Below are 115,343 nucleotides of genomic sequence, written 5' to 3'. Positions count from 1 at the left end.
CTTGGCTGCGTGCCGCTGGGCCAGAAGTCGACCGACGCGCGGGGCGAATACGGCGGCTGGTTCTGCCCCTGCCACGGCAGCCACTACGATACCTCGGGGCGTATCCGTAAGGGGCCGGCACCCTTGAACCTGGCCGTTCCCACCTACTCTTTCACCTCCGATACCAAAATCCGCGTCGGCTGAACGGAGACACGTCATGTCGATTGGGCTGCATAATTCCGAGATCAAGAATCCGGTGCTTCGCTGGGTGGACCAGCGTCTGCCGATCTTCACGATGCTCGAAAAGGAATACGGGAGCTTCCCGACCCCGAAGAACTTCAACTACTTCTGGAACTTCGGCGCGCTCGCCATGGTGACCCTGGCGATCATGATCGCCACCGGCATCTTCCTGGCGATGAACTATACCGCCCATACCAGCATGGCCTTCGACAGCGTCGAACGGATCATGCGCGACGTGAACTACGGCTGGCTGCTGCGCTATATTCACATGAACGGCGCGTCGATGTTCTTCATCGTCGTCTACATCCACATCTACCGCGGCCTGTACTACGGTTCGTACAAGACGCCGCGCGAATTGTTGTGGATCCTGGGCGTCGTGATCTTCCTGTTGATGATGGCGACGGCCTTCATGGGCTACGTGCTGCCCTGGGGCCAGATGTCCTTCTGGGGGGCCACGGTCATCACCAACCTGTTCTCGGCCTTCCCGCTGGTGGGCGAGTACATCGTGACCTGGCTCTGGGGCGGGTTCAGCGTCGACAACCCCACGCTCAACCGCTTCTTCTCCCTGCACTACCTGCTGCCCTTCGTGATCGCCGGCGTCGTGTTCCTGCACATCGCCGCCCTGCACATCACCGGCAGCAACAACCCGCTGGGTATCGAGCCGAAGGGGCCGCAGGACACCATCCCGTTCCACCCCTACTACACCATCAAGGACAGCTTCGGGATGGTGGTGTTCTTCATCTTCTTCGCCTTCCTGGTGTTCTTCGTGCCGAATTATTTGGGCCACCCGGACAACTACATCCCGGCGAACCCGCTGGTGACGCCGGCGCATATCGTGCCCGAATGGTACTTCCTGCCCTTCTACGCGGTGCTGCGCGCGGTGCCGGACAAGCTGGGCGGCGTGCTGCTGATGTTCGGCTCGATCGCCGTGCTCTTCGTGCTGCCCTGGCTCGATGGCTCGCCCGTGCGCTCCATGCGCTTCCGCCCGCTGGCGCGGCCGTTCTTCTTCGTCTGGTGCGTGGCCTTCCTGGTGCTCGGCTATGTCGGCGGCATGCCGGCCGAGGAGCCCTACGTCACCATCAGCCGGGTCGCGACCGCCTATTACTTCATGTACTTCCTGGTGATCCTGCCGCTGCTGGCGCGGCTGGAGCGGCCGTTGCCGCTGCCGGAAAGCATCAGCCGCCCTGTCCTGCGCGGGGGTGGGCCGCTGCCCGCCGGGGCCGCTGCCAAGCCGATGGAGAAGGCGTGATCATGCGGCATACCCTGAAGGCGGCGGCGCTGGCCGTTGCCGTCCTGCTCTCCCCGGCCGGCGCCCGCGCCGCCGGTGAGGCGATCCACCTGCCCGACATCCGCTTTTCCTTCGACGGGCTGTTCGGCACCTTCGACCGGGCCAGCGCGCAGCGCGGCGCCCAGGTCTACAAGGAAGTCTGCAGCAGCTGCCACGCGCTGCACCTGCTGTCCTACCGCAACCTGCGGGACATCGGGTTGTCGGAGGCCGATGTCGTCCGCTTCGCCGCCGCCTTCACGGTGACCGACGGCCCGAATGACGAAGGCGCGATGTACGAGCGCCCGGCCCGCCCGTCGGATCGGTTCCGCCGCCCCTACCCCAACGACAACGCCGCCCGCGCCGCCAACAACGGCGCGCTGCCGCCCGACCTGTCGGTGATGACCAAGGCGCGTGTCGGCGGTGCCGCCTATATCCATGCGCTACTGACCGGGTATCGCGACCCGCCGGCCGGCATGACGATGATGGAGGGGATGAACTACAACGCCTACTTCCCTGGCCATCAGATCGCGATGCCGAACGTGCTGAACCCGGACCAGGTGTCCTACGCCGACCACACCCCCGCCACCGTCGACCAGATGGCCCGCGATACCGCGACCTTCCTGGCCTGGGCGGCGGAGCCGGAGATGGAACAGCGCAAGGCGATGGGCGTGCGCATGATCCTGTTCCTGACCATCCTCGCCGGGCTGACCTATGCCGTGAAACGCAAGGTCTGGTCGAACCTGAAGCACTGAGGCCAGTCGGCTTTCCAGCTACCGGACGGCCGCCCCACCAGGGCGGCCGTTTTTTTATGGGGATTTCGCGCATGACCGACATCATCGAACCCGTCATCGGATTGCTCGGCGGTTCCGGCCTGTATGACATCGAGGGGCTGGAAAACCCCGAATGGCGCGACGTGGCCTCGCCCTTCGGCGCGCCGTCGGACCAGTTGCTGTTCGGACGCCTGGGCGGGGTGCGTTGCGTCTTCCTGCCGCGCCATGGCCGCGGGCATCGCATCCCGCCGTCGGAACTGAACTACCGCGCCAATATCGACGTGCTGAAGCGCGCCGGCGTGACCGAGATCCTGTCGCTATCGGCGGTCGGCAGCCTGAACGGCGACCTGGCCCCCGGCACCTTCGTGATCGTGGACCAGTTCATCGACCGCACTTTTGCGCGGCAGAAATCCTTCTTCACCACGGGCTGCGTCGCGCATGTGTCGGTCGCGCACCCGACCTGCCCGCGCCTGGGCGATGCGCTGGAAGCCGCGGCGCGGGAGATCGGCCTGCCGCACAAGCGCGGCGGCACCTACCTGGTGATGGAAGGCCCGCAGTTCTCGACCAAGGCGGAGAGCGAATTGTACCGCGCCTGGGGCTGCGACGTGATCGGCATGACCAACATGCCGGAGGCCAAACTCGCCCGTGAGGCCGAGATGTGCTACGCGACCGTCGCCATGGTCACCGATTTCGACTGCTGGCACCCCGACCACGACGCCGTCAGCGTCGAAGCGGTGGTGAAGGTTCTGCTGGGCAATGCCCATCGCGCCAAGGACCTGGTGCGCGCCGTGGTGCCGCGCCTGGCGGCCCCGCGCGGCCCCTGCCCCGCCGGCTGCGACCGGGCGCTGGAAATGGCGATCGTGACCGGCCCCGCCCATCGCGACCCGGCGCTGGTCGCGATGCTGGATGCCGTCGCGGGGCGCGTGCTGAACCGCTGAACGACGGGGGGCGTTGCGCCCTGGAGAGGGCTTCGCCCCCTTGTTCAGACCGGAGACATCCCTGACGCCTGTTCGGAGACATGCTTGACGCTTTTGGGCTTGGTTTCTCGGGAGAGGGACGATGCCCTGGAAGGCGTTATCTGTGATCGACACCCGTCGGGAGTTCGTCCGTCTGGCCAGCGTCGGCGATGTCAGCGTGGCGGCGTTATGCCGTCGCTTTGGCATCAGCCGGCAGAGCGGTTTCACCCTGTTGCGGCGTCACCGCGAGGTTGGCGATGCGGGCCTCGTGGAGCGCTCGCGCCGGCCGCACGACAGCCCCAGGCGGGTGGCGCCCGAGATCGAGGCGCAGCTGCTTGCCCTGCGCGCGGCGCACCCGCGCTGGGGCGGGCGCAAGCTGGCGCGGCGGCTGCGCGACCTGGGCGTGGAGGGGGTGCCGGCGCCATCGACGGTGACGCAGGTGCTGCGCCGTGCCGGCCAGATCGACCCGATCAAGGCCGAGCGGCATCGCGCCCTGACCCGCTTTGAACGCCCAGCCCCGAACGAGCTGTGGCAGATGGACTTCAAGGGCCACATCCCGGCCGGCAGCCGGCGCTGCCACCCGCTGACCGTGCTGGACGACCATTCGCGCTACGCCCTGGGCATCGCCGCCTGTGCTGGCGAGACGCTGATCGAGGTCCAGGGTCGGCTGACCGCGCTGTTCCGCCGCTATGGCCTGCCCGGCGCCATCCTGTGCGACAATGGCTCACCCTGGGGCGCCACGGGCCATACCGGCAGGCTGGCGGTGCAGCGCAGCGCCTTCGAGGTCTGGCTGATGCGGCTGGGCGTGGCGACCCTGCATGGGCGGCCGCGGCATCCGCAGACCCAAGGCAAGGACGAGCGGTTCCACCGCACGCTGGATGTGGAGGTGCTGCAGGGCCGGCGCTTCGCCGACCTGGACGACTGCCAGGCGGCGTTCAACGCCTGGCGGCCAGTCTACAACGAACAGCGCCCGCATGAGGCGCTGGGCATGGACGTGCCGGCGAGCCGCTACCGGCCCAGCAGCCAGGGCTTTCCCGAGGTGCTGCCGACGCCCGACTACTACCAGACCGACCTGGTGCGCCGGGTGCGGCCGAATGGCTGCTTCAAGCTGCATGGCAGGATGGTCGGGCTGTCGCAGGCCTTCGCCGGGCTGGACATCGCGCTGCGTGCGACGGGGCGGGATGGCGTGCTGAGCCTGCACTTCATGCGCTTCAGGCTGGGTGAGGTGGACATCACCGGGCCAGAAACGATAATCGGACCCGTCAGGGATGTCTCCGAACACCCGTCAAGCATCTCTCCGGTCTGAACACCCCCTCCAGACCTCCCCCACCAGGGGCAGCCGCCCCTGGACCGGCGGCGTTATTGGTAAAATGAAGAGAGGGGCGTCGCGGGCGGTCCATCGGCCGTGGCGGACCATGCCCCTCTCTTCATTTTACCAAATCCCGTGGGTTCCAAGGGGCCACGGCCCCTTGGTGGGGAGAGTTTGAGAGGGGCAAAGCCCCTTTCAAAGCGCCCCCCCCGCCCGCTCTTCAGCAGCCTTGTCAGGCCAGGTGCTTGGCCAGGAAGCCCAGCGTCCGCGCCTCGGCCACGCGGGCGTCGGCCTTCACGTAGCTGCCGCGTTCGTTGCAGGAAAAGCCGTGACCGGCGCCTTCGTAGACGAAGATCTCGATCCCCGGCTGCGCCTTCTGGATCGCCTCGACATCCTTCATCGGGATGGAGGTGTCCTGGTCGCCGAAATGCAGTTGCACCGGGCAATTCGGCACGGCGTCCTTGGTCACGACGATGCCGCCGCCGTAGTAGCCGACCGCGGCCTTGAAGCCGGTCATGCGCGTCGCACCCCACCAGGCGACGGTGCCGCCCCAGCAATAGCCGACGATCCCATGCGGCACGGCCGGCGGCAGATGGGCCTTGGCGGCGGCGATATCGGCCAGGGTGCCGGCTTCCGGCACCGCCGCGCGCAGCGTGCGACCGCGGGCCACGTCATCGGGGGTGTAGCCGAGTTCCACCCCACGGGCGACGCGGTCGAACAGCGCCGGGACCACGACGCGATAGCCTTGGGCGGCGAACATCGCGGCCAGGTTCTTCATGTGGTGGTTGACGCCAAAAATCTCCTGCACGAGCACCAGCGCGTGCTTGGCATTCGCCGGCCCATCGACCCAGGCGGTCAGCGAATGGCCATCGGTGGCAGTCAGATCGATGTTCATGGCACCCCTCCAAGTTGCGGTGATATGCTGGCGCATGGCCGAGATCGTCAACCTCAACCGGGTGCGCAAGCAGAAGTCCCGCGCGGCCGCCACCGAACAGGCGGCGGCGAACCGGGTGAAGCACGGCCGGACCCTGGCCGAACGCGCGCGGGATGCCGAGGAAACCCGCGCGCGGGAACGCCTGCTGGATGGCGCGCGCCAGGAACCGCCTAAACGTTGAAGCGGAACAGCATCACGTCGCCATCGCGGACGATGTATTGCTTGCCCTCGATCCGCAGCTTGCCGGCCTCTCGCGCACCCTGTTCGCCGCCCAGCGCCACGTAGTCGTCATAGGCCACCGTCTCGGCCGCGATGAAGCCGCGTTCGAAATCGCCATGGATCACGCCGGCCGCCTGGGGCGCGGTCATGCCCTTGATGATGGTCCAGGCCCGCGCCTCCTTCGGGCCGCAGGTGAAGTAGGTGATGAGGCCCAGCAATTCGTAGCCGGCACGGATCACGCGATCGAGCCCGCTGTCCGGCAGGCCCAGGCTTTCCAGGAATTCGGCGCGGTCGGTCGGGGCCATCTGGCTGATCTCGGCCTCGATCGCAGCGCTGACCACGACGGCGCCGGCGCCTTCGCGGGCGGCCATTTCGAACACGCGGGCGGATGTTGCGTTGCCGGTGGCGGCGGAGGCTTCCTCCACGTTGCAAACATACAGCACGGGCTTGGCGGTCATCAGCCCAAGCTTGGCCGCCGCCGCAACATCGGCCGGCGCGATGGCGGTGCGGGCAGGCTTGCCCTCGGTCAGCGCGGCCATGATCGGCTCCATCAGCGCGACCAGGGCGGCCGAATCCTTGTCGCCGCCCTTGGCCTTCTTCTGCAGCGGCGGCAGGCGTCGTTCCAGGCTGTCGAGATCGGCCAGCATGAGTTCGGTTTCCACCGTCTCGGCATCGCGGACCGGGTCCACGCTGCCTTCGACATGGGTGACGTCGTCATCCTCGAAACAGCGCAGGACGTGGACGATGGCGTCCACCTCACGGATATTGGCCAGGAACTGGTTGCCCAGACCCTCGCCCTTGGAGGCACCGCGCACCAGGCCGGCGATATCGACGAATTCCAGGCTGGTCGGGACGGTCTTCTGGCTGTGGCCGATCTTGGTCAGCGTATCCAGGCGCGGGTCCGGCACCGCGACGCGGCCGACATTCGGTTCGATGGTGCAGAAGGGGTAGTTCGCCGCCTGGGCGGCGGCGGTTGCCGTCAGCGCGTTGAAAAGGGTGGACTTGCCGACATTCGGCAGGCCCACGATGCCGCAGTTGAAGCCCATGGCGGGACACGACCTTTTGGTGAGGCGCGGGCCGACCGGTGCGACCGGCGCGCGGATGGGGGCCCCGATTGGCTCGGGACCCGTGAATGACGCGGTCCCTCTAGCCTGGATCGTGCCCGGCGTCAGCCGCCTTCGAGCACCGCCGCCACCTGCTGCGCGATGGCGCTGGCGGCGATCCGCGCCGAGGCATCATCCGTCGGCAGCGCCAGCGCCGCCGCCCGCAGCGGGGCCGCCAGCGGCGCGGCCGGCATGCCCACGCGCTTGGCGGCGGCAAAAATCCGCGCGGCCCGTGCGGCGGCATCGCCGCGGTGGGTGACGGCGTCCGCGACCTCAAGCAGCAGGGCCGCCCGCAGCGCCGCATCGGCCGCGGCGCCCTGGATCAGGCCATGGCGGCGGATGTCGCTGGTGATGCCGGCGGCAGCGGCGGCCGACAGGCCTGCGGCGGCGGTCGCCATGGTCGCGGCTTCCTTCGCGACGCCCGCCGACAGGGCGGCGGCGGCGTTCAGCCAGTCTTCGGACCCGGGGCCGCCGACGTCAGGCAGGTCGTCCTGTTCCATGTCCATGAATATCGCGCCTCCGGGCGCATGTGTGTCTGAGGATGGCGCGCCACCGGCGCGAGTGCGGCCACGCGAAAGCCGCATGGAAGTCGTATTGGCGCGGGACGCCTCGTTGATGGACGTGGTCGCGGCGGCGTCCGGGCAACAGTGCATTGGGACGACGTAGAACAAATCGCCTTTTCGTTGCGGTTTGTCCAGCAATGATTGTGGCGTCTCAGCCCGTGGCTGGCGCCAGGAAGGCGACACGGGTCATGAAGGCCTCGGGGTTGCCTTCCGCCAGCAGGGGGCAGGCGTCGGCGATGGCGTCCAGTAGCGGTGGCACCCAGGTATCCACCTTGGCGAAATCGCCCAGCACATGGCCCGTCACGCGGTCCTTGTGGCCCGGGTGCCCGATGCCGATCCGCACGCGGTAGAAATCCGGGCTGCCCAGGGCGCGCTGCATGTCGCGCAAGCCATTGTGCCCGGCGGCCCCCCCGCCGCGTTTGACCCGCACCCGGCCCGGGGCCAGGTCCAGTTCGTCGTGGAAGGCCGTGATGGCCTCGGGCTCGATCTTGTGGAAGGCGGCGGCCGGCTGCACCGCATTGCCGCTGCCGTTCATGTAGGTCTGCGGCATCAGCAGCAGGACGCGCTGTCCGGCGATGCTGCCATCGGCCAGCAGGCCGCGGAATTTCTGGCGCCAGGGGGAAAAGCGATGGCGGCGGGCAATCGCCTCCAGCGCCATGAAACCGATGTTGTGCCGTTGCCGCGCGTATTCCGGCCCTGGATTGCCGAGGCCGACCCAAAGCAGCATGGCCCACTCCAAGACCCGGCGCGGGGGAGACCCCCCCGCGCCGGGCAAAAATTACTTCTTCTTGGCGGGTGCCGCAGGAGCCGCTGCCGCGGCCTTGGCCGGAGCAGCCTTGGCCTTGCCCTTGCCCTTGGCGGGTTCGGGGGCGGGCGGCGGCGGGGCCAGGTCGGCGTCCACGGTCGGTGCGGCGATCGAGGCCACCATGAAGTCGCGGCCCTGGATGATGGACTTGGCGCCCATCATGTCCTTGATCGCGGACAGGCGCAGCTGCGCGCCGATTGCGGCTTCGGCCACGTCGATGACGAAGGCTTCGGGCACGTTCGCCGGTTCGGCCAGCACTTCGATTTCACGACGCACGACGTTCAGCACGCCGCCGGCCTTGAGGCCCGGGGAGGTCGCTTCGTTTTCGAAGGTGACGGGCACCTTGACCTTGATGCGGGCGCCGGGGGCCAGGCGCTGGAAGTCCACGTGCAGCGGACGATCCGTCACGGGGTGGAACTGCACCTCGCGCATCAGCACGCGTTCGGTGGTGCCGCCCGCGACCTCGATGTCATACAGGTGCGACTGCCAGCCGCCCTTGTGCAATTCCTTCATCACGTCGCGCGGGTCGAGCGAAACGAGGGTGGACGCCAGTTTGGCGCCGTAGATCACGCCGGGAACCTGTCCCGTCCGTCGTGTTGCGCGCGCCGCCCCCTTGCCGGCCTGCTCGCGCGCCACGGCGGGGATCCGATAGACCTGGACCATGTCCGCATACTCCTGTGGGTGTTTGTCGAGAGGTTGCTGTTCGCCCGTCACGGGTGGTTCCCTGTTCGGGAATGGATCCACAGCGTTCGGGGCCGCCGGCCTCCAGGGGTGCCGGCGTCGGGGGGCATTAGCGGCAGGGTCGGTCACTGGCAAGCGCAATTGGCTTGTGGCGCGGGTTCCAGTGAAGCGAACGTGTTCGCAGCGCGCTTTTGTAACCTTGACGCAATGGGTAGCGACGGAGAAGGCTCCGGCCCATGGAATTCGCCATCACCCTCGGTCTTCTGGCGTTGCTTGGATGGCTGCTGGGTGTGATCGGCTTCTTCCGCGCCGGCAGCGCCCTGGCCGACGTGCGCCGCCTGCGGCTGGAGTTGCAGGAAGCCCAGGCCCATACCGGCCCGACGATCATGCCAGCGCCGCCGCCGGTGGCCGATGCGATGAAACCGGCCCCAGCGCCCGAGACGGCGGCGCCCGAGACGGCGGCGCCCGTCGTGGAAACCGCGCCACCGATCGACAACCTGCCCGAAGACGTCGCAACCGCAACGCCGGGGGCCGCCATGCCAGCCCCCGCGCCGGCACCCCAGCGGCGCAAAAGCCTGGAAGAAACCCTGACCCAGCGGCTCGGCCTCTGGGTCGGCGCCGCCGCGCTGTTGCTCGCCGCGATCTTCCTGGTCCGTATCGGGATCGAGGAAGGCTGGCTGGGCCCGGCCCCGCGCACGGTCATGGCAGCCCTGCTCGGTCTCGCGCTGATCGCGATGGCCGAAAAGTTGCGCGGGCATCCGCCAGCCGGGGCCTCGGCGGATCTGGCCCCCGCGGCCCTGGCATCGGGTGGCGTCGCCGCGTTGTTCGGCGCCACCTACGCCGCCGGGCCGCTGTATGCGCTGGTGCCGCCGCCGCTGGACTTTGTGCTGCTGGGCCTGGCCGGATTGGCGGGCATGCTTCTGGCGCTGCGCTACGGCCCGTTTGTCGGCGTGGTCGGGCTGGTGGGTGCCTATGTGACCCCGGCGCTGGTCCAGTCCACCGACCCGTTCCTGCCGGGGCTTTATGCCTATCTACTGGCGGTGACGGCGGCGGCGGCCTTTGTCGTGCGCTACACCGCCTGGACGCCGCTCGGCGCGATGGCGGCGCTTGGGGCTGCTTTTTGGGTCGCGGCCGGCAGCCAGACCGGCACGCCCGATGCCGATTGGGTGCCCGCCCTGTTCGCCCCGGCCGCCACCGCCGTGCTGCTTTTTGCTTTGCCGCGCGGCGTCGGCGCGGTCGCGGCTGGGCGCATGGTCGCCGCCTGGGCGGTGCTGGCGCCCGGCGTCGCGCTGCTGCCGATCCCGGGGCTGGTCGAACCATCGTTGCTCTGGGCCGGCGGCACTGCCATCGCGGCCCTGTGCCTGGTGGCGATCCTGCGGGCGCAATCCGAACCGGGGCTGGTCCGCCTGCCCTGGTTCGCCGCCGCCATCGCCCTGGTGGCGCTGGCGCTTTGGCCGCTGCCCGAATGGTCGCCCACCGGGGAAGTCGTGGCGATCGAGGGTGCCACCGTCGCCTTCTTCGCCGGCGACTGGGCGCCCGAACCCTTGCGCCCCTTCCTCGGCTGGCTCGCCGGGCTGGCGGCCCTGCATTTTGCCGCCGCCTTCCTGCTGGCCGGCCGCGCCGGGCGCCCGCCCGGTTGGGCGGGGCTGGGTGCGGCGGTGCCGGTGCTGTTGCTGCTGATCGGCTTCGGCCGGGTGCGGCATTTCCAGGCCGATCCGACCTGGGCCTGCTTCGGGGTCGCCCTGGCCGCCCTGCTGGTCTTTGCCTGCACGCGGGCGATGCGGCGGGGCGATGTGGCGCAGGCCGGGGAATGGGCGGCGGGCGCCGTCGGCGCGCTGGCGCTGGCGGCCGGGATGCTGCTGACCGACCAATGGCTGTCGGCGGCCCTGGGGCTGCTGTTGCCGGCGCTGGCCTGGATCGAACGGCGCACGGGTGTCACCGCCCTGCGTCCGATCGCCGCGACCCTGGCGGTGGCCGTGCTGGTGCGGCTGGTGCTGAACCCCTCGGTCACCGGGTATGACGTCGGCACGACACCGGTCTTCAACGGGCTGGCGGTCGCCTATCTGGTGCCCGCCATCTCGGCGGCGCTGGCGGCAAGGATGTTCGCCACCGAGGACACCGCCGTCACCTGCCTGCGCGCCGTGTCGCTGATCGCCGCGATCGCCGGTGTGCTGGTGCTGATCCGGCACGGCATGACCGGGCGGCTGGACGACCGCGACCCGGGTTTTGCCGAATTGGCGGCCTATTGCGCGGCGCTGTGGATCCTGGCGGCGGGGCTGGCCGCGCTCTATGCGCGCCGGCCGCTATGGGTGCGGGGTTTCGTCCTGGCCTGGCTGGGGGCCGCCGCGCTGATCCTGCTGACCGGGCTGGTGGTGCTGAACCCCGGGGTGACCGATGTGAAACTGCTCGGCGGGACGGTCGTCTGGAACCCGCTGCTCGCGGCCTATGCCGTGCCGGGCGTGCTGGCGGGGCTGGCGGCCGCGCTGATGCCGGCCGGCGGGCGCCCGCGCCGCTGGCTGGCGCAATGGCTGGGCGGTGTTGCGCTGCTGGCCGGGCTGGTCTGGGTGACGTTGGAAGTGCGGCGGGGCTGGCATGGCGCCCGCGTCGCCTTGGACGCGGTCGATTTCACCGCATCGGAGCATTGGGCCGTGTCCGGCGGCTGGCTGGCCCTGGCGCTGACCCTGTTCGGCATCGGGCTGGCCAGCGGGCGGCGGGGACCGCGCCTGGCCGCACTGGCCGTGATGGGGGCCGCGACCATCAAGGTGTTCATCGTCGACACGGCCGAATTGGACGGGCTGTGGCGCGTGTTGTCGCTGCTCGGCCTGGGCCTCGCGTTGATCGGCCTGGGCGCTGCCTACCGCCGCTTCGTCGCCGTCAAGGTGTAGGGGTCACACCGCCGCTTCGGCAAAAATCCGCGAGACATCGCCGCCCCACACCGTCTCGTAGCGGCGCAGCCAGACATCGGCCTGGGTTTCCCCGCTCGCCACGATCGCGTCCAGCGGCGCCAGCAACCCGGCCTCGTCCCGCCCGCGGGCCACAAGCCCATCGCGGGCGATGGCCAGGACATCGCGCGCCACGTCGCGCAGCGACCGGCCGCGGATGGTCGCCGTCAGGGCCTGGCGCGGCACCGCGGCGCGCAGCCCGCGCGCTTCTTCCAAACTCCAGTCGCGCACCAGCGCCGCCGCTGCCTTCTGGGCCGCATCGTCATACAACAGCCCGGTCCACAGCGCGGATTGCGCCACCATCATCGCGGGCGACCCGGCATCCGCGCCGCGCATCTCCAAAAACCGCTTCAGCCGCACGTCCGTAAAGACGGTGGTCACATGATCCGCCCAATCGCCCATGGTCGCCGTGACGCCGGGGTGCCCCGGCAGGCCATGCGCCATGAAGTGCCGGAAACTGACCCCGGTCGCATCGACGAAGGCACCGTCGCGCATGACGAAATACATCGGCACGTCGAGCACGTATTCGGCAAACCGCTCGAACCCAAAGCCGTCTTCCCAGACGCAGGCGGGGATGCCGGTGCGGTCGGGGTCGGTCTCGGTCCAGACCTTGCCGCGCAGGGTGCGGAAGCCGGAGGGCTTGCCCTCCAGGAAGGGCGAATTGGCGAAGAGCGCCGTCGCCAGCGGCTGCAAGGCCAGCGACAGGCGGAGCTTTTCCGCCATGTCCGCCTCATCGCCAAAATCCAGGTTCACCTGCACGGTGCAGGTGCGCAGCATCATGTCGAGCCCCATGGCCCCGACCCGCGGCATGTAGCCGCGCATGATCGCGTAGCGCGACTTCGGCATCCAGGGCATCCGGTCCTGCGTTTGCAGCGGATGAAAGCCCAAGGGCGCGAAGCCGATCCCCATCGGCCCCGCGACGGCGCGGGTTTCCGCCAGATGCGCGTCCAGTTCCGCCGCCGTGTCGTGCAGGTCGACCAAGGGACCGCCCGACAATTCGAACTGCCCGCCGGGTTCGAGCGAGACCGAGGCGCCGTCCTTCTTCAACCCGATGATGCGGCCGGCATCGAGAATCGGCTCCCAGCCCTGCGGCAAAAAGCCTTCAAGGATCGCGCGGATGCCGTCGGGTTCGTAGGCGGGCGGCGACAGGTCGCTGTGCCGGAAACCGAATTTCTCGTGCTCGGTGCCGATGCGCCAATCCGCGCGGGGCTTGCTGCCCTCGGCAAACCATTGCGCCAGTTGGCGCGTCGAAGAGATCGGCGTGAGGTCGGCCTCGCCGGGATTGGACATCGGGTGTTTCCGTCAAAGGGTACGGCGACCGAGGCCTCAAGGGCCGGATGCGTCGCCCGCCAGGGCCTGCATCACGGCAAGGGCCGCAACCACCGCCGTGTCCGCCCGCAGGATGCGGGGGCCGAGGCTTGTTGGCACAACAAAGGCACGACGGGTCATGTCGTCAAGTTCGGCCCCGGCAAACCCGCCCTCCGGCCCGACCAGCAGGGCCAGCGGCGGGCGGCGGCCGGCCAGGGCCGTGGGCAGCGGCGCCGCCCCGGCCCGTTCGGCGCCCACCAGCAGCGGCGTGGCATCCCAGCCATCCAGCAGGCGATGCAGCGGCATCGGCTCGGCGATGGCGGGCACGTCCAGGCGTTCGCTCTGTTCGGCGGCTTCCCGTGCGATGGCCCGCAGGCGGTCGGTGTTCAAGCGGTCGGGAACGCTGCGCAGGCAGAAGACCGGCGCAATGCTGGCGACGCCCAATTCGGTCGCTTTCTGGACCGCCCATTCCATCGCATCGCGCTTCAGCACCGCGACCACGAGTCGGATATCTACCGCCGCCGCCGGGGCGCGCAGCCTGGCGCCCAGGGTGAAGGCGATGCGATCCTTCCGCACCGCGGCGATGGTCGCGGCGAATTCACCATCCCGCGCGTTGAACAGCAGCAGCGGGTCGCCAGGCCCCCGCCGCAGCACCGACCCGAAATACCGCGCGGCGGCTTCATCGCCCGGCACCTCGGCCCCGGTCGCGAGGGGCTGGTCGCAATGCAGGCGCGGGATCGTGGTCATGGCGCGGCTGTGGCATGGAGGATGGGCATGGCGGAGATACTACAGCGATGACCGCGCATACCGACATCCGTGCCGAGGGCTGGGTCGCCAGCCTGCCGGCCATTGCCCGCCCCTATGCGCTGCTGATGCGGCTGGACCGGCCGATCGGGTCCTGGCTGCTGTTCCTGCCAGGGCCATGGGCCTTTGCGCTGGCGGCACCGAACTGGGCGACGGGGCTTTGGCTGACCCTGCTGTTCGGCCTGGGTGCCGTGGTGATGCGCGGCGCAGGCTGCGTGGTGAACGATCTGTGGGACCGGGATCTGGACCGGCAGGTGGCACGCACGGCGGGGCGGCCCCTGGCCTCCGGCGCGATACGCCCGCGCCAGGCGCTGGTGTTCGTCATCGGGCTGGGGCTGCTGGGGCTTGTCATCCTGCTGCAACTGCCTTGGGTGGCGATCCTGCTGGGCGTCGCGTCGCTGATCCCGATCGCGCTCTATCCGCTGGCCAAGCGATTCCTGAACTTCCCGCAGGCGGTGCTGGGGGTGGTGTTCTCCTGGGCGGCGCCGATGGGCTGGGCCAGTGCGACGGGGGGGCTGGAGCCTGCGGCATGGGTGCTCTGGGCCGCCGGGTTTTGCTGGATCCTGGGGTACGACACGATCTACGCGCATCAGGACCGGGAGGATGATGCGATGGTCGGCATCCGGTCCTCGGCGCTGACCCTGGGGGACCGCACGCGGCCGTTCCTGGTCGGGTGCTACGCCGCCACGCTGGCGCTTCTGGCGCTGGCCGGCTGGCTCGCGGGGGTCGGGCCGTGGTTCTGGCCGGCGCTGATCCTGCCGGCCTGGCTGCTGGCGCGACAAATCCTGCTGCTGGACATCGCCGACCCGGCCCTATGCCTGGCCCTGTTCAAATCGAACCGCGAGGTCGGCATCGCCATCGCCCTGGCCTGCCTGGCCGGGCGCCTGTGACCGAGGCTTTTGTCGCGGCCCATACGGCCATCGCCCGCACCCCGATGGTGCCGGAGATCGCGCTGTACCTGGCGACCGAGATCACCCCGATCTGGCAAGCGACCGAGGCCTGGCTGGAACGCACCGGCATCGCCCCGCCCTATTGGGCTTTTGGGTGGCCGGGTAGCCAGGCCTTGGCGCGGCTGATCCTGGATGACCCCACAGTGGTGCGCGGCAAGCGCGTGCTGGACTTCGCCGCGGGCGGCGGCCTTGCCGCCATCGCCGCGGCGCAGGCGGGCGCCGCATCGGTCGATGCCGCGGAAATCGACCCCATCGCCCTGGCCGCCTGCCGGCTGAACGCGGCGCTGAACGATGTCGCCATCGGCACCGACCCCGGCGACGTCCTGGCCATGCCCGCGCGTTGGGATGTGATCATCGCCGGCGACGTTTGCTACGAGGCACCGATGGCCGCCCGCGTCATGGCCTGGCTGCGCGCGGCGGCGGCCGGGGGGGCCATTGTGCTGCTGGCCGACCCTGGCCGGGCCTATGTGCCCAAGGCGGGGCTGGTCGAAATGCGGCGCTTTATCGTGCCGACGACACGGGAATTGGAAGATCGTGACGCGCGGGAGGTCACGATCTTCCAGGTCGTGGCGGTCTAGACCGCGATGCGTTCGCATTCGCTCACGCATCACGGTCTAGCTTGTTGTTTTGTCGCGTGATTCAGCCCTGCGGCGCATACGCGCCTACGGCCATCACGCTTTAGGCGCCTTCCGGCTTCACGCCGCTCGCCCGCACGATCTCGGCGATGCGGGTCCGCTGTTCGCGCAGGTAGGTGTGGAAGGCTGGCTGCGTCATGACCAGCGGGATCACCCCGGCCGAGGCCATGCGGGTGATCATCGCCGGATCGGCCAGCGCCGCGGTGATGATGGCGTTCATGCGCGCCACGATCGGCGCCGGGATATTCGCCGGGCCCATCAGCCCGCCCCAGGACACCATGTCGAAATCGGGCACGCCCTGTTCCTGGATGGTGGGGATGTCGTTCGCAAAGGGCCAGCGCGTCGCCGTGGTGACACCCAGCGCCCGCACCGCCCCGCTGCGCGCCGTGCCGATGATGCCGGGCAGGGTGTCGAAGACCACCTGGATCTGGCCGCTCATCAGATCGGCCAGCGCGGGGGCCGAACCGCGATAGGGCACGTGCACCATCTCGACCCCGGTGCGCATCATGAACAGCACGCCGTTCAGGTGGTTGCTGCCACCCGCCCCCGCCGAGCCGAAATTCACCCGGCCCGGATTGGCGCGGCAATAGGCGATGAATTCCTGCACATTATTCGCCGGCAGGCCCGGCGTGCAGGCCATCAGGCTGGTGCTGCCGGAAAAACTGGCGATGGCGGTGAAGTCGTCCACGCCCTCATACCCCGGGTTGGCGAAGAGCAAGGGTCCGCCCAGGTGGCTCGACCCGCTGCCCAGCATGACGGTGTAGCCGTCGGGGGCGGATTGCGCGACGAAGGCGGTGCCGATGGTGCCGCCGGCGCCGGAGCGGTTGTCCACCACCACCGGCACGCCAAGGCCTTCGGACAGCGCCTGCGCCATCAAGCGCCCGATGATGTCGCTGGCCCCGCCAGGCGGGAAGGGCACGACGTAGCGGATCGGCCGGTTGGGCCAGGGGGCCTGTGCGAGGGCCGGGGCCGCCAGGATGGAGGCCCCCAGAAGTGGCAGGGCGCGGCGACGGATCATACGATACATTCCTCAAGCTCGGTTGCGGCAGCCTGCCGCCATGGGGCCGGTGCAAGCAAGGCGCGTTCCAAACTCAACCGTCCGGCTTCGCGCCGCTGGCCCGCACGATGGCGGCGATCTTGGCCCTGTCCTCGCGGATGAAGGCATGGAAGTCGGGTTGGCTCATGCGCAAGGGATAGGCCCCGGCCGATTGCAGCCTGGCGGCCAGGGCGGGTTCCGTCAGCGCCGCGTTCAGGATGCCGTGCATCCGCGCGACGATGGGGGCGGGAATGCCCAGCGGCCCCATCAGCCCCGACCAGAACTGCACGTCGTAATCGGGCACGCCCTGTTCCTGGATGCTCGGGATGTCCGGCGCCAGCGGCCAGCGTGCGGCGGTGGTGACGCCGAGCGCCTTCACCGACCCGGCCCGCACCGCGCCGATGATGCCGGGGAAGCTGTCGAAGACGACCTGGATATTGCCGCCCATCAGGTCGGCCAGTGCAGGCGCCGCACCGCGATAGGGCACATGCACCATCTCGACCCCCGTCCGCATCATGAAGAGCACGGCATTGAGGTGATTGCCGCCGCCCGCGCCGGCGGAGCCGAAATTCACCTGGCCCGGACGGGCGCGGCAATAGGCGATGAACTCCTGGACCGTATTCACCCCAAGCCGCGGATTGACCGCCATGATGCTGGTGCTGGTGGAGAAGGTGGCGATGGCCGAAAAATCGTCCACGCCCTCATACCCCGGGTTGGCGAAGAGCAATGGTCCGCCGAGGTGGCTCGACCCGCTGCCCAGCATGACCGTGTAGCCATCGGGGGCGGATTGCGCGACGAAGGCCGTGCCGATGGTGCCGCCGGCCCCCGCGCGGTTGTCCACCACGACCGGCACGCCCAGGCCGTCCGACAGCGCCTGCGCCATCAGGCGGCCGACGATGTCGCTGGTGCCACCCGGCGGGAAGGGCACGACGTAGCGCAGCGGGCGGTTCGGGAAGCCATCCTGCGCCAAGGCGGGGGCTGCGAGCAGCGAGGCGCCGGCCAGGGCAAGCGCATGGCGACGGTTCATGGGGGGGTGGTCCTGGATCTTGGGCAAGGCTGGCGCCACGTCACGCCTCCGGCTTCACGCCGCTGGCGCGGACGATCGCCGCGATCCGCGTGCGCTGTTCGCGCACATAGGCGTGGAAGGCGGGCTGGGTCATCGGCAGCGGCACCAGGCCGACATTGTTCAGCCGTGCCTGCGCGGCGGGATCGGCCAGGGCCGCGTTCACCACCGCATGCATGCGGGCCACGATCGGTTCCGGAATGCCGACGGGGCCGACAAGCCCGAACCAGGAGGGCATGTCGAAATCGGGCACGCCCTGTTCCTGGATGCTGGGGATATCCGGCGCCAGCGGCCAGCGCCCGGCATTGGTCACGCCAAGCGCACGGACCGAACCGCTGCGCGCGGCACCGATCGCCCCGGGCAGCGTGTCGAACACCACCTGCACCTGGCCGGCCATCAGGTCGGCCAGCGCGGGGGCCGATCCGCGATAGGGCACATGCACCATCTCGACCCCCGTGCGCATCATGAACAGCACGGCGTTGAGGTGATTGCTGCCGCCCGCCCCGGCGGAGCCAAAATTCACCCGGCCCGGATTGGCGCGGCAATAGGCGATGAACTCCTGCACATTGGTCACCGGCAGGCCCGGCGTGCAGGCCATCAGGCTGGTGGTCGCGGCGAAGCTGGCGATGGCGGTGAAATCATCCACGCCCTCAAACCCTGGATTGGCGAAGAGCAGCGGTCCGCCAAGATGGAACGACGCATTGCCCACCATCACCGTATGCCCATCGGGCGGGGATTGCGCGACAAAGGCCGTGCCGATGGTCCCGCCCGCGCCGGGCCGGTTTTCCACGACGACCGGCGCGCCAAGCCCGTCCGACAGCGTCTGCGCGATCAGCCGCGCGGTGATATCGGCCGCCCCGCCAGGGGTCACCGGGACGACGAAGCGGATCGGCCGGTTCGGCCAGGGCGCCTGCGCCAAGGCGGGGGCGGCGAGCAGGGATGCCCCCAGCAGGGATAGCGTGCGACGGCGGATCATGGCGGGCTGCTCCGGGGCTGTCTCCGCCCCGGTGGCTTGCAAACCCTGTTCCAGGCTGGGCTATCGTGTCGCTTGCCCAAGGAAACGCATCAGCGCCGCCAGATCCTCGGGGTTTTCGAGCCGTTGCATCGGCATGGTGGTGCCCGGCGTCACGATGTCCGGCCCGCGGGTGAACAGGTCGGCGACGGTGTCGGGTGTCCAGACGATGTCACCCTGGGCCAGCCGTGGCGAGAAGGCATAGCCCGGCAGGCTGCCCATGCGGCGGCCGAAGATGCCGTGCAGGCTGGGGCCGGCCAGATTGCCGCCGCCTGGTGTTACCGCATGGCAGGCGGCACAGGCGCGAAAGACCCGCGCGCCATCGGGGTCGAGGCCGGCCTGCTCGGCCGGTGCCGCATCATCCGGGCCAAGCGGCGACAAATGCCGGCCCGTGGCCACATCCCAGGCCCGCACGCGCCGGTCGGCGCCGCCGGTCCATAATGTCGCGCCATCCGGGGCGAAAGCCACGGACCAGACCGGCAGGCCGGGGCCTTCCAGTACGCGCAACAGCCGCCCCGCCGCGATGTCATACAGCGCCACATTGCCACCGAGCGACGCCGCCGCCAGCACGCCATTCGCCGCCGACAGCGCCACCACCGGACGCCCGCTGTCGGCCAGGACGCGTTCGCCGCCTTCACCGGTGAGGACCCGCACCGTGCCATCCACCCCCGAGACCGCCAATGCGCCACCGGGCAGTGCCGCCAAGGCCGTGCGCGGCAGGCCGTATTCTGCGATCACGGTGCCCTCTGGCCACAGCCGCAGCGTGCCGTCGAAACCGGCCGAGACCAGCGCGCCGTCGCGGAAGGCGACGGCATTGACCGGCCCCTGGTGCGCTTCGAACACCGTCGCCCGGCCCTGGTGCCACAGCCGCACCGACCCATCCCAGCCCGCCGAGGCCAGCCGCCCATCGGCGGCCGCGGCCAGGCCCGCGATCGGGGCGGTGTGCCCTTCCAGCACCCGTGCCGGTTCGCGATCAGGATTTTGCAGCGACCAGAGGGCGATGCGCCCGTCCTCGCCGGCACTGGCCAGCATGCCGTCGGGCAGCATGGCCAGCGCGTTCACGCCGCCAGCGTGCCAACGCAGCACGCGGCGCGCGGTGCCGGCGACAGGATCCCACAGGATCACGGCGGAATCGAAGCCCGCGCTGGCCAGGGTGCCGGGGGTGGTCGCCAAGGCGCGGACAGGCCCGCCATGCGCCGGCGCGTCCTGCGCCGCCGCGGGCAGGGCCAGCAGCAGCAGGACGGCCAGGGGCCTCAGCACAACGCGTTATCGCGGGCGACGACGCGCCCGCCGGCGATGACCAGGCGGCGCTTCGGCTGGCCGACCACGGCCTGGGCGATGGTTTCGGCATCGACCAGCACCGCTTCCGCCCGCGCGCCCACCGCCAGGCCGTGGTTGGCGAAGCCGCAGCCCAGCGCGGCGGACCCGGTCACGCAGTCCAGCGCCATGGCGATCTGGTCGTCACGGCGGAAATCGTTCTTCAGCCCGATCAGCATGGCCCGGGTCAGCATGTCTGGGCTGCCATAGGGGGTCCAGGTGTCGCGGACGCCATCATTGCCGCCAAAGATGGTGACGCCAGCGGCACGGCAGGCGGCGACCGGCGGCACGTTGCGCGACGGCGGCGCCGTGGTCGCGATCGCCACCCCGGCACGCGCCAGCATCGCCAGCAACGCCGCCTGGCGGGCGGGTGCCACATCGCCCAGGCAGAAGGCGTGGCTGACCACGACACGCCCGCCCATGGACAGGGCCTGGGTGCGTTCGGCGATCAGTTCGAGCGAGAAAGCGCCAAGCTCGCCCGGTTCATGCAGATGCACATCGACCGGCCGGCTGAACCGTTCAGCCAGGCCAAAGATCGCATCCAGGTGGCCCTTTGGGTCACGCTCGATACCGGACGGGTCGAGGCCGCCGACGATATCCGCGCCATCGGCCATCGCCTGCACCATCAGGTCAAACGTGCCAGGGCGCCCGAGCATCCCCGATTGCGGAAAGGCGATGACCTGGATGTCCTGCACCCCCGCCCGGTCCTGCCGCAACGCCAGCAGCGCATGCAGATGGGACAGCCCGATTTCCGTGTCCACATCGGCGAAACTGCGGATGCGCGTGGTGCCGAGCGCCAAAAAGTCATCGGCCAGGCGCCGCGCCTGGCGCAGCGGGTCCAGGCCGAGCGCGCGGCGCTGGTGGCGTTCGTTCTCGATGCGGTCGGTCAGCAGCGGGCCGCATTCATTGACATACCAACCCATGCCCCAAAGCGATTTGTCGAGGTGGGTATGACCCTCGATCAAGCCGGGCAGCAGCAGCGCGCCATGGCCGTTTTCGCTGGTCGGCGCGGTCAGCCCGGGGCCGAAGGCGGCGAAGCGCCCGTCCTCGATCAACACATCCGTGGGCGCGCCACCCAGGGGTCGGACGTTGTGCAGCAGCAAGGCGGTCATGCGGGGCATCCCGAAGCGTGATGCCGGCAGGTTCGCGCTTGTGCCGCGGCAAAACAAGAAGGGCGGCCCGTTGCCGGACCGCCCCCCTGTCGAACGCTGATCTCCGAAAGTCGGAAGATCAGAAGTCCATGTCGCCCATGCCGCCCATGCCGCCGCCGCCGCCAGACGGCGGGGCCTTCTTCTCGGGACGCTCGGCGACCATCGCCTCGGTCGTGATCAGAAGCGACGCGACCGAAGCCGCATCCTGCAGCGCCGTGCGCACGACCTTGGTCGGGTCGATGATGCCGGCCGCGACCAGGTCCTTGTAGGCGCCGGTCTGGGCGTCGTAGCCGTAGACGTAGGTGCTGTCGCGGAGGACCTCACCAGCGATCACGGCGCCATCCTGGCCGGCGTTGGCGGCGATCTGCTTCAAGGGCACCTGGATGGCGCGCTTGATGATGTCCACACCGACCTGCTGGTCGTGGTTGGCCACCTTGATCGACTCCAGGTTCTGCGAAGCGCGGAGCAGGGCAACGCCGCCGCCCGGCACGATGCCTTCCTGAACCGCGGCGCGGGTCGCATGCAGCGCGTCGTCGACGCGATCCTTGCGCTCCTTGACTTCCACTTCCGTGGAGCCGCCGACGCGGATGACGGCGACGCCACCGGCCAGCTTCGCCAGGCGTTCCTGCAGCTTCTCACGGTCGTAGTCCGAGGTGGTCTCCTCGATCTGCGCCTTGATCTGCTCGCAACGACCCGTGATGGCATCCTTTTCGCCGGAGCCGTCGATGATCGTGGTGTTCTCCTTCTCGATCCGCACGGACTTGGCGCGGCCGAGCATGGCGAGGGTCACGTTCTCGAGCTTGATGCCGAGGTCTTCGGAGATGACTTCGCCACCGGTCAGGATCGCGATGTCTTCCAGCATCGCCTTGCGACGATCGCCGAAGCCAGGGGCCTTCACGGCCGCGACCTTCAGACCGCCGCGCAGCTTGTTGACGACGAGCGTGGCCAGGGCCTCACCCTCAACGTCTTCGGCCACGATCACCAGCGGGCGACCGGACTGAACGATGGCTTCCAGCAGCGGCAGCATCGGCTGCAGGCTGGAGAGCTTCTTCTCGTTGATGAGGATGTACGGGTTTTCCATCTCCGCAATCATCTTCTCCGCATTCGTGATGAAATACGGGGAGACGTAGCCGCGGTCGAACTGCATGCCTTCGACGACATCGAGCTCGGTCTGGATGGACTTGGCTTCCTCGACGGTGATGACACCCTCGTTGCCGACCTTTTCCATCGCCTTGGCGATCATTTCGCCGATCTCGGTCTCACCGTTGGCGGAGAGCGTGCCAACCTGCGCGACTTCGGCGGACGTCGTGATCTTGCGGGTCTTCTGCTCGAGCTCGGCGACAACCGAGGCCACGGCGAGGTCGATGCCGCGCTTCAGGTCCATCGGGTTCATGCCGGCGGCAACGGCCTTGCAGCCCTCGCGGATGATGGCCTGGGCCAGCACGGTCGCCGTCGTCGTGCCGTCGCCGGCCGTGTCGTTGGTCTTCGAGGCCACTTCGCGCACCATCTGGGCGCCCATGTTCTCGAACTTGTCGGCCAGTTCGATTTCCTTGGCGACCGTCACACCGTCCTTGGTGATGCGGGGCGCGCCGAAGGACTTGTCGAGGACCACGTTGCGGCCCTTGGGGCCCAGGGTCACCTTGACCGCATCGGCCAGGATGTCCACGCCGCGCAGCATGCGTTCACGCGCATTCGCGCCGAACTTAACGTCTTTGGCAGCCATGTTGCTGTCTCCTGAAAAGGTTGGGTCTTGAGAAGAAAGGCTGGCTTACGCCGCCTTCTTCGCCGCGGCGGAGGTGTCGAGGACGCCCATGATGTCGCTCTCCTTCATGATGAGGAGATCTTCGCCATCGAGCTTCACTTCGGTGCCCGACCACTTGCCGAACAGGATGCGGTCGCCGGCCTTCACGTCCAGGGCGCGCAATTCGCCCTTGTCGTTCAGGGTGCCGGAGCCGACGGCGACGATCTCGCCTTCCTGCGGCTTTTCCTTGGCGGTGTCGGGGATGATGATGCCGCCGCGGGTCTTCTCTTCGGCTTCGACGCGACGAACGAGAACGCGGTCATGCAGGGGACGGAAGGCCATGGTTGTGTCCTCTCCTCATGCCAGGATTGGTGTCTTGGCTGGTTACGGAACCGCCTCGGGGTGCAGGGTGTGTTAGCACTCACCCCCGAGGAGTGCCAGCGATCTAGGCCCAGGCACGCCGCAGGTCAAGCGCCCGGCAGCACTCTCGGGCGATGAGTGCCAACACACTCAAATCACACGATTTTTCTTGGCAAAGCAGCAACCAATTATGCCAGCATCATCTTGAGCGACAGGAGGAACCGCCGAGAACGGCGCAAGGCATCAGGAAAGAGGTATCACGTGATGGATCTTTCAGGCATCGAAACACTGATCACCGATCCCCTCACCCATCGGGCGAAAGTGCTGCCGAACTGGCGCCTGACCACGGCGGAGATCCTCTATCACCTGCCTGACCATCCGGGGTTGTTGCAGACCTTCATCTGGCAGAAGCACGATTTGGCGCCGCGCTTCCCCGAGCTGCACGGCTTTCTCGACTTTTGGCGGCGTGAGATCGAGGGCCCGCTGCATTCGGTGCGCGTCGCCTCGGCCGCGCTGATCAGGACGGCGGAATTCCGTTTCGCCGATGGGGTATTCCGCCTGCACTGACGCGGCTAGCCTTTGGGGATGCCCGACTCTCCCCTGCTGGCGTCCCGCTTCGGCGGCGTGCTGACCCTGAGCTTCAACAACCCGTCCGCGCGCAACGCGCTGACGCAGCCCATGGGGGCGGCGCTGATCGGCGCCCTGGCCGAGGCCGCCGATGACCCATCGGTCGTCGCCGTGGTCCTGACCGGGCAGCCGCCGGCCTTCTGTGCCGGGCAGGACCATGCGGTGCTGCGGGCGCTGACGCCCGACAATGTCGGCGACTGGGTGCATGCGCTGGGCCGGCTGTATGACGCGATCCGCGCCTTCCCCAAGCCGATGGTCGCCGCGATCGGCGGGGCGGCCGCCGGGGCCGGCTTGCAGATGGCGCTGTGCTGCGATCGCCGGATCGCCAGCCCCGCCGCCCGGCTGATGCAGCCGGAACTGCGGGCGGGCCTCAGTTCGATCATGGGGCCGATGCTGATCGGGCTTTATGCCGGGCAGGCGGCGATGCAGCGCCTGGCCCTGGCGTGCGAGGCACTGGACGCACCGACCGGCCAGGCCATGGGGCTGATCGACCAGGTGGTGCCCGAGGACGGGCTGCTGGCCCAGGCCCGCGCCGCGGCGCTGGCGATGGCCGGGACCGATGCAACGGCGTTCCGCCTGACCAAGGCCTGGATCCGCCACATGTCGGAACCCGCCTTCCGCGACGCGATCGAGGGCGGCATCGCCGCCCAGCGCGAAGCCGTCGCCAGCGGCGCGGTCAAGCGGGCCTTGGGGTAAGCACCTCGCTCCGGTATTCCGGCAGCCCCGCGCTCAACCGTTCCGCCGCGGCATAGGCCGCCGCATCCAGCCCGGGGTTGCGATAGAAGGCGCCGCGGATGTGCAGGAAATGCGCGATGGCGCGCACGAAGGCTTCCCGCAGCACCGGTTCCGGCGCCTGCGGATTGGACCAGAACGCATCCAGCGTGCCGGCCGACGTGATGCCGGGAATCCGATACAGCGCGTCGCCCAGCGCAAAGGTCGGCAGGCGTTCCACGATCGCGCGCAGCCCGACGGTGCTGGTGACGGTGACGACGCCCTGGCACCGCTCCACGATGTCGCCAAGATTGCCGCCGCCGAGATAGGCGACCCGTGCCGCGATGCCATGCCGCCGCGCCGCGGCCCGCACCCGCCGGCTCCAGTTCTTGGCGAAGGGATCCAGTGGATGCACCTTCACCAGCAGATGCGCCTCCGCCGGCGCATGCGCGGCGAAGGAGGCGAAGACGTCCTCGATCACCGCGTCATTGTCGGGGTAGTGCGAATAGGCGCGGATGGCGAAATCGGTTTCCATCTGCAACGCCAGCAGGAACAAGGGCCCCTGGCCGCGCAGATCCTCCATGATCTTCGCCGCATGGCGATTGGCGATCGACCGCAGCGCCAGGCGCAGCCCCATGCCCAGGTAGATCTGCAACGGGTGGTGCAACTGATGCGTCGTATAGGCGCGGAACCGCCAGGACAGGTGCGTGCGCAGCGAATAAAGGATGTCCAGGATCGCCTGGTTCACGAAGGAATCCCAGTAGCGCACCACCAAATCCGGTGAGCCCAGGGGCTCGGCCAGGCGCAGGATCGCGGCCGGGTCGCGCGGGAAGGCGGTGGCCCCGTTCATCCCATCGTGTTCCAGCGTGATCCAGTCCGGCCGGATGTAGCCGAAGTCGGTGACCGCGATCCGCACCCCCCGCGCCCGCGCCGCGGCGATGGCGACGATATGATACTCCCGCGCCTCACCCAGCAGCACGATGTCGGTGATGGCATGGGTGTCGAGGTAGGCTGCGATGAAACCGGGCCATTCGGCCGGTGCCCGCACGAAATCCGTGGCCCCCGGCGCCGTCCACAGCGCCCCGTCGCCACCGGCCAGGTTGATGCGGAAGGTCGCATGCCCGCGCGCACGCAGGGCGCGGCCAAGCAGGTCGAAGAACGGGCTGATCGGTCCCTGCAGGAACAGGAAGCGCTTGGCCGGGGGAATATGCGGCTGCGACATGGGAGTATGGGGATGGATCACGCCCCGGACGGGCTCTGTCAACACCGCGTCCATCAGCCGATGGTGCTGCCCCAGATCGCCCAGGACCGGTCGACCGGGGCCGGCAGCCGCTCCATCGCCAGCCGCATCGCGCGATTGGAGTCCAAGACCCAGGAGATTTCGACCTCCGCCCAGCCGCGCCGGTCCGCCAGCCCGATCGCGGCCGACAGCAGCCCGGCCACCGCGCGTGCGGAAACGGGCGACCCCCGCACCGCCCCGATGGTGCCCAGCAGCGGGATGCGCGCCCGCGCCGTGCCGCCCGGCAGCAGCGCCCGCGCCATCCGCGCCCAACCAAAGGGCAGCATCCGCCCCTGGCAGGCGACCGTCGCCGCGGTCAGGTCGGGCAGGATGGCGCAAAGCCCGACCGGGCGGCCCTGGAACTCGGCGAAGAACACCTCGCCGGTCAGCAGGGCGGGGCGCATCAGCCGGCCGATGGTCGCCGCTTCCAGCGGGCCGACGCGGGTGGCGCCCCAATTGGCGGCCCAGCCGTCGTTGTAGAGGTCGGTGACCAGCGCGGCCTCGGCGGCGAAACGGCGCCTGTCGAAGCGGCGGATGGCCAGTCCCGGCATGCCCAGGCGCGCTGCGCGGGCGCGGTGCTTTTCCTCGGCGACCCGCAACAGATGGGCATGCACCACCATCTCCCGCACCAGGCCGGTCGCATCCAGCATGGCGGGCAGCCAGGGCGGGGTGATCGGGGTCCGCAGGCTGCCCGGGCGCCCAAAGCCGGCGACCAGCGCCCCGACCTCATGGTTGATCGACACCGATAGCGGCCCGCGCCAACGCGTGATGCCCCGCGCGGACAGCCAGGCGGCGGCGGCGGCCAGCAGCGCCTCCAGCACCGCCGCATCCTGCTCCAGCGCCAGGAAGCCGAAGGTGCCGATTGGCGCCACGTCCGGCAGCAGCGGGCGGGCCGCGGTGATCCGCCCGACCGGCCGGTCGCCGCGCCAGGCGATGAAGCGCGCGACCTCCCATTCCCGCAGCACGCCGTTCCGGCGGGGGTTGAAGACCAGGGCTTCCTCGAAACGCAGCGGCACCGACCAGCCCAGGCGGCGCGGCAGGTCGAGGAAGGTCGCGGCATCGCCGGCGCTGTCGACGGGCCGAACGATCACACCCGTGCCCGCGATGGGCGGAGCGTTCAACCCGCGCGCCGCTGGCCGGAATCGGCCGCGACCAGCGCATCGGCGGCGGCGTGCAGGTCCTCGGCCGTATGGGTCGCCGACAGGAAGAACCGCAGCCGCGCCGCCTGTTCCGGCACCGCGGGGAAGATGATCGGCTGCACATTCACGCCCGCTTCCGCCAGCGCCGCCGACAGCCGCCCGGCCCGGATCGAGGACCGGGTCAGCACCGGCACGATCGCATGCCCGGCCGAACCGCCCGTATCGAAGCCCCGTTCCCGCAACAGGGCCAGGAACCGCGCGGCATTGCGGTTCAGCCGGGCGACCCGCTCGGGTTCAGCCCGCAGCACCGCCAGCGAGGCGACCGCCGCCGCCGCCAGCGCGGGCGCGATGCCGACCGAATAGACATAGCCAGGGGCGGTGTGCCGCAGCCAATCGACCAGCCCGGCGCTGGCCGCGATATAGCCGCCGCAACTGGCCAGGGTCTTCGACAGGGTGCCCATCCAGATATCGACCTCGGTGGGGTCCACCCCCTGCGCCTCGGCCAGGCCCCGCCCGGTGGCGCCGAGCACACCCAGCGCATGCGCCTCATCCACCATCAGCCAGGCGTCGTGGCGCCGGGCCAGGGCGACGAAGCGGGCAAGGTCGGGGACATCGCCATCCATCGAGTAATGCCCCTCGATCAGCACCAGCGCCCGTTCGGCGCCGCGCCGGGCCTCGGCCAGCGCGGCTTCGGCGGCGGCCCAGTCGTTATGGGCGAAGGGCACGCGCCGCGCGCCGGACAGGCGTATGCCCTCCAGGCAGGAATTGTGGATGGCGGCATCGTGCAGGATGACGTCGCGCGGCCCCATCAGATGGCCGATGACCGTCACATTGGTCGCATGGCCCGATACGAAGGCCAGCGCCGCCCCGGTCCCGTGATGCGCCGCCAGGGCGGATTCCAGCGCCGCATGCACCGGCCTTTCGCCCGACACGATGCGGGAGGCGGAGGCCGACACGCCGTAATGGTCGATCGCCGCATGCGCCGCCGCCGCGATCCGCGGATCGCCGTTCAGCCCGAGGTAGTCGTAGGAGGAGAAGTTGATCACCTCCCGCCCCGCGATGCGGCTGCGCGCGCCCGCCCGGGCCTCGTGCGGGATGTTGAAGGGCGATGGGATGTCGAGGCTCTGCATCGCCTCCCGCATCAGCCCGAAATCGCGCAGCGCCGGCAGGGTCGAGAAATCGCGCGGGTCGTCGGGGGAAAACGTCTCGGTCAACCGGCGCTTGGCCAGGCGCTGCACCAGTTGCAGCCGCTGCCCCGCCGAAAGCCCGAAACCGCCGCCCGTACCGATACCCATGCGTATCTATACCCCGCCGTCGCGGGGCGCTGCCACAGGCTCAAGCGCCGCCTGGGGCTCGAAACTCTCGACCAGCGCGTCCATGGCCATTTCGCCGCGTGTGTCGGACAGGCCCTCGGCAATGCGGGCGGCCAGGCGGGCGATGGTCAGGTCCTCGGTCACGGCGGCCAGGGGCACGGCCTGGCCGATGCGCTGTTCCAGCGCGGTGCGCAATTCCAGCGCGCCCAGGCTGTCGAGGCCAAGGGACGCGACCGGCGCATCGGGCAGCACATTGTCGGGCGGCAGGCGCAGGATGCGCGCGACTTCCTCGACCGCCAGGGCGACCAGGCGTTCGCGCAACTGGTCGGGCGCCAGGGCGCGCAATTCGGCGCGCAGATCCTCGGGCGGCCGGGCCGTGTCGGTGCCGCGCATGGCGGTGAACATCGGCTCGGCCAGGATCGGCAGCAGCGCGCCCGCCTTACCCCAGGCCAGCTGCGCCAGCGCCACCACCGGGCGGCCGGAGGCGAAGAGCGCCGGCAGCGCGTCCAGCGCCGCCATCGCCGCCATCGGCGCCGCACCGATACGCCGCTGCAGGACGGCGGCGGTCGCGGCATCGGCGGCCAGCACGCCGGTATCGGCGATCGGCCCCCAGGCCACGGCCAGCGCCGGCCGGCCCATCGCGTGGCGGCGCCGCGCCAGCGCCTCAAGCCCCGCATTGGCCGCGACGTAATTCGCCTGCCCCGGATTGCCCAGCAGCGTCGTCGCCGAGGAAAACAGCAAGAACAGCCCCAGCGGATCACCCGCCGTCAGCCGGTCCAGCGCCAGGGCCGCGTCCAGTTTCGGCCGCAGCACGGCGGCGAAGCGCGCGTCGTCCAGCGCCGTCGCGGCGCCATCGTCGAACACCGCCGCGGCATGCACCACGCCGCCGATCGCGCCATCGGCCCGGATCGCGGCCAGGGTCGCGGCCAGCGCCACCGGGTCCGCGACGTCGCAGGCATGGGCCGAGGCATCGGCGCCCAGGCCCGCCAGCGCCGCGATGGCACGATCCATCCCCGGCGTCGCCGGGCCACGGCGGGAAATCAGCGCCAACCGCTTCACGCCCCGCGCGGACAGCCATTTGGCGGCTTCCAGCCCAAAGCCCGAGGTCCCGCCCGTCACCACCACCGTGCCCGGCGGCGGCACCCATTCGACCGCCGGCGGCGCTTCGGCCGTCGCAACACCCGCTTGCGGCGGGATGATCACGATCTTGCCGAAATGCGTCCCGGCCTGGAGCGTGCGGAACGCGGCCTCGATCTCCGACGCCGCGCGGACGGCATGCGGCAGCGGGCGGGCCGCGCCGCTGCCGGCCAGGGCCAGCATCCGCCGCAGTGCCGCCTGCGCCGCGTCGGGGCGCGCGACGGGCAATTCATCCACGTCCACGGCGAAATAGGTCACGTTGCGCCGCAGGGGGCGGAGCGACACGCGCCGGTCCTCGAAGAAATCGCGCTTGCCGAGTTCGATGAAGCGCCCGAAGGGCTTCAGCAGCGACAGGCCCTGTTCCATCGCATCGCCGGCCAGGCTGTTCAGCACGACGTCCACGCCCTCGGGCCAGGCCGCGCGCAGGGCATCGGCGAAATCCGGGTCGCGGCTGTCGAGCACCAGGTCAGCCCCGGCCAGCCGCAAGAACGCCCGCCGCGCCGCCGTCCCGGCCGTGGCGACGACCCGCGCGCCGGCCGCCTGCGCCACCTGCAAGGCCGCAAGCCCCACGCCGCCCGCGCCGCCATGGATCAGGACGGATTCGCCGGGGGCGATCCGCGCGCAGCCTTCCAGCGCATGGATCGCGGTCATGAAGGCGACCGGCAAGGTCGCGGCGGCGGCGGGGTCCAGCCCCTGCGGCAGCGGCACCAAGGCCGCATCGCGGGTCACCGCGCGATCGGCCAGGGCGCGCGGCGCGAAACCGAACACCCGGTCGCCCGGGCGATGCATGGCACCCGCCCCCACCGCCTCGACCACGCCGGCGCATTCCATGCCGAGGCCGGCGCCGGCAAAGCCGTCCATCAGGGCTTCCTCGGGCAGCAGCCCCTGGGCCCACATCACGTCGCGGAAATTCAGCCCGGCCGCGAGGACCCGCAGCACGACCTCTCCCGGTCCCGGCACGGCGGGCTGGGCCATCGGTTCCCAGGCCAGGGTGCCGAGGTTGCCCGGGTGGCGGATCGCCAGGCTGCGCGGGCCCGGTGCCTCGGACTGCGGCAGGGCGGCGACGCGCGGCGCCAGCCGGGCGGCGGGCGTCAGCACGACCTCCGGTTCGCCGTCCTGCGCCAGGGCCGCGGCCAGCAGCGCGGCGGCGGCGGACGCGGCGATGCCGGGGTCCAGGTCGATGCGGACCGGCTTCAACTCGGTCATTTCATTGGCCAGCACGCGCAGCGCGGCCAGCACGGCGGCGGCCCCCGCATCGCCGGCCTCGGCGCCGCGCACGACCACGCAGAAACTGGCGCCGGTGCCGCGGCAGGTCTCGGCCAGCCGCATCAGCGCGCCGAGGCAGGTGGCCAACCCCGCCGGTTCCGGCGCCAAGAGCACCACCACGCGGGCGCCACGCAACCGGCGCGGCAGGATCTCGGCCGGGAAGGCGGCACGTTCGGCCAGCGCAGGCAGCAGTGGCGCCAGCGCATCGGCCAGTGCCGCGCTGGCGGCATCGGCCAGCAACAGGGTGGTCGCGGACGGTTCGGCCACCGGGGCCTCGGCTGGGCGATGCCCGGCCAACAGCAGCGCGGGCCAGGGGGCGGCGACCAGATGGCGGGCCTCGGCACCGGCCAGCCCGGCCTCGTGCAGCGCGATGGTCCAGGCGGGGGCATCGGGCAGGCCCTCGCCCTCCCACCAGGCGGGATCCTGGCCGCAGCACAGGTCCCACAACCGGCCCGGCGCGGGTTCGGCCAGCAGCAGGATGCCGCCCGGCGCCAGGGACGCGGCCAGCACCGGCGCGATGGCGCGGCCGGCGCGCGACATGGCCGACGGGGCCACGCCCAGGATCAGGTCGGCCGGGGGCAGCGGCTGGCCGGGCGCCCAGGCCGCCTGATGGATTTCCACACCCGGCGGGGCGATCGGCGGGGCCGCGCCTTGCAGGGTCGCGATGGTCAGCACCACGCGCCGCCCCTGCGCCGCCAGGGCCGTGGCCAGGGGCGCGGCAAGCCCGCCGACCCCGACCTCCAGCACCCGCAGCGGCCGTGCGGCCGGCCAGCCGGCGACGGCGGCCTCGGCGGCGGCGGCGACGACCTGCACCAGCCGCGCCCAGCCCCCGCTGCCGATCGGCGGCAGGGTGCCGGCCTGGGCCGCGCCGGCGTCCGATCCCATCAGCGCCACCGGCAGGGTTTCGATCGACCGCGCCAGCCAGGCCAGGTCCGGCGCCAGCGACGGTGCCTCGGTCATCACCTGGCGCCAGATGTCGCCGGCATCGGGCAGGGCCGCGCCTTCGACCGGCCGGGTGCCGGTGCCGGCGGGATCGGCTTCGACCAGCCCATCCTCGATCAGCGCGCGATCCACCGCGCGGCGCAGCGGGCCGCGGAACAAAGCCTGCGATGCCGCATCGCCGCGCAAGGCCGCCTGCGCGGCCGACGCGATCGCGGCCTCAAGCAGCAAGGCCGTTTCGCGGGCGTCCAGCGTCACATCCAGCGCTTCCGCCGCGCGGCGCGCACGCGCCTGGGCGGGGCCCGGCGCGGGCGCCGGGGTCGGGCCGTCCGGCATCGGCAACAGGCAGGTTTCGATCGCTTCCGGCACGCCCGTCGCGCGGTCGCCGGCCGGCAGGCGGATGCGTTGCAGCCACAGGTCGCGCAGCACCGCGACGGCCCGGCCGGTGCCATCCAGCAGCAGCATATCGGCCGAAGCCGCCCGGCTGCCGCGCCGGGTGACATGGATGCGCGCCAGCACCGGCACCCCGCCGCCGCGCAGCATCACAAGCCGGCCCAGACGCACCGGCAATGGCACGTCGCCCAGCGGCAAATCCATCGCCACCAGCCCGAGCAAGCCCTGGAACGCCCCGTCCAGCAGGGACGGGTGCAGCAGGAACCCGGCCGGGGGCGCTGTGTCCGGCAGGCGCAGGGTCACATCGGCCCGCCCCGCCCCAGGCTCCGCCCGCACCGAGACCACGGCCGCGAAGGCGGGTCCGTAGGACAGCCCCAGGCGCTGCGCCCGGTCCCGCAGCCTGGCGCCCGACAGCGGCTTGCCCTCCGCCAGGGCGGCAGGCCAATCGACGGCCGGCGGCACGGCGGCACCGGATGATGCGGCGACCCGTCCGCGCGCATGCAGGGTCCAGGCATCATCCGACATGCGGCGCCGGCTTTCGATCCGGAAGCCGCCATCCTGGTCCAGCGTGCAGAGCGTTTCGCGCGCCCGGTCCTGTTCCAGGGTCAGCGGGCGCAGGATCTGGAAGGATGCGACCTCCCACGCCACGGCCTCCGGCATGCGGGCCGCGAGCGCGGCCAGCGCCATGTCCAGCATGGCGGCAGCCGGCAGCACCGGGTCCCCGCCCAGGGCGTGGTCGGCCAGCCAGGGCATCAGCGCCGTGTCCAGCGCGTGGCGCCACAACGCGGGCGCGGCCCCCTGGCGGAAGCCGAGCAGCGGATGGTCCTGGACCGGATCCTGCAGGCGGGCCGATTCGCTGCTGACCGGCATCCAGACCCGGCTGCGGGCAAAGGGGGTCAGCGGCAGCATCCTGCGCGCCGGCGGCCCGGCCAGGGCGGTGGCCCCTCGCGTATCGACGCCGCGGACGAAGGCCCGGTCGGCGATGCCCGGGAACGGATCGCCCAGCCCATCGCGACGGGTCAGCGTCGGCAGGTTCACCGCGTCCAGGTTTTCCGCCCGTGCCGATTCGCGCAGGTAGGATTGCAGCACGGCGTGGCTGCCGATCTCGATGAAGATGCGCGCCCCGGCCGCCAGGGCCGACCGCGTCGCGTCATGGAACCGCACCGGCTGGCGCAGGTTGCGCCACCAATAGGCTCCGTCCGCCTCGGTGCCGTCGATCCGCGCGCCGGTGACGGTGGAGATGAAGGGCACCTGCCCCGCGCGCGGCGCCAGCCCGGCGAGGTCATCGACCAGCGCGACGCCGACCGGCTCCATCGCCGCGGAATGGAAGGCGTAGTCGAGGTCGAGCGGGATGCACGGCACCCGGGCGGCGTCCATGGCGGCGGCCAGTCGCGCGATGGCCTCGCCGGGGCCGGCGATGGTGAGCGACGCGGGCGCGTTGACCGCCGCGATCTCCAGCCCCGGCCCAGCCGCGGCCAGCAGGGGGGCGGCGGTGGCGGCGTCGGTGGCGAGGGCCGCCATCCGCCCCCGGCCGCGGGTCGCGGCCTGGGCACGGCTGCGGGCGACGATCAGCCGGGCGGCATCAGGCAGGTCCAGGATGCCGGCGGCGAAGGCCGCGGCGACCTCACCGACCGAATGGCCAAAAACCATGGCCGGGGTGATGCCCTCGGCGGCCAGGGCCGCCAGGGTCGCGACCTGGGTGGCGAAGATCAGCGGCTGGGCGATTTCGGTCGCGGCCAGCGCGTCATCGGTGGTGCCGCGCGCGACAACATCCAGCACCGACCAGCCAAGCAGCGGCGTCAGCACCGCATCGGCGGCTGTCAGCCCGGTGCGGAAGGCCGGGTTGGCCAGCGCCTCCCGCCCCATCGCCGCGTGCTGGGCGCCATTGCCGGAAAACACGAAGGCGATGTCGCCGCCCGGCGTGGCGCGCGGTCCGCGCTGGGCGCCCGACACACGGGCGACGCCCTGGGTGACGCCAAGGGTGACGCCCTGGGCGACCTTGCCGCCCGCCCAGCCAGCGATCGACCGCGCCATCGCCATCGCATCCGGGCCGCGCACCGCCAGCCGGTGGGTCCACAGGTCGCGATGCCGCGCCGCCCCGCGTGCCAAATGCGCGCCATCGGCGCCAGGCTGGCCGAGCCTGGCCTGCCACGCCGCCGCCAGCGCACGAAGCTGCGGCGCCGACCGGGCCGACAGCAGCAGCGCCGGCGCCTGGCCGCCGGCCGCCAGGGCGGTATCGGCCGGGGCATCGGCGGGGGCCGCCGCCAGCAGCACCGTCGCGTTGGTGCCGCCAAAGCCGAAGGAATTGACCCCGATCACCGCGCCCTGGTCCGGCCGGCCGAGCGGTTCGGCCGCCGTGACCACGCGCAGGTTCAGCTTGCCGAAGGCGATGTTCGGATTGGCCGGGGTGGCATGCAGGCTGGGCGGCACGACGCCGTGTTCCAGGATCAGCATGGCCTTCAGCAGCCCGGCCATGCCGCTGGCCGGTTCCAGGTGGCCGATGTTGCTCTTGACCGATCCGACCGGCAGCGGCCGGGCGCGGTGGGTGCCGACGGCGCGACCGATCGCCTCGGCCTCCAGCGGGTCGCCCACCTGGGTGCCGGTGCCATGCGCCTCGAAATAGGCCAGCCGGTCTGGATGCACGCCGGTTTCCGCCAGGACCTGGCCCATCAGCCGGGCCTGCGCCTGTTCGTTCGGCAGCGACAGCCCGATCGTCCGCCCCGCCGCGTTGACGCCGGTGCCCAGCAGCACCGCCCGGACCCGGTCGCCATCCGCCAAGGCCTGGTCGAGCGGCTTGAGGATGATGGTGCCCGCGCCCTCGGCCCGCACATAGCCATCGGCGGCCGCGCCAAAGGGATGGCAACGCCCGGTCGGCGACAGCATGGACGCCGAGGAAAACCCCAGGAAGGCATAGGGCGACAGCAGCATCTGCACGCCGCCCACCACCGCCGCATCCACCCGGCCCATGCGCACCGCCTGGACCGCGAGGTCGAGCGCCACCAGCGCCGACGAACAGGCGGTGTCGATCGTCTGGCCCGGCCCGCGCAGGTCGAACACATTGGTCAGCCGGTTCGACAGGATCGACAGCGCATTGCCGGTCATGAAGTAGCGGTCGCCGCCCGAAGGATCCGACAGCCGCAATTCGGCATAGTCGGTGGAGGACCCGCCGACATAGACGCCGATGGTCTGGCCGGCGCGGTCATCCGCGGTCCAGCCGGCATCCTCGAACGCGTGTTGCGTCACTTCCAGCAGCAGGCGCTGCTGCGGGTCCATCTCCGCCGCTTCGCGCGGGGACAGGCCGAAGGCGGCGGCGTCAAAGGCCGCGGCATCGCCGATATGGCCGGCGGCGAAGGAATAGCTGCGGCCAGGCTCACCGCGGCGGGGATGGAAGAAGCGGTCCTGGTTGAAGCGGTCCGCCGGCAGGGTGCCGACCGCATCCACCCCATCCAGCATCAACCGCCAGAAAGCATCGAGCCCATCCGCCCCGGGGAACCGGCAGGCGGCACCGACGATGGCGATGGGGCGCGGCGCCGCCGGGCCAGCCGGTTTGCGGGGGGGCAGGGCCGATGCGTGTCGCGAAAGCCGGCCCGGCCCGGCCGGACCGGGTCTGCGCGTCATCGGGCGGGTTCGTCCGACCGCGCGAGGACACCATGCGCGGCACTGACACCATGCGCCGCACTGGCACCATGCCCGACGATGGCACCATGGGTCGTGGTGCGCCGGACGCGTTCCGCCACCAGGGCGGTGCGCCGCGCCTGCGGCACCACGCGGGCGAGCATGCTGTCCACCTTGGTAAAGTGGTCCGCCCAGGTCGGCACCACCCAACCGCCAAGCCGGCCGATCTGCGCCGCCCGGGCGGGCGAATTCAGCCGCGTGTAGTCAAGGATCGCGCGCCGCCAGCCCATGCCGTCCAACGGGTCAAGGAAATCGGGCGCATCGCCCCCGACCTCCCGCAGCGCCGGCAGGTCGGAACAGATCGCGGGGACCCGCAGCGCCAGCGCCTCGGCCAGCGGCATGCCGAAGCCTTCGGCGAAGGAGGGGAACAGCAGCGCCCGCGCGCCACGCAGCAATTCCGCCACGGTGCGATCCGGCACCTGGCCGACTTCCTGCACCAGGCCGCGCAGCCCTGCGCAGCGTTCCAGCATGTCCAGGACGTTCTCGTTTTCCCACCCGCGCCGGCCGATCACCAGCAGGCGCGGCGCGCGGGGACCAAGGCTGACCGCCATCTCACGCCAGATGTTCAGCAGCAGCAGGTGGTTCTTGCGCGGTTCGATGGTGCCGAGCGAGACGAAATAGGGTTCCAGGGCGATCGGCGGCACCGGGACATCCGGCAGCTCGATGCCCAGCGGCGCCACCAGCACCGGCGGCGGCGCCCCCCGGATGGTCAGGTGCGGCACCAGCGAGGCCGCCGTCGCCGCCGAATTCACGATCACCGCATCGGCCAGCGCCGCGGTCGTGGAAATGCGTCGCAGGTGTCGCGCCGGCTGCTTCGGGCTGGCGTATTCCGGGTGCGTGGTCGGGATCAGGTCGTGGATCAGCGGCACGAAGACGCAACCGGCGCGGCGCATCGCCTCGATCGGCGCCGAGCGTTCCAGCGCCTGGTGCGAGACCAGCAGGAAGGCCTTGCGGCCCGGCGCGTTGATGATCTGGCGCAGCCCGGCCCGGCCCATGCCGCTGCCGGCACGGGCGCGCAGCACGATCGACAGGATGCGGGCGCGGCGGGCGGCGCCGGGGGATGGCTCGCTGGTCCAGACCCGGGTCAGGGCATCGACCAGGCTCGACACATCCTCGGCCGGAAGCATGCCGAAATGGCCCATCAGGTCCTGCGCCACGAACACCGTGTCCTGCCGGGTCGGGCCCGTATAGTGCCGCGCATAGGCAAGCTCGACCCGGTCGATCCCCGAAGGTGCGCGCTTGCTGCCGCAGGATAACAGGCGGGAGACATCCAGGATGACCCGCACCGGTTCGGCCGACACATCGAGGGCGTTCAAAACACATCCTCGCGAGGGAGCCGGGCCAACAGGGTCGTCATCCGAGGCACGTGGTCCGGTCTCCTGGCTGCACCGCAGCAATATGACAGCAACACGTAAGGTCTACAGTCACAATTCTGTGGCCGCAGAGCCACAAACAGTCTTTTTATATTAAAATCAAAGACTTATTTGTTTGCGCTTAACGTTTTCTGAGTTCCGCAGACCGTTATCGCCGCAATTAACGGTTGTAGCAACGGCGATTTTTTGCGGTGCAGCGAAATCAATCGCCTTCAGGCGGAATGATGTTGGTTCGCAACCCATCGACCAGCACGTCGCGCATGGTCTCGGCACTTTTGCGGCGAATGTCGGCCCAGGCTTCCGGCGTGTGGAAGGCGCTATGCGGGGTGATGACCAGGCGCCCCTCCAGCCAGGGGGCACGTTCATTGTAGGCCGCCATCAGGCGGGGCAGCGGCAGGGCCGGCGGTTCCACCGGCACGACATCCAGCCCGGCGCCCGCGACCTGGCCGTCCTTCATCGCGTCGTACAGCGCCTCGATATCCATCACCGGCCCGCGGGAGGTGTTGACCACCAGCGCGCCGGCGGGCAGCAGCGCCAGTTCAGCCGCGCCGATCATGCCGATGGTGCCCGGGGTCTGCGGCGTGTGCAGCGACAAGGTGTCCGACTGGCGCAACAGGTCGTGCAGGCTGCGCGCCCGTTCGATCCCGAGCGCCCGGTCCACGCCGTTCGGCAAATACGGATCGAAGAACACCACGCGCCAGCCAAAGGCGCGCGCCCGCAGCGCCGCCGCCGTGCCGATGCGGCCCAGCCCGACGATGCCGAAGGTCCGGGTCTGCGGCCGCTGGATCACCGGGCTGTCGATGTAGCGCCAGGGCGCCCCGCGGCGCTGCGCGTCGTGATGCAGGATGATGCCGCGGCGAAGGGACAGCGCCAGGGCGATCGCGTGGTCGGCGACCTCCATGGTGCCGTAGTCGGGCACGTTGCAGACGCGGACCTGGCGCTCGGCCAGCGTCTTGCGGTCCAGCCGGTCATAGCCGACGCCCATGCGGACCACGACCTTCAGCTTGGGGAAGCGGGCGATGTCGGCGGCACGCAGCCAGTGGCGGAAGATGAACAGGCCATCGACCTCGGCGCAGACGTCGTCAGACAACAACGACAAATCCCGGTCATGCGGCGCGCCGCCATGCAGGATGCGCACGTTCCGCCCCAGGACCTCCTGCTCGACCGAAGTATCGGGGTACATCGCTTCGGGTTCGAGCACCGTGAGCATGAATTCTTGTCCCCTGTTCGGTTGTTATCGGGCGTTAAAGACGTCGTGCGACGACATGGCGGCGGAATTATGCCGGGCGCCATGCGCGATGATAAGGGTGTCCTGCACGAATACATTGTGCGCGATACAACTGTTCCGCGAGCATCGCGCGCACCCAGAAATGCGGCCAGGTCAGCGGGCCCAGCGACAGGCGGTGGTCCGCCCGTGCGAGAACCGCCGGATCCAGCCCCTCCGCGCCGCCGATGACATAGGCGATGGCGCGGCCGGTCTGGTCCCAGCGATCGGTCAGGGCGGCCAGGGCCTCGCTGTCCGGGGCGGCGCCGCCCAGGTCCAGCGCCACGACCAGCGCCCCGTCGGGAATCGCGGCCAGCAGCCCCTGCCCTTCGCGGCGGCGGACCTCCGCCTGGCTGCCGCGGGCCTCGGCGATTTCCTGGACCCGCAGGGCGGGGCGCAGGCGTGCCGCCATGGTGTCGAACAGGGCCGCTTCCGGCCCCGCCCGCAGCCGGCCGACCGCCAGGAGAAGCCTAGGCTTCGTCGTCGCTCTCCGCCGCGATCGGGGCGGGTGCGGGGCCGGCATCGCCGCCGGGCGGGCTGTCGGGGCCCCACATGCGTTCCAGCGCATAGGTCGCGCGGGCTTCGGGCTTGAACAGGTGCAGCACGATGTCGCCGGCATCCAGCAGCACCCAGTCGGGCGAGGCCTCGGTCCGGATGCGACGGACGCCCAGATCCTCCAGCGCGTCGCAGACATGGGTCGCCATCGCGTTGATCTGGCGGTCGGCCAGGCCGGTCGCGATGATCATGCGATCGGCGAAGGACGACCGGGTGGCGATGTCCAGCACCACGACGTTTTCCGCCTTGTCGCTTTCCAGGCTTTCGACGGCGGCCAGGACCAGGCGTTCCAGCAGCGGGGCCGGGACCTTTTGGCGCTTGGCGCGGCGGGCGGGGGTGGTGACGGGGCCGGCGGTGGGGTCGACCTTCTTGGTCGCGGCGCCTTTTGGCTTGGCCGCGACGGTCTTGGCGGCCTTGGGCGCGGCTGCCTTGGGCGCGGGCTTCGCCGGCTTTGCGGCCACCGTCTTTGCGGCCTTGGGCGCAGCCTTCGCCGCGGTGGTCTTTGGCGCGGCCTTCGCCGCGGCGGTCTTGGGCGCAGCCTTCACCGCGACGGCCTTGGGCGCAGCCTTCGCCGCGGCAGCCTTGGGCGCAGCCTTCGCCGCGGCAGCCTTGGGCGCGGCCTTCGCCGCGACGGCCTTGGGCGCAGCCTTCACCGCGGCGGTCTTGGGCGCAGCCTTCACCGCGGCAGCCTTGGGCGCGGCTTTCGCCGCGGCGGTCTTGGGCGCGGCTTTCGCCGCGACGGGCTTCACTGGCTTGGCAGCCGCCCTCTTCGCGGGTTTTGGCGCTGCCGCCTTCGGGGCGGGCTTGGCGGCAACCTTCGGCGCGGCAACCTTGCGGGCCACCGGCTTGGTCGTGGCAGTCTTCGCGGGCTTGGCCTGCGTGTCGTCGTCCTTCGGCGTGCGGGCGATGATCGCCTCCTGTCTTTTTGTCGGCGCGTGGCGCTGTCGGTGGATCTGGCGGCGTCACGGCAATAACGCCGTCTCCGTGCCCTGGTGACGCGCCTTCTAGGCCGGTGCGGCGCCGCGCGCCACCGCCACGCGAATCGCGGTGGCCGAGGCCGGGTGTTCCCGCGCCGGCACGACACACCAGGGCGCATGGCCACGGCCCGCCGCCGCGTCCCACAGCGCCCCAGGTCGACGGCGATACGGCGCCAGCACCGCCGCCGCAGCCCCCCGCAGCGCGCGCCGCGTAAAACCCGGGCGCGGCAGCACCGCCAGGCGCGTAGCCCGCAGCATCGCCCGCCAGCGCCGCCAGCGCGGCAATTGCTCCAGGTTGTCGGCGCCCACGAGGAAGACGAACGACGCCCGCGGAAAACGCTTTGCCAGCAGGGCCAGCGTATCGGCGCTGAAGCGCGTGCCCAGCCCCGCCTCGATCGCCGTCGCCTTGACCCGCCGGCCATCGGCGATCCGCCTGGCGCTGGCCAGGCGTTCGGCAAGCGGCGCCATGCCGCGTTTGGGCTTCAACGGATTGCCGGGCGACACCATCAGCCAGACCTCATCCAGCCGCAGCGCGCGCACGGCGCAGTGCGCGACGTGCAGATGCCCCGCATGGGCGGGGTTGAACGACCCGCCCAGCAGCCCGATCCGCCGTCGCCGCCTGTCCCCCCAAGGCCCGGGCGGCAGTCGCCCCGATGTCGATGTCACCGTGGGAAGGGGCCGGCGTGGCGTGTCATCGGCGTCCTTTGCGTGGCCCTTGGCGGCGCCAGCAAACCACGGCTTCCCGCCGGAGCGGAAGCCGTCGCCCGAAGGTCAGCCGGCCGGCAGCGCCAAAAGGGCGGCGCGTTCCGGCGGCGCCAGGTCCACGCTGCGCAGCCGGTCGTCCAGCGGAAAGGCCTCGCCGCCCGGCGCCCGCAGCGCGAGGATCAGGCCCGTGGCGGGGTCCAGCATGAATGGCTTGGTCCGGCGGCCGACCGGCCAGGTCGCGGTGGCGCCCCTGGCATCCTCGATCATCCATGCCGGCCCCTGGGCAAAGGCGCGCAGCCGCACGGCCTCGGGCTCCAGCGCGCGGCCGGAGATCGCGGCGACCCGGCGGCGCAGGCGCAGATCCGACCGGACCGCGGCAAACCCGGCCCAGAACAGCGCCAGCGCGAAGGCGACGAAGACGGCCGCCACCACCACCCGGTTGATCAGCATATCGACGCCCAGCCGCGTGGTCGGCAGTGTCGGATGCGCCGGGTTCAACAGCGCCTCGGTGGTCCTGTTGCCCATGTGCGGCTCGACGAACAGGTAGCTGACCTCCCGCCGCACCACCCCGTCCTTGCCGCGGACGGAGACGGTGATGTCGCAGGACTGGAACAGGCCAAGCTTCGCCGAACAGCGCCCGCTTTCCAGCCGGGCGAGGGCGGTAGGCACGGCGCCGTCGCGCACCTTGAAATCGTCGCGGATGCCCGGCCCGACCTCGATCGCCAGCAAGGCGATGATCCCCACGCCGAAAAGCACGAAGGCCAGCGCCAACAGCCAGGCGCCGATGCGTGAGCGGCTGGCGTGCAGGGTCAGGGATCGGCGGGGGAAGGCCGCAAGAATGGGGTGCATGCGCAACAGTCTCGCGCCGGGCGCGCGGCGCGTCGCTGCACGTCCTTGTGATGGGGCCTGTCGATCAGGTCAGCCGCACCACCACCTCCGGCGCCGTCGCCGCCAGCCCTTCGTAGCGCAGGCGCCAAACCCCGGCGGCGCTCGGGATCTGCGGCGAGAACCCGCCGAGCGAGATGTATTCGCCCGCCCGCAACCGCCGCCCCACGCGGGCAAGGTCCTGCACCAGCCATGGGATCACGTTCAGCGGATGCCCCATCAGCACCGTGCCGGGCGCCCGGGCGCGCTCATTCCCATCCTGGCTGAGCACGACCGACATGCTGGCCAGCCGCCCGGCGAAGTCCGTCGTTGCCTCGGCCGGCATCGCGTCGCCGACCACCCCCAGCCGGGCGCCGACGTTGATCGCGATCAGCGCCGCCGCATCCAGCGGCACGCCGGGCGCGAATGCCAGGTCGGGCAGTTCGATGAAGGGGATCACCTGGTCCAGGTGCCGCAGGATCGCGACCGGATCGCTACCGGCCTCGTTGATCGCATCGTCGCGCACCCGCACCAGCAGGTCGCTTTCCACCACCGGCATGGACCCGAACCGCGCCGGGATCTCATCCCCCGACCGCGCCCGGATCGTGGCATGGTAGATCGCGCCGCGCAGCGGGTGCGGCACGCCAAAATGCCGTTGTGCCGCGGGGTTGGTCAGCCCGGCCTTCCAGCCGACGACATCGCCCCAGGGCTGCGCCAGATGCGCCACCACGCCTTCGCGGAAACACTCGGCATCGGCCGGGGTCAGCCCAGCAATCGGGGCGGTCAGTGGCTCGCGGGCAATCAGGGCGGCGGCAACCCGCGCGGCGGCCGCCATGTCGGGGCAGGCGGCTTGCGCGGGCGTGGCGGCAAGGAGAGCGAGCGCTGCAAGCCCGCGGCGGGTCGTCGTCATGGTCTGGTCCTCCCGCCCCCAATGGTGGGCCGGAAGGACCGCATCTGTCACCCTGGACGAATCTGGCCGGTGCCGATGACCTGGTAGCGGTAGGTGCAAAGCTGCTCCAACCCGACCGGGCCGCGCGCATGCAGCCGGCCGGTGGCGATGCCGATCTCGGCACCAAAACCGAATTCGCCGCCGTCGCAGAACTGGGTGCTGGCGTTCCACAAGCCCACGGCGGAATCCAGCCCGTCGAGGAAGGCGGTGGCGGCCGCCGCATCCTCGGTCACGATCGCCTCGGTATGCTCGCTGCCATACCGGCGGATATGCGCCAGCGCGCTATCCACCCCATCGACCACCGCGATGGACAGGATGGACTCCAGCCATTCGGTGCCAAAATCCGCCTCACTCGCCGCGGGCAAGCCCGGGACGATGTTTTGCGCACGGGCATCGGCCTTGAAGGCGCAGCCGAGGGCCGCGAGGTCGGCGACCAGCAGCGGCAGCAGGCCCGGCGCGATGGCGGCGTCGATCAACAAGGTCTCGGTCGCGCCACAGACGCCGGTGCGGCGCATTTTCGCGTTCGCCAGGATGGCGCGCGCCATGGCGGGATCGGCGGCGGCGTGGATGTAGGTGTGGCAAAGCCCTTCGGCATGGGCGAGCACAGGCACGCGCGCTTCCTGCATCACCCGGTTCACCAGCCCCTTCCCGCCGCGCGGGATGATCAGGTCGATCAGCCCCGCGGCCCCCAGCATGGCGCCGACGAAGGCACGGTCGGCCGAAGGCGCGATCTGGATGCAAGCGGCCGGCAGCCCCGCCACCTCCAGCCCTTCCGCCAGGCAGGCATGGATGGCGCGCACCGAATGCAGGCTCTCGCGCCCGCCGCGCAGGATCACCGCGCTGCCGGCCTTGAGGCACAGCGCCGCGGCATCGGCCGCGACATTCGGCCGGCTTTCGAAAATCATGCCGATGACACCGAGCGGTTGCGCCACGCGGCGCATCACCAGCCCATTCGGCCGCGTCCATTCCGCCAGCACGCGCCCGACGGGGTCGGGCAGGGCGGCGATTTCCTCCAGCGCCTCGGCCATCGCCTCGATGCGGGACGGCGTCAGGGTCAGCCGGTCGCGGAAGGCGCCGGACAACTCGGGGGCGGCGGCCAGGTCGGCGGCATTGGCCTCCAGCAGCGCCGGGGCGGTGCGGCGCAACGCGGCGGCGGCGGCGGCCAGCGCCGAATCCTTGGTCGGTCGCCCCGCGCGCGCCAGCACGGTCGCTGCGGCGCGGGCGGCGCGGGCGGCGGTTTCCAGCAGGGCGGGGGCGGTTTCGGGCAGCGCGTCCACGGGGGGTCTCCTCAAGACGCGTTGCGTAGCGCCCTGCGCGGGGTTGGGAAAGGGCGCATTGCAGGCGATAATCCGCCCACATTCTGGGGAACGGCGATGCAACCGGTGATGGTCCGTTCGGGACATGTGACGGCGCTGCGCCTGTTCGACGTCAGCTACGCCATCGACCTGACCCGTGCCGAGGCGATCTGGGCCGGGCAGCCGCAGCGCGAGGGCGGCCGGTCGCGCTTCGGCACCACCCCCGCCAAGGCGGTGAATTTTGGTGTCGCGCCCTTGGCGCTGCGGCTGGAACCGGTGCTGCTGGCACTGGGCGACCGCCGCGTGAACGCGACCGCCAGCGTGCGCCTGTATGACTTCGGCACCGCCGCCTTCGCCTTGCAGGTGCCCGCGGAGGACATGGCCTGGGTGGATTTCGAGGCGCTGGTCAATGCGATGGACACCCGCCTGGGCACCGCCGCCACCGGCACCCCCTGGCAGGAGATGCTGAACACCGTCGGCGCGGTGCTGGGCGAGGCACTGGACCGGCCCGTCGCGACGCCGCTGGAGGAGGATTATCTGCTGGCCGTGGTGCATGACTTCGGCGGCCCCCTGTCGGCCAATGCGTTGATGGAGCAGGTGGATCTGGTCCCGCTGCTGTCCGGCGAAACACGACGCCTGTCGGAAGGATCGCGCCAGGCGCTGCTGCGGCAACGCTTTTCCTACTTTGAGGACGACCTGGCGGTGGTCACCTGGGACCGTGCCTTCCTCTACGAACCGCGCCACGAAACCGATGTGGCCGACGTGCTGGAGGTGGCGAACGCCCAATTGTTGCAGATGCGCTACTATGACGAGATGCTCGATGCGGAACTGCCCCGCATGTACGACCTCGTGGAGGCGACGCGGGCCTCGGCCAGCCTGTGGTCGGCCAGGCGCTATGCCAGGTTGGCGCGCCGGCTGCACGGCATGGTGGCCGAGGTGACCGAGATCACCGAACGCGTGGACAATGCGCTGCAGGTGACGGAGGACGTCTACCTCGCCCGCGTCTATGCGGCCGCGATGGATCTGTTCCGCGTGCCATCGGTCAGCGCCGCGGTCGATCGCAAGCTGAACATCGTGCGCGATACCTATACGGCGCTGTACAGCGAATCCCACGGCGGCCGGGCGGAGGTGCTGGAGATCGCGATTGTGCTGCTGATCCTGTTCGAGATCGTGATGACGTTGTTTCCCTGAGCATGTGACAGCACCGTGAAACCGGGCGGCCATGCCTTGGTCGGCGGCCCGGCACGGGCGATTGTGCCCCACCGACCCCAAGGGGATGCACGCCATGGAATACGCCCGCCGCTTCAAGTTCCTCGTCTGCGCCCCAGGCTTCGAGGGCGAGGCCGACCTCGAAGGAAACCGGCTGCGGCAGATCCTGGCCGAGGTGGAGGGCCTGGGCTACGGCGTCGTCCGCGCCCGCCGCGACGATGATGCGGAGCTGGTGATCCGCACCGATGCGGCGATCGGCTGCGTCGTGGTGGACTGGGGCAAGAAGGGGATGCAGGGCAAGTCGGCGGCGCTGATCGCGCTGATCCGCAGCCGGGGCCTGGATGTGCCGATCATCGTGCTGGTCCGCCGCCACCGGCTGGAGGATATCCCGGTCGATGTGTTGGACAATGTGGACGGCTTCATCTTCCTGGCCGAGGAGACGCCGGAGTTCATCGCGCGCAACCTCGTCTCGTCCTTGCGCAAATATGCCGAAAGCCTGAAGACGCCGTTCTTCGGCGCGCTCGTGGACTTTGCCGAGCAGGGCAACATGTTGTGGACCTGCCCCGGGCACAATGGAGGGATGTTCTACAGCCGCAGCCCGATCGGACGCATCTTCGTCGAACACCTGGGCCAGGCGGTGTTCCGCGACGACCTGGACAATTCCGTGCTGCAACTGGGCGACCTGCTGACGCATGAAGGCCCGGCGCTGAAGGCGCAGCAGGAAGCGGCGCAGATCTTTGGGGCCGAACGCACCTACTTCGTGCTCAACGGCACGTCGACATCCAACAAGATCGTGCTGTCGGCCTTGCTGGCCGAGGACGACCTGGTGCTGTTCGACCGCAACAACCACAAGGCGGCGCATCACGGCGCGCTGTTCCTGGGCCAGGCGGTGCCTGTCTTCGTCGAGACGACGCGCAACGCGCATGGGTTGATCGGCCCGATGCTGGAAGACGCTTTTGATGAAACGCGGCTGCGGGAGGCGATCCGCGACAATCCGCTGGTCAAGGACAAGGACGCCTGGAAGCGTCCCCGCCCCTTCCGCGCCGCGGTCGTCGAACAATGCACCTACGACGGCACGATCCATTCGGCCGACATGATCCTGGCCCGCATCGGGCACCTTTGCGACTATATCCTGTTCGATGAGGCCTGGGCCGGCTTCATGAAATTCCATCCGCTGTTCCGCGGCCGCTTCGGCATGGGGTTGACGGGGCTGGGGCCGGATGCGCCGGGCATCATCGTCACGCAGAGCACGCACAAGCAGTTGGCGAGCTTTTCGCAGGCGTCGCAGATCCATGTGAAGGACGACCACATCAAGGGACAGGACCGCCACGTCGGGCATCGCCGCTTCAACGAGATGTTCCTGCTGCACGCCTCGACCAGCCCCTTCTATCCGCTCTTCGCCTCGCTGGATGTCGGCGCGCAGATGATGAAGGGGCGTTCGGGCGAGGTGCTGTGGGACGATACCATTCGCCTCGGCATCGAGTTGCGCAAGAAAATCCGGCTGACGAAGCGGGAGTTCGAGGAGAAGGAAGCCAAGCCCGCCGACCGCTGGTTCTTCGAACCCTTCGTGCCGCGCCAGGTGACCTTGTCGGATGGGCGCGAAATGCCCTGGGAAGACGCGCCGACCGATGCGCTGGCAAGCGATGCCGCATTCTGGGCACTTGGCGCCAATGATCGCTGGCACGGTTTCGCCGGCAATGGCCAGGGTTGGGCCATGACCGATCCGAACAAGCTGACCCTGCTGACACCGGGTTTTGACACCGCGACCGGGACCTATGCCGACCACGGCATCCCGGCACCCGTGGTCGCCGAATACCTGCGCCAGAACCGCATCGTCTGCGAGAAGAACGACCTCAACAGCCTGCTGTTCCTGCTGACCCCCGGCGTGGAAAGCAGCAAGGCCGGCACCCTGCTGGCGCATCTGGTCACCTTCAAGAAGCTGCATGATGCGAATGCGCTGCTGGAGGATGTGATCCCCGACTTCGTCGCCAAGCGGCCGGAGCGCTATGGCACGATGCGGTTGCGCGACCTCTGCGCCGCGATGCACGGGTATTTCCGCGGCCATGACATGCGGGCCTTGCAGGCGGCCCAGTTCCGCCGCGAACATTTCCCCGATGTCGCCATGCCGGCGCATGAGGCGGTGCGCGAGATGGTGCGCAACCGGGTGGATTATATCCCGCTGGACGAAACGCCTGGACGCATCGCGGCGACCCTGTGGCTGGTCTATCCGCCCGGCATCGCGACCATCATCCCGGGCGAACGACTGACGGACCAGGCCGCACCCATGATCGCCTACCTGAAGGCTTTTGAGGGCGTATCAAACCATTTTCCGGGCTTCGAGACGGAAATCCAGGGCCTGTTCCGCGAGGTCCAGCCCGATGGCAGGGTGCGGCTCTTCACCTATGTGGTGCGGGAATAGCCGTCAGAAATTCAACAGCGCGTCGATATCATTCTGGGCCAGGTCGCTGCTGGCCGCCGCCGCCGGCCCCATCGTATGGCGCTGCGTCGGCACGACCAGTTTGGCCGGCGCATCGGCCAGCGATCCGGCGGGCAGGAATTTTTCAAGCATCGTCTCGACATGCTGCAAATGCTGGATGGCGCGACGGATGCGCTGGCCGGTCACATCCTGGAAACTGCAGGCCTCAAAGATCGCATTGACCCGGCTGGCCAGCGCCTGGATCGAGGCAGGGTCGCGGCCGCCATCGTGGATCCAGTCGGAAATGGCCTCGGCCGCTTCCATGATCGTGTTCGCCGCGGTCTCGGTCGCCTCCACCACGGCTTCCAATTCGATGCCGCTGTTTCGGCTGGCGGCGGTGGGGGCGGCGACCAAGCTCGCGATCTGTTCGTGGACCTGGGCCAGTTCGCGGGACAGTTTTTCCTCCGTCATGTCCGCCAGTTCGACGCTGGCGTGGAGTTCGGCGCTGAGTTCCAGGATGCGGCGATCGACGAAACGCCGCAGGTCCGCGAACATCGGTTGCAGTTCCAGCCGCACCGCGCTGCGCAACTCATCGGCCAGCGACAGGTTCGGCGTGGGGGCGGTGCAGGTATCGGGCATGGCGGCCATCCTCGGGCAGCCCGGACACGGGCGCTGGGACCGTTCTGGGGCCGAAGGGGTAAGGCGCCGGTTAACCGCTACAGGACGACCAGATCGTCCCGGTGAATGATCTCATCCCGGCCGCGCCAGCCCAGGATGGCCTCGATCTCTCCACTGCGGCGGCCGGCGATCAGGCGGGCGGCCTCGGCATCATAGGCCGACAGGCCGCGGGCGAGTTCCTGTCCGGCGGGGCCGCGCACGCTGACCGGATCGCCACGGCCGAAATCGCCCGTCACCGCACGCACCCCGGCCGGCAACAGGCTGCGCCCACCCGCGAGCGCACGGGCGGCCCCCGCGTCGACGGTGATGGTGCCCAGGGGCGACAGGCTGCCCGCGATCCAGCGTTTGCGGGCGCTGCGGCCCTCGCCCTCGGGCAGGAACCAGGTGCAGCGGGCACCGTCGCGCAGCGCCACCAGCGGGTGCGAGATTTCGCCCAGGGCGATCGCCATGGCGCAGCCGGCACTGGTGGAAATGCGCGCCGCGATCAACTTCGTCCGCATCCCGCCCGAGGAATAGCCAGGCGGCGGTTCGCCCCCCATGGCCATGATGTCCTCCGTCATGCGTTCGACCACCGGGATATGGGCGGCGGCCGGGTCGCGCTTGGGGTCGGCGGTATAGAGGCCGTCGATGTCCGACAGCAGCACCAGCGCATCGGCCTGCACCATTTCGGCCACGCGCGCGGCCAGGCGGTCATTGTCGCCAAATCGGATTTCGGCGGTGGCGACGGTGTCGTTCTCGTTGATCACCGGCACGCAGCCGAGTTCGAGCAGGGTGCCCAAGGTCGCGCGGGCGTTGAGGTAGCGGCGGCGGTCCTCGCTATCCTCCAAGGTCAGCAGCAATTGGGCGGCGACGATGCCATGGGCCGAAAGGGCGGTCTGCCAGGCGCCCGCCAGGCGGATCTGGCCAACGGCGGCGGCGGCCTGCTTCTGTTCCAGCCGCAAGGTGCGGCCGGTCAGGTTGAGCGAACGCCGGGCCAAGGAGATGGCGCCGGAGGAGACGACGATCACCTCCGCCCCGCCCGCCCGCAATGCCGCGATATCGGCGGCGACCGTCGCCAGCCAGGCGTCGCGCGGGGCGGCGGTCGCCGGGTTCACGATCAGCGCGGAGCCGATCTTGACGATGATCCGGCGGGCGGTGGTGAGCGAGGGGGTCATGCCCGGCCGCGGTGTTCCGCGATGGCATCGGCCAGGGCGCGCAGGGCCTGCGGCACGCCCCCGCCGGTCGCGCCCGACAGCAGCAGCACCGGCGCGCCACAGGCCCGCTCCAGCGCCTTTTTCCGCGAGACCAGCGCCTGTGGCGTCATGGCATCGGTCTTGTTCAGCGCCACGATCTCGGGCTTTTCGTCCAGGCCCCCGCCGTAGCCGGTCAGTTCATCGCGCACGGTGCGATAGGCCGCGGCCGGGTCGGCCTGGGTGCCGTCGATCAGGTGCAGCAGCACCGCGCAGCGTTCGACATGCCCTAAAAAGCGGTCGCCAAGGCCGGCGCCTTCATGCGCGCCTTCGATCAGGCCCGGGATATCGGCCAGCACGAATTCTTCCGTGTCCGACAGCCGCACCACGCCCAATTGCGGATGCAGCGTTGTGAAGGGGTAGTCGGCGATCTTTGGCCGTGCGGCGCTGCTGGCCGCCAGGAAGGTCGATTTGCCGGCATTCGGCAGCCCGACCAGGCCCGCATCGGCGATCAGTTTCAGCCGCAGCCAGAGCCAGCGTTCCTCACCCGGATAGCCCGGGTCGGCGCGGCGGGGGGAGCGGTTGGTGCTGGTCTTGAAATGCGCATTGCCGTGCCCGCCGTCACCGCCGCGGCAGATCTGCACGGTCTGCCCGACCTCGGTCAGGTCGGCCAAGACGGTTTCCTTGTCCTCGTCCAGGATGACGGTGCCGACCGGCACTTTCAGCGTGACGTCGTCGGACCCGGCGCCGGTCCGGTCGGAACCCGCGCCATTGCCGCCCTTGCGCGCCTTGAAATGCTGCGCGTAGCGGTAGTCGATCAGGGTGTTCAGCCCATCGACAGCGGTGATGATGATATGCCCGCCACGGCCGCCATTGCCGCCGTCCGGCCCACCGAATTCGATGTATTTTTCACGCCGGAAGGCGATGACGCCGTCGCCGCCGTCACCCGCTTTGACCCAGATCTTGGCTTCGTCGAGGAACTTCATGGGTGTGGGGGACCAGATACGAAAACGGGGGCCACGCGGCCCCCGTTGAATAGGTCAGCCGCGCGTAGGAACTTTACTCAGCGGCGAGCGGCACCGGGTCGACGGACACATGCACGCGGTCGTCGGCCTTGCGTTCGAACTTCACGACGCCGGCGGTCAGCGCCTGGATCGAGTGGTCGCGGCTGACGAGAACGTTGCGGCCCGGCTTCATCCGCGTGCCACGCTGCGTGACGATGATGTTGCCGGCCTTCACGACCTGGCCGCCATACAGCTTCACGCCAAGGCGCTTGCTTTCCGAATCGCGACCGTTGCGGGACGAACCGCCGGCTTTCTTGTGTGCCATGGGGGGAGGTCCTTCTCTTAGCCGGCGATGGCGGTGACGCGCAGCACCGTCAGGTACTGGCGGTGGCCGTTCTTGCGGCGGCTGTTCTGGCGGCGGCGCTTCTTGAAGATGATCACCTTCTCACCGCGCTTCTGTTCGAGGACCGTGGCGGTCACCGAGGCGCCGGCGACGGTGGGGGCGCCGATGGTCAGGCCGGTTTCACCGCTGACCGCCAGGACGTCCTGGAAGGTGATGCTGGTGCCCGGCTCGCCGTCGAGCTTTTCGACGATGACGACGGCGTTCGGGGTCACGCGGTACTGCTTGCCGCCGGTGCGGATCACTGCGTAGGTCATGGGGGTGCCCCGGAACTCTCGTGCTGCGGGCCGGCGCGCGGCCAAGGGATAGGGCGGCCGCGGGGTGCCCCCCGGACCGAGGCCGGGTATCTAGGGGGCGCGACGGGATGAGTCAACGCCGTGACGCCGCGTTGCGCCCGGCGCCAGAGGCTTATATAGGCGTCGCGGTCCGGAGAGGTGCCAGAGTGGCCGATTGGGCCGGTCTCGAAAACCGGAGTAGGTGCAAGCTTACCGTGGGTTCGAATCCCACCCTCTCCGCCAGACACATCTTATTGATTTTACTCTCTTATCTTCTCTCCGCCCTGGCCTCGGAAACTGGCGGTTTCCTGCGGACTTCCGCGAATGGCTTGCGCCGAACCTGACATGAGAGACGGTCTTACTCCCCGATTCGGGCGCCAGATTGGCCCGCCGTCTCACAGGCCCCTTTTCCGTAGTACCCGTTCTCGTGCGGCAGTAGCGCTGGTGCGTACTGGATTGCGGCCGGCCACAAGCGAGACGGGCCCCGCCGACTGGCGGAGCCTGTTCTTTGCGTGCGGTAGGCGTGTGCGGCGTCAGTGAAATCCGAGGGCGACTCTCTGCTCAGTCCATGTAACCGGCAGACGGCTGTCCTGCATCAGCTTGTTCGCAGTCAGCCCAAGCGGCTGACGTCCCTCGAGAATAGCCGCGACGAGGTCGGGGGCGAGAAACCCGAGCCGAACGATGCGCGAGGCGTAGGAGCTGGTCACCCCCTCCCGTTGGGCCAATTCATTGATGCCGATGGCCTCGGCCAGCATCCTGTCCCGCATCGCCTGAGCGCGGGCAATCAGTCGGATCAAGGTCCGATCGGGCTCCGGCCCAAAGCCCGCACCATCGATGACCAGCCGCATCTCCAGACCGGCTCGCTTGAGCGTGATCGGGACGGCGATGATGATCGGGGGCGGGTCGATCTCTACTGGCGAGCCGTCTGGCTTGCCTGCGAGCAGCTGCGTCAGCTGGCCAGGATGCAAATGGAGCTCGACCTGCTCCGGCTGCACCACGACCTTGGCCAGCAGCCGTTGCAGGATTGCCCGCCGGCTGCTGACTGGCTGCTCTGTCCAAGCGCCCGCCAGATTTGCCGCAGCATCGAGGAGCCGCCGCTGCTCCAGGCCGTCTGTCGTGGCGCGGCTGATCAGTTGGAAGACATCGCCACGATCGGCCAGGAGCTCCCGCACCCGATCCGCCACCACCCGGTCCAAATCGCCCGCCGGGACGCGGATGGCTGTGCGATCAACCTCCTGTTCGTCGGACGCGGCCGGCTTCGAGACGTAGTAGCGATACCGTCGATCGCCCTTCACCGCATGCGTCGGCACCAGCCGGCCGCCTGCCTCATCCTGCACCAGCCCTGCCAGTAGACTCGGGTTCTGAGCCCGACGGCCGGAGCTTTGCGCCGCGCGGTTCGCCGCCAGGTGCTGCTGCACCGCCTCCCACAGCTCCGCATCGATGATGGCGGGATGCTCGCCAGGATAGCTCTTGCCCTGATGATGGACTTCTCCGCGATACAGCCGGTTCTGCAGGATCAGATAAAGCGCGCCTCGCTCCAGCCGCCGTCCCCCACGCATCTTGGCCATGGCGGCTGGGCGGAGCTTGCTGCGGATGCCCTCACTGGCCAGCTGCTCCTGCAGCACCCGCACAGACCCCAGTTCGAGATAGCGGCGATAGATGTGCTGGACGGTTTCGGCTTCGGCCTCATTCACGACCAGCTTGCGATCCTGGACATCGTATCCGAGCGGCACGGTGCCCCCCATCCACATTCCCTTGCGTTTGGAGGCGGCGACCTTGTCGCGAATCCGCTCACCCGTGACCTCTCGCTCGAACTGGGCAAAGGAGAGCAGCATGTTCAGGGTGAGTCGGCCCATGCTGGTGGTGGTGTTGAACTGCTGGGTTACCGACACGAAGCTCGCCTGGTGGGCGTCGAAGACGTCGACGATCTTGGCAAAGTCGGCCAGCGACCGGGTCAGCCGATCCACCTTATAGACCACCACGAGGTCGACCTTTCGGGTACGGATGTCGGCGAGCAGCTGCCGCAACGCGGGACGTTCGAGGGTGCCGCCGGAAATACCTCCATCATCGTAGAAGGTCGGCACCAGCACCCAGCCCTCGTGACGTTGGCTGCGGATATAGGCCTCACAGGCCTCGCGCTGAGCGTCCAAGGAGTTGAAGGCCTGCTCCAAGCCTTCCTCAGAAGACTTTCGGGTGTAAATGGCGCAACACTTGGTCGCGCCGGGACGCGCGCCGCTTGCCTTACCGGGACTGCGCATGGGCCACTCCCCCACCACCGCGCGGTGGGGCGGGTCGCGCCCCTAGACCGAAGAACCGCGGCCCGGACCAATGGGCGCCGGTGATGACCTTGGCGATGTGGGACAGCGAGGCGTAGCGCTGGCCCTGGTGCTCGAAGCCATCCGGCAGGACCTGGATGGTGTGCGTCTGCCCGTGCCAGGCCCGGACGAGGGTGGTGCCGGGTTTGAGGCGGGTCGTGGTCGGCGGAATCGCGCCGCCGCCCTCCTTGCCGTTTGCCGCCATAACAGAAGCCAACTGGCGTTGCAGGCGGGGTGAGAGGCCGCCCATGGCAGCCTCCTGCAGCCGATGTGCGATGCCACGGATCAGCAGGTCACGGCTGATCCGGACGGCGGGGATGGCGCGATAGAGCCGCTGCCATTCGGCGCGGAGTTGCGCCACATCATGCTGATCCAAGGCAGCCAGCTGGACGTCGAGGTCGCCAGCCTTGCCCTTGCGAGAGTAGTGCATGGGCTCAGATCGCCTCTGTCGAGGTGAGCCGATAAGCTTTCTGCCCGCCCTCCGCGACCAGGCGCAGGGCGAAGCCGCGCTGGCGGAGCCGAGTCAGGGCCGCGCGGGTGGTGTGCGGCTGCCAGCCCGTCAGGGCTATCAGATCGACCAGAGTGGCCCCCTGCCCCGCGGCAACGGCGTCCAGGATCTGGCCGAGCTTGCCACCGGGACGAGACGCGCCTTGGGCCGAAGTGGGCGGCGTAGGAGCCTGTCCCGGTTCCGGTGGCCTGCTAATCTGGTCAATTGGCATCTCGGGGATCGGTGCTGCGGGCGCGACCACGCTCCCGGCGGCGCAAATGCCAGCCTCGGTCAGACGCAGCGCATGGTGCTGGCCCTGGTCGCCGTTGCGCCAGCTGCGCGTCGGATCGTCGTTCGGCTGTTCGGCCACGAGACCGCGTGTCAGCAGGGATGCGAGGAGGCGGTGCTGGCTAGCACCGCGCGCGCGTAGGCTGGCTGGTAACGGCAGGATCATGAGGTCCGGGTGCTGCCGGGCGTTGGTCAGCACCAGCAGCTGGGCAACCGTGAGGGTGGAGGTGGTTCGGGTCATCGGGATGGCTCTCCGGGGTGCCCTGCCCCCATGGCAGCGCCCCCACGACCGCAACCCCGGCGTCCGGCGGGGTGTGTTGGCAGGGGGCCTTTCCCATCCTGCCGTCGTGGACAGCAATGCTTGCGGCAAAGAGGAAGTCGAGCGGGAACTGGCCGCCCGCACGAGAACGCAATTGAGCGAGCTCCCGCCAACGTGGCTTCGGTTCGAATCCCTCATCTCGCCGCTGATGCCGCCGCCGCACGTCCCGACCCAGGCCATGATTTCGCGGTCGTGGGTGTCGATGGCAAAGGCGACGCGGACGATCTCGCCGTTCCAGCATGGGATCTCGAAGCCATCGGAGGCCCAGCGCTGGTTGGAGGCCTCGGCGATGACGGTCCCCTCGTGGGCGCGGATCGGCCGCGCAGCCTGGCGTGTCGATACTGATCCTGTGGTGGGCACCGCCCTGTTTACAGCGTCGACGCGGGAGCAACGGTTTGAAACCCAGCGCATTTCATTCGCTAGATGCGCTCCGGGCGGCTGGTAGGACGGAAGCGGACATACGGCGTCGGGATCCCCGAATCGATTGCGTGCGAGAATGACAGATCCCAGCGAGCTGTATCGAGAACTGAAATCCCGTCTTGCAACGCAAATGCGCTGTCTAGCTCTGGGTCATCCGGAGGGTCTTCGCAATAGCTTCAGTCACCGCCAGCTTAACGGCTCATCGGGCTCGCCCAGATCGTCGTGTAGTTCGTCGGGTTCCGGAAAGAGCTTGTCCGCATCGAGCGCCGCACTGATCTGGTCGGGTTCGAGGCGCTGGCGGAGCGTTTCCAACCTCGCCGTAGCCCAGCCAATCAGGCGGGCGTGTGATCCCGCCAACTCGGACGTCGGTCCTGTCCGCGCGAGCCACGCCTCCAGTGCATCTACCTCCTGTCGCAGCTCCATGAACTGGTCGAGGAAGGCTTCGCGCTTCTTCTCGCGCTCCGCTCGCTGGCGGGCCCAGGCGTGACGCCTCGCCCTTTCCTGGTAGCGCCGCTCCCGTTCCTCTCGCTCCTCCCGCTGCAGCCGACGCGCGGCCAGGATCGCCTCGAGCCCGGTAGCCACATCTTCGACCATTCGGTCGAGCCGTTGGGTTCGGCCGTCTGCCCATGTCCGTCGGACGCCATCCCCCCAGCCCTGGATCTGCAGTACCAGGTCGCCGGTCCGGATGGTGTCGATCGCCGGGTAGGCCTGCGCGTAGAGATCCAAAGGCGCTGGCCCATCCCACGTTCGACGCGTGGCGTAGTATCGCTCCAATCGCTTCTTGCGCCGCTCCTCCGCGGCCAGTTCCTCGGGCGTCGGAATGTGCTTCTCACGCCGGATGCGCTCAGACGTCGCGATCGTCGCCGAGTCTTTGCCGCGTTCAACGCGCATCCCGTCACCAGCCATGGTCGGCGGAAGGCCGCGCTCCACGAGAGAGCGGACCAATGCGTCGAGAATGTAGATCGCACGCTCGACGGCCTCCCTGCCAACGACGACGCCGGCCATGCCCTCGCCGGTGGCCTGGATCGCTCCGTCCGCGTTCGGCTTATCCTTCCGCAGCGCTTGCGCGGTGCGACGAAGGAGCGGGTGGACATCCGCGACCGGCCACGGCGGCGCGGGTGCGATATCCGGCTCTGGTGATTTCTCAGGTGGAGTGGGCGGTGGACGCTGGCGTTCCGCCTGGCGCGCCTTCGCGTGCTGGATGACTTCTCGTACCTCATCGGGCAGGCGCCATGCTCCTGCGTGGATCACCAGTGTCTGCAGTCTTGGATCTTCCACCTCGACGAAGGGCTCCTGTTTCACCTTCTTCCCGTGCTGGAGCTTCGCCCAGTAGCCGCGCGGCGGGGTGGGGATGGCGTACCGATCACAGATCTTCGCCAAGCCCGTGCCGGTCACAACGAACTGGGCCGCGACGTGCATCATCGGCTTCGCCCAAACGAGGTCGTATAGTTCGCGCCGCGTCAGAGGCGCGCCTCCGTTCACGGCTGTCGGCGGGTTATCGAGCACGGCCGGCCTCGGCGGGCAGGTCATCAGGATCGTAGGCAGACTGGAAGCTGAAGCGGCGAATCGTCGCCTGACCGCGGAAGAGCGGCTCGCCATCCAGCGTCACATAGCGGAGCTGTCCTGCAGCCAGAGCTGTAAGGAGGGGAGCCAACACGTCGTGCGACATCGACAGCAGACCCTGGAATGCACCCGCGCGGACATGAGCACTCCCAACAGCTCTCGGCTCCATGGATGAAGGGAGGTCCGCCACGGCTGCGAGGTCCAGATTCAACCGAGGCAGAAAGGTGAGGCCAGCCATCTCGGCCTTCGCTGCCTTCGGCCGAAGGAGCCGGCCATGGACCTCCAGATGGCGATAATCGGAGTATGGCTCAGGGAAATGCTTGCGGCTCGGATTCACGCCGAAGCTGAAGCTCCAATCCCAGCGATCGATCTGGATAACATAGAACTCAGTCGTTGGCCGGACCTGGGCCTTTGATCTTGCAGGACGCCGCTTCGCCTGCGGCTGATCATTTGTGCGGTCCGGCATCGGTCGGTTGCCCTACGCCTGCGCTTCGTCGAACGGGTTCAACGTCCGCACTCCGAGCCCGCTGACATCAGTCGTATTGCGGGTGACGAGAACTAGGTCGTGCACCTGCGCCGTCGCGGCCAGCAGGGCATCAATGACAGGAACGGATCGTACGGCTGACAATCGCCCCCATGCGTCGGCCACCGCCGGATCCACGCCGATGATGCGCGCTCCGAAGGACTCGGAAACGTCGCGGAGCCAGCGTTCCAGAGTGGCTGCCTTCGCCGGATCCCGATGGCGGATGCCCTCGATCCCTCTGCGGATCTCGCCCAGCGTCAAGACGCTGAGAAATAGGTCTCGATCCTCGACCGCTGCCCACCAGGAGGCGACGCCAAGATGGCAGCGCGGGCCCTTCCGGATCTCAGAGATGATGTTGGTGTCGACGAGCCAGGTCAAAGGTCGACTGCACGCCCCGTATCGCGGGACCGGGTGAGGTCGATGTCGTCCAGCGGCGCCGCGGCAAGCAAGTCTTTCAGGCTGCGCGTCGGCACCGGCCCGAAGCGACGTCGGAGCAGGACACGCGCCTCGCCAGCCTGGTCGGGGTCGGTAAGCGCCGCCGCCACCGCTCGGACGAGAGGCGCATCCTCGCCGCGCACTTGCACCTCGATGCGCTGCAGGCCGCGGGAGCGCAGGCGACGACGGTGCTCAGCGACGGCGGATGGCGGCTTGGGTGTGGACTTCACAGGCATGGGACGCCCCAACTTGATTTCCGGCAACATATCCGGAAAGGCGGATGGGACTCAAGGGAAACGCTGGCGCACCTCGGCGGCGAGGCTCCGGCGGCCGCCGGTCTCCAAGGCTCCAGCCTGGAGACCGCTTATGCCGAGTCGCACCGCCTCCGCCAGTTCACATGCGAGCAGTACTCTCCACCTGACCGACCGGCCCTCTCAGTGGCAGGCTTCCTGGGGTTTTCGGGGCAGACTTGTTGAGCCCGACGCGGAGACGCCCGAAAATCACTCTCCGGAGGCCACTTCTCTCCGGACCTCATGACTTGGCCGATTTAGTCCGGAACTCAAAATCGAGGTCAAAGGCCCGTTTCATCGCGGTAGGTACTTGCTCTGATTGGAATACCACTCGCCCGAAATCGGCACTTCCAGAGCGAACACTTCTGTGGGCTGCGTGGTCGCAATTCGTCAACAGTTCCCAAAAGCCCGCCCGCGAGGCCAGTTCCTGCGACGCTCCGGCCCACGAAACTCCTCAACGGTAAAGTCCCAGCGAACGGCGTCGGCTCGGACGGGGTGAGCCGCCGATGCTCATCGGTGTGAGTCATAGCTTAGCCTTGGCGCCCCCCTCCGATCAAAATCCATAAGAGCTGAAGCATGATCGAGAGGTTGACAAATTTTTGTAATTTGATCGTAATGTTGCTCCAGGCCAGGAGAATAAATGCCCCGCCCTCCGCAAGCGCCCGACTCCAAGAACACTCATGGAGCCGAGGCCGAAGCGGCTCAGGCCGCTCGTAAGCGCGAGCTGCTGAACGCCTCCAGTGCAAGGAAAAAACTGGAGGAAATTAGTCGCCCTTTGAGCATTAAACCTGTCGCGATTCGGTATGCATCACGCTCCGACGACGCCAAGGACTGGAAACGGCCGGAGGCCAGCCTTTCGATAGTAAATCTGATCTTGGCGGCGGCCAAAGACGGAAGAGATCGCAGCATGCTTTCCTGGCCAGAACGGTGCTGCGATGGTTCTGTCGCAGTTGCCATTGCCTTGCGGGAAGCAGAAGCCAGCGGCCGCTACAGTTATTGCACACTGGGGATGTGGCCATGGAGGGCGGGAACGGAGACTAGTGAAGGTTCTATGGCGCCGACGCTCGGATATCTCGTAGATCCCGTGTCACTACAGGCCCTGGGTAGGCAGGTCGCGTCTGGGCAACTGGACAACTCGATCTGCGGTAACGACGGCCTTGAGCATTACACTGCGGCAAGGGTTTCCATGTTGGTGGGCGCGCTTCTGGAGACTGAAGGCGGTCGCAAATCCAACGAAAGCCCGTCATTACGAGAGACGACGATCGCATTCTCCTGGGATCCCGCCGTGCAGGATTCGAAGACGCGATTTTCGGGTAAAGGCTCGTACAAGCCGGAGCCGGGTCAGATCTTGCGACGGGTGATCCGCTTCACGCGCGCGAGGCCTAATAAGAAGAATGGCGATACCCTCGCCCAACATTTCCCCAAGCTCGGCGACCCTAGCCTTGCTCCGCATTGCGTGTTCGGCCTCCCTCTCAGCGACAAGGCGACGCTACAGAGGACCTTGATTTCAACCCGGCGATTTGCTGACCATGGCCTCTTTGCGGTCTTGGTCAACCTACACTCCAATATTCTGCGACCAATTCGAGATACCTGGGAACAGGGACTGAACGATCTTCTAGTCAGTCTGGCTGCGGCACCAGGCAGGCGCCCCCCGGTCATCTTCTTCTCGAACGACGTCCATGCCCTCCGCAAGGCGGAGGGCATGCTGAAGGCCCATAACATCAAGCTGGGCCGCCCGGTTCATCTCCGGCAAGCCATCTACTCGCCGAAACACGACCCTCTTGGGCCGCGGCACGCAATCCCGGAGGGAGGTGTCTCTATCTACGATGCCGACATCAAGGACGCGACCCTCACCCCGCTGAGACGGTCAGTGCTCGACATCGGGCGCCGTTTACGTGAGGCCACGGTCCTCGATGGGTACAGGACGGCGCGGCGCGCATTGGACGCTTTGCACCGTGCCGCATCCATGCCTCTGGGTCTAGCCGAAGCCGAACATTCCGCGAAATTGCTCTGGGAGGAGGACTCCGACGAAAATCGCGAAGTCCTGAAGACATTTCACCCCAAGCAGGAAATCTACGCGCTGACCGCAACATGCAGCAGGTCTGGCATAGCTGTCGGGCAGGCCGAGCAGTTCCGAGATACCGCCCTTAAGAGACTTCAGGAGTGGCAGACCGACACCCCCGTTTCGCACACGCTTCGGAAGCTGTTGGCCAAGAAGGAATGGAATCGACAAGACACCCTGATCTCCTTCCCGCGATCTGAAATCGCCCTGCTTTTCTCAACGGCCGCGGAAGTCACTTCGATCGGCATTCCGACATGCCACCACAAGGAACTGGCTGATAAGATTGGGCCAGGTCGCCTGATTGTCGTCGGACCTGACACCAACGCTATCCATACGATTCTGGCGTCCAACGTCGCACCTCAGCGGGTCGCCATCATTGGGGATTGTGCAGGTATCGGCCTTGTATCGTCGCTACTGCGATGTCTGTCAGATGCGAATGGTCTTGGAGCGATCTCGGCTCGGGCTAAGCTCCTAGCAGCGAAGTTACAGGGCGGCGGCGCAGACGCCTCGCTGGATTTTCTGGAAGCTCAATTCACAACATCGTCTTCGTCCGGACCTCGGTTGTTGGATTTCACCCAAAGTCGGGATGGATCCAAGGGGAAGGTCACGGTCGTCACGACCTCTGCGTCCTTTCCGCGGGAGATCCGATATCGGTCTTCAGCGAAGGTGCCGGTGTATACCCCGGACGAGATCCGCCAGTTCAAAAACGTCGAGGCCCGATATCTAAAGGATGGCGATCTCATCCCCATTCTCGCCGACGATGTGCGCGCACGAATTCGAACTGCCATGCAGGCATCGAGCAAGACGCGGGATCTGATTAAGGGCTACCATACCCTGATCGCTAAGAAGCGGCACAGCCTGCCAGGCACTGAGATGGCGGAGAAGGCCCGGCAAATCCTCGCCCTCATGAGAGAGATCGACCCAGATAAGATCGACGCCGATGAGGACCTCAACATCAGGCGCTGGCTCAAGGCTGGCATGGATGGGCTGAGCGCTGAGGAAAGGGTGCGACCAGACGCGCCGAGGGATTGGGAGCGCTTCCGCATCTTCATGCAGGCATTGGGAACAGCCGAGACCGAAGCACGAATGTTTTTGGGATATGTCGATTATGGCGACCCGAAGCTTCTCCATTCAGGAGGGCGCTATCTTCCACGAGCACATGGCCGCCTTCATCGTCGATCCAGAAGGCGCGGCCCATCTCACCGGCGCCACATCCGCTGAGAGCCTCTTCGACTCCATCCGAAACTCCGTCGAGATCATTACTGACGTCAAAAACCTGCGCGAGAACTCTCAATGACCCTCGACGAAGCTCTGGCAACCATCACGGATGCCGACCAACGACAGGAGATGAAGGAGGGGGTGGCGGACGCCCACCTGGAGTTCGTACGTCGTCGCACCTCCGGGGCGGGCGACATGGGGCGGATCCTGTTTGGCTTCCCCTCCAGAACGCTGGCCAGCGGGTTCCTGCTCCCGCGTGTGAATGCTGATGGCGACGATGAGGCCAACGATATCCGAGTGAACACCCAAGGCCTGGATATCGCGATTCGTCGCGAGGCCGAAGGCATCATCAGGCTGCGCGTCAGCCTATCCGTGTATTTGCGCATCCTGCCGACATCCGCCGAACTCTTCGACGATGAGGGACGCCTCATCCCATCCGCGGACTACAGCCCGAAATGTAAGACCGAGATGCGGACGATGCGGAAGGCGCTGCGCGATCAGCGAATCACCGCTATGACGCCTCGTGAAGACCGCCAGAAGATCATCGACGCGATCGCCCGCGAGATCGAAGCCCACTACGGCGTCGACGCCCCACTAAACGCCCCCGGGCCTGCCCTGGGAAGTGATGACGACGATGACGACGACACCAATCCCGAACCGATCGTCACCAAGGTGGCGCAGCGTCGTCGCATCCCTGCGCACTACAGTCGCGCCTATGAGGTTCCGAAGGCATTCATCCGGATCGACGTTCCCGCGGTGGACGTGGAGCTTCCCATCCCGCCAGGTGATCACTGGGACGCCATCGCCGCCGATGCTACCCAACGCCTACTTATCGAGATTAGAACGGCCTGCGCGGCCTGGATCGCCTCTCCGGAAGGCATCGAACGTGCCTGGCGCTCTGCACCGCGGCCCGTCTCAGAGGATTTCTGGACGCCAAAGGCCTGGGACAACTACCTCATCAGGGTGCGACAGGGCCCGCCGGTCGAAGCCGAGCTCATCCCTTCATTCCAGCTCAGCTTCCATTTCGACGCGCTGGAGATCCGGCGCGAGCCTGTTGGGCATTCTGTCCGGCTATCGCTCGAGAATGAACGTGAGGTCGATGACGAACGGGAATACGGCGTCTTCCTCGTGTCGATCGAGGTCAGCCTCCCGCAGGCGGCCCTGATCCCAGCATCGCTCGAGCGCGTGAAGCGCAGCTACCACCTCGAGGGCTTCCTGGAGCTTCCTGCCATCGGCCTGAACTGCGGTGTCGAGAATCGAGGCGTGAGTGCTGGCAGACGCCAGCTCCGAACGACCTGGATGCCCAGATACGTGCTGCCCCGCACTACGCAGCATGGCATCCCTGACGTCATCACCCAGTTCACTGCCCTGGCCAGGCCAGACTTCGATCCGGCGGATTTGAACGCGCTTCCCAACGCCATGGAGGTTTGGATTACGGCCCTGGCCGCTGAGGGGCGCGGTCAAGGCGATCCACTGCAGGTCGAGCACTTCCAGAACGACCTGGCTGCGTGGCAAAAGGAGGTCGACCGAATGCGCCTTGGCATTCGTATCCTGATGATTTCCAAGGGTATGTCGGACGCCGATCCCGCTGACGGCATGGCCGCTCCATGGAAGACCTGGCTGGCTCTTCAGACGAGCTTTGCCAGGGTCTACCGCCCCAACCAGCGGATCCCCAATCCAGGATGGCGCCTGTTCCAGCTCGCCTTCGTACTCAGCCACGTCCCCACGCTGGCATCGCGGATTCCAGGCTTCGACGGGCCGGACTATTTCGATCCCGAGTTTGATGAGGACGCCGTCACTCTGCTCTACATGAGCACCGGTGGCGGTAAGACCGAGGCGTTCTTCGGCACCGTCGTTTTCGCGCTCTTTCTCGATCGGTTTCGCGGCAAGCTCCGCGGCGTTACCGCGATGCTGCACTACCCGCTGCGCTTGCTAACGGTACAGCAGGCACAGCGTCTGTCGCGCACCCTGGCGGCAGCTGAGATGGTTCGGCGAGGCCTTGCGCTGCCGGGCGCTCCATTCGAGATCGGCTTCTGGGTGGGCGGCGGCAACACGCCGAACGCCGTCGCCGATTGGAAGGGCGAGATCTACAAGGAACTGAAGTGCATCCCGATCGACGGCACCGCGCGCGCCAGTGACGAGGATCGGCTGATGAATCCCAATGCATCGGATCCCGCTGACCGCCTCTACCAGGCCGCGCAAATCGCCTGGAATAAGAGCCCTACCTGTCCATTCTGCAAAGTCGAGGGCACCGGCCTCCGGCTTTTCCCGAAGCAGCAGCATCGCCTCGGGATCGTATGCTTCAATGCGGAGTGCGACTGGAACCGCGAGAACGGCGGTGCCGGGATCACGCCTTTGCCCTTCATCCTAACAGATGCCGACATCTACCGCAGAGCGCCCTCCATCCTCCTCGGCACGATCGATAAAATCGCCCTGATAGGACAGAACATAGCCCGCATCGGCCAGATCGCCGGCATGTTCGGCGTCGCCCGGTACCTCGTGGGCGGCCCTGAGGGCATGCTGGAGATGAACCTGCCACAGGGCGTTCAGGGGACGCCGCTCGCACCCGCCCACAGTGACGGCGAGGAGGTGCTCTTCGATCCCATACCGAGCCTTATCATCCAGGACGAAATGCACCTACTCGATGAAAGCCTGGGCACCTTCGGCGGGCTCTTCGAAACCAGCCTGTTCGAGTGGTTCAGATCCCTGGGAGACCTTTTGGGCCCTCATCGCTCGTCGAGATACCTCGCTGCCCCAGACAAGGTAAGGCTGCCCCACGTCATCGGCGCCACCGCCACGGCCTCCGATGTCGGCCGCCACGTCAGGGCGATCTATCAACGCAATGTGGTCCAATTCCCACATCCCGGCCCTGGCCTGCATGAGGGGTTCTACGTTCGCCTCTCCGGCTGGCTCCCCGAGGGTGAGGCTGAAGCTGTCCACGCTCCATTGCGGGGGACACCACTTGGCGATGAGGCCGCAGCGCCCTGGGCCCGCATCTACGCCTCGCTGATGACCAACGGGCGACGCCATACCGTGACGACGATGGCGGTGTTGGCGACGCACGCCGCGGCTTCCACCCGGTGGCTGACCGACCTCAGGGACCCGGCGACCCGTGATCGGGCGGCCGAAGAGATCGCGCAGCATCAGTCCGACACCCGCTTCGCGGATCGTCGGGCCGCGGCGATCCGGGCGGCGGCCGCTACGGGCAAGTGGGATGCGCTGCTGGCACTGGTCGACCTCCACCGCATCATGCTGACCTACGTCACGAACAAGAAGGGCGGCGACCAGATCCTGTCCGCGATCGACGACGAGGTACGGGAATCCCATCGCCTCATGAAGGATCAGCGGTACAGCCTGGATCACCCGACAGAGGGTATGCGCTACAGGATGGAGCTCATCTCCGGCGGCGTCGATGTCGGCACCATCCAGGGTGTCGTGGACCTGGCGGAGAAGGAGATGATCTTCCCGCCGGAGAAGCAGCGGTTTGATCCTGCGGTTCAGCCGCCCTGGCGGGGCCTACGAGGCATCGTCGCGACCTCCGCTGTGTCTCACGGGGTCGACGTCGAGGCCTTCAATGCAATGGCATTCGCGGGGCTGCCGTCCGACATCGCTGAATACATCCAGGCATCCAGCCGCGTCGGCCGAACCCATGTCGGCTTCTCCCTGCTCGTGCCGACACCACAGACACGACGAGATCGCTACGTGGTCGAGGTGCACGAGGCCTTCCACAGGCTGCTCGAGCGCATGATCCCGCCACCGGCGGCCGAGCGCTGGGCTGAGAAGGCGATCGAGCGATCCATGCCATCCCTGATCCAGAACTGGCTAGCTGGCGTCTACCACCAACAGGCTTTCGCCTCGGCGACCAAAAAGTCGGACGCGCGGGAGCCGAACCATACCAACGTCGCCACCAGGATCCTGGAGCAGACCGTCGAGTTCGATGCCTGCGTGGACTACATCGCCCGGGCGATTGGGGTATCGCTGCCATCATCCGTGGGTGGATCATTCAATACAACCTACTACCGAAGGCTCATCCGTCAGAAGCTGAAGCTGTTCCTCGATGGTGCGAGGGAATCCAGTTCGGAGCTCCGTGAGATGTGGAGCGCGGGCATGGTGAGCGGGCTGATGCCCCCGATGACCAGTCTTCGTGACGTAGATGGCCACGGTGTGATTCGCCCGACAAGCCTGCACGAGAGGCGCGAGGTCAAAACGAGCGACATGTTGCGTGGTCTCAACGCGATTAGAAGCGGTGCTCCTGGGCGTATCCCGCGCGGCAATGAACTTAGGCAGGACTGATCATGCCTGGCTTCCAATCGAACACTGGACATCTCTGGGAAAACAGCCTGTGAGCTTCTCGTCATTCAACATGAACCGCTCGCAGAGCCAGGTCGCACGCGCATACTCGCCGGGGAGCCTTTTCACCTTCGAAGGTGGAACCGTCGCATGTATGGCGTACCCCGACCAGGCGAACCGAGATATCGGCAGCAATGGCGCCGAAGGTGGCCTGACACCCGCAAATCGGGCACAGATCACCGCAATCATCTTTGAGTATGCCCAGGCCTGGCTGAACCGGGGCAGAAACGCGCGCAACAAACACGCGGGCCGCCATCCCCAGCTGTGCGTTGATGAGGCCGTGCTGGGCGACAGTGGCGAGGTCAATATCAAGACTGGAGATCTGCGCTTTCAGTCGCCGGATTTCGCCAGCTTCGTGCCGTTCCCGCTGTCGTTCCGCTGCGCGCGTTCGAGCTGCAACCTCCATCGGGAATGCGCACGACCTGACACCGTTGCGGAGGAGATGGGGGGCTTTCGACATGCCTGCCCAACCGGGGCGGAGGGATGCGCCAACAACTGGCGGCAACTCGACTTCGTCATGGCACATTGGTCCGGCGAGGTGGTGTCCCCGTCGCCGACACGCCTGCATGCTCGTGTTGATGGTAACCTCACCAAGCTCGACGAGTGCCAGCAATGCGCCCGGAAGACCTTCCGTTGGATCGGCATCGGCACCGGCGCCCTGTCCAACGTGCGCCTGGCCTGCACACATTGCGGTGAGCCACGCGACCTCCTGATGAAGGACCCTTACACACTCAAGGCCCTGGCAGGCGAACTCAGGAACAACAAGGCGCTGCACGCTGAAATCAACATGGAGCCGATTTCCTATCGTGCGAGCGCCGCTCACTACCCGCACGGCGACCGGGTGCTGCTCTTCTCCGAAGATGGCACCATGCGCATGCTCGAAGCCTCGCGAGCGACCGACCTTTCGGCTTTTCTCACCGAGCGTTACGGTCTCCCGCCTGGCACGAACCTGACCGTTGAACACAAGATCGAGCTGCTGAGGCGGGCAGGCATCGAAGGTGAATGGGACAACTGCGAGAGCTTTAAAGAGATGCTCTCCGGCTTGAATGCCATGCCTCCTAGCCCACAGGTTGAAAAGAGACGAAAGGCGCTTCAGGACACCGTTCATGGCTTCGAGACGAAGTGGATGCGCGACGTCTTCTCCAAGCACTCTGGTTCGTCACCCCTGACGCATTCGATCATCGATGGAAGCAAGGCTTTCCCGAGCAAGTTCGATCCTGTGCGCATGACTGTCGAACACGAGGCTTTCCGCATCGAGAAGGTCTCCGCCGAACCTCTGCCAGATGGGCGCTTTCGGTCTGTGTCGGTCGAGCAGCTCGACCAGCACACCCGCCCGGATGGGATGAACCCTCAGGCCTTGGCTCGGCTGCACGGAGCATCTCGCCATTGGCTCGATCTCATGGGGGTCGACGAGATGCGGATCGTGCGCGATGTGCGCGTTTGCGACTTCACCTTTGGCTACACCAGGACCGATTCCAAACCGCTGATTCAGCGAGACAAGGCGCCTAGCACGGATCTGCCGGTGCGCCTGCGCTTCTTCCCCAAGGTGAAGGTCGACCAGGTGACCGCCGGACAGCCGCAGATGTGGCGTACCCCCGTGCTCAGCATCGTCTCTGCCAACGAGGGCATCTACGCCCGGCTGAATCCAGCAGCGGTCGAAGCCTGGATCGAGGCCAATAATCTGGACCTGCCGACGCCAAGCCAAGGTATGCCCCTCGGCGGCCGCCTGCTGGCGCAGGCAGCTCACATCCAGACAGTTGATCCCCCGCTGCCCGGTCGCTTCGAGCTTTTCCTGGATGGCTTCCGCAAGCGGGGAGAAGTTGCAGAGATCGCCTTCCCCCACGTCTACACCCTGATTCACACCATGGCTCACACCGCGATCATCCAGGCGTCCGCTCTCTCCGGCCTAGATCTCGGCTCCTTTGCCGAGCACCTCTTCGTCCCGGACCTGGCATTCCTGATCTACCGCCGGGGGACGACCATGGATCTGGCCAACATCACCTCGATGTGGCGCGACCGCGGATCCGAGGACCAGGGCAACGAATTCCTGGCACGCATGGGCGCAGCGGCGGCGCTACGCTGCGGCAGCGAAGGATCTTGCGTGCAACGCGGTGGTGCCTGCCCGGACTGCGTCATGATCCCGGAAACCTCCTGCTTGACCCGCAACGAGCTGCTCTCGCGCTCCTCGCTGGTTGGCCGTGGACGGCCGCAATGGGCGAGCTGGCAGAATGGCCGCCAGGAGATGGTGGGCTACTACGACGTGGTGGCGCAACTGAGAGCGGCCGTGGATGCCGGTCAGCCTTGAAGAGCGGCCTGTCGGCGGAGATCCAGCTCTCCGTCACCAAATCCCTGGCGCACGTCGCCCGCGAGGCTGCACTCGTCGCCCGGGCCCTGCATTCTCCCAGCGGCCGAGCTCACCTCGATCGAATTCCAGGTCGAGGCCAGGCCGTGAGAACCGCGGCCGCTGATTTCGTCGCCCGCGGATGGGCCGTGGAGATCCAGCCCGGGGTGCTGCTCGCCAGCACCGCACTGCCTGAGCACATCGAACCGTTCATACAGGGCATCGCGGCCATGGCTGAGATTCGTCCGGAGCAGGGCACCTTCCGCTCCGTGGTGACGCCACCAGGTGGTTGCAGCCAGTATTCAGCTGCCCTGCAAAAGCTTGGCCTGGCCGCGGCCGACATACTGGACACCTCGCGTGCTATGCGCGCAGTCGCCCAATTCGCGGAACGCTCACTCTGGATCTTCACCCCCTTCGTGAATGATCCAGGCATGGCGTTCGTTCTCGATCTCTTCGACCAGACCAAGGCCACCGAGCGCGTCCTGGTCCTGCGTGTCCGGGGACACCAGACCAAGCAGACCCTCGCCAACTCGATCGCTGCTCTGTCGGCCTTGGGCGTTACCGTCATGAACTATGCTGTTGTGCATGACGATGGATTTGAGACCTTCCACGCAAAGGCCATCGTCGCTGATGGCAGCCGCGCGTATGTGGGATCAGCCAATATGCTGCTTTATGAGAAGCAGTCCCTGGAGCTCGGCGTGTTGATCGATGGCATCGGAGTCGATGTCGTCACCACAGCCCTTAGCGCCGTAATCTCCTGCTCCTCGCAGGTCTCCTAAGTATTCACTATGTCCATCATTATTGACGCCGCGCCGGGAAAATGCGTATTCGAGTTTGCCGATGACGACCGACACAACTAAAATCACAAAATCCACGATATCGTCGGCCGCAAATGCAGTGAGCCGTCTCTGCGCCCTGTACCGGCGCCGAGGCGGCGATGCACTGCAAGAAGCCCTGGCACTAGTGGATGGCACCGCTTCTACGGCCGCAATAGCCATACTGGGCGAGATGACGGAGGAATGGCACGATCATGCCATTGCCTGCGTTTTCGCAGTCCTCATGCCAAGCGAAGACCGAAAGCGCCTCGGTGCCTACTTCACCCCTCCCCACCTTGTCGATCACCTCCTCGACCGCTTCGAGGCCCTCGGCGTTCAGATCGGTCGCGCCCGGTTCCGGGATCCATCCGCCGGTGGTGCCGCCTTCGTCGTCCCCCTGGCCCGCCGCATGGTCCGACTTTGGATCAAGGAGGGGATCGCTCGGAAATCTATCGCAGCCCTGCTGTGTGACCGCCTCCAGGGTTGCGAGATCGACCCATCTTTGGCCACCCTGGCCCAGGCGCTTTTTACCCGCATGCTCATTCAGGAATTCGGGTTCCCCCGAAGCATCGCGCGCCAAGCATCTCGCGTGATCAAAAACGGTGATGGCTTGGAGCCTGGGTGGACTGAGTTCGACCATGAGATCGGCAATCCTCCCTATCGGCGTTTAAACGCCAACGAACACGCTCTGGCCAAGGGACAATTCCCGGACATCACAGCGGGCCGAATGAACCTCTATGCTCTGTTCACTCGCAAGGCGCTCGCCATTGTCCCGATTGGTGGCCTGGTTGGCCACGTCATCCCAGCCAGCTTCGTAGGCGGCCCCGAATTCGCGCGCTTTCGGCGCCGGATTTCCGAGCTCGCTGAGGTCCTGGTACTGGACAGCGTGGAGAAGCGGACGGACGTTTTCCTCGATGCCATCCAGGACGCGTGTTTCATCGTGCTGCGCCGCCGCCCCACACCGGTAGAGGGCCCATCTCCACACCGGGTGGCCTCCAGCATCCTCACCAGCACCGGCTGCGTAAACACGCTTCCCGACGTCATCCTGCCCACCGATGGCTCACCTTGGTTATTGCCAGGCGAAGGCAGGGCGGAGACGGGTCCATGCCTAAACGACCTGGGATGGACGACTAGGGCCGGATATCTCGTGGCCAACCGGCAGCCGGAGCGGCTTCACAATACCCGAGCGCGCGGTCGCTATCCTCTTATCTGGGCGGCCTCCGTCACCCCCGACGGCCACTTCGACTACGACCGCGGACGCAAATCACGCCAGGCCGGGAATCGAGGCTTTGTCCAGGCCAATGAGGGAGCCTCCTACGTCATCACTCAGGAATGCGTGGTTCTCCAGCGGACATCATCAAGCTCGCAGGAGAAGCGCTTGAATGCGGCCGTCGTCACCGAGGAATTCATCCGGCGCTACGGGGGGGTGGTTGGCGAGAATCATGTTATCATTCTCCTACCGACGCGAAAGGATGCTGCATCGGCAGCCAACGTCGCCGCGCTCCTGAACTCGAAGGCGGCCTCAGTAGCGTATAACCGAGTAGGCGGCTCGGCCTCGATATCGTCGAAGGTCCTTGCTACCTTGCCGTTACCACCGATCTGCCCACGTTCTTGAGGTCTGCGGCATTATCGCCCCAACCCCGTGTCCGCCGACGATGCGCCGAGAGCCGAGACTCATGCTCGCCGGCCTTGTGGGCCTTCAAGTCAGTCAGCATGCGCTGTCCAGTGCATCTCTTTGCTCCTTCCATCTCACCGGAAATGGCTTCATCAACTGCGGCAGCGTCATCCCGTCAGGCTGACGCCCGTCCAATGTCGCCTCGACTAGATTCGGCGCCAGCAGCGTCAGCCGTAGCACCCGGCTGAGGTAGGACGAGTTGATCTTCTCCCCCAACCCCGTCGACTGTCCGGTTTGAAGGGGGCAACTCCACCGCACGGCAGACCAGCCAGACGCCGGCTATCCGTTCGCATGACTCGTTGGCAAGGAGGTACCCCTCCGGTGACGGCCGCCTTCCGGTCTGGGGCTGAAGCTGTCTTCTGATCTTATCGACGCTCGTAGGAGCGTTGTTAAGGACGGGGGCGGTTTGGGGCATGGAGATCATCAGCGGTATTGAGCGCCGGCGCCGATGGCGGGTGGCGGACAAGCTGCGGATTGTGGCTGAGGCTGAACGTCCCGGCGCGTGCTTTGTCGAGGTGGCGCGCCGGCACGAGGTGAGCCGCAGCGTGCTGTGGGCCTGGCGGAAACAGGCACGGCAGGGCGTGCTGGTGGCCGAGCCCGCGCCGATGTTCATGCCGCTGCAGGTGGCGACGGATCTGCCGGCGCCTGTCCCTCGGGCTTATGCTGCGCCGGTGGCTTCGCCAGCGCCATGTGAGGCGACCGCTGGCCGGATCGAGATAGCCTTGCCGGACGGTACGGTGATCCGTGTCGACGAGGCGATCGGCTCCGCCGCGTTGCGGCGTGTTGTGGCAGCGCTGCGCGGATGATCCCGGTGCCGTCCGGCGTGCGGGTCTGGCTCGCGGTCGGCCATACCGACATGCGCCGCGGCATGAACGGCCTGGCGCTGCAGGTGCAGCAGGCGTTGGGCCGCGATCCCCATGCCGGCGATCTCTACGTGTTCCGCGGATGCCGCGGCGACCTGGTGAAAATCGTCTGGCATGACGGGCTCGGCATGTCGCTCTACGCCAAGCGGCTGGAGCGGGGGCGGTTCATCTGGCCGTCGCCAGCGGATGGGTCGGTGGCGATCTCGGGGTCGCAACTGGCTTACATGCTCGACGGCATCGACTGGCGAAACCCGCAACGGACATGGCGCCCGGAAGCCGCAGGATAGGTCGCCGCCGCGGCGGATTTCCACTACCTGCCGCGCGCGGTTCATGATTCCATCCTCGGCATGCGCGCGACTTTGTCTGCGGTATTGGTGCACTGGATGCCCTTGCCCGTGCTGCGGGCGTCGCTGTCATTTCCGGCGGCTCCAGCGTACCGGCACTGTCAGGCGCGGTGATCTCCGAACTGGTACAGGGACTGCAGGCCGTCCACGCCATCGATATGTCTATCAGCGCATCCAATCGCGCGGCGGCCGGGGCCTCTGTCGTCGCAGCGATATTGAGCTACGTCGGCAAACCGCTTCGCATCTGGCAAGGCCGCCGGTGGCACGTTGCGTAAGCATCCGCCGAGGGCCACGGCGGGCTGGCTGTCAGGCGGCAGCGGCGTCTTTGGCCTGGTCGCCCTTCCAGTTCCAGGGCAGCAATTCGTCCAGCCGGGAGGCCGGGTGGTCGGCGATCCTGACGAGCACGTCGGCCAGCCAGGCGCGCGGATCCACATCGTTGAGCTTGGCGGTGACGATGAGCGAGTACATCGCCGCGGCGCGCTCCCCGCCGCGATCGGAGCCGGCGAACAGCCACGACTTCCGCCCGAGCGCGATGCCACGCAGGGCGCGCTCGGCGGCGTTGTTGGTCAGGCAAATCCGGCCATCGCCGAGGATGCGCGTGAACGCGTCCCAGCGCTTCAGCATGTAGTCCATCGCCTTGGCCAGATCATTGTGCCGCGACAGCCTGGCGCGGGTCTCACGCATCCAGGCTTCGAGGTCTGCGACCAACGGCGCGATATGCTTCTGGCGCTCGGCCAGGCGCTGGTCGGCCGGCAGGCCATTGATGGCGCGCTCGGCGTCAAAGATCGCGTCGATCCGTCGCACCGCCTCGGCGGCCAGCGGCGCCCGGGCGACCTCGGCCAGATTGAACAGCTTGCGCCGGCCATGCGCCCAGCAGGCCGCCTCCGTCACCGGGCCCGGCCTGCGCCCCGGCACGTAGAGGTCGTTGAACCCGGCATAGGCATCCGCCTGCAGGATCCCGGCGTAGCCCGCCAGGTGCCGGTTCGGGTGCTCGGCCGTGCGGTCGCACGAATAGCGGAACATCGCCGCCGGCGGTGCCGGGCCGGCAAAGGGCCGGTCGTCACGCACATAAGTCCAGAGCCGCGCCGTGACGGTCCTGCCCTTGGCCAGCAGCGGCACCGTGGTGTCGTCGCCATGCAATCGCGGCCCGGCCAGAACGTGGGCGTCGATCAGCGTCACCAGGGGCGCCAGCATGGCGGTGCAGGTGCCGACCCAGTCGGCCAGCGTCGATACGCTGAGCTCGATCCCCTCGCGGCCATAGCTTTCGCTCTGGCGGTTCAGCGGCAGGTGCTGGCCGAATTTCGCCTCCAGGATCATCGCCAGCAGGTTCGGTCCGGCACGACCGCGAGCGATCGGGTGGAACGGCGCCGGCGGCTGGGTGATGCTCTCGCAGGATCGGCAGGAGAACCGCTCGCGCACGGTCTGGATCACCTTCCACTGGCGCGGCACCACCTCCAGCGTCTCCGTGACATCCTCGCCGAGCTTGGCCAGCCTGCCGCCGCAGCAGGGACAGGCCGACGGGGCCGCGATCACCACCCGCTCGCGCGGCAGATGCGCCGGCAGCGGGGCACGGACGGGCTTGCGGCCGGGTGGGCCGGACCGCTGGCCGGGGGCGGTCTCGGCCTTTGTGGCCTGCTCGCTGGCGGCCGTGACCACCTCGTCGAGTTCCAGTTCCAACTGGTCGAGCAGCTTGCGGCCGCGCTCGGAGGAGGCGCCAAACCTATCGTGCCTGAGCCTGGCGATCAGCAGCTTGAGATGGGCCACCATCGTCTCGGCCCCGCAGGCACGTGCCTCGGCCTCGCGCCGGGCCAGTTGCTCTGCCGCCAGCGCTGCGCGCAGGGCTTCGAGATCGTCGGGCAGGCTGTCCGGCGTCGGCGTCATGCCAAGGATGGAATCACAGACCGCCCGCGGCAGGTAGTCGGAATTCGTCGCGGCGCTGATCTATCCTGCGACTTCCGGCCGCCATGTCCGTTGCGGATTTCGCCAGTCGATTCCGTCGAGCATATAGGCCAGCTGCGCGCCCGAGATCGCGACCGATCCGTCCGCCGGCGAGGGCCAGATGAACCGGCCGCGTTCCAGCCTCTTGGCGTAGAGCGACATGCCGAGGCCGTCATGCCAGACGATTTTCAGCAGATCGCCGCGGCGTCCCCGGAATACGTAGAGATCGCCGGCATGGGGATCGCGCCCAAGGGCCTGCTGCACCTGTAGCGCCAGGCCGTTCATGCCGCGGCGCATGTCGGTGTGGCCAACCGCCAACCAGACCCGCACGCCGGAAGGGACCGGGATCATCCGCGCAGTGCTGCCAGGATGCGACGCAGGGCCATGGTGCTGATCCGGTCCGTCACGCGCACCATGGTGCCGTCGGCAAGCATGATCTCGATGCGCTCGTCCGGCTCTCTGTCAGGATCGGTGCAAGTCGTCGGTGATGCCGGTCCCGCCAACTCCGGCACCACGCGCAGCGGGACGAAGGTCGCGACATCTGCCGCAAGCCTGCCGCGCCGCCGCGCGTCGCGCCACTGCCACAGCAAGCCACGGCTGACATCGTTCCGACGCGCCACCTCGTTGAACATGGCACCGGGTTCGTCCAACTCGGCCAGGATCCGCAGTTTCTCCTCAGCCCGCCAGCGGCGCCGTCGCTCGACGCCCGTGATGATCTCCATCCCGAAACCCAGCCTCCGCCCTTAACGGCGCTCGAAAGAACGCCCGTAAGAGCAAAAGACAGGCTCAGCCAAATCGCGGTAGGCGGCCCTCGCCGGATGGGTACCATCTGCCGCGCGAGCGGGTGGTGATCGTGGCCCCGGCGGCCTGTCCCTGCTGCGGCGGCAGGCTGGCCAAGCTGGGCGAGGACATCACCGAGACGCTGGAGGTGGTGCCGCGCCAGTGGAAGGTGATCCAGACCGTTCGCGAGCGATTCTCCTGCCGATCCTGCGAGAGCATCACCCAGCCGCCGGCACCGCTCCACCCGATCGCCCGCGGTCGGGCCGGGCCGAACCTGCTGGCGGCCGACGTATACGTCGGCCCTGGAGGCGAAATTCGGCCAGCACCTGCCGCTGAACCGCCAGAGCGAGAGCTATGGCCGCGAGGACATCGAGCTCAGCGTCTCGACGCTGGCCGACTGGGTCGGCACCTGCACCGCCATGCTGGCGCCCCTGGTGACGCTGATCGACGCTCATGTCCTGGCGGGGTCGCGATTGCATGGCGATGACACCACGGTGCCGCTGCTGGCCAAGGGCAGGACCGTCACGGCGCGGCTCTGGACCTATGTGCGCGACGACCGGCCCTTTGCCGGTCCGGCGCCGCCGGCAGCGATGTTCCGCTATTCGCGCGACCGGACGGCCGAGCACCCGAACCGGCACCTGGCAGGCTACGCCGGGATCCTGCAGGCGGATGCCTATGCCGGGTTCAACGACCTCTACGTGCCGGGGCGCAGGCCGGGCCCGGTGACGGAGGCGGCCTGTTGGGCGCATGGCCGGCGCAAGCTGTTCAATCTGGCCGAGGTCGCCCGGGCGCCGCTGGCCGCCGAGGCGGTGCGTCGGATCGACGCGATATTCGATGCCGAGCGCGCGATCAACGGTCTACCGGCCAAGGAGCGCCTGGCCGTCGGGCTGCAGCACGTGGCGCCACTGGTCGCAGACCTCGAAGCCTGGATGCGTGAGACCAGGGCCAGGCTGTCGCGCCACAATGATCTGGCCAAGGCGATGAATTACATGCTGAAGCGCTGGGATGCGTTCACGCGGTTCCTCGGCGATGGCCGGATCTGCCTGACCAACAACGCCGCCGAGCGCGCCCTGCGTGGCATCGCGCTCGGGCGGAAGTCGTGGCTGTTCGCGGGCTCCGATCGCGGCGGCGAACGGGCCGCGGCGATGTACTCGCTCATCGTCACCGCCAAGCTCAACGACGTCGATCCCCGCGCCTGGCTGGCCGATGTGCTCGCCAGGATCGCTGACCACCCGGCCTCGCGGCTGGAGGAATTGCTGCCCTGGAAATGGAAGCGCGATCAGCCCGAAGACGCCGCTGCCGCCTAACCCCCGACGTGCCGCGGCACTCGGCGGATGCTTACCCATCCTGCTCGAGCAGTCCGACGAATGGGCCACCCAGCGCGCCCGCTACATGACGCTGGAAACCATCGGCGCCGTCAGCAATACTGCCAACGTCAGCCTGTCCGCCGTGCCAGCCTGACGCGGCGGGCCAGCCCGCTGAGAATCATCGCTCCTACACCACGCGATGGGACACGATCTGCTAGGCACGCGGTCGCTTGTGAACAGCCAGATCATCGCCCCATTTGATCCTGAGCTTCGATAGGGGAATAGTCGGTAGCTTCGATTTTTCTGGCCAGCGAATGAAGGGAATCTGCGCGGCGCCGCAGCGGCGTTCGAGGTCGTCACCCCAGGCCTTTGTCCCCTGCGCCGACATAGCCTGGATATGTTTCTCGTACGATGCTCCCGATCGACGGAGACGCGGCGGTAAATTGAAGTGCCCTATGAGGTGGAGCGCTAAGTAAAGTCCAAGCTTTCCTTCTTCGCCCTGCTTGTCTGGCAGGCTGTTGTCCTCGTCGGTGTATATCATCATTTCGTAGCCGAGGTCCTGAAGTGCCTCAGCTGTCTTCTCTGTCGCGCGTCCCTCCTCATTGAGGGCGCCTGGGATCCGCACCTCGAGACTCCAAGGGTCGAGCTCGATGTCGTCAGGGTGCGGAAGGAACTCCACGTCGGCCTCACCCGCCCTACGCGCGGCCTCGATCTTTGCCCTGGCGTTTGTCTGATAGTCCTCCCAAAACTTGAAGCTCTCCCTCCGCTCCTCGTGAAACCGCGCATCCTCGTCGCTGGCCAGCTGCAGCATCGTCCGCTGCGCCAATATCCCACCGCGCATCGCGGCCAGGGAGAGGGACCGGATGACCGCCTCCCGGATTGAAATTGTTTGGCGCCCGGAGGCATCGGTCACCGCGATGAGTCGGGCCGCCTCCGCACGCAGCGCTTCGCGCGTAGGGTACCGGGCGGCCACAAGCTCAGGACGCGCCGCGATTTTTGGCGGACGCCCACGCGGATTTCCGGATTGGCCCTTACGAAACTGACCGGTCTTCGGCGGGCGGGCGTAACCCGCGGCCTGATCCTCAGGATCGTCCTCACCGGCGCTCATGGGCTCCTCCGCGACAATGGGTCACTCAACCGGCTGGCGGAGATCGCCTCGAAGGTCTCAGTTCCGTCCGCGAGGATCGCCTCCTTGCCCGTAAAGCCCTCGAAGCGCCGGATGATGGTGTCGCAGTAGGCTGGGTCATACTCGATGAGGTGCGCGACACGCCCCGTCATCTGTGCCGCGATCAGCGTCGTGCCAGACCCCGCAAAGGGGTCGAGCACATCGTCGCCGCGACGCGAACAGTCGCGGATCGCATCCGCCACCAGGGCCACGGGCTTGACTGTCGGATGCATGGCCTGTTCCGACGCGCGACCCGGCCCGATGCTGCTGATGCCGGGATAGTCCCAGACGTTCGTGCGGTAGCGGCCCGTGTCGCCGAGACCGAAGCTGTTCACATGCGGTGCCGTGCCATGCTTGAAGACAAAAATGAGCTCATGCTTCGAGCGATAGAAGCTGCCCATGCCGCCGTTGGTTTTGTTCCAGACGCAGAGGTTTTTGAGCTCGAGACCGGTCTGCCGGCCCGCGACCGACAGCTCCTGTAGGTGCCGCCAGTCCATGCAGACGTAGAGGATGGCGCCGTCGCGGCAATGCCCGGCCATATTGGCCAGGGCGGAGGCCAGGAACCGGCTGAACTCCTCCTCCGCCATCTCACCCACCCCCATGGCGAACTCTCGATGGCGTACACGTCCCAGGCCGCTGACGTGGCCGTCGATGGGGACGTTGTAGGGCGGGTCGGTGAAGACGAGGCCGACCTCCCTGCCCTGCATCAGGCGGTCATAGTGAGACGCATCCCGAGCATCGCCGCAGAACAGCTGATGGCGACCCAGGCGCCATAAGTCGCCAGACCGGGAGACCGCATGCTCCGATGTGTTGGGAATGTGGTCGGCCGCGGAATCATCTTTGCCAGGGCGGTTCTGGCTGGCCAGATCAAGTGTGAAATCCACCTCAGCCAGGCTGAAGCCGGTCAGCTCCAACTCAAAGCCCGCATCGATCAGCTCCTGGAACTCGACGGCCAACAGCTCCTGGTCCCAGCCGGCATTGAGGGCCAGCTTGTTGTCGGCCAGGGCGTAGGCTTGGCGCTCTTTGGCGGTCAGGTCACCCAAGGGCACCACCGGCACGGCATCGAGCCCGAGCAGCTTCGCCGCGGCGACCCGGCCGTGACCAGCGACAATGCCGCCATCGTCGTCAATCAGCACCGGATTGGTGAAGCCGAAGCGCTTGATCGAGTCCGCGATCTGGCGGACTTGCTTGCGGCTATGGGTGCGTGGATTGCGCTTTGCGGGTTTCAGGCTGTCCACGGGCCTGTAATTCATTGTCCTCGTGCCATGACCACTCATCGCCTGCTCCCGCCTGTCCAGTGTTGCGAACGGCAAACTGGCTAGCGCGGCGTGTGGGAGGCGGCAAACACGTCAATACTATAAATGTATTTTCTCTTAGACGCCTCTTAAGATCCTATCAGGCCTTATTATTCTATATATCTGAAGATACATTTAATAGTATATTAGTTTATCGAAACTATTTGTGAGGTTCTACAACATCCGCCTTAGTCATCGTGCGCCTCTATCACAGATGCGGCCAAAAATAACTTTTCAGAGGGCGCTTCCGCGCAATGCTTAAGAGCCGAGCCTCGTAGTCTAAGAAGTGCCCTCTTAAGCGAATACCGAGGCGGCTACCCAGCCGGGCTTCGTACGGCCACCGACCTGCCGCGGAAGCATCATCGCCAAGCCACGCAACTGCGTACCCGCCCGCCTACTCGGGAATTCCTATAAGGCCTGGCGAAGGCAGGCCGGCGGCGTTCCGCACCAACTGCCGGACGGTGACACTCACCGCTGGCATGTTGAAATGCTCGGAAGACTGAGCGTAATGGAAACGTAGTCGGACACCTCCAAGAACACTGTTTCGTTCGGCATTTTGACGGCACCGATGCTTGGCGGTGGTGATGCCGTGAGACGGCGCGGCGCGCAGTAGGTCGACCGGGGCGGGACAGCCCCCACTGCCGGGCACGCAGCCCGTACGCGGGCACGTCCTCCCCGCTGAGCCAGACAAACCGGCGGACGTTGTAGGTTAGGTTCACCAGCCCGATCCATGATGAACTTCACGCAGGACAATCGCGAACCGCTGAATGTGACGCCGACGCAGCTGCTTGTGCCCCCCTTGCTGGAGGCGGCGGGATTGCGTGTCGTGAATGCGGATCGTGATGCGGCCGGCGCCTCGAACGTGTCGCGGGGCACGGCGGAATTGATCGTGACGCCTTGAGTGACGTGATTGCGCGGGGGAAGCGACGGGATGGTGGGGCCTCCCAGTGAACCCCACAATATGAACCCGCCCGAAGGCGGTCCTGAGGTCGGGAGAATATCGCCTCGTCACAACCCGTCAGGGACACCGTAGCGCTTCAGAAGAGGGCTAGCCAGCATGCCCGGGCTAGGATCGGAGGCATCTTGAACGGGTCTAAATGGCCACTGAAACCGCTTTTGAAGGAGGAAGTGGCGCGCCGGTGGGGCCTCCCGCGAACCCCACATAGCGGTCCCGCCCGAGAGCGGTCCAACGGCAGGGAGAATAACACCGTGTCGCGGCGCGCCGAGCGCATGATGCAGCAGATGGTTGGTGCATCACAACCAAACTTCCGGCTGCGCGAGACTGCAGCCAGGAAGGGGGCGCAACTCCCTCCACCAGGTTCCCGCTACCAGGGCGGGCTGCCCAGCCACGAAACGACACCGTGGACCTGGCTACAGCGTCAGCATAGGTATCCCCGCCGGGACATCCAGGCGCATCAGATGCGACCGAAACGGGGCGGTTCCGGTCAGGCATGCGATCTACGTTCGGGGTGCAGGAACGAGGTAGCCAGGAAGGGGGCGCAACGACCTTCACCAAAGTCCCGCTACCAGGGCGGGATGTTCAGCCACGAAACGACACCGTGGACCTGACTACAGCGTCAGCATAGCTATCCCTGCTGGCGACATCCACCGTTACCGATACCGGCGCCCACAGGGCTAAGGCGCATCAGCCCCCCTTCGTGATATTGGGGGAGTACGCACCCGCCTCGGTCGAAGTGGAGACGTTCGGGGACGCTTTTCAGGCGCCACCCGGCTATCAGGGGGACCCCACGCGAGCGTCGCTGATGGACCCGGCAGACCCGTTGGCAGCAAAGTCCGGAGGACCTTCGCGTCGGCTGTGCGGACGCTGAACCACGCGCGCGGCGGTGAACCGCATGCCGGTGCTCCCTCACTAAGCGCTGGAAACCGGGCGTGCTAACGACTAGACGTCACTGGGCGCGGTCATGGTGGCTGTGGGACGCCTGCATTAGAATGCACCATGGCAAGATGCGGTGGCTCCGCCCGTCTCTTTGGCATACGCCCCGACGAGGCTGAATGGTCACCACCGGTGTCTGGTGCCCCCTGACGCCCGTCACCCTACGGGGGCGTTTGGTGGAAGCCTCCCTCGGAAGGTGCCAGCCGGGACAGACTCGTTGGGAGCGATGACGCCCGGCTAGGATGCCCCGTAAGGCGAAATAAGAGTATCTAAGACGCCAGTGAAACGCGCCGGATGATCTGAATGCCCCCGCCGAGACGACACCGGCTTGTGTGAGCGTCCTAAGCGGTGCCCCAGCACGGCGGGCATCCATCACGCCACTTTCGGCGGCTCGTCGCGCCGCTCGCACAAGGCGCGCAGCACGATCAGCACCTTCGGCGCATGCTCCACCAGCAGAAAGCAGCACGAACTCGCCCGGATCAAAGACCTTCGCCTGGCTCGCATCCCTGGCAAAGCAGATCCATCCCCATTCTCGATCCGATTTCCCAGAAGAGGCCGCAGGTCAGGACAGATTGGCCGATCCGCATCTCATGAGATGCCTTCACCATCCCACACGACGGCTCCCACATCCCAGAACGAAACCTTGCCGTCCCGGAATTCGGTGTCTCCATCCCGGCTCGGCTGAGAAATCCCGCAAATTTCACTCCAAGATCCACGCGATTTGATAATCGGCCGCTGAAAACAGCCTGATATCGCGTCATAGCTTCCCTGTTATTCAGCCGGGGCTTTGCCCACTTTCTCAGGTACAGACACGTCTTATCAGTGGCTTAAAGGCCCGCGATGAGTCACCCAAGGCTGAAACGCCTCCAAAATCCCTGTTATCGGCACGGAACAGGGAAAAGCGGGCGTCGCGGTGCAGAGACGCGTTCGCAGCTGACTGCGTCCACCGCCAGCGAAACGTCCCCATGAGGAAACTCCAGGGACAGAAGGCAAATCAAGGCGTTGCCGAAGCGCTACCCCACAGGCCCACTGCACTGGGGAGAGAAGGCATGCCTCGCCTGCCCTGCCTGACACAGCTCAACGCTGGCTGCCGGGGCCTCCGGCGTCGGATCCCTGGCGAGCTTCGTGGAAAATACCGTCCTGAGCCACAGCCTCGTTACGATCTTTGACAAGACCGGGCTCAAGCGCGGCCTTGATGGGTTTGGGCCGGTTGTGGACGACACGCCGTGGAACGACCATCTGGCGATCATGGCCGCGCCGGAAGCGCGGCGTTTCCCCAAGGCCGAGGAGATTTTGCGGCAGCATATCCGCGCGGCCCGCGTGCGCCCGCTGCTACATCATGAAGCCAACCGCGTAGCGATGATGACCGCTCCAGGATTCGCGCTTTGAATGCCTCATGACGGTTTGGGGGAGAGGGCTCGCGCGCCGCGATAGGGACTATTTTATCTCTCTGCTGTCGAAGTCAGGCAACGGATTGTTCGACCCCCAAAGGCCTCACGCCCGACGAGCCCACCTGCAAAACCTGTGCAGCCGAGCCAACCCCATGCAATCTTGACCCAACCCACCAAATGCCGGGACCAGACATCCAAGCCGTTTCAGCGTGGCGCCGCCGCGCGGGCCAGGCGGTCGTTGATCGCAGCCCCCAGCCCGTGGTCCGGCACCGGCATCGCGGCGATGCCCGACAGGCCGCGCCGCGCGCCCTCCGCATCCAGCCAGCGCAGCCCGGCAAACAAACGGGTCGCGGCCTCGACCACATCGCCCGCCTCGCTCAATTGCCAGACGGCCCCCGCACCAGGCAGCGGCGGACCAAAAGCCAGCAGCGCCTCCTCCGCGCCAACGTCGCCGGCCATCAGCCGGACAGGCAGGCTGGGGGCGTAGTGCGACAGCATCATCCCCGGGCTGCGCAGCGACCGGCTGGCCTCGGCGGCGGACAGCGGCAGCGGGCGGCCGACGGGGCCGATCACCGCCTCGATCGCCTCCGCCGCCACGCCCCCCGGGCGCAGCAGCACGGCCTGCCGCCCGGTCAGGTCCAGCACGGCACTTTCCAGCCCCACGGCGCAGGGTCCGCCATCCAGCACCGCGGCGATGCGCCCGCCCAGGCCCTGCAGCACATGCGCCGCCGTGGTCGGCGAAACCTCACCCGACCGGTTGGCCGAAGGGGCCGCGACCGGCACCCCCGCTGCGCGCAGCAGCGCCAGCGCCATGGGATGGTCCGGCACCCGCACGGCCAGCGTGTCCAGCCCCGCCCCGGCCAGCAGGTCCACCCGGCAATCCGCGCGGCGCGGCAGCACCAGCGACAGCGGGCCGGGCCAGAAGGCGGCAGCCAACGCGCGGGCACGGTCGTCGGGCAAAACCTCGGCAAAGGCCGCATCGGCATCCGGCAAATGGCAGATCAGCGGGTTGAAATGCGGCCGGCCCTTGGCGCTGAAAATCCCCGCGACGGCGGTCGCGTTGCGCGCGTCGGCGCCGAGGCCATAGACGGTCTCGGTCGGGAAGCCGACCAGCGCGCCGCCGCGCAACAGCGCCGCCGCTTCGTCGATCTGGCCGGGCGATAGCGTCAGGGTCATCATGGGCGCTGCATACGCGCGCGCGCGGCGCACGGCGACCCCGCCCCTTCCTGTGCCGTGGCGCTCCGCTAGACTGCGCCCAACAGCCAGCCGCCCCCGGAGTGCCAAATGCCCGAGATCGCCTTCATCAAGCCCACCCTGCCCCGTGGCGGCGCGCTCGTGCTGCTGGTGCCCGAAGGCGTTGCCCTGACCGGCCTCGCGGCCGATGCCGATGCCGCGACCTCCGGCGCCATCGCGCGCGGGATCGAGGCCGCCGCCTTCACCGGCCGCAAGGCCCAGACCACGACGCTCTACGCCCCCGGCGCCGGGCTGGCGCGGGTGGTCCTGGTCGGCCTCGGCAAACCCGCCGACGTGACGCCGGAAGCGCTGGAGGCCGCCGGCGGCACCGCCTGGCCCGCCGTCTCCTCCGCGACCGACGTCACGATCGCCGCCGACACGCTGACCCCGGCCGAGGCCGCGCGCATCGCCATGGGCCTGACCCTGCGCGCCTGGCGCTTCGACAAATACCGCACCACCCAGAAGCCCGAGGACAAGCCGAAGGCGGAAAAGATCGCCATCGCGACCTCCGGCGTCCCGGCCGCCAAATCCGCCTGGGCGCCGCTGCGCGCCGTCGCCGATGGCGTCTTCCTCAGCCGCGAACTCGTCGCCGAACCGCCGAACGTGCTGCACCCGGTCGAAATGGCCGAACGCTGCAAGGCGCTGACCAAGCTCGGCGTCGAGGTGGAAATCCTCGGCCCGAAGGAGATGAAGAAGCTCGGCTTCGGCGCGCTGCTCGGCGTCGCGATGGGCTCGGAGATCGAGGCCCGCATGGTCGTCATGCGCTGGCACGGGACCAAGAAGAAGGGCACGCCGCCGGTCTGCTTCGTGGGCAAGGGCGTCACCTTCGACACCGGCGGCATCAGCATCAAGCCGGCCGGCGGCATGGAGGACATGAAGTGGGACATGGCCGGCGCCGGCTGCGTCATCGGCCTGATGGCGGCGCTGGCCGGCCGCAAGGCGAAGGTCGATGCGGTCGGCCTGGTCGGGCTGGTCGAGAACATGCCGTCCGGCACCGCCCAACGCCCGGGTGACGTGGTCACCAGCGCCTCCGGCCAGACGATCGAAGTGCTGAACACCGACGCCGAGGGCCGCCTCGTCCTGGCCGACGTGCTTTGGTATGCGCAAAAGCAGTTCGCGCCGAAATACATCGTCGACCTGGCGACCCTGACGGGCGCGATCATCGTCGCCCTCGGCCACGAACATGCCGGGCTGTTCAGCAACAATGACGAGCTGGCGCAAAAACTGACGGCGGCGGGGCTGGTGACTGGTGAGGCGGTGTGGCGGATGCCGCTGGGCGAGGCCTATGACAAGGGGCTGAAATCCGACATCGCCGACATGAAGAACATCGGCGGCGGCCGTGCCGGCGGCAGCATCACCGCCGCCCAGTTCATCCAGCGCTTCATCGAACCCGGCACCCCCTGGGCGCACCTGGACATCGCCGGCACCGCCTGGAGCAGCAAGGACGCGCCGACCATCCCCAAGGGGGCCACCGCCTATGGCGTGCGGCTGCTGGACCGGCTGGTCGCGGATCATGACGAGGACGCCTGACGCCCCGTGAAAACCGGCATCCCCCGGCTGCGCCTGCGCGGCGATGCGCCCAAGCCGGGGCGCACCACCGTGCTGCCGATCGCCACCGGCGCCATCCCGGCGGCGCTGGCCGACGTCGCCGCCGCCGCCGGGTTTCTGGGTGCTGCGGGGCAGGTGGCGCGCGTCTCGGCGCCCGGCTTCCCCGACCTGGTGCTGGCGGGGGCCGGGACCAGTGCCTGGGAACGCGCGGGGGGTGAGGCGATGGCGCTGCTCGACGCCACGCCGCCGCCGGTTGACGGCCCGGCACGGCGCATCGCGCTGGACCTGCGCGGGCTGGACCCCGCCGACGCCATCGCCGTCGCGACCGGCGCCGCCCTGCGCGCCTGGACACCCCCCATCCGGCGCAAGGCGCCGCTGCCAAAACGGCCGCGGCTGATCCTGCATGTCGGCGACCCGGACGACCTGGCCGAAGATTTTTTGGCCATGCAGGCCGTCCTGGCCGGGGTCGGCTTCTGCCGCACCCTGGTCACCGAACCCGCCAATATCCTGACGCCCGAGCGTTTTGCCGCCCGGCTGCGGCGCCTGGAACGCTTCGGGATGTCCGTCGACATCCTGGGGGTCGACGCCCTGGCCAAGGCCGGTGCCGGGGCCATCCTGGCGGTCGGCCAGGCCTCGGCGAACCCGCCGTGCCTGGCGATTCTGCGTTGGGCCGGGTCGGCCGGGGGCGATCCGCTGGTGCTGGTCGGCAAGGGCATGACCTTCGACACCGGCGGCATCAGCATCAAACCCGCCGCCGGCATGGAGGACATGCGCGCCGACATGGCGGGTGCCGCCGCCTGCGCCGGCGCGCTGCTGGCCCTGGCGCTGCGCCAGTCCCCCGCCCCCGTGACCGCCGTACTCGCCCTGGCCGAGAACATGCCCGGCGCGAACGCCTGGCGCCCGGGCGACGTCATCCGCACCCTGTCCGGCCGCACGGTCGAAACCATCGACACCGATGCCGAGGGCCGCATGGTCCTGGCCGATGCCCTGGCCTGGGCGGTGCGGCACGAACACCCCGCCGCCCTGGTCGACCTGGCGACCCTGACGGGCAGCATCGTCACCGCCCTTGGCCACCACCGCGCCGGCATGTTCGGCACTGACCCACCCCTGCTGGCCCAGGTGGGCGCGGCTGGCGAGGCAACAGGCGATGCGGTCTGGCACATGCCCATCGCGGCCGGGCACGAGGAACCGCTGAAAAGCCAGATCGCCGACCTGCGGCAATGCGCGACGGGCAGGCTGCAACCCGATGCCTGCCACGCCGCCGCCTTCCTGCGGCATTTTGCCGAGGGCATCCCCTGGGTCCACCTGGACATCGCCGGGGTGGAATCGCGGGAGGAGGCCGATTGGCGCGGCCCCGCCGGGGCGACCGGCTTTGGCGTGCGGCTGCTGGATGCGCTGGCGGCGGCACGCTTTGAGCACGCCGACCGGGCCTGATGACCGACATCGCCTTCTACCACCTGACCCGCAGCAGCCTGGAACAGGCCCTGCCGCGCCTGCTCGGCCGCGTGCTGGACCAAGGCGGGCGCGCGGTCGTGTTGGTCGGCAGCCCCGAACGGCTGTCCGCCCTCGACCAGGCGCTATGGACGGTCAGCGACCCCGACTGGCTACCCCACGGCACCCGCGACGCCGACCTGCAACCGATCTGGCTGACGACCGACGACGCCCCCGCCCCCAATGGCGCGCGCTTCCTGTTCCTGGCCGATGGCGCGACCAGCCAACGGGTCGCGGAGTATGACCGCGTCTTCGACCTGTTCGACGGCCAGGACGAATTGGCCGTCGCCGCCGCACGGTCGCGCTGGCGGCAATGGAAAGACGCCGGCCACGGCCTTGCCTATTGGCAGCAAGGCGAACGCGGTTGGGAGAAGAAAGCCTAGGCGTCGTCCTCCGCATACGGGTTCTCGCTGCCCCGCAACTGCACCCGGATCGGCACGCCGCCCATGTCGAATTTTTCCCGGAACGCGTTGACCATGTAGCGCTGCCAATCATCCGGCAGCGTCTCAGCCCGCGTGCCGAACACCACGATCGTCGGCGGCCGCGCCTTGGGCATGGTCAGGTAGCGCAGCTTGATGCGGCGCCCATCGACCAGCGGCGGCTGGTGGCGTTCCTTCACCATCTCGAACCAGCGGTTCAACTCGCCCGTGCCGATGCGACGGTTCCAGCGTTCATAGGTCGCGCGCACCGCCGGCATCAGCTTTTCGACACCCGCCCCGGTCGCCGCACTCATCGGCACCACGGTGATGCCCTTGAGCTGCGCCAGAGAGGTTTGCAGCACATCCTCGATCGCCTTGCGGGCCACATTGCGGTCGGGCACCGCGTCCCACTTGTTCAGCGCCAGCACGATGGCCCGGCCCTCACGCTCGGCCAGCCGCGCGATGTTCAGGTCCTGCTGTTCCAGGCCCAACAGCGCGTCCAGCACCAGGACCGCGACCTCGCATTCCTTCAGCGCCCCGATCGAGGCGCCGGTGGACATCTTTTCCAAATTCTCCTCGACCCGCGCCTTCTTGCGCAGCCCGGCCGTGTCCACCAGGCGCACCTTGCCGCCCGTGTCGTCCACCCATTCGACCGCGACGGCATCGCGCGTCAGCCCGGGTTCCGGGCCGGTGATCATCCGGTCCTCGCCGACCAGCGCGTTCAGCAGGGTGGACTTGCCGGCATTCGGGCGGCCGACGATCGCCAGGCGCAGCGGGCGGTCCTTGTCGGGGCGCTCCACTTCCTCATCCGGCAGCAGGGCCACGATGGTATCCAGCAGCCCGCCAAACCCCTCGCCATGTTCGGCCGAGACGGCGATGGGATCGCCCAGGCCGAGTTCATAGGCCTCCATCGCCAGATTGGCGCCGCCACGGCCCTCGGCCTTGTTGGCGATCAGGATGACGGGGGCGGGCACCTTGTGCATCTTGCGGGCAAAGGCGCGGTCGGTGGGCGTCAGCCCCTGCCGCGCGTCCACGACGAACAAAATGATGTCCGCCTCGCGGATCGCGGTTTCCGAACTGGCGCGCATCCGGCCGGGGATGGTGTCGGGATCGGCTTCCTCCAGCCCCGCCGTGTCCAGCAGGATGATCGGCCGCCCGCCGATGGCGGTGGCCGCTTCCTTGCGGTCGCGGGTCACGCCCGGCGTGTCGTCGACCAGGGCGAGCCTGCGCCCGGCCAGACGATTGAAGATGGTGGATTTGCCGACATTCGGTCGGCCAACAATGGCGATGCGCGTGGTCATGCGCGTCGCTTACAGGAAACTCACCCCCAACGGGTAGTGCCGCACCGCCACGGGGCGGATGCCAGCCATGCGGAGGCCAGACCCCGTGCGGTGGTCAGGGCGCCAAGGTCACGGCGAAGCCTACCCCCGGAACGCCACCAGCGTCGCATTGTCGGTCGCGAAGTAGACATCGGACCCCACGACCGCCCCCGGCAGCGTCACGCCGCCCGGCAGCCGCAACCGGCCGGTGATGGTGCCCTCGGCCGGGTCCACCAGCAGCGCCTCGGCCTTGCTGCCGGGCACGATGATGCGGCCGCCCGCCACGATCGGGGCGGCGAAACTGGCGCGCTGCCAATCGGATTCCTTGCCCGGCGGGGCCGGGTCCAGCGGCAGGATCCAGCGCACGCGGCCGTCGGTGCGGCTCAGGGCGACCAGTTCGCTCGCCAGGCTGACGACGAAGACCCAGTCGCCGACCACGGCCGGGGTTTCGGTGCTGCCGACATCGCGTTCCCAGATGCGCCGGCCGGTCCGCAGGTCGACGGCCATCGTGTTGCCCGACAGGGCCGTGGCGAAAACCCAGCCATTCTCGATCACCGGCATGCCACGGATGCCGGAAAAATCGGTCAATCCGCTGCGGCCCGACGACCCCAGGCCCTCGCTCCACATCACCCGCCCATCGGTCGCCCGGATCGCGGTCAATTCGCCCGAGGCGAAGCCCGCGACCACCAATTCGCCCTCGATCGCCGGGGTCGGCAGGCCGAAGGGCACCGCCGGGGTCGGCGGCGCGCGATGCGACCACAGCCGCCGCCCGTCCTCGGTGGACAGGGCCAGCAACTGGTTTTCGATGATCGGCACGAACAACCGGTTGCCCAGCAGCGCGGGCGCGCCGCGGGCGGGGGTCGGCAGGCGCGCGCGCCACTTGATGGCGCCGGTCGCGGCGTCGAGCGCCATCACCTCGGCCAGGCCCGTGGTGACGTAGACCGTGTCGCCCTCGATGATCGCGCCGGCGCCGATGTTGTCGGCGTCATCCTCGTTCGGGCGCGTGTCCCGCCGCCAGCGCTGGCCGCCGCGGGCGGGGTCGAAGCCCGAGACGTAGCCATAGGCATCGGTGACCACCGCCAGGTCGCCGGCCACGACCGGGCCGACCACCAGGCGCTGGCGACGGCCGGTGCCGGTGCCGAAGCTGCTGCGCCAGGCCTCGGCCAGGTTGCCCTGCAACAGCGCGTGCCCGGGCGCATGCGCCGGATTGCCGCCGGGGACGGGCCAGGCCGGGATGGCGACCGGGTCGGGCAAGGTGACCGGGCGGGATTCGATGCTGGTATCGACCCGCAGCGACCCGCCGCCGCCGCTGATCGACCGGCGGTCACCGGGCAGGGGCCGCTTGCTTTCGCCAAAAATGCTGTCGAAGGCGCCGCAACCCGACAGCAGCGTGGCGCCCCCCAGAAGTGCAGTGCGCCGGCCCATGCTGGTGGTGGTCATGCAGTCCGCTCCATGGGCGCATCGACGGCTGCCGTGCGCCCCAGATTGTTCAAAGGTTGTGCGAAACGCGCTCAGCCGCCCGACGCGGCGGGGGGCGGGCTGGGCGGGGACGCGGCAGGAACCGGATCGGGCGAGGCGGTGGCCGGGTCGGCCGGGGTCGCGGCGGCGGCCGGATCGGCCTGGGTCGCGGCCGGGGCGGGATCGGCCGAAGTCGTGGCCGGGGCGGGATCGGCCGACGTCGTGGCCGGGGCGGGCGGGACGACGGCCGGGGCCGGATCGGGCCGGACCACGGCAGGGGCCGCGTCGGGCAGGACCACGGCCGGGGCCGGATCGGGCAAGGTCGCGGCCGGGACCGCGACCGGCGGGGTCATGGCCGCCGCCGGGGCGGGCGGGATCGCCGCGGGCGCCTGGCCGGGCTGGGCCACGGCCGGCACCGCGCCGCCCGGTGCCGCCACCGCGATCTGTGCCGCCACGCGCTGTGCCCGGTCCCGCACGCCCTGCGGCGCCGAGGGATCGGCGGCCAGCGCCAGCAAGGTGCTGCGCGCCGCCGCCGTCTGCCCGGCGCGCAGCGCGACCAGCGCCTGCAATTCGCGCGCGCTGGCCTTCCAGGGGCTGCCATCGGCGGCCAGCGGCGTCAGCCGGGCGTCGAGTGCTGCCGGCGGATCGATGTCCAGCCCATGCAGAACCCACAACAGGTTGGCCAGGTTGCGCCACAGCGGGTCGGCGGTCGCATCGGCCGCGACATGGTTCCAGATCTCCCGCGCACGGGCCTTGTCGCCGGATTCCGACAGCAGCGCCGCCTGGCGCAGTTCCGACAGCAGGCGATAGCCCGCCGGCGCGCCCGGGGCGATGGCGCCGAAGCGGCGGGCCATTTCGGCCATGTCCGCGCCCTCGGCCTCGGCCGCCTGGTGCACGGCCAGGAAGGTGCCGGCCACGCCCTCGGCCTGGCGCCGCTCGTTCCAGCGCCAGCCCTGCCAGGCGCCGACCCCGATCACGACCGCGATGCCGAAGGCGCCGACCAGCGTGCCGTAGCGGCGCCAGAAGCGCGATGCGCGTTCGGCCCGCAGGTCCTCGGCCACTTCGTCGAAAATATCGGGCAAGGCGTATGTCATCCAGGAAGCGTCGCGGGGGCGGATCATACAGAAGCGCTTACCGGCCGTTAAGCCCGGACGGGTTTCATGCCTGTGTGAAGCGCCTGCGCCCCCTGTTGCTGCTGTTCCCGCTGGCTGGCTGCGGCGGGGATTCCATCGGCCCGATGCTGTTCGTGAACGGCGGGGCGCTGATGTTGATCGGCCGGACCGTTCCGGATGTGGTGGTATCGGCGGTCACCCGCAGCGACTGTTCCTCGGCCTATGTCGATGCCGGCCAGCCCTATTGCCGCACCGATGTCCCGCCGGCGCCGACGCCCTTCTGCACCCGCAGCCTCGGCGCGGTCGATTGCTGGACCAACGGGCCGCCCTACGCCATGCCGGCGCAGCGCCAGGTGGCGGATTCACCACCCCCGGCGCCGCCGCTGCCGCGCCCCTGGTATCAACGGCTGTAGCAGCCCGATGCCAGGCCCCCCATGCCAGCCCCCCCGATGCCAGCCCGCTGTCAGACGGCGCCCGCCGCAGCCCCCGCCGTGAAGCCGCGCAGGCGCGTGGCAATGACCTCGCCCACCGCCTCCACCGCCGCGCGCCGGGGAAAGCTCGTGCGCCAGGCGATGCGCACCACCCGCCCCGCCCGCGCCGCCAGCGGCCGCAGCACGATCCCCGCATCCTGCGCCGCCCCCGCCGCCAACCCGGGGATCAGCGTCGTCCCATAGCCGGCCGCCACCATGTTCAGCAGCGTCGACAGGCTGGCCGAACGCAGCGTGCCGCCCAGCGCCCCGCCCAGCGCGCCGCTTTGACCGCAAGCGGCCAGCGCCTGTTCGCGCAGGCAATGCCCATCCGCCAGCACCAGGATGTCCTGCGCCAGGTCCGCCTCCGCCACCATCGGGCAACCGGCGAGCGGATGCTCCGGCGGCAGCGCGGCAAGGAAGGGCTCGGCGAAAAGCGCCTGGCTCGCCAGGTCCGGCCCGTCCACCTCGGTCGCCAGCAGGGCGGCATCCAGCCCATGCGCGCGCAGCCGGTCGAGCAGCGCCGTGGTCTGGTCCTCCCATGGTTCCACCTCCAGCGCCGGCAGCGCCGCGCGCAGCGGCGCGAAGACCAGCGGCAACAGATAGGGCGCCAAGGTCGGGATGATGCCCAGCCGGAAACGGCCGGCCAGCGGGTCGCGCAGGTCGCGCGCCACGGCCAGGATCGCATCCGCCTCCGCCACCGCCACGCGGACATGGCCGATCAGCCGTTCGCAGGCGGCCGTCGGCGCCGCCGTCTTGCTGGTGCGCTCGAACAACGTGACGCCGAGTTGCTCCTCAAGCTTGCGAAGCTGCACGGACAGCGTCGGCTGGCTGATGCCGCAGGCCTCGGCGGCGCGGCCGAAATGCCCATGCTCGGCCAAAGCCAGCAGGTAGCGAAGGTCGCGGAGGTTCATCTGGTCGCTGCCCCGGTCATCATAGGCACCGTCTATCACGCTGGTTGAGTTTCGGGGCTTCCTCTTATCCTCGGGATGCCGCTAGCATCGCTCAACAACACCAGGCCGAGGGAGAACGGCAGGAGCCAACGCCAGGCAACGCGCGCCCCGGCACCCGCCGCCGGCGACCAGGACGACCCAACCCCGGCCCATGGCTGTCCCTTGTCCGGCCTTCATCGTGCCGACCACCTGCATCGCGGTCCCGCTGCACGGACCAGATCCATCAAATCAACCAAGATCGGAGAGAAACATGGACGGAAACAATGGCGCGAGCGCCGGCAAATGCCCCGTCATGCATGGCGCGCCCAAGCACGCGACCTTTGGCGGCAGGTCGAACCGCGACTGGTGGCCGAACCAGTTGAACCTGAAGATTCTCCACCAGCATTCCCCCCAGTCCAATCCGATGGGTGAGGCGTTCAACTACGCCGAGGAATTCAAGAAGCTCGACCTCGCGGCCCTGAAGCAGGACCTCGTCGCGCTGATGACGATGTCGCAGGACTGGTGGCCGGCCGACTACGGCCACTACGGTCCGCTCTTCATCCGCATGGCCTGGCACAGCGCCGGCACCTACCGCACCGGCGATGGCCGCGGCGGCGCGTCATCGGGCACGCAGCGCTTCGCGCCGCTCAATAGCTGGCCCGACAACGGCAACCTCGACAAGGCGCGCCGTCTGCTTTGGCCGATCAAGCAGAAATACGGCAACAAGATCTCCTGGGCCGACCTCATGGTCCTGGCTGGGAACTGTGCCCTGGAATCGATGGGCTTCAAGACCTTCGGCTTCGCCGGCGGCCGCGCCGATGTGTGGGAGCCGGAAGAGGACATCTACTGGGGCGCCGAGGACACCTGGCTTGGCGACAAGCGCTACGAAGGGGACCGGGAACTCGAAAACCCGCTCGCCGCCGTGCAGATGGGCCTGATCTACGTCAATCCGGAGGGGCCGAACGGCACGCCCGATCCGATCGGCTCCGGCCGCGACATCCGCGAAACCTTCGCGCGCATGGCGATGAACGACGAGGAGACGGTGGCCCTCACCGCCGGCGGCCACACCTTCGGCAAGTGCCATGGCGCGGGCGATGCGGCCCTCGTCGGCCGTGAACCCGAAGGTGCCAGCATCGAGCAGCAGGGCCTCGGCTGGAAAAGCAGCTTCGGCAGCGGCAAGGGCGCCGATGCGATCACCAGCGGCATCGAGGGCGCTTGGACCCCGAACCCGATCAAGTGGGACAATGGCTACTTCGACACGCTGTTCGGCTTCGAATGGAAGCTGAACAAGAGCCCCGCCGGCGCCTGGCAATGGACGCCGACCGATCCCGCCGCCGCGACCCTGGTGCCTGATCCGCAAGACCCGGCCAAACGCCACGCGCCGATGATGACCACCGCCGACATGGCGATGCGCATGGATGCGATCTACGAGCCGATTTCGCGGCGCTACCACCAGAACCCGGACCTGCTCGCCGACGCCTTCGCCCGCGCCTGGTACAAGCTGACCCACCGCGACATGGGGCCGCGCTCGCGCTACCTCGGCCCGCTGGTCCCGGCCGAGGTGCTGCTGTGGCAGGACCCAGTGCCGGATGTCACGCATGCGCTGGTCAACGAGGCGGATGTCGCCGCCCTCAAGGGCCAGATCCTCGCCTCGGGCCTGTCCATCGCCCAGTTGGTGTCGACCGCCTGGGCCTCGGCCTCCACCTTCCGCGGTTCCGACAAGCGCGGCGGCGCGAATGGCGCGCGCATCCGCCTGGCCCCGCAGAAGGATTGGGAGGTCAACCAGCCGGCCCAACTGGCCACCGTGCTGGCGAAACTCGAAGCCATCCAGGCGGCGTTCAACGCGGCGCAGACCGGGGGCAAGAAGGTGTCGCTCGCCGACCTGATCGTCCTCGGCGGCGGCGCCGCGGTCGAGGAAGCCGCGAAGAAGGCCGGGCATGACGTGAAGGTTCCCTTCACGCCAGGCCGCACGGATGCGACGCAGGACCAGACCGATGTCGAGTCCTTCGGCGTGCTCGAACCGACTGCGGACGGCTTCCGCAACTACCTCAAGACCCGATACAGCGTGTCGTCCGAGGAGTTGCTGGTCGATCGCGCGCAACTGCTGACCCTGACCGCGCCCGAGATGACGGTCCTCGTCGGCGGCTTGCGCGTGCTGGGTGCCAATGCCGGACAGTCCCAGCACGGCGTCCTCACCAAGCGGCCGGAGACGCTGACCAACGACTTCTTCGTCAACCTGCTCGACATGGGCACGACCTGGAAGCCGACGTCGGAGGCCGGCGACGTCTTCGAGGGCCGCAACAGCGCGAGCGGTGCGGTGACCTGGACCGGCACGCGGGCCGACCTCATCTTCGGGTCGAACTCGCAACTCCGTGCCCTGGCGGAAGTCTATGCCCAGGACGACGCGCAGCAGAAATTCGTGCGCGACTTCGTGACGGCCTGGACCAAGGTGATGAACGCGGATCGCTTCGACCTCGCCTGATCCGGGCGCAACGACGATCGGGCGCGGCTGGTCCCAGCCGCGCCCGGACGCGCCTGCGGTCACCCAGGACACTGGGGAGGACGAACGAATGCCACAAGCGGTGGAAGCCGCGTTTCGGGAGGAATTGAGCCGTGCCGGCCTGCCCGGCCAGGGCGCGCTCGCGCGTCTGCTCGCGCTGTTGCGCGCAGCACCGGAGACCCATCTCAGCCTCGGCGAGGTGGTCCGCATGACCACGGAAACCGGGATCACCGTGACCTCGGCCGAACTCGCCCGCCAATTGGAAACCCTCGCCGATCACGGGCTGCTCGGCCGTCTGCCCAGCACCGGCGCCGAACGGGTCTTCGACACCGTGCCCGAACCGCATTCCCACTTGGTCTATGAAGAACCGGCACAGATCGTCGATCTCAACGTCTCACCCGAAACACTGCTCGCCATCCTGCGCCAGGCACTGGCAGAACGGCCGGACCGGGTCGAAGTCCTGGTGCGCTTCCGCCGGGATCCGGTGGAATGATGGGGGGTGGCGCCTTGAAAGGGGCTTTGCCCCTTTCAAACTATCCCCACCAAGGGGCCGTGGCCCCTTGGAACCCACGCTATTTGATAAAATAAAGAGAGGGGCGTCACTCGCGTTCCATTGGCACTCGCGGTCCCCGCCCCTCTCTTTATTTTATCAATACTCCGCCGGTCCAGGGGCGGCGGCCCCTGGTGGGGGAGGTGTGGAGGGGGCAAAGCCCTCTCCACTGGCGCAACCGTCTAATCCGCCGTCACCCCCGCCGCCCGCGCCACCGGCCCCCACATCGCGTCCTGGTCACGGATCGCCGCCGCCAGGGCCGCGCGGTCCGACCCCACGGCTTCGGCGCCCAGCGCCCGGATCTGCGCCACCACTGCCGGGTCGCGTGCCACGGCGATCGCATGTTCCTCGAACCAGGCGGCCAGCGCGTCGGGCATTCCGCGCGGCCCCATCAGCGCCAGCCAGGTTTCGGCGGAAAACCCCGGGATGGTTTCGGCGACCGTGGGCAGTTCGGGGGCGAGGGGGCTGCGCTCGGCCGAAAACACCGCGATGGCGCGGGCGCGGCCGTCGCGCGTCGGCGGCAGGCCGGTCACCACCGTGTCGGTATAGGCCTGGATGGTGCCGGTCAGCAGGTCCGGCAGGGCTGGGCCGGTACCCCGGTAGTGCACGATGTCGCAAGGCGCATCCAACGCGCGCAGCAGCAAGGCCGTCGCCAGATGCTGCGTGGTGCCGGCCCCGGGCGTGCCGCAGGCGGTCGGCCGGGCGCGCAGGGCGGCGCGGAATTCGGCGATGGTGGTGACCGGCCAGTTCGGCGCCCCCATCAGGATCACCGGGATGGCGGCGAAACGGCTGATCGGCGTCAGGTCGGCCAGCGGGTCGAAGGGCATCGTGCGGTAGATGTGGCGGTTGATCACCAGCGGCCCGGCCGGGACCGATCCCATCACCGACCCATCGGGCGGCGCCTTGGCGACCAGTTCCGCCGCCAGGTTCCCGCCGGCGCCTGCCCGGTTTTCCACCACCACCGCGCGCCCAAGGCGCGGCGCCAGGCCGGTCGCCAGCACCCGGGTCAGCAGGTCGATGCCCCCACCGGGGGGAAAGCCGACGATCAGCCGGATCGGCCCGGGGGGCAGGGCGGCGGGCTGCGCCCAGGCAACGGCGGGCGCCAGCGCCAGTGCGGCGATCAGCAGGCGGCGGATCATGTCGTTTTCTCCCGATGTGACATGCAGCCAAGCCGGGGAACGCCGCCAGGGCAAGCCAGCGCGGAAAGGAACATAATCCTTGATCAAAATGGGATTAAAGGCTTAGACTGCCGAGGCCCCGGAGACCCCCATGCCCGCCCCACCGCACCCCGCCGGCTATTTGTCCGAAACCCTGTTTTCCTATGTCGCGGGCCGGTTTGCGCGCCTAAGCCGCCGGCAGCCACACACGAAACACCGCGCCCGACCCGACGTCGCTTTCGATCAGCAACTGCCCGCGATGCCGGTTCACGATGTGCTTGACGATCGCCAGCCCCAGCCCCGTGCCCCCGGCCGCCCGGGACCGCCCGGAATCGACGCGGTAAAACCTCTCGGTCAGCCGGGGGATGTGTTCGCGTGCGATGCCCGGCCCATCGTCGGCCACACTCAACATTACCCCGGGCTTGGGGTTCTGGACCGTCTCCACCCGCAACACCGTCTGGCCGCCCTCCCGCCCGTGGCGGATGGCGTTTTCCAGCAGGTTGCGGACCACCTGGGCGATCTGTTCGGGATCGGCCGGGCGGGCGATGCAGCCCGGCGTGACCTCGCGCAGCAGCCGGGCGCGGCGGCTGGTCAGGATCGGCGCCATGGCATCGGCCTCGGCCTCGGCGATGGCACCGATATCGGCCTCGCCGGAGGGCGGCTGGTGTTCCGACAATTCGATCCGCGACAGGCCCAGCAGGTCGTCGATCAGCCGGCGCATCCGCTCCGCCTGCTCGGCCATGATGCCAAGGAAGCGCTTGCGCGCCACGGCATCATCCTCGGCCGGTCCGCGCAGGGTTTCGATGAAGCCCAGCAGGCTGGCCAGCGGGGTGCGCAATTCGTGGCTGGCATTGGTCACGAAATCGGCGCGCATCTGTTCCACCGCGCGTTCGTGCGACCGGTCCGCCAGCAGCACCATCAGCCGCCCGCCATCGGCCAGCGGCGGGTCCAGCGGCGTGACCTGGGCCACCAGGTCGCGCGCGACCGGCAGCGGCAGCACCAGGTCCACCCGCTGGATGGCGCCGGTCGCCAGCGCCCGGTCCACCGCCTCGGCCAGGATCGGGTGGCGCAAAAGGGACGCGATCTCGCCACCGGCCATGTTGCCGGGGGTGGCGCCGAACAGCGTGCGCGCGGCGGCATTGGCCCGCAGCGGCGAACGGTCGGCCGACAGCACCAGCAGGGGGTCGGGCAGCGCCTCGACAATCGCCGCATCGGCACGGGTCAGCCGGTCCACCTGGCCGCCGCGCTCGGCCAGGGTGCGGGCCAGGCGGGCGACACCGTCCGCGACCTCGGCCACCGCCGGCAACAGGGGGCTGCTGGGTTCCGGCAGGCGCCCGTCGCCGGCGGCGGCGCGGGCGACGGCCTGCGACAGCGCGGCCAGGTTGCCCAGCCACAGCCGCGCGACACCCAGGGCCGCGACACCGCAGGCGACGATGGCCAGCGCGGCCGGGCCGGGCGCCAGGAAATCCAACCCCGACAGGACCAGCAGCACGGCGGAAGGCGGCCCGCCAATCAGGCAGGCCGCGGCCAGGACCCGGCGGGTGTCAGGACGCCCCGGCACTCAGAACCCGGCCTGGCCCGGCAGGGTCGCGGCCTCGACCACCCGGGGCGAACCACCGGGGGACACAGCATAGACCGCCAGCGCCCGCAGCACCGTGCCATCCGGCATCAGCCGCAGCGCGCCATCCGCCCCCTGGAAGACCTGCCCCACGGGAACTTGCGCGGCGGCCCCGCCCCGCACCGCCACCGCGCCCAGGGCGGCGGCATCATAGGCGATGGCGGCGACCCGTGGGGGCGCTGCGCCAAAGGCGGCGCGGTAGCGGGATTCGAAGGTGATCCGCGCCCCGGTGTCGGGGCCCGGAAAAATCGCGCCGACCAGGTTCGGGTCGCCGCTGATCGTGGCATCCTGGCCCCAGCCTGCGGTGCCCATCAGGCGCAGCGGCGGGGCGGGCAACCCGGCCTCGGCCAAGGCGGCGGCGACGGCGGTGGCGCGGTCGCCGGATTCGGCCAGCAGCAGTGCCTGGGGCACGTCCTGCCCCGCCTGCGCCGCCAGGTCGCGCGCGACCAGGGCGGGGTTGGTGCCCGGCGGATACATCAGCACCACCGGCGCCGGCAGTCCGGCCTGGACGGTGATGGCCCGCAGCGCCAGCGAAAGCTGTTGGCTGAACGGCCCCTGCTGCCCGGCCAGGGCAAAGCGGCGGGCGCCGCCCTGGGCCGCGGTCGTGACCACGCGCCGCACCTGCTGCGCCGGGGTGACGCCGAGCGGCCAGACCCCCGCCGTGGCCTGCCCGGCGTCATTGGTGATGGCCAGCATCGGCACCCCCGCCGCCCGGGCGGGGCCGGAGGCGGCGGCGGTTTCGGCCGCGGTCAGCGGCCCGACGATGACGCGCGCGCCCTCGGCCAAGGCACGCCGCGCGGCCTGGCCGGCCCCGGCGGCCGTGCCGCCGGTGTCATGGGTGGTGAACTCGATCCCCGGCCCGCCATGTTCGAACAGCGCCAACTGCGCCGCGTTCGACAGCGCGGCCCCGAGGTCGGTGTTCGCCCCGCTCATGGGCAGCAGCAGGGCGACGCGGGTGCGCGGTGTGCCGGAGGCTGGCGGCAATTGGCCGCCGAAGCCGGCCGGCGGGCCTTGCGGCGCGCAGGCCGCCGGCAGCACAAGAACGGCCAGCAGCAGCAGGCGACGCAAAGGTGACACACCAGGACGACCAGCACGACGTGACGGAACCGGCAAGCGAACCTCCTTCGGGCGGTGGGTTGACGCTGGTGGCGACACCCATCGGCAATCTTGGCGACCTGTCGCCCCGCGCCGTCGCGGCGCTGAAGGCGGCCGATGCGGTGCTGTGCGAGGACACCCGTGTGACGGCTCCCCTTCTGGCACGGGAAGGGGTGGGGGCGACACTCCTTGCCCTGCACGACCACAATGAAATCGGCACGACACCCCGGCTGGTGGAGCGGATGCGCCAGGGCCAGAAGCTCGCCCTGGTGTCGGATGCGGGGATGCCGCTGCTGTCCGACCCCGGCTTCCGCCTGGTGGGGGCCGCGATCGCGGCCGGGCTGCCCATCACCGCCATCCCGGGGCCGAATGCGGCGCTGACGGCGCTGATCCTGTCCGGGCTGCCGCCCAACCCGCATTACTTCCACGGGTTCTTGCCGACCCGTGACGGGCAGCGGGCCAGCGAACTGGCCCGGCTGCGCGCCGCCGAACGGGCCGGCCTGACCGCGACGCTGATATTCTACGAGGCGCCGCACCGGCTGGGGGAATGCCTGGCCGCCCTGGCCGAAGCCTTTGGCGACCGCCCCGCCGCTGTCGCCCGTGAGCTGACCAAGCGGTTCGAGGAGGTGCGCCGCGGCCCCCTGCCGGCCCTGGCCGCCCATTACGCGACCCACGCCGCGCGGGGCGAGATCGTGGTGCTGGTCGGCCCCGCGCCCGAGGAGGCGCCCGACACGGGTGCGGCCCTGGACGCCGCCCTGCGCACGGCCATGGCGGGGATGAGCCTGCGCGACGCGGCGGCCTCGGTCGCCGAGGCGACCGGCCTGCCGCGCAAGCAGGTTTACGCCCGCGCCCTGGCGCTGTCGGCGGGCACCCGCGATGGCTGAGCCACGGTCCAGAGGATCGCCGCCCCCACGGCCAGGAACACCACCACGGTCGCCATGCCGGCCCGCTGGCTGCCGGTGGCGGCGGTGACGGCGGCCAGCGCGGCCGGGCCCAAGAAGCCCGTGACCCGACCCGACAGGGCGAAGAGGCCGAAGTGCACGGCGGCCTCACCCGGCGGGGCCATATGCGCCATCAGCGCCCGGCTGGCCGCCTGCGCCGGGCCGATGAAGACGCCGAGGCACAGCGCCAAGACCCAGAACGCCGCCTGGGTCGTCGCGATCAACAGCCCGGTGCCGCAGATGATCAACGCGACCAGCGCGATCAGGATGGTGACGCGGGATCCGATGCGGTCCTCGACCAAGCCGAAGCCTGCGGCCCCCAGCCCGGCGGTGACGTTCAGCGCGATGCCGAACAACAGGATCTGTTCCATGCTCATGCCAAAGACGCCGGCCGCGTAGATCGCGCCGAAGGCGAACAGCGTGTTCAGCCCATCGGTGTAGAACAGCCGTGCCACCAGGAAGCGCAGCAGCGGCGGGTTGCTGGGCAGGCGCTTCACCACGTCGATGATCTCGGCCAGGCCCCGGGTCGCCGCCAGCCGCCAACCGGGGCGTTCGCCCGGCGGATCCGGCAGGGCGATCAGCACGGGCCAGCCAAAGGCCAGCATCCAGACCGCGACCAGGATGGCGGCGGCGCGGACGTGTTCGGCCTGCCCCCGGTCCAGCCCGAACCACGACGGGTTGGGCTGGACAAAAATCACCAGCGTGATCGCCAGGCACGCCAGCCCGCCCGCATAGCCCAGGCCCCAGGCAATGCCCGACACCCGCCCCAGCCGATCGGGTGTCGCCACCTGCGGCAGCATGGCGTTGTAGAAGACCGTGCCCAGTTCAAAGGCCACCGTCGCGACCCCGACGCAGACCAGCACCCAGATGGCGGACCCCGGATCGGGTGTGCCGAACCAGATCAGCCCCGTCGCGACGGAGGTGACGATGGTGCACCAGAACAGCATCAGCCGCCGCCGCCCGCCGGCATCGGCGATGGCCCCCAGCAAGGGGCAGGTCAGCGCCAGGGCCAGCCCGGCGATGGTCTGCATCGCCCCCCATTGCGCCTGCCCCGCCGCCGGATCGGCGGCGATGCCCTGGCTGAAATAGGCCGCGATGACGAAGGTCGAGACCACCGTCGGAAAGGCGCTGTTCGCCCAGTCATACAGGGCCCAGGCCCAGGCTTTCCGTGTCACGCGGCGAGACGCCCCAAGGCCCGCAGGGCAACCGAGAAGGCGGCGAGTTCGCCCGCCGCCGCGGCCTCCTGCGCCAGGCGCATCGCATCGCCGACCCCCGGCGCCGCCGCGGGGTCGCCGCCGGCGAGCCTTGCGGCCGCCAGCCGCTGGCGCATCGCCGCCAGGTCGTCGAGCAAGGCCGCCCTTGCCCGCGTGCCGAAGGCGCCCGGCGCCCGCGCGGCGCCGATGGCGGCACGCAGGGGGGCCAGGGCAAAGGCCTCGCCGATCTCGTGCCAGGCGGTGGCAGCGGCGGTGGAGGTCACCCCCGCCATCGCCGCCAGCCTCACCACGATGGGCGCATCGGCCAGGGCGTCAGCGGCGGCCAGCCGGGCCGCGGGCTCGGGGATGCCCGCTGCGATCCAGGCGGCGCCCTGTGGCGTGTCGCCGGCTAAGGCGCGCAGGGCGTTGATGCCGGGGGCCAGGGCGGCCTCGGCCTCGGCCAGCGGCATCGCGCCCTCCGGCAAGGCCAGCAGGGCGCGGGCCGTGGCCTCGTGCAGCCGCCGCAATGCCGTCAGCACGGCGTGGCGGGTTTCGGCGGGCGCGGCACAGGTATCGGCCGCATCGGCGGCGTCGCCGAGCCCGAACAGGCGTTCGGCGAGCACCGCCGCATGGGCCGCGCGCCCGGGGTCCACATCGGTCGCCAGGCGCGAAAAACCGGCGCAGCCGAGCCGGTTGGCGACCTCGTTCGACAGGATCGTCGCCAGCAATTCGCGACGCAGCCGGTGGTTGCGGGCCTGGTCGGCGAATTGGGTGCGCAGCGCGGTCGGGAAGTAGCCCAGCAGCAGCGGTTCCAGCGCCGGATCATCGGGCAGGCTGGAGGCATCGATCGCGTCGTTCAGCCAAAGCTTCTGGTGCGGCAGAAGTGCTGCGATTTCCGGCCGGGTCAGCGCATCGCCCGATGCCGCGCGGGCGGCGATGGCATCGGCGCCTGGCAGCCCGGCGACGGCGCGGTCCAGCAGCCCCGCCGCTTCCAGCGCCTGCATCAGCGCCCCCTGCGCGGCCAGGGAATCCGCCCCGCCCAGGGCCTCCAGGGTCACCGCCAACCCCTGCTGCGCATTGTCGCGCAGCACCAGCGCGCCGACGTCGTCGGTCATGGCGCGCAGAAAATCCTCGCGCTGGCGTTCGGTCAGGATGCCGGTGCGCATGGCATCGGCCAGGGCGATCTTGATGTTCACCTCATGGTCGGAGGTGGACACGCCGGCGGAATTGTCGAGCGCGTCGGAGTTGAGCCGCACGCCATGGCGCGCTGCCTCGATCCGCCCGGCCTGGGTGATGCCGAGGTTGGCGCCCTCGCCCAGCACCTTGGCGCGCAACTCGCGGCCATCGACGCGAATGGAATCATTGGCACGGTCGCCGGCCTCGGCCTGGGATTCGGTGGCGGCCTTCACATAGGTGCCGATGCCGCCGAAGTAGAGCAGGTCGACCGGCAGGCGCAGGATGGCGCGCATGATGTCGGCGGGGGTCGCGCGTTCGGTCTCGATGCCGAGCAGGGTGCGGATTTCTGCTGACAGCGGCAGGGTTTTCGCGTTGCGCGGCAGAATCGCGCCGCCCGTCGACAACAGCCGCGCATCGTAATCGGCCCAGGAGGAACGCGGCAGCGCGAACAGCCGCACCCGTTCATCGTAGGACACCGACGGATCGGGATTCGGATCGACGAAGATGTGGCGGTGGTCGAAGGCCGCGACCAGCCGCGTCTGCCGCGACACCATCAGCCCATTGCCGAAGACATCGCCCGACATGTCGCCGACGCCGGCGCAGGTGAAGGGGGTAGCCTGGATGTCGTGCCCCATCTCGGCAAAGTGCCGCGCGATCATCACCCAGGCGCCCTTGGCGGTGATGCCCATGGCCTTGTGGTCGTAGCCCTTGCTGCCGCCCGAGGCGAAGGCATCGCCCAGCCAGAAGCCGCGTTCCACGGCGATGCCATTGGCGATGTCGCTGAAGGTCGCGGTGCCCTTGTCGGCGGCCGCGACGATATAGGGATCGTCGCCATCGCGGCGCTGGCTGCCGGTCGCGGGGATCACCCCCGCGTCGCCGATGTTGTCGCTCATGTCCAGCATGGCGTTGATCAGGGTGCGATAGGCCGCGATGCCGGCGGCCTGGAAGGCGGCGCGATCGGTCGGCGGTGCCTTCAGCACAAAGCCGCCCTTTGCGCCGGTCGGCACGATGACGACGTTCTTCAGGCGCTGCGCCTTCATCAGCCCCAAAATTTCGGTGCGGAAATCCTCTCGCCGGTCGGACCAGCGGATGCCGCCGCGCGCGACGGGGCCGGCGCGCAGGTGGCAGCATTCGATGCCGGGGGCGTGGACGAAAATCTCCCGCCAGGGGCGCGGCAGCGGCATGTCGCCGGCCAGGGCGCTGTCGATCTTAAGCGCCAGATACGGCTTCTGGGCGAAGAAATTGGTGCGCAGGACGGCGTCCACCAGGACCGACAGGCGTGAAAAGATGCGGTCGGCGTCGGGGTCGGTGACGGCTTCCAGGGCCGCGGTCCAGGCGGCGGCCAGGGCCGCGTCATCGGCGGTGCGGGACGGGTCCAGCCGGGCCAAAAACCGTTCGACCAGCAGGCGGGCGCAGTCGGGGTGGCTGGCGAGGGCGGCTTCGATGCTCGATTGCTCGACGCCAAAGCCGACCTGTTTCAGCCAGCGCGACATGCTGCGCAGCAGCCAGGCCTGGCGCCAGTCCAGCCCGGCGCGCAGCACCAGGCGGTTGAAGCCATCGGCTTCGGCCTGCCCGGCCAGCAGGGCGTCCAGCGCGTCCAGCAGCGGCGGCAGGCGGTCGGGCTGGGCTTCCACCCCGGCGTCCAGCACGAAGCGATGCAGCGCCACAGGGCCGGCACCGGCGGGGGACAGGCGATAGCCGGCTTCCTCGATCGCGCGCAGGTCCAGGCTTTCGAACAGCGGCAGCATATCGGCCAGCGGCAGCGCCTCACCGGGGTTGGCCAGGGTCAGGGTCAGCCGGCGGGGTGCCGCACCCGGCGCGCGATCGAAGGTGGCGGCGGGCCGGCCGGTGGCCAGCGCGTGTTCGGCCAGGGCGATATCGGCGACGACGCGCCCGGCCATGACGGTTTCGCGATAGGCGGGCGAGAACGCATCCTGCCAGCGCGTCATCAGGCTGGCGGCGGCGCCTTCGCCCTGTTCGGCCACCAGCGCCTCGGCCAGTTTTTCGGCGAAGCCGCGGGCGGCCTGGGCGACGGCCTCTTCCAGCACCAAGACATCGACCTCGGTGGCCTGCGCGGGATCGGTGCCGATGACGTAGTGCACCCGTGCCAGCGGCATGTCGCCCAGGGCGATGTAGAAGGCCGACAGCCGCCCATGGAACGCCCCGGCGATGAGTTGCCCGACCCTTTCGCGGGTGCGCGTGTCGAAGGATTCGCGCGGCAGCCAGACGATCACGCTGGCGAAGCGGCCGAAGGGATCGCGCCGCACATAGATCGCGGCGCGCGGCCGGATGCCGAGGTCGAGCGCGATGCGCGCGCCGTCCAGGATTTCCTGCTCGGTCGCCTGCACCAATTCGTCGCGCGGCCAGGTGTCCAGGATATTGCGCAGCGCGCGGCCGTCATGGCTGTCGGGGGCGACGCCCGCCATGGCCATGATGCGATCCACCTTGCCGCGCAGCAGCGGGATGGCGCGCGGGTTGCGGTTATAGGCATCGGCCGCGAAAAGCCCCAGGAACAGCCGCACCGCGACCACCCGCCCGTCGGGACCGAACACCCGCGTGGTCACGACATCGGCATGCTGCGGCCGGTGCACGGTGGACCGCAGATTGGCCTTGGCGACCGTCAGCGGCACGGGTGCGGAGAAGCCCGCGACGATGGCGGGCGGCACATGCGCCAGGTCGCGCAGCGCATCGAAGACCGGCACGTCGGGGTCGCGCAGCATGCCAAGGCCCGGTTCGGTCGTGGTCACCCGTCCGTCGGCGTCGATGTCGAGGCGCCGGTGGCCGATCAGCACGAAATTCTCGCCGGCGAGCCAGTCCAGCATCGCGGCCGCTTCCTCGGCATCGGCCGGGGCGGCGCGCACTTCCTCCCGCGCCGCGCGCAGCAGGTCGAGGGTGTCGGGAAAATCCGCGACCGCCAGGCGCACATCGGCCATGGCGCGGGCCAGCGCCGCCTCGGTCGCCGCCCAGGTGCCGTGGCCGGCGGGCGCGATTTCGATCCGCATCATGCTTTCGCGCGGGGAATCGGCGCCATCCAGCGCGATCAGCCGCCCGCCGGCATCGCGCGTGACGCCGACCACGGGGTGCAGCAGGCGCCGCACGGTCCGGCCCTGGCGCGTCAGGGCGCCAAGGGCGCTGTCCACCAGGAAGGGCATGTCATCGGTGACAATCTCGGCCACCGCATAGGCGCCGCGCCCCGCGCCGGGCGGCGCCAGGCGCACCATGGGCGCCCCGCCCGGCGCCCGGACGGCGGCAAAGGCGTAGAGCGACGCGGCCGCCGCGGCCGGCTGTTCGGGCGGCATGGCGGCCAGTTCGGCGGTGTGGACGGCCGCGTAGAGCCGCCGCAGCAGCACCACGGCATCGGCGGGCAGGTCCGGGGCCAGCGTCCGCAACGCATCCTCGGCCGCGCGAAACAATTCGCGTCGGGTCCCGCTGTCGGCGTCCGGCATGGTGCGGCCTCCCTTGTTGATCGGCACTGTCCGCGCGGGATGTGCGTTCCGCAAGCGCGGTTCGGTTACCGACCGTAGCCCTGGCGCAGCCAATCCACCACGCGCAGCGGACGTTGCCTCGGCTGTTCGGCCGCGCGGCGGCGGGCAAACACCTCCAGCAACAGGACTTCACCGCCCGCCGAACGCTCCAGCGCCAGCCGCCGGGTGAAGATGTCGGGCGAACCCGGGTGCCGGCCGATGACGATCAGCCCCGCCTCCGGCAGCGTGTCGGCGACCAGGTGCAGCATGGCATCGGCCGAATCCGGGTCCAGCGCATCCGTCGCATCGCCCATCAGGATCCAGTGCGGCCGGCGCAGCACCAGGCGGGCGAAGGACAGCCGCTGCAACTCACCGCCGCTCAGGGCGCTGCCCCAGTCGGCCACCTCGTCCAGCCGCACCACCAGCCAATCCAGCCCGACCTGGCGGAGTGCTTCGGCCATCGCGCCATCGGCGTCGGGCGTCGCCTCGGCCGGGAAGGCCAGGACGGTGCGCAGGCTGCCCGCCGGCAGGAAGGGCGACCGGCCGACGGCGATCATCTCCGCATCCGGCGGCAGGTTCACCTGGCCCCGGCCCCAGGGCCAAAGCCCGGCCAGCACGCGGAACAGCGCCGCCGCCGCATCCAGGTCGCCATCCACCAGCACGCGTTCGCCCTGCGACAATTCCAGGGTCAGCCCCGACAGCATGGTGGTGCCATCGGGGGCCGCGACCGACAGGTCCTGCACGCCGAGTTTCACATCGGCCGCACGATTGAGGTTCAGCGCCGTGTCGCCGGTGCGCGCGGCCTCCAGCGCCACGACCCGCACGGCTTCCTCAAGCGACAGCACCCGTTCGACCGAGGCGCGCCATTCGGCGATGCGCGGCAGGTTGTCCACCGGCCAGGACAGTGCCGCCGTCACCTGCTGGAAGGCCTGCGCCGATTGCATCAACCCGCCGAGCGACAGCCCGCCCACCAGGAAGCGCGGCGTGCCGACCAGGATCGGGAAGACGGCGGCCAGGGTGATGTAGCCGGAGGAAAAGGCGAGCAGCCGCGCCAGCCCCGCGGATTGCAGCCGCCAGGCCGGGGCGATCGCCTCGAACGCAGCACCCAGGCGGGTGCGTTCCGAAGCCTCGCCGCGCGCCAGGGCGATGGGTTCGCCCATCTCTCCGGCGCGGACCAGGCGATAGCGGAAATCGGCTTCCCGCGTCTGGCGGGTATCGGTGGCGCGGACCAGCGGCAGGCCGAGGATGAAGGCGACCACCGCGCCGACACCGGCATAGAGGAAGGCCAGCGCCACCAGGTGCCCGGGCATGCTGAAGCCGAACAGGCTGATCACGCCCGACAGCGACCACAGGATTCCGACGAAGGTGACCAGCAGCAGCATGCAGTAGAACAGCGTGCTGGCCAGGTCGATCGCGGCCTCGGTCGCGATGCGGATATCCTCGGCGATGCGCCCGTCGGGGTTGCCGTGGTCGCCGGGGATCATGGCGGCCTGGTAGTGCCGGGCGTCTTCCATCCAGTCGCCGATGACCCGCACGGTCAGCCAGCGGCGCCAGTCCAGTTGCAGCCTGCGCTTCAGCACCAGATGCGCCGTGTTGGCCATCATGGTGCCCAGCACGATCAGCGCGAAAATACCGATCTGGGTCATGGCGCGGTCGGTCGACCGGCGCTCCAGCGCGTCGAACAGATCGGCGCTCCAGATGTTCAGCCGGATCGCCAGCCCCACCTGGGCCACGACCAGCAGCGCCACCAGCGCGGTCATCACGCGCGGCCGCAGACACCCCTTGCCGCGCCAGTAAGGCCCGGCGAGCCGGAGGAAATCCCCGAGGAACTTGCCCGAGCGGCCTGCATTTCCAACGTCGTCCAAGCGCAAAGCTCCGTTCGGAAAACGCCATGGTCTGGTCCGGACTACCCCCCCGCCAGCAGCCCGATCACTTCCGGCAGCAAACCCGGATCGCCGAGCGCCACCACATCGCCACGGGCCGATTCCAAGGTCAGGTCGCGCCCGTCCCAATCCGTGACCCGGCCGCCGGCCCCTTCGATCACCGGCACCAGGGCCGCCCAGTCCCAGGGCTTCAGCGTGTCCTCGACGATCGCATCGATCAGGCCGAGGGCGATCAGCCCATAGGTGTAGCAATCCCCGCCCCATGTGGTGCGGCGCGCCGCCTTCCGCACCCGGTCGAACGCGGCCAGCCGGTCGGGCGAGAAGACATCGGCCGAGGTGCAGGAGAATTCCGCATCGGCCAGGACCGGGCAGGGGCGGCAGCCGACGGTGCCGCCGAAGGGGCCGGTGAAGGTGGTTGCCTGCCCCGTGATGCCGACCCAGCGTTCGCCGGTCGTGGGCTGGTCGATCAGCCCCAGCACCGGCCGGCCGCGATGCAACAGGCCGACCAGCGTGCCGAACAGCGGCCGCCCGGTCAGGAAGGCGCGGGTGCCGTCGATCGGGTCCAGCACCCAGACCCATTCGGCATCGGCGCGTTCGGCGCCATATTCCTCACCAATCACGCCGTGGCGGGGCAGGCGGTCGGCCAGCAGCGTGCGGATGGCGCGTTCGGCGGCGCGGTCGGCCTCGGTCACCGGGCTGGCGTCGCCCTTGGCCTCGACCAGCAGGGCGGAGCGGAACAGCGGGCGGATGGCGGCGCCGGCGACGTCGGCGGCGGCATGCGCCACGGCCAGGAAGGCGGGGTCGAGGATCAGGACGGCGGCCTCCTGGTATGCGCGGGCCGGGTTTGCCTAAGCGGGGTCCGCGCCGGTAAACGATCCCCAGACCCTACGTAGTCCCCCCCCGGCCGACAACCGGGGCCGGGCGCCCCTTCGCCAAGGCCATCCATTCCCGTGACGACTTCGACCATCGCCTTCCAGGGCGTGCCCGGCGCCTATTCCGACCTCGCGTGCCGCGACGCCTATCCGGGCTGGGCCACCCTGCCCTGCCCGTCGTTCGAGGCCGCCATCCTGGCCGTGCGCGAAAAGCGCGCCGAGCTGGCGATGCTGCCGTGCGAGAACAGCCTGGCGGGCCGCGTGCCCGACATCCACCGCCTGTTGCCCGATAGCGGCTTGTCGGTCGTGGGCGAACACTTTGAACGGGTCGAACACTGCCTGCTGGCGCCGGAGGGCGCGACCCTGGCCAGCATCCGCCGCGCGCACAGCCATCCGGTGGCCCTGGGGCAGGTACTGAAACTGCTGGCCGAGATGAAGCTGACGGCGGTGGTCGAGGCCGACACGGCGGGGGCCGCCAAGCTGATCGCCGAACGGGGTGGGGTGGAGGATGCCGCCATCGCCTCGGCGCTGGCGGCCGAGATCTACGGGCTGAAGATCCTGCGCCGGAATGTCGAGGACGAGGCGCACAACACCACGCGCTTCTACGTCATGTCGCGCACGCCGCTGCGGCCGCCGGTGGATGCGGAGAATACCGTCACCACATTCGTCTTCAGGGTCCGCAGCATTCCGGGCGCGCTGTACAAGGCGCTGGGCGGCTTCGCGACCAATGGGGTCAACATGACGAAGCTGGAATCCTACATGCTGGACGGGAAGTTTTCCGCGACCCAGTTCCTGTGCGACGTGGATGGCCACCCCGACGCGCCCGGCTTCCAGCATGCGCTGGAGGAGCTGCGCTTCTTCAGCAGGCACGTCACGATCCTGGGCGCCTATCCGGCGCATCCCTATCGGTTGTCCCAGGCGGAGGCCGCGTGATGGCGGATGCGACCGACCCGTCGGAGATGCCCGACTTCCTGAACCACGAACGCCCGCCGGTGCCCGATATCGTCGTGGCGCGGGGCGTGCAGCCGTTCTTCCTGGACGGGCGGCCGGTACGCGGGCGCCTGGTGCGGCTGGGGCCGCTGGCCGAGGCGCTGATCGGCCGGCATGACAATCCGCCCGCCGTGGCCACGCTGCTGGGCCAGGCCTTGGCCCTGACGGCGGGGCTGGCGGCGGCGCTGAAGTACAAGGGCTCGTTCAGCCTGCAAGCCAAGGGCGAGGGCCCGGTCGGCATGCTGCTGGCCGATTGCACCGATGAGGGCGCGCTGCGCGGCCATGCGCGGGTGGATGCGGGCGCGCTGGGGGATGCGACGGCCGCGGACGCGCTGCTCGGCAAGGGCTACCTGGCCTTCACCTGCGACCAGGGGCCGGACATGGACCGCTACCAGGGCATGGTCGCGATCGAGGGCGCCAGCCTGTCGGAGATGACGGCGCGGTATTTCGATACGTCGGAACAACTGGCCGCGCGCGTCTGGCTGGCGGCGGGGCCGACCCCCGCCGGTTGGCGGGCCAGCGCGCTGGTGCTGGAACGCATCGCCGCCGGCGGCGGCAGCGAGGCGGTGCTGGAGCCCGAGATCGCCGACGACGCCTGGACCACGGCCCTGGCCCTGGCCGGCACCGTGACCGACGCCGAATTGCTGGACGACAGCCTGTCGGCCGAACGCCTGCTGACCCGGCTGTTCGGCGGGGAGTTTGGTGCGGAGGGCATTGCCCTCGGCCGGCCGCGCCCGCTGTCCTATGGCTGCCGGTGTTCGCGCGCGCGGCTGGCGCAGTTACTGACGGGCTTCCCCGCCGACGACCTGGACCACATGGCGGAGGAGGGGGTCATCACCATGACCTGCGAATTCTGCAACCTCGGCTTCCGTTTCGATCGGACCGAGGTACGATCCGGTGCCGGACGAGCATAAGGGGCGAAAGCGCGTGACCCAGAACTGCCTGACACGACGCGCCGCCCTGGTCCTGCCGGTCTTCGCCGCCGCCTGCGCCGCCACCCCCGACACCACGCCGCTGCCGCCGCTGGTGATCGGGTACAGCCACCTGACCCCGCTGCGGCTGAACGTCCAGGCGGTCGAGATCATCCCGGCCCCGGGGGGCGAGATGACCCGCGTGGATACCCCGGCCCCGCTGCGCCCGCCCGAGGAAGTGGCCCGGATGGGCCGCGAACGCCTCTTCGCCGACGGCAATACCAACCGCGCCCGCTTCCTGACCGAACAGGCCAGCCTGGTGCGCGAGACGGTGGGCCAGAGCGGCCTATTCACCACCGCCCCCGCGCGCTTCACCTGCGTGCTGCGCTGCCGGGTAGAGGTCATCACCGAAGAGGGCCGCCGCGCCGCCTTCGCCTTGGCCGAGGTGCGCCGGACGTTTACGCTGGGCGACCCTTCCCCGGCCGGTGCCATCGCGCGGGCGGCGGAAACGATCGTGCGCCAGTCGATGGACGACCTGAACGTGGAATTGGAGTTCCAGGCCCGGCGCGGCTTGCGCGAATGGCTTGTAGCAGCCCCACGGGCGACCACCCCGGGCGAGGTGCAGCGGGAGGATTTGCCCGGCGGAGGCGCACCGGGCGTCGCGGCGCCAGCGACGACCTTCGCCCCGAACCTGACGCCGCCCCCGAACCTGGCCCCAAATCTGACCCCGAACTTGGCCCCGCCCGTGCCCACCCTTGCCATCTGAAGGACGCAGCATGACCGTCACCTTCGACAACCCCCCCGGCGTCCGCGCCCCAGGCGGCCGCTATTCCCACGCCGCCCGCATCGCCGGCGGGGCGGCGCGGCTGGTCATCTCCGGCCAGATCGGCGTGACCACCGATGGCCGGGTGCCGCCGGATGGGGAGGCGCAGATCGCCCAGGCCCTGGCCAACCTCAAGGCGGTGCTGGCCGGGCATGGGCTGGGCTTCGCCAATATCGTGAAGGTCACCGTCTTCCTGACCGACACGGCGCTGATCGGCCCCTGGCGCAGTCTGCGCTCCGCGGCCTTTGGCGATCACGCGCCGGCCAGCACCCTGCTGGTGGTCGCGGGGCTGGCCGACCCGGCCTATGTGGTCGAGGTCGAGGCCGAGGCGGTCTTTCCGGCGTGATCCATGCAATGGCTTGAACTGAAGATCCCGCCGCCGGTCCTGTTCCTGGCCGGGGTCGCCCTGGTCTGGCTGCTGGATGTGCCGTGGTTGGCGTTTTCGTCGCAGTTCAGCCAGCCGATCGCACTGGGCCTGGGGGCGCTGGGCATCGGGATCGATATCGTGGCGATCCGCCAGTTTCGCGCCGTGGCCACGACGATCAACCCGATGGCGCCGGGCAAGGCGAGCGTGCTGGTGGATAGCGGCGTGTTCTCGGTCAGCCGCAACCCGATGTACCTCGGCCAGGCGGTGATCCTTTTCGCGCTGGCGCTGTTCCTGGGGCATGGGGCGGCCGTCATCGTGGCGCCCTTGCATGTCTGGTTCCTGACCCGGGTCCAGATTTTGCCGGAGGAACGCGCCCTGCTGGCCCGCTTCGGGGCGCCCTACGCGGCCTACATGGCCCGGGTTCCGCGCTGGCTGTAGCGTTGTGTGTCCTCCTGGGCGGTTGCGACGCGGCGCGCCACCCCCCACTGTGAGGCCATGCAGAGACGCCACCTGATCGCCGCCGGCCTCGCCGTCGGCCTGCCGCCCCTTCCGCTGGCGGCCCAGCCAGCCCCGCCGGTCGCCGCCGGCGTCACCCGCAGCCATGCCCTGACCCTGCTGGCACCGCCCGCGTTGCCGGCCGATTTCACCCATTTCCCCTGGGTGAACCCGGCTGCCCCCAAGGGGGGTGAGATCTCGCTGACCGCGATCGGGGCCTTCGACAGCTTCAACCAGTTCATCCTGCGCGGCACGGCCGCGGTCGGGCTGGGGCTGCTGTATGACACGCTGCTGCAGGAAAACCCGGACGAGGCCAGCGTCGAATACAGCCACCTGGCCGAATATGTGGACCAGCCGGAGGACCGGATGTGGGTCGCCTTCGGCCTGCGCGACGGCGCGCGCTGGCATGATGGCCGGCCGATCACGTCGGAGGATGTGGTCTGGACCTTCAACCAGTTGCGCCAGCACGGCCGGCCGGGTTTCCGCGCCTATTACGCCGATGTGACCGACGTGGTGGCCGAGGGCCCGCGCCGCGTCGTCTTCCGCTTCCGGAATGCGGAGAACCGCGAACTGGCGCTGATCGTGGGCCAGCTCAGCATCCTGCCGAAGCATTGGTGGGAGGGGCGCGATTTCACCCGCCCCCTGCTGGAACCGCCATTGGGGTCGGGGCCCTACAGGATCGAGCGGTTCGAGGCCGGGCGTGGGGTCACCTATCGCCGCGTCGCCGACTACTGGGGCCGCGACCTGCCGACCAAGAAGGGCACCGACAATTTCGACGCCATTCGCTACGACTACTACCGCGATGCGACGGTGGCGCTGGAGGCGTTCAAGGCCGGGCAGATCGACTTCCGCACCGAGAATATCGCGCGCGACTGGGCCACCGCCTACGACTTCCCGGCCGTGCGGCGCGGCTGGGTGAAGCTGGAAGAACTGCGCCACGAATTGCCGACGGGCATGCAGGCTTTTGCCATGAACCTGCGGCGGCCGCTGTTCCAGGACAAGCGTGTGCGGCAGGCGCTGGGACTGGTGTTCGATTTTGAATGGATGAACGCCAACCTGTTCTACGGCGCCTATGCGCGGACCGATTCCTATTTCTCCAATTCCGATTTTGCCGCGCGGGATTTGCCGGCGGGGGCGGAACTGGCGGTGCTGGAACCCTTCCGCGACCGGCTGCCGCCCGAGGTTTTCTCGCAGGTGTTCCGCAACCCGACGACGGATGGCAGCGGCAGCAACCGTGACGGGACGCGCGCGGCCCTGGCCTTGTTGCGGGAGGCGGGCTGGACCATCCGCGACCGCCGCCTGGTGAACAGCGAGGGCCGGCGGTTCGAGTTGGAGATCCTGCTGAACGGACCCTCCTTCGAACGGATCGCGCTGCCCTATGTCCAGGCGCTGGCGCGTATCGGGATCGAGGCGCGGGTGCGCACCGTGGATCCGGCGCAGTACCAGGTGCGGACAGATGCCTTCGACTACGACATCACGGTCGATGTGATCCCGCAATCCAACAGCCCCGGCAACGAGCAGCGCGATTTCTTCACCTGCGCCAAAGCGCAGGAAACCGGCAGCCAGAACATCGCCGGCATCTGCGACCCGGTGGTGGATGCGCTGGTCGACCTGGTGATCGCATCGCCCGACCTGGAAACGCTGCAATCGCGCACGCGGGCGCTGGATCGCGTGCTGTTGTGGAACCACTACGTCATCCCGCAATGGCATAGCCGCACCTTCCGCATCGCCTGGTGGAACCGGCTGGGGCGGCCGGAACGCAACCCGAAGTTCGGGCTGGGTTTTCCGACATCCTGGTGGGTCGATGCGGCGCTGGACCGGGCGCTGGCGGAAGCGCGGCGCGCCGGCTGATGGCGGCCTATCTGCTGCGCCGGCTGCTGTTGGTCGTGCCGACCCTGTTCGGCATTATCCTGATCAATTTTGCGGTGGTGCAGTTCGCCCCCGGTGGGCCGGTCGAACAATTGCTGGCCGAGATCAAGGGCGAGGGTGCGACGCTCGGTCGCCTGACCGGCGAGGGCAGCGGCGAGGTCCGTGCTCCGTCGAGCGAGGCCGGCGGCAGCACCTATCGCGGCGCGCGGGGCCTGGACCCGGCGATCGTGCGCGACATCGAAAAAATGTTCGGCTTCGACAAGCCGCCGCACGAGCGTTTCATCACGATGATGGCCGGCTACCTGACCTTCGATTTCGGCCGCAGCCTGTTCCGCGACCGGCCGGTGGTGGATCTGATCCTCGAAAAAATGCCGGTCAGCGTCTCGCTCGGGCTGTGGTCGACCTTGCTGGTCTATCTGATCTCGATCCCGCTCGGCATCGGCAAGGCGGTGCGGGATGGCACGCGCTTCGATGTCTGGACATCGGCCGCGGTGCTGGTGGGCTACGCGATCCCGGGATTCCTGTTCGCCATCCTGCTGGTGGTGCTGTTTGCCGGCGGGTCTTTTGTCCAGTGGTTTCCGTTGCGGGGGCTGGCGTCACCGGGGGCCGATCTGTTGCCCTTCTGGCAACGCGGGCTGGATTACGCCTGGCACATGGCGCTGCCGACCTTGGTGCTGGTGTCGGGTGGCTTTGCCGGGCTGACGATGCTGACCAAGAATTCCTTCATGGATGAGATCGGCAAGGCCTATGTCGTCACCGCCCGCGCCAAGGGGGCGGGTGAGACGCGGGTGCTCTACGGGCATGTCTTCCGCAATGCGATGCTGCTGATCATCGCGGGATTCCCGGCCGCCTTCATCGGCATCCTCTTCACCGGGGCCTTGCTGGTGGAGATCGTGTTCAGCCTGGATGGGCTGGGGCTGCTGGGGTTCGAGGCGGCGATCCGGCGGGATTACCCGGTGATGTTCGCGACCCTCTACATCTTCACCCTGCTGGGGCTGATCATGCAGATCGTCGGCGACATCATGTACACGGTGGTCGATCCGCGGATCGATTTTTCCGCCCGGCGCTGAACCGGCGTCAGCGCGCGATGGTGGCGCCGGCGCGGCGCAGCACGGCGCAGAGCCTGGAGAAGGCGAACCAGAAGGCGCCATGGGCTGGCGCATTGTCCGGGTCCTGGGCCTGGCGCGGTTCGCTGCGGCGGAGCAGGCCCAGCCGGGCCTCGAACCGGCCGCGCATGTTTTCCAGGAAGGCGTCGGTGCCGCCGAGGTATTGCTCCATCATCTCGGTCGCGATGTCGATTTCGGCGCGGGCATGGCCCTGGCTGGTGAAGTCCTTCAACCCCCGGCATTCCTGCGCCAGGCCCAGGTGGATCCGGTGCATATCGGCCAATAGCCGCGCCATCCGCAGCCGCGCCTCGCGGATGTCGTCGACGGGTGCATTGGTTTCGATCATGGGGCGGGCCCTTCCTCGTGCGGAAGCCTGCGCAGGGGTGGGTGAACGGCGGGTTAGCGCGGGTGGATTTGAGAAACGCGGAACAGGCCCTAAGTTAATCCGGCATGAGCCTTTCGCCGATCACGCGCCGCCGCCTGGCAAATTTTCGCGCCAACCGCCGAGGCTGGTGGTCGCTGTGGATTTTCCTCGCACTTTTCCTCGCCACCCTCTTCGCCGAGGGCCTGGCCAATGACCGCCCCTTGGTCGCGCGGGTCGATGGGCACTGGTTCTTCCCGGTCCTGACGGAATACGCCGAATCCGACATCGTGCCGGATGGGCTGCCGACCGCGGCAGATTGGCGTGACCGCGAATTCCGCGCCGATGTGGAAGCGCGCGGCTGGATGATCTGGCCGCTGGTGCCCTACCGCTATGACAGCGTGGTCGCCGACCTGGGCCAGCCGTCGCCCGCGCCGCCGTCCTGGCGCAACCCGCTGGGCACCGACGATCAGGCGCGGGATGTGATGGCGCGGGTGATCTGGGGGTTCCGGATCAGCGTGCTGTTCGGCTTCGCACTGACGTTTTGTTCCTCGATCCTCGGCATCGCGGCCGGGGCGGTGCAGGGGTTCTATGGCGGCTGGACCGATTTGGTGTTCCAGCGCTTCATCGAGATCTGGGGCGGCATGCCGCAACTCTTCCTGCTGATCATCCTGGCCAGCGTGCTGGAACCGGGGTTCTGGACCCTGTTGTTCTTCCTGCTGCTGTTTTCCTGGATGGGGCTGACCGGTGTCGTCCGCGCCGAGTTTTTGCGCGGCCGCAACCTGGATTACGTGCGGGCGGCCAAGGCGCTGGGCGTATCCGACGCGCGGTTGATGACGCGGCATATCCTGCCGAATGCGATGGTGGCGACCCTGACCTTCCTGCCCTTCATCCTGTCCGGCTCGGTCACCGTGCTGGCCAGCCTGGACTTCCTGGGGTTTGGGCTGCCGCCCGGGTCGCCCTCGCTTGGGGAGTTGGTGTCGCAGGGCAAGAACAACCTCAAGGCGCCCTGGCTCGGCATCACCGCCTTCATCGTGCTGGGCGGTGTGCTGATGCTGCTGATCTTTATTGGTGAGGCGGTGCGCGACGCCTTCGACCCGCGCAAGCTGCCCGGCGGCGGGCGGTAGCCCTCAGGCCCGCCCGATGCTGCTGTAGTCC

95 protein-coding genes, 1 tRNA gene and 3 pseudogenes (2 of these 99 cut by a window edge) are annotated in these 115,343 nt (G+C 68.8%); 41 read left to right on the top strand and 58 right to left on the bottom strand.

The features are described 5' to 3' along the window. The 5 genes from petA to ACQW02_RS27000 form a co-directional block, all read left to right on the top strand. A protein-coding gene (gene petA, locus ACQW02_RS27020) for a ubiquinol-cytochrome c reductase iron-sulfur subunit (RefSeq protein ID WP_431283008.1) crosses the window boundary here: on the top strand, positions 1–183 show its final stretch. 375 nt of this gene lie to the left of the window's left edge; the window shows 183 of its 558 coding nt (coding positions 376–558); its start codon lies beyond the left edge, outside the window; it ends in the stop codon at positions 181–183. Between the two features lie 13 nt (positions 184–196). Continuing rightward, complete coding sequence (locus ACQW02_RS27015; RefSeq protein WP_431283007.1) at positions 197–1,468, top strand: cytochrome b; 1,272 nt, start codon at positions 197–199, stop codon at positions 1,466–1,468. Between the two features lie 2 nt (positions 1,469–1,470). Beyond that, on the top strand, positions 1,471–2,238 hold the full coding sequence (locus tag ACQW02_RS27010) for a cytochrome c1 (protein WP_431283006.1): 768 nt from the start codon (positions 1,471–1,473) through the stop codon (positions 2,236–2,238). 71 nt (positions 2,239–2,309) lie between these two features. Beyond that, a complete protein-coding gene (locus ACQW02_RS27005; protein WP_431283005.1) occupies positions 2,310–3,194 on the top strand; it encodes an S-methyl-5'-thioadenosine phosphorylase in 885 nt (294 codons plus the stop codon). Positions 3,195–3,336: 142 nt separating this feature from the next. Further along, the gene (locus ACQW02_RS27000; RefSeq protein WP_431282423.1) at positions 3,337–4,518 is read left to right on the top strand and encodes an IS481 family transposase; all 1,182 of its coding nucleotides are present in this window, start codon (positions 3,337–3,339) and stop codon (positions 4,516–4,518) included. A gap of 235 nt (positions 4,519–4,753) precedes the next feature. Here the strand turns inward: ACQW02_RS27000 and ACQW02_RS26995 are convergent, their stop codons facing one another. Beyond that, positions 4,754–5,416, bottom strand: a complete 663-nt coding sequence (locus tag ACQW02_RS26995; RefSeq protein ID WP_431283004.1) for a dienelactone hydrolase family protein — start codon at positions 5,414–5,416, stop codon at positions 4,754–4,756. A 34-nt stretch (positions 5,417–5,450) separates the two neighbouring features. Between ACQW02_RS26995 and ACQW02_RS26990 the strand changes: the two genes are divergently transcribed. After that, the gene (locus ACQW02_RS26990) at positions 5,451–5,636 is read left to right on the top strand and encodes a DUF4169 family protein (protein ID WP_431283003.1); all 186 of its coding nucleotides are present in this window, start codon (positions 5,451–5,453) and stop codon (positions 5,634–5,636) included. Here ACQW02_RS26990 and ychF read toward each other — a convergent pair. From ychF to ACQW02_RS26970, 4 genes are all read right to left on the bottom strand, one after another. After that, positions 5,626–6,720: a redox-regulated ATPase YchF gene (gene ychF, locus ACQW02_RS26985; protein WP_431283002.1), complete on the bottom strand. Its 1,095-nt coding sequence runs from the start codon at positions 6,718–6,720 to the stop codon at positions 5,626–5,628. The two genes, ACQW02_RS26990 and ychF, sit on opposite strands and share 11 nt — an antisense overlap. 122 nt (positions 6,721–6,842) lie before the next feature. Continuing rightward, positions 6,843–7,283 carry a hypothetical protein gene (locus ACQW02_RS26980; RefSeq protein WP_431283001.1) on the bottom strand — a complete coding sequence of 147 codons (441 nt, stop codon included), beginning with the start codon at positions 7,281–7,283 and terminating at the stop codon, positions 6,843–6,845. Positions 7,284–7,491: 208 nt separating this feature from the next. Next, positions 7,492–8,067 carry an aminoacyl-tRNA hydrolase gene (gene pth / locus ACQW02_RS26975; protein ID WP_431283000.1) on the bottom strand — a complete coding sequence of 192 codons (576 nt, stop codon included), beginning with the start codon at positions 8,065–8,067 and terminating at the stop codon, positions 7,492–7,494. Positions 8,068–8,118: 51 nt separating this feature from the next. Beyond that, positions 8,119–8,808: a 50S ribosomal protein L25/general stress protein Ctc gene (locus ACQW02_RS26970; protein ID WP_431285979.1), complete on the bottom strand. Its 690-nt coding sequence runs from the start codon at positions 8,806–8,808 to the stop codon at positions 8,119–8,121. A 254-nt stretch (positions 8,809–9,062) separates the two neighbouring features. On the opposite strand from ACQW02_RS26970, the gene ACQW02_RS26965 reads away from it, so the two are divergent. Next, positions 9,063–11,711 (top strand): DUF2339 domain-containing protein, encoded by a 2,649-nt coding sequence (locus ACQW02_RS26965; RefSeq protein WP_431282999.1) that lies wholly within the window; start codon positions 9,063–9,065, stop codon positions 11,709–11,711. 3 nt (positions 11,712–11,714) lie between these two features. Here ACQW02_RS26965 and ACQW02_RS26960 read toward each other — a convergent pair whose 3' ends face one another. Both ACQW02_RS26960 and ACQW02_RS26955 read right to left on the bottom strand, forming a co-directional pair. Beyond that, positions 11,715–13,058 (bottom strand): glutamate--cysteine ligase, encoded by a 1,344-nt coding sequence (locus tag ACQW02_RS26960; RefSeq protein ID WP_431282998.1) that lies wholly within the window; start codon positions 13,056–13,058, stop codon positions 11,715–11,717. Positions 13,059–13,094: 36 nt separating this feature from the next. Continuing rightward, positions 13,095–13,823, bottom strand: a complete 729-nt coding sequence (locus tag ACQW02_RS26955) for a 16S rRNA (uracil(1498)-N(3))-methyltransferase (protein ID WP_431282997.1) — start codon at positions 13,821–13,823, stop codon at positions 13,095–13,097. Between the two features lie 47 nt (positions 13,824–13,870). Between ACQW02_RS26955 and ubiA the strand changes: the two genes are divergently transcribed. Together ubiA and ACQW02_RS26945 are read left to right on the top strand one after the other, a co-directional pair. Beyond that, on the top strand, positions 13,871–14,770 hold the full coding sequence (ubiA, locus tag ACQW02_RS26950) for a 4-hydroxybenzoate octaprenyltransferase (RefSeq protein WP_431282996.1): 900 nt from the start codon (positions 13,871–13,873) through the stop codon (positions 14,768–14,770). A 44-nt stretch (positions 14,771–14,814) separates the two neighbouring features. After that, positions 14,815–15,408, top strand: coding sequence for a class I SAM-dependent methyltransferase (locus ACQW02_RS26945; protein ID WP_431285978.1), 594 nt, complete (start codon positions 14,815–14,817; stop codon positions 15,406–15,408). Positions 15,409–15,508: 100 nt separating this feature from the next. Here the strand turns inward: ACQW02_RS26945 and ACQW02_RS26940 are convergent, their stop codons facing one another. The 7 genes from ACQW02_RS26940 to groES form a co-directional block, all read right to left on the bottom strand. Then, complete coding sequence (locus ACQW02_RS26940) at positions 15,509–16,483, bottom strand: Bug family tripartite tricarboxylate transporter substrate binding protein (RefSeq protein ID WP_431282995.1); 975 nt, start codon at positions 16,481–16,483, stop codon at positions 15,509–15,511. A 73-nt stretch (positions 16,484–16,556) separates the two neighbouring features. Next, entirely contained in the window at positions 16,557–17,528 is a 972-nt protein-coding gene (locus ACQW02_RS26935; protein WP_431282994.1) for a Bug family tripartite tricarboxylate transporter substrate binding protein, read from the bottom strand. 40 nt (positions 17,529–17,568) lie between these two features. Further along, the gene (locus ACQW02_RS26930; protein ID WP_431282993.1) at positions 17,569–18,540 is read right to left on the bottom strand and encodes a Bug family tripartite tricarboxylate transporter substrate binding protein; all 972 of its coding nucleotides are present in this window, start codon (positions 18,538–18,540) and stop codon (positions 17,569–17,571) included. Positions 18,541–18,600: 60 nt separating this feature from the next. Further along, a complete protein-coding gene (locus ACQW02_RS26925) occupies positions 18,601–19,836 on the bottom strand; it encodes a c-type cytochrome (protein WP_431282992.1) in 1,236 nt (411 codons plus the stop codon). Then, positions 19,830–21,005: an amidohydrolase family protein gene (locus ACQW02_RS26920; protein WP_431282991.1), complete on the bottom strand. Its 1,176-nt coding sequence runs from the start codon at positions 21,003–21,005 to the stop codon at positions 19,830–19,832. Before ACQW02_RS26920 ends, ACQW02_RS26925 begins: the two co-directional genes overlap by 7 nt. A gap of 118 nt (positions 21,006–21,123) precedes the next feature. Further along, complete coding sequence (groL, locus tag ACQW02_RS26915) at positions 21,124–22,767, bottom strand: chaperonin GroEL (protein ID WP_431282990.1); 1,644 nt, start codon at positions 22,765–22,767, stop codon at positions 21,124–21,126. 45 nt (positions 22,768–22,812) lie between these two features. Beyond that, complete coding sequence (gene groES, locus ACQW02_RS26910; RefSeq protein ID WP_431282989.1) at positions 22,813–23,127, bottom strand: co-chaperone GroES; 315 nt, start codon at positions 23,125–23,127, stop codon at positions 22,813–22,815. A gap of 282 nt (positions 23,128–23,409) precedes the next feature. Here groES and ACQW02_RS26905 point away from each other — a divergent pair, with 282 nt between their 5' ends. Both ACQW02_RS26905 and ACQW02_RS26900 read left to right on the top strand, forming a co-directional pair. After that, positions 23,410–23,712 (top strand): usg protein, encoded by a 303-nt coding sequence (locus ACQW02_RS26905; RefSeq protein ID WP_431285977.1) that lies wholly within the window; start codon positions 23,410–23,412, stop codon positions 23,710–23,712. Positions 23,713–23,730: 18 nt separating this feature from the next. Further along, positions 23,731–24,468: an enoyl-CoA hydratase/isomerase family protein gene (locus tag ACQW02_RS26900; protein WP_431282988.1), complete on the top strand. Its 738-nt coding sequence runs from the start codon at positions 23,731–23,733 to the stop codon at positions 24,466–24,468. On the opposite strand, the gene ACQW02_RS26895 is transcribed toward ACQW02_RS26900, so the two are convergent. The 8 genes from ACQW02_RS26895 to rsfS form a co-directional block, all read right to left on the bottom strand. After that, a complete protein-coding gene (locus tag ACQW02_RS26895; RefSeq protein WP_431282987.1) occupies positions 24,449–25,705 on the bottom strand; it encodes a capsule biosynthesis protein in 1,257 nt (418 codons plus the stop codon). The two genes, ACQW02_RS26900 and ACQW02_RS26895, sit on opposite strands and share 20 nt — an antisense overlap. Positions 25,706–25,758: 53 nt before the next feature. After that, positions 25,759–26,883 carry a hypothetical protein gene (locus ACQW02_RS26890; RefSeq protein ID WP_431282986.1) on the bottom strand — a complete coding sequence of 375 codons (1,125 nt, stop codon included), beginning with the start codon at positions 26,881–26,883 and terminating at the stop codon, positions 25,759–25,761. Further along, entirely contained in the window at positions 26,880–28,196 is a 1,317-nt protein-coding gene (locus ACQW02_RS26885) for an aminotransferase class I/II-fold pyridoxal phosphate-dependent enzyme (RefSeq protein WP_431282985.1), read from the bottom strand. Before ACQW02_RS26885 ends, ACQW02_RS26890 begins: the two co-directional genes overlap by 4 nt. A 6-nt stretch (positions 28,197–28,202) precedes the next feature. After that, positions 28,203–35,567, bottom strand: coding sequence for a type I polyketide synthase (locus ACQW02_RS26880; RefSeq protein WP_431282984.1), 7,365 nt, complete (start codon positions 35,565–35,567; stop codon positions 28,203–28,205). Beyond that, positions 35,564–36,940 (bottom strand): glycosyltransferase family 4 protein, encoded by a 1,377-nt coding sequence (locus ACQW02_RS26875; protein ID WP_431282983.1) that lies wholly within the window; start codon positions 36,938–36,940, stop codon positions 35,564–35,566. Before ACQW02_RS26875 ends, ACQW02_RS26880 begins: the two co-directional genes overlap by 4 nt. 259 nt (positions 36,941–37,199) lie before the next feature. Then, entirely contained in the window at positions 37,200–38,207 is a 1,008-nt protein-coding gene (locus ACQW02_RS26870) for a C-terminal binding protein (protein ID WP_431282982.1), read from the bottom strand. Between the two features lie 67 nt (positions 38,208–38,274). Beyond that, positions 38,275–38,673: a 23S rRNA (pseudouridine(1915)-N(3))-methyltransferase RlmH gene (locus tag ACQW02_RS26865; RefSeq protein WP_431282981.1), complete on the bottom strand. Its 399-nt coding sequence runs from the start codon at positions 38,671–38,673 to the stop codon at positions 38,275–38,277. A gap of 58 nt (positions 38,674–38,731) precedes the next feature. After that, positions 38,732–39,277, bottom strand: coding sequence for a ribosome silencing factor (gene rsfS / locus ACQW02_RS26860; RefSeq protein ID WP_431282980.1), 546 nt, complete (start codon positions 39,275–39,277; stop codon positions 38,732–38,734). On the opposite strand from rsfS, the gene ACQW02_RS26855 reads away from it, so the two are divergent. After that, positions 39,246–39,812: a hypothetical protein gene (locus ACQW02_RS26855; protein ID WP_431282979.1), complete on the top strand. Its 567-nt coding sequence runs from the start codon at positions 39,246–39,248 to the stop codon at positions 39,810–39,812. The two genes, rsfS and ACQW02_RS26855, sit on opposite strands and share 32 nt — an antisense overlap. Before the next feature lie 8 nt (positions 39,813–39,820). Here the strand turns inward: ACQW02_RS26855 and ACQW02_RS26850 are convergent, their stop codons facing one another. The 4 genes from ACQW02_RS26850 to ACQW02_RS26835 all read right to left on the bottom strand — a co-directional run bounded on the left by ACQW02_RS26850 (position 39,821) and on the right by ACQW02_RS26835 (position 43,579). After that, positions 39,821–40,459 carry a nicotinate-nucleotide adenylyltransferase gene (locus tag ACQW02_RS26850; RefSeq protein WP_431282978.1) on the bottom strand — a complete coding sequence of 213 codons (639 nt, stop codon included), beginning with the start codon at positions 40,457–40,459 and terminating at the stop codon, positions 39,821–39,823. Between the two features lie 105 nt (positions 40,460–40,564). After that, positions 40,565–41,347: a hypothetical protein gene (locus ACQW02_RS26845; protein WP_431282977.1), complete on the bottom strand. Its 783-nt coding sequence runs from the start codon at positions 41,345–41,347 to the stop codon at positions 40,565–40,567. Between the two features lie 64 nt (positions 41,348–41,411). Next, complete coding sequence (locus ACQW02_RS26840; protein ID WP_431282976.1) at positions 41,412–42,272, bottom strand: 2-keto-4-pentenoate hydratase; 861 nt, start codon at positions 42,270–42,272, stop codon at positions 41,412–41,414. A 47-nt stretch (positions 42,273–42,319) separates the two neighbouring features. Next, positions 42,320–43,579, bottom strand: coding sequence for a glutamate-5-semialdehyde dehydrogenase (locus ACQW02_RS26835; RefSeq protein WP_431285976.1), 1,260 nt, complete (start codon positions 43,577–43,579; stop codon positions 42,320–42,322). A gap of 105 nt (positions 43,580–43,684) precedes the next feature. Between ACQW02_RS26835 and ACQW02_RS26830 the strand changes: the two genes are divergently transcribed. Continuing rightward, positions 43,685–44,797 (top strand): hypothetical protein, encoded by a 1,113-nt coding sequence (locus ACQW02_RS26830; protein WP_431282975.1) that lies wholly within the window; start codon positions 43,685–43,687, stop codon positions 44,795–44,797. Between the two features lie 94 nt (positions 44,798–44,891). Beyond that, complete coding sequence (locus ACQW02_RS26825; protein ID WP_431282974.1) at positions 44,892–47,234, top strand: Orn/Lys/Arg decarboxylase N-terminal domain-containing protein; 2,343 nt, start codon at positions 44,892–44,894, stop codon at positions 47,232–47,234. A gap of 3 nt (positions 47,235–47,237) precedes the next feature. Here ACQW02_RS26825 and ACQW02_RS26820 read toward each other — a convergent pair whose 3' ends face one another. From ACQW02_RS26820 to rplU, 5 genes are all read right to left on the bottom strand, one after another. Further along, positions 47,238–47,870, bottom strand: a complete 633-nt coding sequence (locus tag ACQW02_RS26820) for a protein phosphatase CheZ (RefSeq protein WP_431282973.1) — start codon at positions 47,868–47,870, stop codon at positions 47,238–47,240. 77 nt (positions 47,871–47,947) lie between these two features. Further along, positions 47,948–49,063, bottom strand: coding sequence for a glutamate 5-kinase (gene proB / locus ACQW02_RS26815; protein WP_431282972.1), 1,116 nt, complete (start codon positions 49,061–49,063; stop codon positions 47,948–47,950). Further along, positions 49,060–50,064, bottom strand: coding sequence for a GTPase ObgE (obgE, locus tag ACQW02_RS26810; protein ID WP_431282971.1), 1,005 nt, complete (start codon positions 50,062–50,064; stop codon positions 49,060–49,062). Before obgE ends, proB begins: the two co-directional genes overlap by 4 nt. A gap of 73 nt (positions 50,065–50,137) precedes the next feature. Next, positions 50,138–50,407, bottom strand: coding sequence for a 50S ribosomal protein L27 (gene rpmA, locus ACQW02_RS26805; protein WP_431282970.1), 270 nt, complete (start codon positions 50,405–50,407; stop codon positions 50,138–50,140). Positions 50,408–50,424: 17 nt separating this feature from the next. Beyond that, positions 50,425–50,739, bottom strand: a complete 315-nt coding sequence (rplU, locus tag ACQW02_RS26800) for a 50S ribosomal protein L21 (protein ID WP_431282969.1) — start codon at positions 50,737–50,739, stop codon at positions 50,425–50,427. Between the two features lie 171 nt (positions 50,740–50,910). On the opposite strand from rplU, the gene ACQW02_RS26795 reads away from it, so the two are divergent. Continuing rightward, positions 50,911–51,000 (top strand) — tRNA-Ser (locus ACQW02_RS26795). A gap of 290 nt (positions 51,001–51,290) precedes the next feature. Here the strand turns inward: ACQW02_RS26795 and ACQW02_RS26790 are convergent. The 8 genes and pseudogenes from ACQW02_RS26790 to ACQW02_RS26755 form a co-directional block, all read right to left on the bottom strand. Beyond that, positions 51,291–53,015, bottom strand: a complete 1,725-nt coding sequence (locus ACQW02_RS26790) for a recombinase family protein (protein ID WP_431282968.1) — start codon at positions 53,013–53,015, stop codon at positions 51,291–51,293. After that, positions 52,999–53,502: a DUF2924 domain-containing protein gene (locus ACQW02_RS26785; protein ID WP_431282967.1), complete on the bottom strand. Its 504-nt coding sequence runs from the start codon at positions 53,500–53,502 to the stop codon at positions 52,999–53,001. Before ACQW02_RS26785 ends, ACQW02_RS26790 begins: the two co-directional genes overlap by 17 nt. 4 nt (positions 53,503–53,506) lie before the next feature. Next, complete coding sequence (locus ACQW02_RS26780) at positions 53,507–54,088, bottom strand: DUF3489 domain-containing protein (protein ID WP_431285975.1); 582 nt, start codon at positions 54,086–54,088, stop codon at positions 53,507–53,509. A 213-nt stretch (positions 54,089–54,301) separates the two neighbouring features. Then, a pseudogene (locus ACQW02_RS26775) lies at positions 54,302–54,481 on the bottom strand (IS3 family transposase); the annotation flags it as partial. A 285-nt stretch (positions 54,482–54,766) separates the two neighbouring features. After that, the gene (locus ACQW02_RS26770; RefSeq protein WP_431282966.1) at positions 54,767–56,008 is read right to left on the bottom strand and encodes a hypothetical protein; all 1,242 of its coding nucleotides are present in this window, start codon (positions 56,006–56,008) and stop codon (positions 54,767–54,769) included. A gap of 73 nt (positions 56,009–56,081) precedes the next feature. Further along, the gene (locus ACQW02_RS26765) at positions 56,082–56,615 is read right to left on the bottom strand and encodes a hypothetical protein (protein WP_431282965.1); all 534 of its coding nucleotides are present in this window, start codon (positions 56,613–56,615) and stop codon (positions 56,082–56,084) included. Between the two features lie 12 nt (positions 56,616–56,627). Beyond that, complete coding sequence (locus tag ACQW02_RS26760; RefSeq protein WP_431282964.1) at positions 56,628–57,050, bottom strand: type II toxin-antitoxin system VapC family toxin; 423 nt, start codon at positions 57,048–57,050, stop codon at positions 56,628–56,630. Next, positions 57,047–57,343, bottom strand: a complete 297-nt coding sequence (locus ACQW02_RS26755) for a hypothetical protein (protein ID WP_431282963.1) — start codon at positions 57,341–57,343, stop codon at positions 57,047–57,049. Before ACQW02_RS26755 ends, ACQW02_RS26760 begins: the two co-directional genes overlap by 4 nt. A gap of 694 nt (positions 57,344–58,037) precedes the next feature. Here ACQW02_RS26755 and ACQW02_RS26750 point away from each other — a divergent pair. The 7 genes from ACQW02_RS26750 to tnpB (ACQW02_RS26720) all read left to right on the top strand — a co-directional run bounded on the left by ACQW02_RS26750 (position 58,038) and on the right by tnpB (ACQW02_RS26720) (position 71,008). Next, on the top strand, positions 58,038–60,680 hold the full coding sequence (locus ACQW02_RS26750; protein WP_431282962.1) for a hypothetical protein: 2,643 nt from the start codon (positions 58,038–58,040) through the stop codon (positions 60,678–60,680). A gap of 72 nt (positions 60,681–60,752) precedes the next feature. Continuing rightward, complete coding sequence (locus ACQW02_RS26745) at positions 60,753–64,970, top strand: DEAD/DEAH box helicase family protein (protein WP_431282961.1); 4,218 nt, start codon at positions 60,753–60,755, stop codon at positions 64,968–64,970. A 49-nt stretch (positions 64,971–65,019) separates the two neighbouring features. Beyond that, entirely contained in the window at positions 65,020–67,332 is a 2,313-nt protein-coding gene (locus ACQW02_RS26740; protein WP_431282960.1) for a hypothetical protein, read from the top strand. Further along, entirely contained in the window at positions 67,329–68,147 is an 819-nt protein-coding gene (locus ACQW02_RS26735; RefSeq protein WP_431282959.1) for a hypothetical protein, read from the top strand. Before ACQW02_RS26740 ends, ACQW02_RS26735 begins: the two co-directional genes overlap by 4 nt. Positions 68,148–68,208: 61 nt before the next feature. Further along, positions 68,209–69,798, top strand: coding sequence for an Eco57I restriction-modification methylase domain-containing protein (locus ACQW02_RS26730; protein ID WP_431282958.1), 1,590 nt, complete (start codon positions 68,209–68,211; stop codon positions 69,796–69,798). A 473-nt stretch (positions 69,799–70,271) separates the two neighbouring features. After that, positions 70,272–70,664 carry an IS66-like element accessory protein TnpA gene (gene tnpA / locus ACQW02_RS26725; RefSeq protein ID WP_431282957.1) on the top strand — a complete coding sequence of 131 codons (393 nt, stop codon included), beginning with the start codon at positions 70,272–70,274 and terminating at the stop codon, positions 70,662–70,664. Next, positions 70,661–71,008, top strand: coding sequence for an IS66 family insertion sequence element accessory protein TnpB (gene tnpB, locus ACQW02_RS26720; protein ID WP_431282956.1), 348 nt, complete (start codon positions 70,661–70,663; stop codon positions 71,006–71,008). Before tnpA (ACQW02_RS26725) ends, tnpB (ACQW02_RS26720) begins: the two co-directional genes overlap by 4 nt. A 363-nt stretch (positions 71,009–71,371) precedes the next feature. Here tnpB (ACQW02_RS26720) and tnpC (ACQW02_RS26715) read toward each other — a convergent pair whose 3' ends face one another. Genes tnpC (ACQW02_RS26715) through tnpA (ACQW02_RS26705) form a run of 3 tightly spaced genes read right to left on the bottom strand, consistent with a single transcriptional unit; the run spans position 71,372 to position 73,725 of the window. Then, positions 71,372–72,946, bottom strand: a complete 1,575-nt coding sequence (gene tnpC / locus ACQW02_RS26715) for an IS66 family transposase (RefSeq protein ID WP_431282955.1) — start codon at positions 72,944–72,946, stop codon at positions 71,372–71,374. A gap of 60 nt (positions 72,947–73,006) precedes the next feature. Continuing rightward, entirely contained in the window at positions 73,007–73,354 is a 348-nt protein-coding gene (gene tnpB, locus ACQW02_RS26710; RefSeq protein ID WP_431282954.1) for an IS66 family insertion sequence element accessory protein TnpB, read from the bottom strand. Then, a complete protein-coding gene (gene tnpA / locus ACQW02_RS26705) occupies positions 73,351–73,725 on the bottom strand; it encodes an IS66-like element accessory protein TnpA (RefSeq protein ID WP_431282953.1) in 375 nt (124 codons plus the stop codon). The genes tnpB (ACQW02_RS26710) and tnpA (ACQW02_RS26705) overlap by 4 nt, the downstream gene beginning before the upstream one ends. Before the next feature lie 80 nt (positions 73,726–73,805). Here tnpA (ACQW02_RS26705) and tnpC (ACQW02_RS26700) point away from each other — a divergent pair. Beyond that, a pseudogene (gene tnpC / locus ACQW02_RS26700) lies at positions 73,806–75,090 on the top strand (IS66 family transposase); the annotation flags it as partial. Between the two features lies 1 nt (position 75,091). Beyond that, a pseudogene (locus ACQW02_RS26695) lies at positions 75,092–75,244 on the top strand (IS256 family transposase); the annotation flags it as partial. Positions 75,245–75,304: 60 nt separating this feature from the next. On the opposite strand, the gene ACQW02_RS26690 reads toward ACQW02_RS26695, so the two are convergent. Beyond that, positions 75,305–76,198 carry a DUF5681 domain-containing protein gene (locus ACQW02_RS26690; protein ID WP_431282952.1) on the bottom strand — a complete coding sequence of 298 codons (894 nt, stop codon included), beginning with the start codon at positions 76,196–76,198 and terminating at the stop codon, positions 75,305–75,307. Then, on the bottom strand, positions 76,195–77,493 hold the full coding sequence (locus ACQW02_RS26685; protein WP_431282951.1) for a site-specific DNA-methyltransferase: 1,299 nt from the start codon (positions 77,491–77,493) through the stop codon (positions 76,195–76,197). The genes ACQW02_RS26690 and ACQW02_RS26685 overlap by 4 nt, the downstream gene beginning before the upstream one ends. 787 nt (positions 77,494–78,280) lie before the next feature. On the opposite strand from ACQW02_RS26685, the gene ACQW02_RS26680 reads away from it, so the two are divergent. Further along, the gene (locus ACQW02_RS26680) at positions 78,281–78,451 is read left to right on the top strand and encodes a Mu-like prophage major head subunit gpT family protein (protein WP_431282950.1); all 171 of its coding nucleotides are present in this window, start codon (positions 78,281–78,283) and stop codon (positions 78,449–78,451) included. Positions 78,452–80,569: 2,118 nt separating this feature from the next. Then, positions 80,570–80,833, top strand: a complete 264-nt coding sequence (locus tag ACQW02_RS26675; protein ID WP_431282949.1) for a hypothetical protein — start codon at positions 80,570–80,572, stop codon at positions 80,831–80,833. Positions 80,834–81,039: 206 nt separating this feature from the next. Here ACQW02_RS26675 and ACQW02_RS26670 read toward each other — a convergent pair whose 3' ends face one another. Further along, complete coding sequence (locus ACQW02_RS26670) at positions 81,040–82,011, bottom strand: L-threonylcarbamoyladenylate synthase (RefSeq protein ID WP_431285974.1); 972 nt, start codon at positions 82,009–82,011, stop codon at positions 81,040–81,042. 108 nt (positions 82,012–82,119) lie between these two features. On the opposite strand from ACQW02_RS26670, the gene ACQW02_RS26665 reads away from it, so the two are divergent. From ACQW02_RS26665 to ACQW02_RS26655, 3 genes are read left to right on the top strand one after another with little or no spacing between them, the layout of a single operon-like run. Beyond that, a complete protein-coding gene (locus ACQW02_RS26665) occupies positions 82,120–83,598 on the top strand; it encodes a leucyl aminopeptidase (RefSeq protein WP_431282948.1) in 1,479 nt (492 codons plus the stop codon). Between the two features lie 6 nt (positions 83,599–83,604). Then, positions 83,605–85,050 carry a leucyl aminopeptidase family protein gene (locus tag ACQW02_RS26660; protein ID WP_431282947.1) on the top strand — a complete coding sequence of 482 codons (1,446 nt, stop codon included), beginning with the start codon at positions 83,605–83,607 and terminating at the stop codon, positions 85,048–85,050. After that, a complete protein-coding gene (locus tag ACQW02_RS26655; RefSeq protein ID WP_431282946.1) occupies positions 85,050–85,490 on the top strand; it encodes a DNA polymerase III subunit chi in 441 nt (146 codons plus the stop codon). The genes ACQW02_RS26660 and ACQW02_RS26655 overlap by 1 nt, the downstream gene beginning before the upstream one ends. Here ACQW02_RS26655 and der read toward each other — a convergent pair. The 3 genes from der to ACQW02_RS26640 form a co-directional block, all read right to left on the bottom strand. Continuing rightward, entirely contained in the window at positions 85,487–86,827 is a 1,341-nt protein-coding gene (der, locus tag ACQW02_RS26650; RefSeq protein ID WP_431282945.1) for a ribosome biogenesis GTPase Der, read from the bottom strand. The two genes, ACQW02_RS26655 and der, sit on opposite strands and share 4 nt — an antisense overlap. Before the next feature lie 120 nt (positions 86,828–86,947). Next, positions 86,948–88,285: a PQQ-binding-like beta-propeller repeat protein gene (locus tag ACQW02_RS26645; protein WP_431282944.1), complete on the bottom strand. Its 1,338-nt coding sequence runs from the start codon at positions 88,283–88,285 to the stop codon at positions 86,948–86,950. Between the two features lie 71 nt (positions 88,286–88,356). Then, positions 88,357–89,397 carry a tetratricopeptide repeat protein gene (locus ACQW02_RS26640; protein ID WP_431282943.1) on the bottom strand — a complete coding sequence of 347 codons (1,041 nt, stop codon included), beginning with the start codon at positions 89,395–89,397 and terminating at the stop codon, positions 88,357–88,359. A 74-nt stretch (positions 89,398–89,471) separates the two neighbouring features. On the opposite strand from ACQW02_RS26640, the gene ACQW02_RS26635 reads away from it, so the two are divergent. Continuing rightward, positions 89,472–89,828, top strand: a complete 357-nt coding sequence (locus tag ACQW02_RS26635; protein ID WP_431282942.1) for a hypothetical protein — start codon at positions 89,472–89,474, stop codon at positions 89,826–89,828. Positions 89,829–89,878: 50 nt separating this feature from the next. On the opposite strand, the gene ACQW02_RS26630 is transcribed toward ACQW02_RS26635, so the two are convergent. Continuing rightward, on the bottom strand, positions 89,879–90,796 hold the full coding sequence (locus ACQW02_RS26630; protein WP_431282941.1) for a LysR substrate-binding domain-containing protein: 918 nt from the start codon (positions 90,794–90,796) through the stop codon (positions 89,879–89,881). Between the two features lie 289 nt (positions 90,797–91,085). On the opposite strand from ACQW02_RS26630, the gene katG reads away from it, so the two are divergent. Both katG and ACQW02_RS26620 read left to right on the top strand, forming a co-directional pair. Next, a complete protein-coding gene (gene katG, locus ACQW02_RS26625; protein ID WP_431282940.1) occupies positions 91,086–93,296 on the top strand; it encodes a catalase/peroxidase HPI in 2,211 nt (736 codons plus the stop codon). Between the two features lie 88 nt (positions 93,297–93,384). Continuing rightward, on the top strand, positions 93,385–93,807 hold the full coding sequence (locus tag ACQW02_RS26620; protein WP_431282939.1) for a transcriptional repressor: 423 nt from the start codon (positions 93,385–93,387) through the stop codon (positions 93,805–93,807). A 239-nt stretch (positions 93,808–94,046) separates the two neighbouring features. Here ACQW02_RS26620 and ACQW02_RS26615 read toward each other — a convergent pair whose 3' ends face one another. The 3 genes from ACQW02_RS26615 to ACQW02_RS26605 form a co-directional block, all read right to left on the bottom strand. Next, complete coding sequence (locus ACQW02_RS26615; RefSeq protein ID WP_431282938.1) at positions 94,047–95,003, bottom strand: Bug family tripartite tricarboxylate transporter substrate binding protein; 957 nt, start codon at positions 95,001–95,003, stop codon at positions 94,047–94,049. 205 nt (positions 95,004–95,208) lie between these two features. Next, positions 95,209–96,582 carry an ATP-binding protein gene (locus ACQW02_RS26610; RefSeq protein ID WP_431282937.1) on the bottom strand — a complete coding sequence of 458 codons (1,374 nt, stop codon included), beginning with the start codon at positions 96,580–96,582 and terminating at the stop codon, positions 95,209–95,211. After that, the gene (locus ACQW02_RS26605; protein WP_431282936.1) at positions 96,583–97,707 is read right to left on the bottom strand and encodes a penicillin-binding protein activator; all 1,125 of its coding nucleotides are present in this window, start codon (positions 97,705–97,707) and stop codon (positions 96,583–96,585) included. It lies immediately after the preceding gene. A gap of 2 nt (positions 97,708–97,709) precedes the next feature. Here ACQW02_RS26605 and rsmI point away from each other — a divergent pair, with 2 nt between their 5' ends. Continuing rightward, on the top strand, positions 97,710–98,618 hold the full coding sequence (gene rsmI / locus ACQW02_RS26600; protein ID WP_431282935.1) for a 16S rRNA (cytidine(1402)-2'-O)-methyltransferase: 909 nt from the start codon (positions 97,710–97,712) through the stop codon (positions 98,616–98,618). On the opposite strand, the gene ACQW02_RS26595 is transcribed toward rsmI, so the two are convergent. The 4 genes from ACQW02_RS26595 to ACQW02_RS26580 all read right to left on the bottom strand — a co-directional run bounded on the left by ACQW02_RS26595 (position 98,573) and on the right by ACQW02_RS26580 (position 107,182). Continuing rightward, positions 98,573–99,850: an MFS transporter gene (locus ACQW02_RS26595; protein WP_431282934.1), complete on the bottom strand. Its 1,278-nt coding sequence runs from the start codon at positions 99,848–99,850 to the stop codon at positions 98,573–98,575. The two genes, rsmI and ACQW02_RS26595, sit on opposite strands and share 46 nt — an antisense overlap. After that, positions 99,847–104,490 (bottom strand): NAD-glutamate dehydrogenase domain-containing protein, encoded by a 4,644-nt coding sequence (locus ACQW02_RS26590; RefSeq protein WP_431282933.1) that lies wholly within the window; start codon positions 104,488–104,490, stop codon positions 99,847–99,849. The genes ACQW02_RS26595 and ACQW02_RS26590 overlap by 4 nt, the downstream gene beginning before the upstream one ends. A 65-nt stretch (positions 104,491–104,555) precedes the next feature. After that, positions 104,556–106,268: an ABC transporter ATP-binding protein/permease gene (locus ACQW02_RS26585; RefSeq protein ID WP_431282932.1), complete on the bottom strand. Its 1,713-nt coding sequence runs from the start codon at positions 106,266–106,268 to the stop codon at positions 104,556–104,558. Positions 106,269–106,414: 146 nt separating this feature from the next. Beyond that, complete coding sequence (locus ACQW02_RS26580) at positions 106,415–107,182, bottom strand: inositol monophosphatase family protein (RefSeq protein ID WP_431285973.1); 768 nt, start codon at positions 107,180–107,182, stop codon at positions 106,415–106,417. Between the two features lie 159 nt (positions 107,183–107,341). Between ACQW02_RS26580 and ACQW02_RS26575 the strand changes: the two genes are divergently transcribed. Genes ACQW02_RS26575 through ACQW02_RS26545 form a run of 7 tightly spaced genes read left to right on the top strand, consistent with a single transcriptional unit; the run spans position 107,342 to position 113,788 of the window. Continuing rightward, complete coding sequence (locus tag ACQW02_RS26575; RefSeq protein ID WP_431282931.1) at positions 107,342–108,196, top strand: prephenate dehydratase; 855 nt, start codon at positions 107,342–107,344, stop codon at positions 108,194–108,196. After that, positions 108,196–109,167: an Hsp33 family molecular chaperone HslO gene (locus ACQW02_RS26570; protein WP_431282930.1), complete on the top strand. Its 972-nt coding sequence runs from the start codon at positions 108,196–108,198 to the stop codon at positions 109,165–109,167. The genes ACQW02_RS26575 and ACQW02_RS26570 overlap by 1 nt, the downstream gene beginning before the upstream one ends. Positions 109,168–109,180: 13 nt before the next feature. Beyond that, on the top strand, positions 109,181–109,930 hold the full coding sequence (locus tag ACQW02_RS26565) for a hypothetical protein (protein ID WP_431282929.1): 750 nt from the start codon (positions 109,181–109,183) through the stop codon (positions 109,928–109,930). A gap of 10 nt (positions 109,931–109,940) precedes the next feature. Continuing rightward, complete coding sequence (locus tag ACQW02_RS26560) at positions 109,941–110,333, top strand: RidA family protein (protein ID WP_431282928.1); 393 nt, start codon at positions 109,941–109,943, stop codon at positions 110,331–110,333. 3 nt (positions 110,334–110,336) lie between these two features. Continuing rightward, entirely contained in the window at positions 110,337–110,792 is a 456-nt protein-coding gene (locus ACQW02_RS26555; RefSeq protein WP_431282927.1) for a methyltransferase family protein, read from the top strand. Positions 110,793–110,849: 57 nt separating this feature from the next. Then, complete coding sequence (locus ACQW02_RS26550; RefSeq protein ID WP_431282926.1) at positions 110,850–112,700, top strand: extracellular solute-binding protein; 1,851 nt, start codon at positions 110,850–110,852, stop codon at positions 112,698–112,700. Then, complete coding sequence (locus ACQW02_RS26545) at positions 112,700–113,788, top strand: microcin C ABC transporter permease YejB (RefSeq protein ID WP_431282925.1); 1,089 nt, start codon at positions 112,700–112,702, stop codon at positions 113,786–113,788. Before ACQW02_RS26550 ends, ACQW02_RS26545 begins: the two co-directional genes overlap by 1 nt. A 7-nt stretch (positions 113,789–113,795) precedes the next feature. Here the strand turns inward: ACQW02_RS26545 and ACQW02_RS26540 are convergent, their stop codons facing one another. Continuing rightward, the gene (locus tag ACQW02_RS26540; RefSeq protein WP_431282924.1) at positions 113,796–114,170 is read right to left on the bottom strand and encodes a hypothetical protein; all 375 of its coding nucleotides are present in this window, start codon (positions 114,168–114,170) and stop codon (positions 113,796–113,798) included. A gap of 104 nt (positions 114,171–114,274) precedes the next feature. On the opposite strand from ACQW02_RS26540, the gene ACQW02_RS26535 reads away from it, so the two are divergent. Beyond that, a complete protein-coding gene (locus tag ACQW02_RS26535; RefSeq protein ID WP_431282923.1) occupies positions 114,275–115,312 on the top strand; it encodes an ABC transporter permease in 1,038 nt (345 codons plus the stop codon). A gap of 3 nt (positions 115,313–115,315) precedes the next feature. Here the strand turns inward: ACQW02_RS26535 and ACQW02_RS26530 are convergent, their stop codons facing one another. Continuing rightward, positions 115,316–115,343, bottom strand: the 3' portion of a protein-coding gene (locus tag ACQW02_RS26530) for a UDP-glucose dehydrogenase family protein (RefSeq protein WP_431282922.1). The gene runs 1,280 nt beyond the window's last position; only the last 28 of its 1,308 coding nucleotides appear in the window; its start codon lies beyond the right edge, outside the window; it ends in the stop codon at positions 115,316–115,318.

It is taken from the genome of Humitalea sp. 24SJ18S-53, assembly GCF_050632385.1.
GTDB lineage: Bacteria > Pseudomonadota > Alphaproteobacteria > Acetobacterales > Acetobacteraceae > Humitalea.
This window is presented reverse-complemented; position numbering and strand designations above follow the sequence as displayed.

Bases quoted from the DNA above. Each gene is read 5' to 3' on its own strand.
- ACQW02_RS27015 (WP_431283007.1), top strand. From the start codon at position 197: ATGTCGATTGGGCTGCATAATTCCGAGATCAAGAATCCGGTGCTTCGC.
- ACQW02_RS27010 (WP_431283006.1), top strand. From the start codon at position 1,471: ATGCGGCATACCCTGAAGGCGGCGGCGCTGGCCGTTGCCGTCCTGCTC.
- ACQW02_RS27005 (WP_431283005.1), top strand. From the start codon at position 2,310: ATGACCGACATCATCGAACCCGTCATCGGATTGCTCGGCGGTTCCGGC.
- ACQW02_RS26995 (WP_431283004.1), bottom strand. From the start codon at position 5,416: ATGAACATCGATCTGACTGCCACCGATGGCCATTCGCTGACCGCCTGG.
- ACQW02_RS26990 (WP_431283003.1), top strand. From the start codon at position 5,451: ATGGCCGAGATCGTCAACCTCAACCGGGTGCGCAAGCAGAAGTCCCGC.
- ychF (WP_431283002.1), bottom strand. From the start codon at position 6,720: ATGGGCTTCAACTGCGGCATCGTGGGCCTGCCGAATGTCGGCAAGTCC.
- ACQW02_RS26980 (WP_431283001.1), bottom strand. From the start codon at position 7,283: ATGGACATGGAACAGGACGACCTGCCTGACGTCGGCGGCCCCGGGTCC.
- pth (WP_431283000.1), bottom strand. From the start codon at position 8,067: ATGCTGCTTTGGGTCGGCCTCGGCAATCCAGGGCCGGAATACGCGCGG.
- ACQW02_RS26970 (WP_431285979.1), bottom strand. From the start codon at position 8,808: ATGGTCCAGGTCTATCGGATCCCCGCCGTGGCGCGCGAGCAGGCCGGC.
- ACQW02_RS26965 (WP_431282999.1), top strand. From the start codon at position 9,063: ATGGAATTCGCCATCACCCTCGGTCTTCTGGCGTTGCTTGGATGGCTG.
- ACQW02_RS26960 (WP_431282998.1), bottom strand. From the start codon at position 13,058: ATGTCCAATCCCGGCGAGGCCGACCTCACGCCGATCTCTTCGACGCGC.
- ACQW02_RS26955 (WP_431282997.1), bottom strand. From the start codon at position 13,823: ATGACCACGATCCCGCGCCTGCATTGCGACCAGCCCCTCGCGACCGGG.
- ubiA (WP_431282996.1), top strand. From the start codon at position 13,871: ATGACCGCGCATACCGACATCCGTGCCGAGGGCTGGGTCGCCAGCCTG.
- ACQW02_RS26945 (WP_431285978.1), top strand. From the start codon at position 14,815: ATGGTGCCGGAGATCGCGCTGTACCTGGCGACCGAGATCACCCCGATC.
- ACQW02_RS26940 (WP_431282995.1), bottom strand. From the start codon at position 16,483: ATGATCCGTCGCCGCGCCCTGCCACTTCTGGGGGCCTCCATCCTGGCG.
- ACQW02_RS26935 (WP_431282994.1), bottom strand. From the start codon at position 17,528: ATGAACCGTCGCCATGCGCTTGCCCTGGCCGGCGCCTCGCTGCTCGCA.
- ACQW02_RS26930 (WP_431282993.1), bottom strand. From the start codon at position 18,540: ATGATCCGCCGTCGCACGCTATCCCTGCTGGGGGCATCCCTGCTCGCC.
- ACQW02_RS26920 (WP_431282991.1), bottom strand. From the start codon at position 21,005: ATGACCGCCTTGCTGCTGCACAACGTCCGACCCCTGGGTGGCGCGCCC.
- groL (WP_431282990.1), bottom strand. From the start codon at position 22,767: ATGGCTGCCAAAGACGTTAAGTTCGGCGCGAATGCGCGTGAACGCATG.
- groES (WP_431282989.1), bottom strand. From the start codon at position 23,127: ATGGCCTTCCGTCCCCTGCATGACCGCGTTCTCGTTCGTCGCGTCGAA.
- ACQW02_RS26905 (WP_431285977.1), top strand. From the start codon at position 23,410: ATGGATCTTTCAGGCATCGAAACACTGATCACCGATCCCCTCACCCAT.
- ACQW02_RS26900 (WP_431282988.1), top strand. From the start codon at position 23,731: ATGCCCGACTCTCCCCTGCTGGCGTCCCGCTTCGGCGGCGTGCTGACC.
- ACQW02_RS26895 (WP_431282987.1), bottom strand. From the start codon at position 25,705: ATGTCGCAGCCGCATATTCCCCCGGCCAAGCGCTTCCTGTTCCTGCAG.
- ACQW02_RS26885 (WP_431282985.1), bottom strand. From the start codon at position 28,196: ATGGGTATCGGTACGGGCGGCGGTTTCGGGCTTTCGGCGGGGCAGCGG.
- ACQW02_RS26880 (WP_431282984.1), bottom strand. From the start codon at position 35,567: ATGACGCGCAGACCCGGTCCGGCCGGGCCGGGCCGGCTTTCGCGACAC.
- ACQW02_RS26870 (WP_431282982.1), bottom strand. From the start codon at position 38,207: ATGCTCACGGTGCTCGAACCCGAAGCGATGTACCCCGATACTTCGGTC.
- ACQW02_RS26865 (WP_431282981.1), bottom strand. From the start codon at position 38,673: ATGGCGGCACGCCTGCGCCCCGCCCTGCGGGTCCAGGAAATCGCCGAG.
- ACQW02_RS26845 (WP_431282977.1), bottom strand. From the start codon at position 41,347: ATGCACCCCATTCTTGCGGCCTTCCCCCGCCGATCCCTGACCCTGCAC.
- ACQW02_RS26840 (WP_431282976.1), bottom strand. From the start codon at position 42,272: ATGACGACGACCCGCCGCGGGCTTGCAGCGCTCGCTCTCCTTGCCGCC.
- ACQW02_RS26830 (WP_431282975.1), top strand. From the start codon at position 43,685: ATGCAACCGGTGATGGTCCGTTCGGGACATGTGACGGCGCTGCGCCTG.
- ACQW02_RS26825 (WP_431282974.1), top strand. From the start codon at position 44,892: ATGGAATACGCCCGCCGCTTCAAGTTCCTCGTCTGCGCCCCAGGCTTC.
- ACQW02_RS26820 (WP_431282973.1), bottom strand. From the start codon at position 47,870: ATGCCCGATACCTGCACCGCCCCCACGCCGAACCTGTCGCTGGCCGAT.
- proB (WP_431282972.1), bottom strand. From the start codon at position 49,063: ATGACCCCCTCGCTCACCACCGCCCGCCGGATCATCGTCAAGATCGGC.
- obgE (WP_431282971.1), bottom strand. From the start codon at position 50,064: ATGAAGTTCCTCGACGAAGCCAAGATCTGGGTCAAAGCGGGTGACGGC.
- rpmA (WP_431282970.1), bottom strand. From the start codon at position 50,407: ATGGCACACAAGAAAGCCGGCGGTTCGTCCCGCAACGGTCGCGATTCG.
- rplU (WP_431282969.1), bottom strand. From the start codon at position 50,739: ATGACCTACGCAGTGATCCGCACCGGCGGCAAGCAGTACCGCGTGACC.
- ACQW02_RS26790 (WP_431282968.1), bottom strand. From the start codon at position 53,015: ATGCGCAGTCCCGGTAAGGCAAGCGGCGCGCGTCCCGGCGCGACCAAG.
- ACQW02_RS26785 (WP_431282967.1), bottom strand. From the start codon at position 53,502: ATGCACTACTCTCGCAAGGGCAAGGCTGGCGACCTCGACGTCCAGCTG.
- ACQW02_RS26780 (WP_431285975.1), bottom strand. From the start codon at position 54,088: ATGACCCGAACCACCTCCACCCTCACGGTTGCCCAGCTGCTGGTGCTG.
- ACQW02_RS26770 (WP_431282966.1), bottom strand. From the start codon at position 56,008: ATGATGCACGTCGCGGCCCAGTTCGTTGTGACCGGCACGGGCTTGGCG.
- ACQW02_RS26765 (WP_431282965.1), bottom strand. From the start codon at position 56,615: ATGCCGGACCGCACAAATGATCAGCCGCAGGCGAAGCGGCGTCCTGCA.
- ACQW02_RS26755 (WP_431282963.1), bottom strand. From the start codon at position 57,343: ATGCCTGTGAAGTCCACACCCAAGCCGCCATCCGCCGTCGCTGAGCAC.
- ACQW02_RS26750 (WP_431282962.1), top strand. From the start codon at position 58,038: ATGCCCCGCCCTCCGCAAGCGCCCGACTCCAAGAACACTCATGGAGCC.
- ACQW02_RS26745 (WP_431282961.1), top strand. From the start codon at position 60,753: ATGACCCTCGACGAAGCTCTGGCAACCATCACGGATGCCGACCAACGA.
- ACQW02_RS26730 (WP_431282958.1), top strand. From the start codon at position 68,209: ATGACGACCGACACAACTAAAATCACAAAATCCACGATATCGTCGGCC.
- tnpA (WP_431282957.1), top strand. From the start codon at position 70,272: ATGGAGATCATCAGCGGTATTGAGCGCCGGCGCCGATGGCGGGTGGCG.
- tnpB (WP_431282956.1), top strand. From the start codon at position 70,661: ATGATCCCGGTGCCGTCCGGCGTGCGGGTCTGGCTCGCGGTCGGCCAT.
- tnpC (WP_431282955.1), bottom strand. From the start codon at position 72,946: ATGACGCCGACGCCGGACAGCCTGCCCGACGATCTCGAAGCCCTGCGC.
- tnpB (WP_431282954.1), bottom strand. From the start codon at position 73,354: ATGATCCCGGTCCCTTCCGGCGTGCGGGTCTGGTTGGCGGTTGGCCAC.
- tnpA (WP_431282953.1), bottom strand. From the start codon at position 73,725: ATGGAGATCATCACGGGCGTCGAGCGACGGCGCCGCTGGCGGGCTGAG.
- ACQW02_RS26690 (WP_431282952.1), bottom strand. From the start codon at position 76,198: ATGAGCGCCGGTGAGGACGATCCTGAGGATCAGGCCGCGGGTTACGCC.
- ACQW02_RS26680 (WP_431282950.1), top strand. From the start codon at position 78,281: ATGATGAACTTCACGCAGGACAATCGCGAACCGCTGAATGTGACGCCG.
- ACQW02_RS26670 (WP_431285974.1), bottom strand. From the start codon at position 82,011: ATGACCCTGACGCTATCGCCCGGCCAGATCGACGAAGCGGCGGCGCTG.
- ACQW02_RS26665 (WP_431282948.1), top strand. From the start codon at position 82,120: ATGCCCGAGATCGCCTTCATCAAGCCCACCCTGCCCCGTGGCGGCGCG.
- ACQW02_RS26655 (WP_431282946.1), top strand. From the start codon at position 85,050: ATGACCGACATCGCCTTCTACCACCTGACCCGCAGCAGCCTGGAACAG.
- der (WP_431282945.1), bottom strand. From the start codon at position 86,827: ATGACCACGCGCATCGCCATTGTTGGCCGACCGAATGTCGGCAAATCC.
- ACQW02_RS26645 (WP_431282944.1), bottom strand. From the start codon at position 88,285: ATGACCACCACCAGCATGGGCCGGCGCACTGCACTTCTGGGGGGCGCC.
- ACQW02_RS26640 (WP_431282943.1), bottom strand. From the start codon at position 89,397: ATGACATACGCCTTGCCCGATATTTTCGACGAAGTGGCCGAGGACCTG.
- ACQW02_RS26630 (WP_431282941.1), bottom strand. From the start codon at position 90,796: ATGAACCTCCGCGACCTTCGCTACCTGCTGGCTTTGGCCGAGCATGGG.
- katG (WP_431282940.1), top strand. From the start codon at position 91,086: ATGGACGGAAACAATGGCGCGAGCGCCGGCAAATGCCCCGTCATGCAT.
- ACQW02_RS26620 (WP_431282939.1), top strand. From the start codon at position 93,385: ATGCCACAAGCGGTGGAAGCCGCGTTTCGGGAGGAATTGAGCCGTGCC.
- ACQW02_RS26615 (WP_431282938.1), bottom strand. From the start codon at position 95,003: ATGATCCGCCGCCTGCTGATCGCCGCACTGGCGCTGGCGCCCGCCGTT.
- ACQW02_RS26590 (WP_431282933.1), bottom strand. From the start codon at position 104,490: ATGCCGGACGCCGACAGCGGGACCCGACGCGAATTGTTTCGCGCGGCC.
- ACQW02_RS26585 (WP_431282932.1), bottom strand. From the start codon at position 106,268: ATGACCGCGCTGGTGGCGCTGCTGGTCGTGGCCCAGGTGGGGCTGGCG.
- ACQW02_RS26570 (WP_431282930.1), top strand. From the start codon at position 108,196: ATGGCGGATGCGACCGACCCGTCGGAGATGCCCGACTTCCTGAACCAC.
- ACQW02_RS26560 (WP_431282928.1), top strand. From the start codon at position 109,941: ATGACCGTCACCTTCGACAACCCCCCCGGCGTCCGCGCCCCAGGCGGC.
- ACQW02_RS26555 (WP_431282927.1), top strand. From the start codon at position 110,337: ATGCAATGGCTTGAACTGAAGATCCCGCCGCCGGTCCTGTTCCTGGCC.
- ACQW02_RS26550 (WP_431282926.1), top strand. From the start codon at position 110,850: ATGCAGAGACGCCACCTGATCGCCGCCGGCCTCGCCGTCGGCCTGCCG.
- ACQW02_RS26545 (WP_431282925.1), top strand. From the start codon at position 112,700: ATGGCGGCCTATCTGCTGCGCCGGCTGCTGTTGGTCGTGCCGACCCTG.
- ACQW02_RS26540 (WP_431282924.1), bottom strand. From the start codon at position 114,170: ATGATCGAAACCAATGCACCCGTCGACGACATCCGCGAGGCGCGGCTG.
- ACQW02_RS26535 (WP_431282923.1), top strand. From the start codon at position 114,275: ATGAGCCTTTCGCCGATCACGCGCCGCCGCCTGGCAAATTTTCGCGCC.